This window comes from Cohnella yongneupensis (assembly GCF_042655785.1).
Lineage (GTDB): Bacteria > Bacillota > Bacilli > Paenibacillales > Paenibacillaceae > Cohnella > Cohnella yongneupensis.
The window spans coordinates 57,672-173,014 of record NZ_JBHSNC010000024.1 but is presented as its reverse complement, the minus strand read 5'-3'; the positions used below and the strand labels follow the sequence as shown (position 1 = coordinate 173,014).

Sequence of the window (115,343 nt, the reverse complement as noted above, 5' to 3'; positions counted from 1 at the left end):
AACCGGGCTGCTCGCTTCGGTGTTCAATTCCATGATCGATCGAATCAAGACGCTACTGCTTCAAGTCGAGGCGGATCAAATCACTAAGAAGGAAATCGAGTTGGCGCTGATCCATGCGCAGATCAAACCCCATTTTCTGTATAATACCTTGGATTTGATTTACGTGCTGAATGATATGAACATGCATCGCGAAGCCAGGGACACGACGAAGGCCTTAGCTGATTTCTACAGGATCGCTTTAAGCAAAGGCAGCGAGATCATCACGATCGGCGACGAAATCAAGAACGCCGGCGATTATTTGGCCATCCAAAACATTAGGTACGCAGACGTGTTCGACTACGAAATGGACATCGATCAGGAGATCCTGTCATGCGAAATCCCGAAACTAACGCTTCAACCGATTTTGGAGAACGCCATCTATCATGGGCTTAAAATAAAAGGAAGCAAGGGGCGCATTAGGGTTACCGGACGCAAAGAGGAATCTCGGATCACGATTCGCGTCGAGGATAATGGCGTAGGCATCCCCCAAGATGCTCTGGCGACAAATTGGAAACATTATACGGAAGATGGAAAGCCTAGTTCGTTCGGCTTATTCAGCGTGAATGAGCGCATTCGGCTTTATTTCGGCGAGGATTACGGGATCTCAATCCAGAGCGGGAAAGAAGAAGGCACGATGGTAACGATAAGCCTTCCCGCCGCAGGTGAATGGAGGAATACGTTTGCTTAAAGTGATGATCGTGGATGACGAGAGTCTCTTTCGAAAACATATGAAGGAACGCATCGATTGGGAGAGCCTTGGATTTGTTATGTGCTGCGAAGCAAATAACGGGATCGTAGCTTTGCAGGAGGCAGAGAAATACCAGCCCGATCTAGCGCTGATCGACATTAGCATGCCATATATGGACGGATTGGACCTAGCCGGGCAGCTCAAGCGGCTTTACCCTCATCTATTCATCATAATAGTAACCGGACACAATGAATTCGAATATGCCCGAAAGGCCATGCGAATCGGGGTCATGGATTACCTGCTGAAGCCCTTTGATAATGAAGAATTCACTATGGCGCTTCAGAAAGCGAGAAGCTTCATACTAGGCGCACGAGAGGACACCGAATGGTCGAAGGATTATGTTCCCTTGTTGCGCGAGAGCTTCTTGAACCAATTGATTCGTCATGACATGGATATGGACAGGCCCGCCATCGAAGCTTCCTTGCTGCGATTCCGTATGCCGATTCCCCCGCAGCGGTTTCGCGTTGTCGTGACGGAAATCGACAATATGTATGAGAATTGGAGCGATCCGAAGGAAATTGTCCTGTGGAAACATACCGTATCCAACATGCTTCAGGATCTGGTGAAGATCGATGGAGAGCATTACGTCTTTCACGATGCCGAAGGGCATATCGTCTCCATCCTTGCCTTTCGGAACGAATGGGAAATGAAATCTTACGATGGTCATGCTTTCGAGAGGCTTGGCCGCCTAGTGGAACGTCATTTCAAGTTCACCGTCACGGTCGGATTCGGAACCCCCCGCAGCGAATATCAATACTTGCACGATTCGTATCGCGAGGCGCTGCTCTGCATCCAGCTCAAGCTTACCGCGGGGCAAGGTAGATTGATTTGGTTTGACAGGTTGAACAATCAGTCGGAGAGATTCAGTTTCTTTCCCGCCGAATTGCACGAATCGCTCATTTTCCAGCTACGCGCCAAAGATTGGAACGGCGTAGAGAAACGGCTGGAGGACGCCTTTTCTTACATGAACAACGATGGTGCGACACTGGAGAACGCCTACACCATCATGATCGGCTTGATTTCCGTTTGTCTATCGTACGCCATTGAATCGGGCCATGCAATCGAGGAGGTTTTCGGCGCGGGTTTCTCGCCCGTCAGGGACATGCGCAAGTTGGCATCCATTCAAGAAGGAAAGGACTGGATAACGGAGATCTACCGGAAGGCGGTTATGGCATCGGAGGGGATAAGGTCCTCCAAGTCGTATAAACTTTACCATGCCGCCCAAACCTATATCCAAGAGAGTTTTGCCGATCCGGATATGACCGTAGAAGGCGTCGCCGCGCAATTGTTCATCGATTCCAGCTATTTGCGGAAAATATTCAAGCGGGAAGGCGGAACTTCGGTATTGGACTATATCACGTATGTCCGGATGCAGAAAGCTAAGGAGTTGATTGGCGCAGGATACGTGAAGTTGCTTGGCATCGCCGAACAGGTGGGTTACAATGACCCGAATTACTTCAGCAAATGCTTTAAAAAGCAATTCGGTCTCACGCCGACGGAATATGAAACCAGGTTGAACAAATGAGTCGAAGCCGCGCATAAGCGGCTTTTTCTCTTGTGCTCCGATGTCTCGTTTTTTGCAGAATGGTCGCGATCGTTGCGTATTTTAGCATGAGGACACCTTCTATAATGAAACATGTACCCGGGAACGGCTTCACAAAATGTAATCATTATCGACGAGAAAGAAGGAAGAACGAAATGAAAAGAACGGGCAAATATTCGGTCATGGCCGCGGGATTGGCCTTGGCTTTCTCGCTTACCGCTTGCGGGAACGGCAATTCATCGAATAACGACGTAGCCAGCGCGACGGGAAGCGCCGCAAACAGCGAAGCCAGCGGCACGGCAAGCAATGCCACGCCGGCGCAAAAGATCAAACTGCGGATCTATGCGAAATATTTCGACGACGACACCAAGAAACCATACGATTATGCGGTAGCGGCGCTGAAACAAGAGATGCCCGAGATCGAGCTCGTGCTAGACCCTATGCAGCAGGACAACAACCAAAAGCTGAAAACTTACGCGGCGACCGGCAACATGCCTGATATTTTCGACGCCGATTACAGCATCATTAAAGCGTTCTCCGAATCCAAAAACATCGAAGTGCTCGACGACGCTCAGGCGACTAAGGATTTGCTGGCCAATTTCAACCCAGGTTACGAGAAATCGCTAGCCGCTCCGGACGGACATATCTACGCCTATACTGCAGGTGGCACGAACTTCCAGATTCTTTACTACAATAAAAAGCTGTTTGAGCAAGCAGGCGTACAAGCGCCTATCAAGACGTACGACGAGTGGATCGAGGCGATCAAGAAGTTCAAGGAGAAAGGCATCATGCCGCTTTCGATCTTCGCCAAGGAAAAATGGATTACGACCGCCTTCTACAGAGGTTTGGTTACGCGGGAACAGTCCGATGGATTCGGAGCCCTCGAACAGCAAGGGCTGACCGAACTGCCGACTGCGTTCAAGGACGCGTCCAGCGCGTTCCAGCGTTTGAAAGAAGCGGGATTGTTCGACCCTAACGCGACCAACACTAACTACGATCAGGCTTCCTCGTTGTTCTACACCGGCAAAGCGGCAATGTTCGTTAACGGCCAGTGGGAAATTTACGGCGCGGACAAAAACATGGGCGCAGACGTCGATTGGATGTACTGGCCGGCTAAAGACGAGCAAACTTACGAGAAAATGAAATATTTCATGAACGGTTCTCCTTCGCCTGGCGGTCTTGCCGTCTCGCAGACGAGCGAGCATAAAGAAGAGGCGATCAAGGTTGCTGCGTTCTTGGCTCGCAAGTATTCCGAGTATCAATATCTCGTTCTTGGCAATCCGATCGTGTCGCTCAAAATCGACCAACCGATTTCCGTTTCTCCTCCAGCGATGATGCAGCGATTGATCGACGAGGTGCTCCCGAACGTGACAGGCTACGCCAAGTTCAATCAAAGCACGGAATTGAACAACGCGCTCGACGACAGCACGCAAAACTTGGTCGTCAAAGGCTTTGACGACAAGGACTTCAACGGCAGCATCGAACGCGTCTTGAAAAACATCAATAAATAATAGTCACTCTCGCGCCGAAACGTTCGTTTTGGCGCGAGGTCTTTTAAACTGGATATAGGGACTGAACAGCATGAAAACTTATTTAGCCAACAAGAAAGCTATCGCCCTGTTTACGCTGCCGGCTCTGCTGCTCTATACGATCGTCGTTTCGTATCCCGTGCTGCAGACGTTATACCGCAGCTTCTATGATTGGAACGGACTAGGCGCCGGTACGTTTAATGGAATCGATAACTACATCCAGCTCTTTCAGGATCCGCTTCTGTCAAGGTCCTTGCGGAACGGCGGGCTCTTCGCTCTAGTGCTTGTCGTCTTTCAGATCGGGGTCGGTACGGTGCTCGCGTTAGTGTGCTCGGACCCGAAAGTACGGGGAAGGAAGATTTTGAAGGCGGGATACTTCATTCCGGTCGTTCTCTCCGTCACGGTCGTTTGCCAGCTTTGGATCGCCATGTACGATCCGACCAGCGGATTGTTCAATAAACTTTTTCAGGCGCTCGGCATTCCGTATCAGCAAAATTGGCTAACTTCGCCGGCCGTTTCGATTATCGCGATCGCTTTCGTTAACGCTTGGCAGTTTATGGGCTTTCAATTCAGCTTGCTGTACGCGGGCGTCAAGTCCATACCCGAGCAGTATTTAGAGGCGGCGACCATAGACGGATGCTCGAAGTGGAAGGCCCACCTTAAAATCACGATTCCGATGATGGCGGAAACGTACAAATTTTGCTTTATCCTTGCGATCACCTCCGGGATCGGCGCCTTTATCCAGATGCTGATCATGACGAGCGGCGGACCGGGAACGACGAACTATACGTTGACTTACATGATCTATCGTTATGCCTTTATGGAATCCAAGTACGGGTACGCCTGCGCTATCTCCGTGTTCTTGGTCGTGCTTAGTTTGATCGCCACGCTTATTATCAACCGGTTGTTCGCGCGAGAAAGAATCACTTATTAAAGGCAGAAAGGGGCGAACAACCTTTTATGTTTTCCAAGAGCAAGCTAGCTAAACCAGGTGGACTGTTGCTGCAGGGTGTGTTGTGGCTTTATTTTCTCGTATCGGTATATCCGCTTTTTTGGATGATTTCCTACTCTTTGAAAAATAACAATGAAATTTTCAGCACGAATCCGTTCGGACTTCCGACGCATTTTCGCTTCGAAAACTACGTTCATGCGTGGATGAATTTTAATATCCCGCGTTACTTCGCCAATAGTCTCGTCGTTTCGATCATCAGTACGGCCGGAATTCTAATATTGTCTCTCATGTTCTCCTACGCCGCGGCGAGGTTGGAATGGAAATTGCGCGGAGTGGCCCGAGTGTACATGATGATCGGGATGTTCATCCCGCTGCAGGTCATCATGATCCCGCTCGCGATTCTAGTGAAAGATTTTCACCTCATCAACACCTACGGCGCGCTCATCGTCCCGTATATTGCATTCGGACTGCCGTTTTCCTGTTTGATCTTTTACGGGTTCCTAAGAGGTATTCCTTTTGAATTAGAAGAGTCCGCTTGCATGGACGGCGCCAGCATTTTTCGAACGTTCATCAGCATTATCATGCCGATCGTTACGCCGGCCATGGCAACGATAGCGATATTGCAGTTCTTGGGTTCTTGGAATGAGTTCTTGCTTGCCTATATTCTGATTTCCGATGAGACCATGAAAACCTTACCTTTGGGGCTGCTGTTCTTCCAAGGGCAGTACAGCACGGATTGGGGCGGTATGGGCGCGGTTATGACCATCGCCAGCTTGCCTACCGTAATCGTGTTCCTGTTCTTCAGCGAACGAGTGGAACGCGCGATGACCGTCGGCTCGGCCGTTAAAGGTTAAACATACCGAATGCATTCGAAGAGGGGAAGTTAAAGATGAGCGAATTGAAACTTTGGTACTCCCAGGCTGCGAAACAATGGAAGGATGGCCTTCCGATCGGCAACGGGAGATTGGCTGCGATGGTCTACGGCGGTGCCGAGAAGGAGACTTGGAATATTACGGAGTCGACTTTTTGGTCCGGCAAACCGGAAATCATTGAAAGCCGTTCCTACGGAAAAGAACCTATCGCAAAGCTTCGCCAGCATTTTTTCGACGGCGATTATGAAGCGGGGGAACGTATGGCACAGGAGATTTTGCAGCCTGCCAAACGAAACTTCGGAACGAATCTGCCTATGTGCGATGTCGAGCTGCGCTTCGGGCACGAAGAGAACGATGTCGTACGGGAATTAAACATCGATAATGCCATCCTAACCACTTCCCATTCTATAAACGAAGCGAAGCTGCATCGGGAAATGTTCGCCACGCATGAAGACGGGCTCCTCGCATACCGGATCTGGAGCTCCTTGCCGGACGGCGTTTCGTTCTCGATTCAACTGAAAGGGAGAACGGATCTTTTCCAAAGCGTGAATGAGTCGTCCGATGTCTTGGCATTCCATGGACAGGCACTGGAGAGTGTCCATAGCGACGGCGAGTGCGGTGTACGCTGTAAAGGCCAAGTTCGCGTTCGTGCCCAAGGCGGGCAAGTAACGGGGGACAACGGCCGCATTGAAGTCGCGGGAGCATGGGAGGCCATTATCTATTTCGCGGTCCATACGGATTACGGAGTGGAAGGCGACGATTGGCTTCAGGAAAGCAAGAAGCGGTTGGACGAAGCGGAGCTTAAAGGCTATTCGCGTCTCAAAGCGGATCACATCACGGATTATCGGAAGGGATATGACCGCGTTCATGTGGATTTCGGCGCTAACGCTACTGCTCTGCTTCCGACGGACGAGCGAATCAAACGTTTGTCAGAGGGCATCGACGACGATCCGCAATTATACGCGCTGTTCTTCCAGTACGGCCGCTATTTGACGCTCTGCGGCGCGCGGGAAGATTCTCCTTTGCCTTTGAATTTGCAAGGAATTTGGAACGACGATATTGCTTGCCGTATGGGCTGGACTTGCGACTATCATCTCGATATCAATACCGAAATGAACTATTATCCGATCGAAATCGGCAACTTGTCGGAGAGCCATCTGCCGTTAATGCGTTACATCGAACGACTGGCGCAGGGAGGAAGATCGGCGGCGAAAGACTTTTACGGCTGCGAGGGCTGGGTAGCGCATACCGTCTCTAACGCTTGGGGATTTGCGGCGCCGGCCTGGCAGACGTCCTGGGGACTTAACGTAACCGGGGGACTTTGGATCGCGGGCCAGCTGATGGAACATTACGAATTCACGTTGGACGATGAGTTTCTGAAGAAAACGGCGTATCCGGTGTTAAAGGAATCGGCGCTCTTCTTCTTGGACTACATGGCCATTCATCCGAAATACGGCTGGCTCGTCACGGGTCCGTCCATCTCGCCCGAAAACACCTTTTTCGCGAACGACGGGACATATGTGCATCGGACTTTATCCATGGGAACAACGCTGGATCAGGTGCTCGTCCACGATTTATTCGAATTTTGCCTGGAAGCCGCGCGAAAGCTCAATACGGACGATAACCTGCAGGACAGGCTTCAGCACGCCATCGCGCTGCTGCCGCCGCTTCAGATCGGCGCCAAGGGGCAGTTGCAGGAATGGCTGGAGGATTACGAGGAAGCGCAGCCGGAGCACCGGCATTTGTCGCACCTGCATAGCCTGTATCCGGCTGCACGGATAACGCCGCAATATACGCCGGCATTAAGCGATGCAGCGAAGGTAACGCTTGATGCGCGGAAGGGCAGCGCCAATCACGAGGATATCGAATTCACGGTTGCCGCCTTCGCGGGTTGCCATGCTAGGCTGCACGAAGGCGATCACGCATACGAGCAAATCTCCCACTTGATCGGCGAGCTGTGCTATTCGAATCTGCTAACGTACTCGAAACCAGGAATCGCCGGGGCCGAAGAAGAGATCTACGTCGCAGACGGAAATTTCGGCGGAACCGCGGCTATCGCGGAGATGCTGCTGCAAAGCCATGCGGGAGATCTTCATCTGCTGCCTGCGCTTCCGGCCAAGTGGAATGCCGGCAAGTTCTCGGGCTTAAGAGCGAGAGGCGCGCTTGAGGTCGACATCGTCTGGACGGAAGGCCGCATGGCCGAGACGACCGTTAAGGCGTTCGCATCCGGCCGGATGCTTTTGCGGTATCACGATCGAACGGCGCCTTTCGATTATGAAGCGGGCCGCGTCTACGCAATCGACGGAGAGCTTCGTATCCGGGATATCTCATAAGCGAACAACCGCCCTCGTCCGGAGCTGATGTCCGGTCGAGGGCGGTTGCCGATCCGGTTCAGCCGGGAGAGCCGGTCGGTCCGCTGACGGCGAGCGTCTGCGAGGAGCTGGGCATCGAGCCGCGTTTACCGACCTTCGCGTTAGGCGTCGAGAAGGTGTCGCACTTTAGCCGATACGCCGTTCTTGCCTATGACAAAGCCTTCGAGGACGTCCAACAACGGGATTGGGCCTACCCTGTCATTCGGAAGCTGGCGGCTAAACATATTATTAATGGTGTCAGCGCTAGTCGCTTTGATCCGAAGGCGAATGTAACGCGCGCAGAGTTTGCGACCTTTATAGCGCGCGCGCTGCAATTGGACATTACGGGCATGGCGGCTGGATTCGAGGATATTATGCTTTCCGACTGGTATGCGGGAGCCGTAGCGGCTACTCATAATGCTGGCATCGTGAAGGGTCTCTCCGCTACTGAGCTTGCGCCGAATGACGCGATTACACGTCAAGAAATGGCCGTCATGCTAATGCATGCCTATGCGTACCAATCGAGTAAAGCCGTTACGGATGCCCCAGCGGCGGATTTCTCCGACGAGGCCAGCATCAGCAACGCGGTATTGCTTGGAAGCGGTCTTGATGGTTACATGATCTGGGGCGACTATTACTATTTCGAAGCGCTTATGCGGTTAGAACGGGGCGTTCCGGGCTATTGGTACGAGCGTTAACCGAGGTACGATCGAAACGGCAAAAGCACCGACAAACGTAGGTTTCTGCGGTTTGCCAGTGCTTTTTTAATTTTACGTACCCTAATAAGCGAATAGCGCGGAGCAGGGAATATTCTCTGGCGCCGCTCTCTTTTTTAACTACTTCCCCCCGCCGATGAACTTGTTCACGAGCGTATAGATCGGCGTCGTGTCGAAATCGCTCAAGCCGCTGACGTCCGTTAGGAAGTAAACGAGCAGAAACGGCAGCAACCCGATCGCGAGAATCGCCAAGATGAGGCCGGCGGTCATGCAGCGCATCATTTTCGCCAAAGTCATCCTTATCGCCTCCCTAATTGGAAAGCGACCGTACTCCACCTGGAGGACGATCGCTTGTTTTCGCATTTAACCCGCCGCTTCCCGCTTCTTGAAGAACGTCTTCAGCGCGGAGTAGATTTCGGCTTTTTCTTTAATGACATAGTATAGGAACTGCTGATGCTCCAGATGCTTGTAAGCGGACATAAGCGTGCTCGAGCGATTGTATTGATTGACTTCCCCGTAGCCGAAAATATTCGAGCGTTTCAGCATTTCCTGAATGAGCCGGACGCACCGCTCGTTGTCGCTCGTCAGGTTGTCGCCGTCGGAGAAGTGGAACGGATAGATGTTGTATTGAGAGGGCGGATAGCGGCTGTCGATAATTTCGAGCGCCTTCACGTAAGCGGAGGAGCAGATCGTGCCGCCGCTCTCGCCGCGCGTGAAAAACTCCTCCTCTGTCACTTCCTTGGCTTCGGTATGGTGTGCGATAAACACGATTTCGACCTTCTCGTACTGCCTGCGAAGGAATCGGCTCATCCAGAAGAAGAAGGAGCGGGCGCAATATTTTTCGAAGCTGCCCATCGACCCCGACGTATCCATCATGGCTAGAATAACCGCATTGTTATGCGGCTTTACGATTTCTTCCCAAGTTTTGAAACGGAGGTCGTCCGGCGAAATGCCGTGGATTTCCGGATGACCCTCGCGCGAATTGCGGCGTAAGTTTTCAAGTATCGTCCGCTTCTTGTCGATGTTGGACATGATGCCCTTACGCCTGACGTCGGTGAAACGAACTTCGGACACTTCGATTTGTTCTCTTTCTTTGCGACGCAAATAAGGGAGCTCAAGCTCCTCGAATAGCATCGTCTCGAGCTCCGCCATCGAGATTTCGGCCTCGACGACGTCGTCGCCCGGATCGGAACCGGCATTTTCCCCTTTACCGCCTTGGGGGGTAGGATCAACTCCGAGCACGTCGCCGACTTTGCTGTCGCCTTTGCCTTGGCCGACGTGCTTCTTTTTATTCATATTGAATACGATTCGATATTCGTCGAGACTGCGGATCGGGATCTTTATAATCTGGCGCCCATCCGACAGCACGATGTTCTCCTCGCTGATCAGGTCGGGCAAATTCTGCTTGATGGCTTCCCGTACTTTCTGCTGGTGGCGCGCTTGATCCTGGTAGCCCTTGCGGTGGAGCGACCAGTCTTCGCGGGACAAGATGAATGAGGAATGGTTCATGGGCAACCCCCTCTCGCGAGTGTTAAATTGGTTGATCGTAATCAATATATTCATGTCGGGTAAAACAATGTGTGCGAACTTACGGGGGGGACGAGCACATGGAAACAAAACACTCGCGCGTGCAACTGACAGATGTCCCGTCGATAGATTAGAATAGTTAAATAAGCGATTGATTATCGTAAAAAATAGTTGGGAGGCACGTCCTCATGAAATTCATACATACGGCGGATTGGCATCTAGGGAAGCTTGTGCAAGGTGTCTATATGACGGAGGATCAACGCTTCGTGCTGAGGCAGTTAATAGACGAAGTAGAGCGGGAGCGCCCGGACGCGGTTATCATCGCCGGCGATCTGTACGATCGGGCGGTGCCGCCTACGGAAGCGGTCGAGCTGTTGGACGAGCTATTCGCGGAATTGGTTGTTGGGTTGGGGGTTCCGGTGCTTGCGATCTCGGGCAACCACGACAGCCCCGACAGGCTGGCTTTCGGGACGCGTATCATGGAGGCGCGGGGGTTACATTTGGTCGGGCAGTTAGGCGCGGAGATTAAACCTGTCGTCCTCAGCGACGGGGACGGCGAGGTTCATTTTCACTTGGTGCCGTACGCGGATCCGGCTCAAGTGCGCTTCGCGTACGGCGACGAGGCGATCCGTACGCACGACGAAGCGATGAAGGCGATCGTAGATCGGATCGAGGAGCGGATGGATAAGCAGGCGAGGCATGTATTCGTCGGACATGCGTTCGTGACGCCGGGCGCTACGCCGCAGGACAATACGAGCCAATCGGAGCGTCCGCTGTCGGTTGGCGGCGCGGAACACGTCCATGCGGAATATTACCGGTCGTTCCAATATACGGCGCTCGGCCATCTTCATCAGGCGCATCACGTCGGGGACGAACGCGTCAGATACGCAGGTTCGCCGCTGAAATATTCGATATCCGAGGAGCACCATCGCAAAGGCTATTACGTGGTGGAGCTAGACGGCGATGGGGCGATCACGGTGGAGCAACGGCTGTTCGCGCCGGTTCGCGACATGCGGAGAGTCGTCGCTCCGGTCGAAGTGATCGTAGGCGCTACGGCAGTCGCGTCGGACGATTACGTGTTCGTGACGCTGCTGAGCGACAATCCGGTGTTATATCCGATGGAAAAAGTTCGCGCTGTCTATCCGAACGCGCTGCACGTGGAGGTTAAGGCGGCGACAGTCGTGGAAGGCAAGGGAGACGGCGTCGGCGATGCGGCCGGCGTTTCGCGGCGCGAAGCCGATCCGGTGTCGCTGTTCGCGGCGTTTTACGAGGAAGTTAAAGGGCAGCCGCTGACCGAAGACAAGCGCAGGCTGTTCGCTGAGACGTACGCGGACGTCGTTCGCGAAGAAGGAGGCGCGCTATGAGGCCGATTCGAATAAGTATGACCGCGTTCGGTCCGTATCGCGACACGGAGACGGTAGATTTTCGCCGATTGGAAGACAGGCGGCTGTTCGTTATCTCCGGCAACACCGGAGCGGGCAAGACGACGATCTTCGATGCCATCTGCTTCGCGCTGTACGGAAGCGCGAGCGGGGAAGACCGGGCGGAGACGCGAATGCTGCGCAGCCATTTTGCGGCGGACGACGTGCACACGGCCGTCGATTACGAGTTCGGCGTCGGCGGGCGCACCTATCGCGTCGTCAGGCAAATGCCGCATAAGCGCGGCGGAAACAAGAACGAGACCGGCGGCAAAGCCGAGTTGTACGAGACGACTTCAGGGCAAGACGTGCCGTGCGTAGACCGGTTCATCGTCTCGGACGTGAACGCGAAGCTGGAGTCGGTTATCGGGCTTACGAAGGAGCAGTTCAGCCAGATCGTCATGCTGCCGCAGGGCGAGTTCCGCAAGCTGCTTACTTCCGATACGGACAACAAGGAAGAGATTTTGCGGCGCATCTTCCGGACCGGGCTCTACGAGCAAATAGAAGAGAGATTCCAACGTCGCCATCGGGAGCTGCAGGATACGCTTAAGCAAGAGAAAGCGATGCAGGACGTTTACGTGAAGCAAGCGGAAGAGACGTTGCCGAAGCGGGACGACGGCGCGCTAACGTTGGCGTTGGCGCAGCCGTATCGCAGCTCGGCGCAAGTGATGGACGGGCTGACGCAGGAAGCCGGTTATTACGGCGAGCTGGAGTCGGCGGTTGCGGCGCGTCGCGACGAGCTAGGGGGATTGCTCGCGGACGCGGAAAACGCGCTGCGCGACGGGCTTGCGCTGGCGGGTCGCTTCGCGCAACTGGCGGACAAGCAGGCGCAGCGCGAGCAGATGGCGGCGCGCCAAGCGGACATCGACGCGCTCGCGCAATCGGTTCAGCTCGCGGAGCAGGCCGCGAAGATCGAGCCTTACGAGGAGCAAGCCGCTGCGGCTTCTCGGCAAGTAGCGGCGAAGTCCGCGCAATTGGAGCGCACGCTTGCGGCGGTTGCCGAAGCCGAGCGCGGGTTGGCGAATGCAGAGGAGCGCGTGCGAGTAGAGCAGGCGCGGGAGCCGGAGCGCGCGGAAGCGCAGCTCGCGCTGCAGAAGCTCGGCGAGTATGCGCCAATCGTGCGCACGCTGGCGGAGCGCGAGCAAGAGCTGCTGCGGTTGCAGCAGGAGGAGCGGAAGCTTGCGGCCGAGCGCGATTCCGGCGAACGGCAGCTGGCCGAGCTGAAGGAGTCGCGGCGCGTCCAACTGGAGCGGCTCAAGGCGATGGAGACGGAGCTGGCGCGATTGCCTTCCGTAAGGGAGCAATATCGTCAGGCGGGCGATCGCTACAAATGGTTAAAAGAGATGCTGACGATCGAAGCGAAGCTGCACGAAACTTCGCGGAACGAGGCCTCGTTCGGAGAAGCGGCCGCGCAGGCTCGGCGGCGTCACGACGAGCAGGAAGCGCTATGGGTAGAAGGCCAAGCGGGCTTGCTCGCGCTTCATTTGCACGACGGGCTAGCGTGCCCGGTATGCGGAAGCGAGGAGCACCCGCATAAGGCGCCAGCCGCCGTGAACATCCCGTCGCGCGAGCAAATTCAGGCGCTGAAGGAGCAGCTTCGCGTCGCCGAGCAAGTGCTGAGCGAAGCGGCTGCGCAGGCGGCGGCTTCCGCCGAGCTGCGCGGCAGCAAAGTGGCGGCGATGGACGAGCTCGGCTTGTCGGACGCCATACCATGGACCGAACAGCTCGCGCAAGCGGAGGCGAGCGGCAAGGCGCTTCGCGCGGATAAGGACAAGCTGGAAGCGCTCGAGCGGGAAGTCGAGCCGCTTAAGACGTCGCTGGAGCAAGCGGAGCAGGCGCACGAGAAGCTGACCGCGGACCGGGAGCGGCTACAGGAGAAGCTTCACCGGATTACGCTGGATCGCAGCACGAAGCAATCGCTCTTGGAGAGCGAGCTGGGCCGCGTTCCGGAAGACGTGCGAACGCCGGCTCGGCTCGAGGCGCGCATCGGCGAAACGGCCGCGCTTCTGAAGCGGCTGACGGACGCGTGGGAGGAAGCGCAGCAAGCGCTGCAACGCATGCAGACGCGCGTCGCCGTAGAGCGGGCGAATGCCGCGCAGCAGCGAAGCCAGCTCGAAGAGGCGGAGCAGCAACGTGCGGCAACGGCTCGGCGGTTCGCGGACGAGCTCGCGAAGAGCGGCTTCGCGGACGATGCCGAGGCCTATGCCGCGGCAAAGCTGGCGGAGCCGGAACGCGCGGCGCGGCTGCAGCGGATCGAGGCGTTCCGCGCGTCGTTGGCGGCGCTCGTGCAGCAAATCGAAGAGCTGGAGCGCGAGCTGGCGGGCAGAGAAGCTCCAGCGCTCGAGGCGCTGCACGAAGCGATCGCGGCGCTTAAGGCGCAAGCGGAGGGCGCCGTCGCGGAGCTTCATGCCGCGCAGCGGCATAAGCAGGAAGCCGAACGTCTGCTCGCGGCGATTGCGAAGTCCCATGCGCAGTTTAACGAGCTGGAGCTTCAACATCAGAGCGTATCGGATATTTATCAGATGCTGAAAGGCGACAACGCGCTGAAAATTTCGTTCGAGCGCTATATTTTGATCGAGTTTCTCGAGCAAATTTTGCTCGCGGCGAACGTCCGGCTACAAGAGCTGTCCGGCGGTCAGTTCCTGCTGCAGCGAAGCGACCGGTTGGAGACGCGCGGCAAGCAGAGCGGTCTGGGCCTCGACGTATTCGACGCTTACACCGGTCAGAACCGGGACGTGAAGTCGATGTCCGGCGGCGAGAAGTTCAACGCCTCGCTCTGCCTCGCGCTCGGGATGACCGACGTCATTCAAGCGTATCAGGGCGGCGTCTCGATCGAGATGATGTTCATCGACGAAGGCTTCGGATCTCTCGACGAAGAGTCGCTCGGAAAGGCGATTCAGACGCTCGTCGACTTGCAGCGGGCTGGACGGATGATCGGGGTCATCTCCCATGTGCAGGAGCTTAAGCAAGCGTTCCCTGCCGTGCTCGAAGTGAGCAAGACGAAGGACGGTTATAGCCGCACCGCGTTTATACTGAAATAATGGGTATAGCCGCCAAACTCTCCGAATTCCGGACGCGTTCGGCGGCTTTTTATGGCGTAATGAGATATTGTCACACTGAACGGCAATTCAGAGGTCGAGAATCGAGAATGTTCTTAGATAGTAGCGAACAGCAACAATCTTGCGGACAGCGGTGGGCTGCGGTAGGTTGGCCGTGCAACCTCGTGTGGCGAGGTAATAGCGGATGTTTAAGGTAGTATGGCCGCGTAGCCTCGCGTAGCGAGGTTAGAGCGGGGAGTTGAGGTGGTTTGGCAGTATAGCCTCGTGTGGCGAGGTAATAGCAGATGTTTAAGTTGGTTTGGCCGTGCAGCCTCGCGTGGCGAGGTAATAGCGGATGTTTAAGGTAGTATGGCCGTGCAACCTCGTGTGGCGAGGTAATAGCTGTTGTTTAAGGTGGTTAGGCCGTGCAACCTCGCGTGGCGAGGTAATAGCAAGCAATCATATAGACGGCTTGCCGCCCCATCGTGCATAATTGTCCTATTAAAGCGCTTTAACATTCGAGCGGGCTGGGGGAGCTTCCAAAGTCATTGTCGTCGACGACGAAGCGGTCGTGCGCGTGGGGTTGAAGAACACGATCGCCTGGAACGAGCACGGCTTCGAGCTTGTCGGAGATTACGCGAACGGGCGCGAGGCATGGGAAGCGGTCGAGCTGCATAAGCCGGAGCTCAGCCGCTAGTGTCGCTCATCCGCGCGAGCGACTCGTTCTTCGCTTGTCCGGACGGCAGGGATGCCTGCCTGTACACCGCTTTGCCGGAAGGACTGACGACGCGGATGTCTCCCGAGTCTAGCTTGACGTCCTTTAGTTGCTTCGCGATCGCGTCGACGCCGACATCGATCAGGACGACGCCGTAGCCGTCCGCCATACCCTGTCCGCGCAGGACGCGCCCAAGCGTGATCGTCGGATTCGCGTTGCGGTTGTCCGGGAGGTTGCCGTCGATCCAGACGAACTCTCCTTCTTTGTCGTTGATTGCGCGGAACCACGCTTCTTCGGCATAGCTTTTGTTGGTTAGCAAGCCGGAAGTCGTCGGGATGTAATTTCCTTCGCGCCGCAGCAACTCGATCGAGGTGATAGCGGGGTTCGAGAACATATACGATTCAAGCCGCGTATCCAATCGGGTCGCCATCTGCGAGGCATCGTAGTCATCGAGATCGCCTGCCAGCAAACCCGTTACCGTGCTTTGGATTTCGTCGTCCACCATCATTTGAGAGACGATCTGCTCGAAGGTGCGGTAGAGGGAGTCGAGCTTCTGGCTCGCTTGAACGGCCGTTTCCGTATAGGCTTCCGTCACTTTGTCCTTAAGCACGTTCGAGGCGATCCGGTATGACGCATAGCCGGTCGCGGCTACGAAGACGACGAAGATCAACCCGATTTTCAAACCGATCGAACGGAGCGGGCGGCGCAGGCCGGAAAGTTTAAAGTTGCGGAGCAGGCGCGTGAACATCAGGCTTCCCCCCGAGGATAAGGGCAACGAAGCCGCCGGTAGGCCGGCGACTTCGTTGCCTTACGATTTCCTCCACTATAGCGGTCTTGCCAGCCTCACTCTATCGATTATTTTCCGAATATTCTCGATTATTCTCCAAACGTGCGGCTGCACGGTCCGAAAGGGTCTCTGCCGTCGCCGCGACCTCATCTTGCGTCTGACGCATCCACGAGACGAACAATCTCGCCAACCCGGGGTCCCACTGCGACCCGCTGCCTTCCTCGAGAATCCCGAGCGCCAGTTCTACCGACATCCCTCTGCGATACGGACGATCCGAAGTCATCGCATCGAAGGCGTCCGCGATGGCGATAATGCGCCCCGAATACGGAATTTGTTCACCGGCCAATCCGTCGGGATACCCTTTGCCGTTATACTGCTCGTGATGCGACCGTACGCCGGGCAGCAGCTCCGACATCGCCTCGGCGGGTTCGATTTGACGCAATATTTTTTCCCCGAGCACGGGATGTTCTTTAATGAGAGAGAATTCCTCGTTCGTCAACTTGCCTTCCTTCAGCAGCACCGCGTCCCTGACGCCGATTTTGCCGATATCGTGGAGGAGGGCGGTCTTGTGCAGCGTATCGAGCTCCGGCTCGCTCATCAGCGCCAGCTTGCCGATTTGCACAGAATAATACGCGACCCGCTCGGAGTGGCCGGCGGTATACGCATCCCTGGCGTCAAGCGCCGCGGCGAGCGTCGTGAAATAGCTTTGAAGGAGTTGCGCGTTCTGTTTCTCCCGCGTCTTCAATCCGTCCAGCATATGATTGAACCCCGAGACCAGCTTGGAAAACTCATCGGAATAATAGTCGTTGGCGCGCGCGCCGAAGTTCCCTTCCTTCACCGCGCCCATCTTCTCGTACAAATTGCGGATCGGCTTCTGGATGTTAAGCGACAGCAACCATGCGCCGAGCGAGGAGAAACCGATTCCCATGACCAAAATGAGGGCGGCCCATTGCCAATATTCCGCGTTGTTCTCGCCGGATAGCTTATGAAGACGGATTTGACCCGCGAGGGCGAACAATCCGAGCGGGAACGTGCCGATCAAGAAAGCGCTAAGTTGGAATTTGGTTTGAATAGAGACGAGAACCCGTCCGTCGAGGCTGAGTTCGGCGCCGTAGCGCCGTTCCGCCAGCCCGTGAATATGCGCGAGCAATGGCTGGATCGCCTGCGCGGTGAGGAAATATTCGATCAACGCATGGAGCGACGCGACGAGCAGAGCGCCTACCGCGGCGAGACCGATGTAATAGGCAGGGATGTCGATCCACGCTCGTTTGACGCAGACGAACGTAACGACGATGCCCGGCACGGAAAGTCCGAGCAGATGAGGGCCGAAAATTCGCTTGACCGATAGGATCGGAAGCCGATGCGTATGCAAGTATACGCCCCGAAGCCGTTCCAACGGAATGGCATCTTCCGATTCGGATAGTAAGCGGCGGATAGGCAGCAGATGTTTGTTGAACACGAACAGCTCGGTGGCCAGCATGATGACGAGCGAGACGACGAGCACCAACGCCAGACGCCAGTAGACGTCCCAGGATTCTTGGAGCGAGGAGAAAATGAACAAACTTCCGACGCCAAGCACGGCGATCCCGGAGCCGATCAAGTAGTTGCGGACAAGCTGTCTTATAAACCGATGATAGATTTGCATGAGAAGGGGGCTCGCTTTCCTGTGCCGTAATGTTACTTGATTTCCACGCGGATGGCTCAAATCCTTTTTTGGGTAAACAGCTTAACGGGTCACGATAATGCCATTAAAGTCACCGCAGGCTATAGAGAATGCGTGAACGCGCGTTTATACTAGAGGAAGAATGCCATCTTAACATAAAAATGAGGAGCTGCGCGCATGCCTAAGCAACCGTACGATAACTTTAAGCTCGCTATTTATTGTCCCGCGCCGGACATCGCCACGATCGGAGAGGAAGCGTTGACGCGGGATCTCGCCTTTTTCGAGAAACATATGAAAGTGTCCAAAGTGTATCTCGAGAACCATCGCGGGGAAATCAGTCTGACGAGGGAGCGTCTATCGGAACTGAAGACGTTCTTCGAGTCGAGAGGGATCGAGACGGCCGGCGGTATTACACCTACGCTACCGGACTCGTACGCGCCCGGATATCCTCGGTTATTCGGTTCGATTTGCTATGCCGATCCCGAGTCGCGGGCGAAATTTCAAGAACAGGTCGAAATCGCGGCCTCCGTGTTCGACGAAATCATATTCGACGACTTTTTCTTTACGAATAGCGCGAGTGATAGGGATATCGAGGCGAAGGGCGACAGAACATGGGCGGAATACCGGCTCGAGCTGATGACGGACGTGTCCGAGAACCTCATTCGGCGTCCCGCCAAAGCGGTCAATCCGAACGTAAAGCTAGTCATCAAGTATCCGAACTGGATCGAATCCTATCAGGCTACCGGTTATAATACCGAGCTGCAGCCCGATATTTTCGACGGCATCTACACGGGCACCGAAACCCGCAATCCCGGCAACAGTCAACAGCGCATCCCGAGATACGCTTCCTATTCGCTGCTGCGCTGGATGGAACATCTGAAGCCCGGCGCGAACGGCGGCGGCTGGTTCGACAACCTCGATTGCACGTTTATCGACTATTACTTGCATCAGGCGAACTTAACGGTGTTCGGCAAAGCCCGCGAGCTGACGCTGTTCTGTTACGGGCTGCTGAAAGATTCCGTCCATGTGCCGGCGCTCGGCTTCCAGCTAGAGAAGCTCGACGCCATTGCAGCGGAACTAGGCACTCCGCGCGGCTTAAGAGAGTACAATCCCCACCATGCCAGCGGAGAGGACCACCTCGGTAATTACCTGGGCAATATGGGGATCCCGCTGGAGCCTTCGCCGTATTTTCCCGCCTACGGGGAAGAAGAGCAGGTGCTTGTAACGGCGGCGTCGGCGCATGACAAGGACATCGTATCGAAGATCCAATCGTTCGTCCGGCAAGGCGGAAGAGTAGTCATGACTTCCGGATTTGTAGAAGCGATGCAAGGTAAAGGAGCCGAGCATCTGACGACGCTGCGTCCGAACGGGAAGAAGATGACGATCGGCCGGTATGGAACTCATACCGACAGCTGCACGTTCAGGGATTTCGCGGACGGCGAGCCGATCTCGTTCCCGGTATTCGATTACGCGACTAACGGAACATGGCAGCGCATCGTAGGCTTCAACGGCGACAACAATATTCCGATCCTAATGTACGACCATTTCGGCAAGGGAACGCTGTTCACGCTCGTCGTACCCGACAATTTCGCGGATCTCGCCAAGCTGCCGGAAGCCGTGTTGAACGAGATCCGGCTCGTGCTGGCCGGACATATGCCCGTCAGACTGGAGGGCAAGAGCTCGGCGTCGCTGTTCGTCTACGATAACGATACGTTCGTCGTGCAGTCGTACAGGACGGATCCCGGGCATTGGCGGGTGGCGATCCCGCAAGGGGCGACGCTTCAGCCGCTCGGCAAGGCTAGAAACGCATCGCTTTACCGGACAGACCACGCGACGAAGCAAGACCTATTGGAATTCAAGCTTATGCCCGGCGCCTACGCCGCCTATCGTATCGTTCGTTAAAGGAAGAAGCCGTCATCCGCAGCGCGACTTGCGGGCGACGGCTTTTTTACATCCGTAAATATTCCATAGGCGGATCTGTAAATCCGTCTACCCCGCATCCGATCAAATCTGTTAAATTAATAAGATTAAGGAAGCGCATTCATTAGCGGCAGGAGGAACGATATGTTCGGATCTTTCAGCTACCAGACGAAAATTTTCTTGACGCTGGCGGCGTTCTTGTTCGCTATGCTAACGATCATCAACGTAATTAACTATTACAGGAACGAATCGCTCATCGAGAACGACTTGGCGCAAAACAAGCAACAGACGACGATCAAGCTACAGGAGCAAGTCGACGATATGCTTAAAGAAATGGATAAGCTATCGATCTCGGTCAATGCATCCGATTCGATCATGGACGTAATGAAAAGCATTACTTCCGACTCCGATCAAAACTATTTTACAGAACATCCGGCGATCAGCGCGGAGTTGCAAAACTCGTTGCTATCGTTCACGTCGCTGCAGTCGCTGAAGGGAAGAATCAGCTTGGTGAGCCGCTTCGGCGATTATTTGAGCCTTAGCAATAGGATGGATGTCATTAAGGTAGACAAAAGCCATGTCCGATTAATGCCGACGTTCGGCCAATATATCGGAATGGAAGACTATAAGCGCTTTTTGCCTCCCCATCCGGATCCTTGGTCGTTATCGGGTGATTCGGTCGTTTCCATCGTTCGCCCGCTTCGCGATAACTATAATGTGTATGGTTACGTAGAGATCAGCTATTCCGTCAAAGAACTGGAGAAAATCTTTTTCTTTCGCAACGATCTGACGAGCGGCAACGTCATTATCCTGGACGCCAATCGGAATCTACTGTTCAGCAGCTTGTCTCAACAGTTCGAAGGTAAGATTGACGCGAATCGGCTCGTTAACATGCCGCTAGTCGGGGAGTTCGGTCATTTTCAATTGAAGCTTCCGGGAACCGGCAGCCAGATGGTGTTCTATTCCGGTCTATCGATTACGGATTGGAACATTTTGCTGGTCGAGGATTTGTCGACGTTCAGACGCCCGATCACCTATATGCGCAATAGTTCGATAACGATCTTCCTGGCCGTGCTGGCCGTGCTGATGCTCTTGCTTTACTATTACACGAACCGAGTAACTAGACCGCTCAGGAAATTGAAAGACTCGCTTGCCAACGTCGACTTGGTCAAGCTGGAGCTGTTGCCAGCAAGACTGAGAACCCGCAACGAAATTACGCTTCTCGGCGTTGCGTTCCAAGAACTGCTCGACGAGTTGAAAATATCGATGCGGCAAACGGAGAAGTCCAACCAACGCGCGTTGGTTGCGCAGATGAACGCCTTGCAGGCGCAGGTTAACCCACATTTTCTGCATAACACGCTCACGGTCATCGCGGCATTCGGCAATAGCTCGGGCAATCGGAAGGTCGAGGAATTGTGCATCGCCCTGTCGGATATGCTTCGCTACACGATGAAATTCAACCGTAAAGATTCGACCGTCGGCGCTGAAATCGAACATGTGGAACAGTATTTGACGTTAATGCAAAGCAAGTACGAAGGCTTCGTAGAGATCGAGATGGACGTCGATCCCGCGGTCAAGCCTATTCCGTTGCCAAGATTGTCGTTGCAGCCTTTGGTGGAGAATGCGTTCCAGCATGGCTTTCTGGGCATCGATCCGCCATGGAAGCTCTCCGTTCGCGCATCCGTGAACGAGGAGGAATGGTCTCTGGCGATCGCGGATAATGGCGTCGGCATGTCGCCGGAGCTGTTAACAAGGGTTAGGCGCCAAATCGACGAGCTGCGAATCGACCCCGGGGCGGAGACGGAGCGACTGGCCGAGGAAAGCGCGGAAGAGAATCTGTCGCCGATCGGGCAAGGGAACGGCATCGGTCTGACGAACGTGGTCGCGCGTCTTTACTTGTTCTACGGAGAAGCTATCGCCGTGCAGATGGATCATCGTCCGGGCGGAGGCACGGTCATTACGATTACGGGGAGGAGAACGGGATGAACCGGGTCATGCTGATCGAGGACGAACCGCCGATTCTTCACATGGTGAAACAAATGATCGAGTCTTCTTCCCAGGGTTTTGTCGTCACCCAGACCGCGTATAACGGGAGGAAGGCGCTGAAGCTTCTTGCGGAAAGCGATCCTAAACCGGATTTGATCGTAACGGATATCCGGATGCCGGTCATGGACGGCTTGCAATTCATGAAGGAGCTGACTGCCCGAGGTTACGATATCCCTTGCGTCGTGCTGTCCGGCTATAGCGATTTCGATTACGCGAGAGAGGCGCTTCTGTCCAACGCTTGCGATTATTTGCTTAAGCCCGTCAAAGAAGATCATCTCGAGAAGGCTCTCGGTAAGGCGGCTTCTTTGCTTCGCAAGCGCAGAAACGAGAGCGAGCGGCTCTATCTCAAGAAAGCTTTGCGGCTGCCGGATGATTCCGAAAGGCGAGCAGCCGATCCGGGCTACCCGTACTATCAACTGCTTCTGATCCGGAGAGGATCTTATTGGAGCAAGGCATGGGATGAACGGTTGGTGACCGCAGAGGACTGGTTTTGTTGGAACGAGGAAACGTTGAAGGCAACCGGTAACGGCGTGTCGTCATGGCGGATGAGCGGGATCACTTCCAATGAGAAAATCATCGTGCGAGGATTAAACGATCCGATCGGCGAAACTTTGTCTCGGCAAAATGTAGAATCGATGTTAGCCGAATGGAAATCGAGCGGCGGGATGGCGGCCATACCGATAAGCATGGCGGTTTCGGAGGCTGTAACGCCGGAACGAATGGCCGCGACGCTTAGAGCGATAAGAGACGCGCTTGCCGGAGATACGATGATCGGGCAATCCCGGATTTGGGTTCAAGGCGATCCGAGGAAGCCGGATTTCGTCCTCACGACGGATTTGGAACAATCTTGCCGGACGCTGGCAAAGTCGGCGGATTACCGCTCTTTCGAGAAAACGATGGTGAGCTGGACTAACAATTGGATGAAGGAAAGCTACGGGCAACTGGCCGTCGAGAGCCTGATGACGGCGATCGTGCGTCTCTTTCAGGTTCAATGGCGCTTGGGAGACGCTCCGGGAATCGCGGCCTTTGACGCGAACGAGCTTTTGTCCGGTTCTCTGACGTTAGACGAAGCGGTCGCGCAATTTTGCGAATATATGCGAGAGTTGTACGGAAACTTGGCGCGCTCTCGCCCGGAACGCTCAGCGAAAGATCTGATCGACAACGTGCGGCGATATTTGGATGAGCATTACATGGAGCCTATCGGAAGCGACGATCTGCAAGACGTGTTCGGTTATCACAAGACGTACATCGCCAACGTGTTCAGCGACGTCGTCGGCATTCCTCCCGGGAAGTATTTAACCAAGCTGCGCATAGACAAAGCGATAACGCTTCTGAACGACAGGAAGGACCTGTCGCTACGCCAAATCGCCGAGCAGGTCGGATATGTGGACAGCTTGTACTTCAGCAAAGTATTCAAAATCGCGACGGGACTTAGTCCCAAGGAATACAAGGAAAGGCGGGAACGCGATGATGAGAGCGAATCCAGCTAAGGGCAAGTTGCGCCGGGCGTTCGTTAGCGCGGCTTTGTTCGCCGCGCTGACCGTTCTCATCGGCTGCGACGCCGGTATCGGCGATACGGCCCAGGCGCCAAACGGAATAACTGCGGTCCGCCCCGTCACGCTCACTTTGATGGCGAATCAGGAGTGGACGGGCAAGCCGATATTGACGAAGGCGATTTCGTTATACGAGCAGCAGACCAGCAACCGGATCGAGTTGCAGGAGTTGCCGATAGACACGGCCGACACGTTGATCAGCAAGAGGGTCGCCATCGGCGAAATTACGGATATCGTCATGCACTTCGGAGGCGCGGCGCTTAGCGACCTGCGTCCCGAACGCAACTTCGTCGACTTAAGCGGAGAGGCTTGGGTATCGGATTTAATCGAAGCGGTTAAGCCCCGGCTCATGAAGGACGGCAAGCTATACGGTTTGCCTTTGTGGGAAGCGGCTACGAGCGGAATGATATACAATAAGCGGATATTCGAGCGGCTGGGTCTACGAGTGCCTACGAATCAGTCCGAGTTTTTCGACGTATGTCGGAAGCTCAAGGAAGCGGGGATCGTACCCGTATATTTGGCGAGCAAGGACGTCTGGCCGCTCATGCCTCAATTCGGCATCGATTATGCCGTAGCCAAAACACCCGGCTTGGTAGAGGCACTGAACACGAACAAAGCGAACATGTCCGATGTGCCGGCCATCTTAGATGTCGTCGAGTGGTACCGGAAGATGTACGCCAGCGGCTTTTTCGGCGATGATTCGGCAAGCAATAACTGGGACGGTCTGCCTGCCGCCTTGCATGGCGGAGATTATGCGATGGTCATGGCGTGGGATACGTACCTGTATTCGGATCTCGAAGCGAAATATCCGGGCAGCGCCCAAGATTTCGGCATGATGCCCCTGTTCGTCGGCGGAGCCGATGCCAAGCTGTTCGAAGGTCCAAACGCGGCGATGCTTATGGTGAACAAGAACGGCAAGCATGTTGACGAAGCGGTCGATTTTATTCGATTTCTTGCGAATCCCGAAGTATTGAACGAGGTTTACCGCGACATCAAATCAGGCACCTATTTCAGAAGCGTAACGACGAATCGTCCTACCCCGCAATACGTGGAAAATCAAGCGATAATCGATGCATTGACTTTCCCTTCGGCAACTCCTTTCATGATCGGTTACAGCCAATACGAGATGGGCAAGTGGGTCCAACAAGCGATGACGGGTGCCATTACCGCACGCGATGCGCTCTCCGGCATGGATGCCTACCGCGAACAAATCGCTCTCGATCGGGGAATCCCCGAGTTCAAACACCCCCGCTAAGTTATGTAAGATCTCCATGTCGAATCATGTGCGATGTCCATGGGCACCCCTCCCGGCGAGTGTTAAGCTGATTCTTGTAAGCGCTTGATACTTGCCGAGGGGGAATAAATATGAAATCCCAAAAAACGATTGCAATGCTAAGCACGATCGCAGCGTTCGCGATGTTGACCGCCGCATGCGGTAACTCGAACGACAACGGAGCATCGAGCTCCAACGCGCCGGCTTCTTCGACCGAAGCAAGCGAAACGGCATCCGCGCCGGCCAGCAGCCAGGAACCGGTCACGCTCAAGTTCTGGACGTGGAATCCGTCCGCGGACATTTACAAGCCGGTCATCGAGAAGTTCGAACAGACGCACCCGGGCATCAAAGTCGATCTCACCGTGATGGAGAGCAAAGACTTCCAAACGAAGATGCCGCTTGCGCTAAGCACCAAAGAAGAGTTGGACGTCGTCGGCGTACAGACCGGCGCAATGCCGCGGCAAATTCAAGCGGACCTTCTTCCGCTCGAAGATCTGCTAGCCGGCCTTCGTCCCGACTGGGAGACGGTAATCAGCGCGAACAGCGTCGCGCAGACGAAAGCGCAGGCGGACGGCTTGAAGTTCTTGCCGATGGCATCCGTCGGCTCGATGGTGATGTACTACAACAAAGATATTCTCGACGAGCTCGGCTTGCCGGCGCCGAAAACTTATGCGGAGTTGAAGGCCGTATCCGATAAACTTCGCGATACGAAGAGCGACAAAGTGTCCGTAGCCGTAGGCGGCAAAGACGCATGGATTTTGGACGAGGTCGCCTGGACGATCGCCGGTCAACAATCCGACTTGTTCAACCAATGGCGTTATAACGGCAAGAAACTGGACGGACCGGAATATACGCAAGCGGCCGCAGGGCTGGAGAAGCTGTTCGCCGACGGCATCATTAACAAGGACGATGTCATGGACATGGATTACACTTCTTCGCGTAACGCATTCACCTCGGGCCTAGCCGCGTTCTTCATTCAAGGCAACTGGGAAGCCAACTTGCTGCTGGAGAGCTTCCGCAAAGCCAACCAAGTGAGCATCAATGACGTCGGCGTTATTCCGATTCCGGCCATCGAGCCGAACGGCAAGCCGTCGATCCGCTCCTTCATCGATCAAGGCGTGGGCATCCCGGCATCTTCCAAGCATCCGAAGGAAGCGATGCAGTTGATCGACTTCCTCGTATTCGGAGAAGGCAACGACATGCTGACTTCCGCTTTCGCGATCGCGACCAATAAGACGGGCTTCACCCCGGACGCTTCGCTGCTCACTACGCCAACGGCGCAAGAAGGATACAAGACGTTGTCCGACTTGATGAACAACCCGACCGCGGACCGGAATAACAACTCTCCGTTCTCCGACGTAACCGGCCAACAGCTGCAGAAGATGATCATCGGCAACCAGTCGCCGGAAGATACGGCGAAAGCGGTTCAAAAAGAGTTCGAGACGGGCAAGTATCCGAACAATTAATCGAATAACCGGAAGAAGGCTCGACGGGAGTGATCGGCGATCGCTCCCGTCTTGTCCTCCAGGGGAGTGAGCAACCATGAAGATCAAGGCCAGACAACACGCTACCGGATATTTGTTCGTCGCACCGTTGCTAGTCCTGTTCGCCGTGTTCCTGCTATACGGCTTTTATTTTATCATCCACGCCAGTTTCTTTAATGAAACGTTATCGTTCCACGACGCGAAGTTCGTCGGGTGGAACAATTACCGCATCGCGATCGAAGATAGCCGATTCATCCATTCCATCGTCAACAATCTAGTGTTCTCCGCCGCGGCCATCGCCATTAGCCTCACGGTAGGCTGCGTCATTTCCGTCGTGCTCAGCATAGGAATCAAAGGCTCCAGGCTGCTAGGAGCGCTATTCTTCATTCCGTCCTTCATGCCGCTTGCCTTGATCGCGATGGTATTCTCCATCATGCTGGAGTTCCGCTTCGGAACGCTCAACGAATTGCTCCGCAACGTCGGTATGGACGGCATGGCCCAAAGATGGCTAAGCGATCCGAATCTCGCCTATGTGTCCATTATGTCTATCTCGGTATTCCTCATCGGACTGCCCATGATGTACTATAACGCGGACTTGACGACGATCAATACCGGCGTACTGGAAGCGGCGGTCATCGATGGGGCGGGACTCGGCAGAATGCTATGGCATATATTGTTTCCGCTGCTCAAGAACGCCCATAAGACGATCATCCTATCGACGCTGCTCGGCAGCTTCCGAGAATTCGAGAGGGTATTCCTGCTTACCCAGGGAGGACCAGCGGGCACCACGGAGAACTCGAGCGTCTATATTTATTCGTTCGCGCGCTCGGCTGGAGTGAACATCGGCTACGTCTGCGCGGCATCCGTGATCGTTCTCGCGATCGCCTTGTGCATCTCGGTCATCCAACTGCTCGCGTATCGCACCAAGACCGGAAAGGGGAGACGGGCATGAATTTCAATCTCGTAACCCGCAGGCAAAAAACGATCATCACCGTTCTTCTCTATTTATTCGCCCTGATCTGGCTATTCCCGTTCTATACGGCTATCCGCAACTCTCTCAAGGTCAACGGGTTCCGAAATTACGTCGATTTGTTCACGAACGATTTGAACGGGATCTCGCTTCTAGGCACATTCAAAAATTCGGCTTTGATCGCGCTCGGGAGTACGGCGATTATCCTCGGGGTAAGCTCGCTTGCGGCATTCGCTTTTTCCAAGCTTCGGTTCTTCGCCAAGGAGACGCTCTACATCATGGTACTGTTATGCCTGGCGGTTCCGGGGGTCGTCATCTTGATTCCGTTCTATTACATTCTCAAAAATTTGGATCTCTACAATACGCTCTGGTCGGTCATTTTGTCGGAAGCGGTGATGACTTTGCCGTTCGCCGTGCTTATGCTTCGCAATTACTTCGATAACCTTCCGCCAGAGCTGATGGAGTCTTCATCGATCGACGGGGCGACCAAGCTGCAGATGTTCTCCCGTATTTACTTGCCTTTGGCGACGCCGGCGCTAATTAACCTTGGCGTGCTGTCTGTCATGTGGTCCTTCCAGGACTTCTTGCTACCGCTCATGTTCCTGACCGACAAGTCGGTGCTGACCGCCACAGTGGCCGTGAATACGCTGAAAGGCTTGTTCGGGTTCTCCCCGGCGGATTTAGGGAAATTCAATGCTGCGCTTGTCGTACTCGGAATGCCAGCCATCATGATCTTCCTATTCGCCCGCAAATATATTACCAGCGGCATTACTTCGGGCGCGGTGAAGGATTAGAAGGAGAGAGAACGAAGGATGAACGACAGAACGATAGGCACCTTGGTTAACTATTACGTTAGTCCGCATGGAGACGACACGGCAGCAGGCTCCGAGGCCGCTCCTTTCGCCACGCTGGAGCGGGCACGGAAGCAACTTCGGGGAGCGGGCGTAGCGGGCAAACGCTCCGCGACCGTGTGGTTACGGGAAGGTACTCACTACCTAGAGCAAACCTTTACGCTATTGTCCGAGGATTCAGGCACCGCGGACGCGCCGATTACCTATCGCGCTTATCCGGGCGAACGTCCGGTCGTTAGCGGAGGTCGGCGGCTCCGGACGAATTGGGAGCCTTATCGAGACGGAATATGGCAAACCGCCATTGCCGAATGGAAAGGCGTATCTCGCGAAGGATTGTTCGCGGAGCTATTCGTGAACGGCGTCCGGCAGACTAGAGCGCGTTACCCGAACGGACGGGGCGGAGCATCAGCATTCATTCGCCCACTACGGGCGCCGAGCGCTTGGCCGCACGAGGAATTGCCGCTTGATCCTGCAACGTTCACGGACAAGACGTGGGCGAAGCCGGAGGAGGCCGTCGTCCACATCATGGGCATGAACAAATGGGGAAACCTGCAATGGCGCGTTATGGAGATAGATACGCGATCGGGCGTAATCCGGTTGGGAGACGGCGGTTATCAAATTAACGACATCATGCAAGGTATCGACGCGACCGGTATCGACGAACGCTCCGATTACTTCGTCGATAACGTGTTCGAGGAGCTCGATGCTCCGGGCGAATGGTACGCGGATCGCGAAGCCGGAGTTCTCTATTATTATCCTCCGTCGGATATGGATCTCCAATCGGCTGTCGTAGAAGTGCCGATCATAGATCGCATCGTTTCGTTTCAGGGAACGCAAAGAAACCCTGTAAAGCATGTATCGTTCATCGATGTTCATTTTCGCCACGCTTCTCCGACCTATCTTCGGGAATACGAAGCGCCGTCGCTCGGCGACTGGACGATTCATCGCGGAGGCGCGGTGTATATGGAAGGCGCCGAGCATTGCGAAGTCATGTATTGCCGGTTCGATGCCGTCGGCGGGAACGCCGTCTTCATGAGCTTGTACAACAGGAACCATTGCGTTCATGGTTGTTGGATGCACGATCTCGGGGAAAGCGGAGTATGCCTGGTGGGCTCTAAAACGTCGACGCTCGGGAGCCAACACGCCTATCCGGCCGAGATTATGGTCAGCAACAATAAAATTCACGACATCGGCTTCTACGGCAAACAGACGGCTGGCGTCTTCATCTCGGTAAGCAGTGACAACTTGGTCAGCCACAACGAGATTTTCAGCTTGCCTCGGGCAGCCATTTGCATTAACGACGGCACATGGGGCGGTCACGTCATCGAGCATAACGACGTGTACGACACGGTCAGAGAGACGGGAGATCACGGGCCCTTCAATTCGTGGGGGCGAGACCGTTTCTGGTGCTTGTCCCAATCGCATGGACCCGCCTCCCATGGCGCCGGCGACGTTGTCAAGGATGCCAGAAAGCCCGTCGTCATTCAGAATAACCGGTTCCGCGACCGCAAAGGCTGGGGGATCGATCTGGACGACGGCTCCTCCAATTACGTCGTGCGCAACAATCTATGCATCGGCGTATCGATCAAGCTGCGCGAAGGGGATTACCGTACGGTCGAGAACAACATTTTCGTTAACGGGGCGAACCCTCCGGGCATCCATATCGGGTACGAGGACAACCACGACCGTTTCGTACGGAACATCGTCGTCGCGAACAGCGAATGGGACAATCCCGAGGTCGACATCGATTTCCAGAAGGGAGACTCTAAGGGCAAGTTGTACGAGTTTATCGGTCCGCCAATGCATGGCAAATGGGTGAAGGAATTGGACGGGAACCTGTTCTTCAGCGATTTGGGACGGTTTCTCGCGACGGTTCATTATCGGCCTCTCGGAAGCCGCACGGAAACGTACGGGTGGTCCGAATGGCAAGCGATGGGTTGGGACGTCAACTCCGCGTTCGCCGACCCGCTCTTCGTCGACCCGGTTGCCGGCGATTATCGGGTAAAGCCGCATTCGCCAGCGCTGGCGCTTGGTTTCCGAAACTTTCCGATGGACGAGTTCGGGCTACAGGCGGATTTCCCGCAAGACTACGAATAGGAGCGCGCATATTGTTCTCTCCCCGAGAATCGGGAGGAGGTATGATTAGGTAAAGCCCGGCGGCTATCGTCGGGCTTTACAGGCTTTCCCATGACTTTTCCTTGCCTAGCGGTTATGATAATAAAGGTCCAAAAATTACGTCGAACAGGAGATTGACACCCTATGATCAAATATACGAAGATCGGCGCACTTGCCGCGATGTTATCCGTCGTGCTCGGAGCTTTCGGCGCGCATGCGCTGAAGGACAAGCTTACGTCGGATATGATGGACGTATACGAGACCGGCGTGCAATATCATATGTTTCATGCAGTCGCTATTTTGCTCGTTGCCCTATTGATCGAACGCTTGCCTCGGCAGCGGTTAGCTCTGTGGGCGGCAAGACTGCTCCTCGCGGGCATCGTGTTGTTCTCCGGCAGCCTGTACGCGCTTGCGTTAAGCGGCATGGACGCGCTTGGGGCGATTACGCCGCTCGGAGGCGTTGCTTTTATCGCCGGTTGGATTTGCCTGGCGCTCGCGGCACGTCCCCTAAAGTGAAAAAATGGAATTTCTCTATACATCTTTCGACTAGCGTTTATAATGGGAGATGTAGGAAGTGTGCCATTTTTACCGAAAACGGAGGAAGGACGTCGACAAGTGAAGGACTTATGGCCCGCATGGATCGCTGCCGGTTCTATCACAGCAGCTAGCGCAGCGATGCTTTGGCGGAGACTTGCCAGCAATCGCAGCCGGGAATCTTCTTCGGCTCCTTCCTATCAAACCGAGCTGCTCAATTCGCTATACGACAGCAGCCCTGTCGCCTTTGCCGTCATAGACAAGCAGGGCAAATTTATCGATATTAATCGGGATCCGACGGAGCTCATCGGGTACGGCAAGTCCGAGATGTCGGGATTGCCGTTCACTAAGCTAGTGGACGAGGAATACCACGATTTGATGAGGGAAGCTTTTCTGCAGACGCTCAAAGGACATAACGTATCTCAAGAAATTCGCGTCTTACATAAGCTTGGCCACCCGTTAGACTTGAATATTTCGACCTCTCCGCTTAGACGCAGAGGGAGCATAATCGGCATTCTAGTATTTTTTCAGGATATAAGCGACCGTAAACGCTCGTTGGAGCGGATAAGGCACATGGCTTATTACGACGATATGACGGGATTGCCGAATCGCCGGTTTTTCACGGGCCGGCTGGAAGAGAAGCTGAGGAGCTCTCAAGCTACCGGCGCGAAATTAGCCGTATGTTACATCGACGTCGACCGGTTTAAGCTGGTAAATGCTTCGTTCGGGCGAGATTTCGGGGATATGCTGCTTCTGCAGATCGCCGAGCGTCTGACGCGATGTTTGCGGGAGACCGGAGATATTGCGCGGATGGAAGGCGACGAATTCGTCGCGTTGCTCGATTCGCTTGCAGATGAGCAGGACGTCTCGAGGCGCCTGGATGCCATAATGGCCGAATTGGAAGAACCGTTCGAATTGAAAGGTGTACCGGTTCCTATCACGGTCAGTATCGGCGTAGCCGTGTACGACGATACGACGGTAGACGCGGGAACGCTGCTTAAGCGAGCGGATACGGCGTTGCATCGGGTAAAGGAGAACGGGAAGAACCATTACGCTCTGTTCGCCCCCGAGATGGATCCGATTGCCATGCAGAAGCTGACGATCCAGCACGAGCTGCGCCGAGCGCTTCACAATGAAGAGTTCCGTCTGCATTATCAGCCCCAATACGATCTGGCATCGGGCCAGATCGTCGGTCTGGAGGCGCTAATCCGTTGGCAGCACCCGGAGCGAGGGCTAGTATCGCCTGGCGAATTCATCCCTGCGGCTGAGGAGAGCGGGATGATCGTCCCTTTAGGCGACTGGGTTATCGAAGAAGCTTGCCGCCAGAACAAACAATGGCAGCTAGCCGGATTACCCCGCATTCCGGTATCTGTGAACTTATCGTTCCGGCAATTTTCCCATAAAAATCTGAAGGGCAAAGTTGCCGAAGTACTGGCTCAGACGGAACTCGAGGCGAGGTTTCTGGAGCTTGAGATCACGGAGAGCATGACGATGGACGTGGACCGCGCATCGCTGAGCCTGAAAGAGCTGACCGATCTCGGCGTCAACATCAGCATCGACGATTTCGGCACGGGGTACAGTTCCTTTCACTACTTGAAGAAGCTGCCGATCGCTAGGCTCAAGATCGATCGTTCATTCGTTCGCGATATTCAGCAGGATCCGAACGACGCGGCGATCGTCGCCGCCATTATCGCGATGGCGCACAATTTACAGCTGCAAGTGATCGCCGAAGGCGTCGAGACGGAAGACCAGGTTCATTTCTTGCGCCTCCACCGTTGCGACGAAATGCAAGGCTACTTCGGCAGTCCGCCGCTCGATAGCGAGCGCGCGGGAAGGCTATTGGAGCAACATCTTAATCGCGACGCGCTTCCGTTAAGCGCCGCCAGTCGAAGCATGCTTCAATAAGTAGAAATCTGGATGGTTAAAAGGGACGTAATGGCGTTTAATCGCCATTGCGTCCCTTTTGATTGGCGAATTTACACAAATAGTGATTGACAGTTCGCCCATATCGCAGTATTTTATACCCAGTAATCCGATTAACTAGATTGGAATTAGAATTAAATCATTCACTCGATAAAATCGTCGATTTCGTTCAAGCACACGGTGTACACTTGCTTCTCGTCGACGTGATAGACGGTAAGCATCTGGCTGCTCGTCTCGAAATTAATGACGCGGCAAGGAATGTTCATCTTCACGCCTCGGCCTTTGTTAATGTTCAGTCGAATGAGCTGGTTGCTCTGTATATAATGACGGATCCGAACTTCAAGCGGATCGGCTTTGACCGGTTCCTTGACAGGTTCCTTGACCGTTTCTTTGACCGAATTTTTAACCGGCGAAGGCGGAGGCGTTGGCTGCTTAGTCGCGGCGAGAGCTTGTTCGATCGCGGCGCCGAGTTGGATGCCCGATCCGATTCGGTAATCCGCGAAATTTCCGCTGTTCAGCGCGTGAAGTAATTGTTCCAAGGCAGCTCCGTTGTTCTGCGCATGGATCATTACGTCCACTTGGAATAGAAAGGAGCCGTCAGAGGGCGTAATCTGTTTCGACATGTGATGTCCTCCAATACTGACGTGCATATTGACCGATTACTTTAAACCTAATATACCATGATTCGGTCGCCCAATATAGTGCTCGTAGGGCGAAAGGCCTTAATGTTAATGACGGTTGCCGCATATTGTATAAAGCATGAAATCGTAACCGCAATGACGGGCTTGGAGGTGGTAGGCATGGTCAAAGTCGTACCGATTCTCATCGATGAATGGACGGCGATCGGTGTCGAGGTGCTGTTGCCTAAGACGACGCTGGTCGCGATTGCAGCTGGCGGCGGATATATTATGTGCGGAGCGTTGGACGTGCAACTGCTCAACGACAAATTGAAAGATCGCGAAATTATCGCTGGCAGGGCCGTTGGAGTTCGCAATTTCGAGCAACTGCTCGATGCGCCGCTCGAATCCGTTACGGACGCGGCTGCCGCGTTAGGCATTACCGTCGGCATGAGCGGAAAAGAAGCGGTTCGCCTATTGGCGAAATCCGCTTCGTAATTAGCGTTACTCTGCCGAGAATAGCTTCTTCAAACTATCCGAGTAAGGGGCACGGACGATGCCTTTTTCCGTAATGATCGCGGTAACGAGTTCATTCGGAGTCACGTCGAAGGCGGGGTTGTAAATCGCGACGCCTTCAGGCGCCGTGCGTTTGCCGAAGCCGCGGGACACTTCGTCCGGATGCCGCTCCTCGATCGGAATGTCGTCGCCAGTCGGCGTCGACAGGTCGATCGTCGAGAGGGGACAAGCTACATAGAACGGAATATTGTGCGCTTTGGCCAGCACGGCTACGCCGTAAGTGCCGATTTTATTCGCGACGTCGCCGTTGGCGGCTACGCGGTCGGTACCGACGATGACCGCTTGCACCCAGCCTTTGGACATTACGTGGCCGGCCATGTTGTCGCAGATCAACGTAACGTCTACGCCTGCCTGCTGAAGCTCGAACGCGGTTAACCGGGCGCCTTGCAGCACCGGTCTTGTCTCGTCCGCAAATACTTTCAAGCGGATACCTTCTTCAAGCGCCAAGTAGAACGGAGCGAGAGCGGTTCCGTACTTCGATGTAGCGAGTCCGCCGGCGTTGCAATGCGTTAGCACGCCCATGCCGTCTTCGAACAACGTCAAGGCGTGTTCCCCGATCAGCCTGTTCGTCTCTTCATCCTCCGAATGAATCCGTTTCGCTTCCTCCAATAAGGCATCGATGGCTTCGGACGTCGATGCGCCTTCGGCTGCCAATGCGGTAGCGCGCGCCTTCATACGGTCCAGCGCCCAGAATAGATTGACCGCCGTCGGGCGGGAAGTCGCTAAATACTCGGCTTGTTTGATCGCTTCCGCTGCCAGCTCCCGAGTATTTCCGGCGAATTGCAATACGCCGAGCACAACTCCGTAAGCCGCTGATATGCCGATTGCCGGCGCACCGCGAACTTTAAGCTCGCGTATGCCTTCCCATACTTGTTCCGGCGTCGTTAGGCGAAGAAAGACGGTCTCTTCCGGCAACAGCCGCTGATCGAGCATGAGAAGGGCATTCTCTTCCCATTTAAGCGATCTTAGCGCTTCGGGTTTATTCAAAGATTCGGTGTTTGCTGTCATGATGTTGCTCCTTTCGTACGTTCGGACGCCATCAGCCGCGAACGGCTGCGGACTCCGCAATATCGATCAATTGCTCGATCGACGTCAGCTTGCGATTGTTCTTGATAAGCGACTTGCCGATCGCGAGCGCGATAACTTGCGCTTGGCCGCGGACGGCAGGCTCGGGGATTTTGTCGATGTCGGCGACATGGGCGAGGCCGACGATCCGGCGGACCATCTTGGATCCGGCGAAGCCGACGGAGTCTTGAAGAAGGCGCTGCATGTAATCGTCTTGGTAACCGGCGGTGCGGGCGATGCGATCAACGCCGTGCGCGTCCCATAGCGCGCGGAACTTACGCTCGAAGCCGGTCCAGATGTCGCGAACGGTCTCGATAAGGTACGCTCTGCGCGCTTGACGCGCGGAATCGTTATCGGACCAATGCTCCTGGCTAGCGAAATTAAGCAACAAATTCGCGAGAACGGCGCCTATATCGAACCCCATCGGACCGAAGTACGCGAATTCCGGATCGATGATTTTGGTCGAGTCCGGCGTGATGAAGATGCTGCCGGTGTGAAGATCGCCGTGCAATAGCGCTTGCGCGTGCGTGAGGAACTTCTCGCGCAACAAAGCGACTTCTAAGTGAAGCTCTTGGTCCGACCAGAGGAGCGCGGCTTCTTCTTTGAGATGATCGTCGAAGCTGTTCGTATCCGCGTCGGTATAAGGATGATCGAATATCAGATCTTCGGTAATTTTGCACAGTTCCGGATTCGAGAACGAAGCGGCGAGCGTTTTCTTCTCTTGCTGGTTCATGCCGAGGTCGGAAGTGAAAAACAGCGTGCGCGCCAAAAACTCCGAGATATCGTCCGCGAACTTCGGATAGACGCCGCCTTCGATTAAGCCGCGGCGCATGATGACATGGCTGCTCAAATCTTCCATTACGGTTAACGCAAGCTCATGGTCGGTGTAGTACACTTCTGGGACGAGCCCGGGAGCGTGCCGGCCTTCGATCCGAAGCGCCTCGCTCTCGATTCTGGCTCGGTCGAGCGTAAGCGGCCAAGATTCTCCGACTACTTTGGCGTAAGGAAGTGCTTGCTTTACGATAACGCCCGCGCCAGTGGAAGGCTGCGTGACGTGGAAGACGAGGTTCAAGTTGCCGTCGCCTATTTCGCTGCATACGAGCTCGCCTTCAGCGCTGAAAATGCCGGCGATCGATTTCGCGATCCGAATGGCTTCGGCTTCGTTTAAAGGATGATAATTGCTCATTGATATTCTCTCCTCCACGGACTTTTCCGATATGATCAATCGTCATTATGCCACTAGCAATCTAGATGTAAGTATAAATGAATTCGTACGCGGTTGAAAGTCCGAGCGCCCTTCATGCAAAAGGGAAGATCGTCAGCCGGCTAGCGGCTTTCGGATCTTCCCTAAAGTTAGTTGGATTGTATGAATAAAGGCGAACTTTCACATCCTTATTACGTAAGCGAAAGCGTGCGCAACGACGACTCGCGGACGACGAGTCTATGAGGAATAATTTGGCGGTTCGTAATCTCGACTTGCTGGATCATGCGAAGCACCATTTGGGAGGCGGTATAGCCAAGCTGATACGTGCCGACGTCTACGCTCGTGATCGGCGGCATAGTTAATTCGGTTAACGCGATGTTATTGAAGCTAACGATCGCGACGTCTTGCGGTATACGGTAGCCTAGCTCGGTCAAGCCCTTCAATACGCCGAACGCGACGACATCGTCGATGATGACGAGCGCGGTCGGAGGCTCGGGCTGGGACATGATGGAAGCCATCGCGCGATAACCGCTTTCCAGCAGGAACTCGCCTTCCACGACCCAACCGTCTTTGAATGGCAAACCGGCTTCCGTTATCGCTTTCGTGTAGCCGGCCATTCGGTCTTGCGTCATGGCGAGCTTGGCGGGACCGCTGACGAAGCCGATCCGACGTTGTCCTTGCGCGATGAGGTGTTTGGTCGCGTCGTAAGCCGCCTGCACGTTGTCGTTATCTACGGAAGGCACGTCCTCGTAATCCAGGCTTCGGCCCAGCAAGACGAAGGGCATCTTCTCTTTGCGCAGCAAGTGAATGACGGGGTCGGACGCCCGCGAGTAGAGCAATAGCAGTCCGTCGACGCGTCCGCTGCGCGCTAGCCGGGTCACGGTCTCCAGCTCCTCTTGCTCGTTGCTGCCGCCTGCCATAAGCAAATCGTAACCGGCGCGCGTTAGTTGGGCAAGAACGCCGCGAATCAGCTCATAGAAGAAGAAGTTGAGCAATAGCTCTTCCGCCGGTCGGGGCAATACGACGCCGATCGTACGAGTCGTCTTGGAGACGAGACTTTTGGCCATCATATTCGGGTGGTAACCGAGTTCTTCCATAACTTCGCGTACCCGGTTGCTCGTTTCAACGCTAATGCGCGGATGGTTCGCTATGACTCTCGATACGGTAGAAGGGGAAACACCCGCGAGTTTTGCGACATCCTTTATTGTTACTGCCATCGGTTAATCGTCCTTTTGTACTCGATTTGAGTTTAATCGTATCCAAAACGTCCGAGCGTGTAAACTGGAATCTCTATTTAAATACGGGGCTTCCTTCATGTCATTGGAAAGTTGCGCATGTAGCACAATTGAATCCGATTACATTGTGCCATGTGTGGCACAAATCAACAAGTCGTGGGATTGTTAGAAAAACAGAGATAATCGGTGAAAAGTTATATAATTAAAGAAAATTTGACCAAATATAATCTGTGCAAACGATTTACTTATTCGTGATTTCGATTATCATAGAGATGTGTTCAAAAAGCGCTTTCAAATCGGCTGAACATGCCTACATTGTCGGATTTTCGGTGATTTCTCGCAAGTTGTGGAATGTGGTACAAACGTTTGCACACTTAAGAGAATAACTGCACTCCAATGTTGGCACGAGCGTCGACAAGCGCACCAAATTCAATGAAGTTCAGAGAGGGGTTCTACGTTTCATGAATGCAAAGAAATGGCTGATCACGTCCCTAGCCTTGACGACGGTTTTCTCCCTGGCAGCTTGCGGTAGCAACAACAATAATAACGCTGCTCCAAGCGCGAGCGCACCTGCGGCTACCCCAAGCGCATCGGCTCCTGCTTCCTCGGAAGCGCCTGCAGAAGATCTAGCACCTGAAGCCGGCGCCAAGCTGGTCGTATGGTACTCCGCAAGCGAAAAACAACTGATCGAAGAAGCGGCTAAAACGTTCAAAGACAAGTACGGAATCGATGTTGAAGTTCAAGACGTAGGTCCGGACAAATCGATCGAGAAAATCATCAATGACGGTCCTGCAGGCGTAGGCGCTGACGTATTCCTCGCGGTTCACGACCGTCTTGGCGCTGCGGTTCAAGCGGGCGTAGTTCTGCCGAACGATCTGCACGAAGCAGAGTCCAAAGCTAACAACTCCCAAAAATCCGTAGATGCTTTTACGATCGACAACGTATTGTACGGCTACCCGATGTCCGTTGAGACGACTGCCGTATTCTACAATAAAGACCTCGTTCCTACGCCTCCAAAAACATGGGATGAAGTGATCTCGTTCGCTAAAGGCTTCAACGACGTTCAAAACCAAAAGTACGGCTACATGTGGGAAGTCGGTAACGGTTACTGGAGCTGGGGCTTCTTCGGCGGATACGGCGCTTACGTATTCGGCAAAGACGGCACGGATCCTAACGACATCGGACTTAACACTCCGGGCGGCGTAGAAGCTGCGAAGTTCTTCCAAAGCCTGAAAAATCAAATTCTGCCGATCAAAGCCGGCGACATCAAAGCCGACATCAAAACGAGCTTGTTCAACGAAGGCAAACTCGCGATGAACGTCAGCGGTCCTTGGCAGACGAAAGAATTCCAAGCTAGCGTGAAAAACCTTGGCGTTATGGAATACCCGACGCTGCCTAACGGCAAACCGATGATGCCGTTCTCCGGCGTTAAAGGATTCATGGTTAACGCATACTCGAAATATCCGATCGCTGCGAAAATGTTCGCGGAGCTCGTATCCAACGAAGCATCGCAAGCTCGCAACTTCGAGCTGTTCGGCAGCTTGCCAGCCAACAAAAACGTAGCCGCAAGCGACAAAGTAAGCACCGATCCGTTCGCAAGCGTGTTCCTGAAACAATTCGACAACTCCATGCCGATGCCTAAGATCGCTGAGATGAACGGCTACTGGTCGACGCAAGAAGCGGTACTCTCTTCCCTGTGGAACGACGGCGCGGACGCTCAGAAGACGATGGACGAGTGGGCGAAGAAAATTAAAGACGCTAACGCTGCTGCACAATAATTAAGCATTATAGAGAATTCACCACACACCCGCCGGCAATCGGCGGGTGTATGGCTTACAGGAAGGAGAGGTAGCGCTTGAAGGGGACTGCTGTGACTGCAGGTTGGTTATCTGCGTTATGTATGGGACTCGGTCAATGGTACAACCGGCAATATAAAAAAGGAGTACTGTACGTTTTACTGCATGCGGTGGGATTGTATTTAACTTTTGCCGTACTGCCGTCGTATTTGAAAGGCCTTATCTCGCTCGGAGATAAAGGGGTTCACTTGGAGAAGGTAGGCAAAATATCCAAGCTCGTCACAGGCGACCATTCCATCTTTATGATGATTCATGGCGTACTGGCAGCACTTGTGCTGCTTGTTTATGTATTGCTCTATGTATTGAACATTCGCGACGCGGTGTTGGTAGGACGCAGACGCGCTGAAGGCAAAGATCCGGAAAGACTGGATAACGGCATATTCCCGTGGATGTTGCTGACGATTCCGTTCCTCGGCGTTCTGTTCTTCACGGTGATGCCGATCGTGTTCACTTCTTTGATCGCCTTCACCAACTATTCGTCGCCTAATCATATTCCGGCCAAAAACTTGGTCGATTGGACGGGCTTCACGACGTTCCACAACTTGTTCAATATGAGCGGTTGGAGCGACACGTTCTTCTCCGTGCTGATCTGGACGATTATCTGGGCTATCCTGGCGACGATTACCTGCTACTTCGGGGGAATTCTCGTCGCATTACTTATTAATCAGCAAGGCATTAAATTCAAGGGTATGTGGAGAACGCTGTTCATTATCCCTTACGCCATTCCCCAATTCGTCTCCTTGCTCATCATGAGAAACTTGCTTAACGAGCAATTCGGGCCGATCAATCAATATTTCCGCGCTTTCGGACTAGGCGGTTTGCCTTGGCTTAACGATCCGTTCTGGGCGAAGGTATCCGTCATCGTCGTTAACATGTGGATCGGAATTCCGGTGTCGATGGTACTCGTCATGGGTATTCTGACGACGATTCCGAAAGACTTGTACGAAGCGGCGGATGTCGACGGAGCATCCCCATGGATGAAATTCCGCAACATTACGATGCCGTATATCTTATTCGCTACGGCTCCGCTTCTCATCTCGCAATTCGTCGGCAACATCAACAACTTCAACGTCATCTATTTGCTGACCGGAGGCGGTCCGGCGACGATCAAGTTCAACAACGCCGGCGAGACGGATTTGCTCGTCACGTGGCTGTTCAAGCTGACGATCGATTTCAAACAGTACAATATCGCGGCAGCAATCGCGATTTTGATCTTCATCTTCGTCGCGACGATGTCGATTATCCTGTTCACTAGAACGAAATCCTACAAAGAGGAGGACATGATCCAATGAAACCCAGGCTGTTATTCAGTTACATCTTGCTCTGTCTGATCGTCGTAGTTTCGCTCTACCCGGCGCTTTGGACCCTATTGTCCTCTTTCCGCATCGGAAATTCGCTCTTCAGCGATCAATTCATCCCGTCGCACTGGACGCTGGATCATTATCGCGACTTGTTCAGGAATAGTGGTACACAGGGTTCCACGATGAAGGACATTCAATATTCGAAATGGTTCTGGAATACGCTGCAGGTCGCGACGGTAAGCATGCTCATCGGTACGATCATCCAGCTGCTGACGGCTTATGCCTTTTCTCGGTTCCGCTTCAAGGGGCGCAAGCCGATGATGGTAGTTGTGCTCATACTCGGCATGTTCCCAGGCTTCTTGAGCATCATCGCGATTTTCTCTATTTTGCAATTGGTTCATTTGCTTGATTCCAAATGGGGTCTCGTTCTCGTGTATTCGGCCGGTTCGGCGCTCGGTATGTTCGTCGCCAAAGGCTTCTTCGATACGATTCCCCGCAGCTTAGAAGAAGCGGCGCGCATCGATGGTGCCAGCCATATGTCCATCTTCGTCCGGATCATCTTGCCGTTATCGCGTCCTATCATTACTTATATTTCGCTGATGACGTTCACAGGTGCATGGGTAGACTTCATATTCGCCAAAGCTATCCTCACTTCTAGAGACCAGTGGACGCTCGCCGTAGGGTTGTGGAGTCTGGTCGACTCTTACAATAGTACGGAATTCACGCTGTTCGCCGCCGGATGCGTGCTCGTCGCTGTGCCGATTACGATCCTCTATATGTATACGCAACGATTCCTTGTCGACGGATTGACGGCGGGAGCTTCCAAAGGATGAGGCGTTTGCTTGGTGCCGGCGCGTCCGCGCTTATCGGCTGCGGCTTGCTGCTCTCCGCCTGTTCCAATGGCGGGTCGAAGCAGGCCGTGGGCCCTAGCGACGCGTATTACGAAATTTTCGTAAGATCGTTCGCGGATTCCAACGGCGACGGGATCGGCGACCTGAACGGCATAACGAGCAAGCTAGACTATATCGATTCGCTTGGCGTAGACGGCATTTGGTTAATGCCGATTCAACCGTCGCCAAGCTATCACGGCTACGACGTTACCGATTATTACGGAATCAATTCCGACTACGGCACGCAGGAAGACTTCGATAAGCTGATCAAGGAAGCTCATAAACGGAGCATTAAGGTGATCATGGATCTCGTCGTCAACCATACGAGCGTGGAGCACCCGTGGTTTGTTGATTCCGCGTCCGGCAAAGATAGCGAGCATCGCCAGTGGTATACGTGGGCGAGCGAACATGGCGGGGCAACCCCGTCGGACGGCGCCGCCGGCAATCCCGCTTGGCACGACAGAAACGGCGACCAATACGTCGGCATCTTTTGGGAAGGCATGCCCGATCTGAACTTCGATAACCCCGAAGTGCGCAAGGAAATCGTGAAAGTAGGCCAATATTGGCTGAAGCAAGGCGTAGACGGGTTTAGGCTCGACGCGGCCAAGCATATTTACGGTGACTTCAACGCGACGATCAAGTCAAAGCAAGTGAAGGACAAAAACCAAGCCTGGTGGCAAGAGTTCCGCCAAGGCTTGAACGAAGTCAATCCGGATGCATACCTCGTCGGCGAAGTTTGGGACTCGACCGCGATTATCGGTCCTTACTTGAATAATGCGCTGGACTCCGCTTTTAACTTCGATCTGGCAGGCACGCTCATCGGTGCGGCGGATTCGGAGAAGGCGCAAGATATCGGGTTCACGCTGTCGCGTATCCACGATTATTACGCGAAACAGTCGGGCGGCAAGGCGGTAGACGCGTTGTTCCTGACGAATCACGATCAAGACCGCGTCATGACGGCTTTGAAAGGCAATAAGGATCATGCGCGGATGGCGGCTTCGATGTTATTGACGCTGCCGGGCAACGCGTTCATCTACTACGGCGAAGAGCTGGGGATGACGGGCGCGAAGCCGGACGAGAAAATACGCGAGCCGTTTCCTTGGTCGATCGCGCCGGGCAATCCGGCCGAGACGACATGGGAACCGGCGACGAACCGCGGCGACGGCCAAGTGTCCGTGGAAGCGGAAGACGAGACCCCCCGCTCGCTTCTGAACCATTATCGGACTTTGTTAGCTTGGCGCGAGCAGCAACCGGCTCTTAGAGGCGGAACGATCGATTCGTACGCCACGGGCAACGACGCCATCGTCTCCTATGTGCGCGCGGACGATGATAGCAAGCTGCTCGTCCTGCACAACTTGTCTGGCGAGCCGCAGTCGATCGAGCTGACGGAGACGAAAGCTCAACCTACGAAGTACGCTAAGCTCCTCTTAACGACGAGCGATGAAGCGAGCCTGAAAGGGCAGACGTTAGCTATACCCCCGTATACGAGCGTCGTGCTTCAATCCGAACAATAGCTCAACGAACCCCCGCGACTGAACCCCCTTCAGGCGCGGGGGTTATTTCGTGCATGAAATAATCGTTGGTTCCGGATTGACGGGGTCGCCGGCTCGATGGTACGATGGATTTACCAATTAAATCCTTATTGGAATAGTCAGGATTAACTTCAAAAAGAGGGGATTGATCGTTATGGCGAACATTATCGTAATATCCGGCAGCCCGACCGCAAGCTCGCGTCTGCACGGATTGATTCAATACAGCGAAGCGCAATTAAAGCAACAGGGACATGAGGTCGTCCATTTGCAAGTCGCGGAGTTGCCTGCGGAGGATCTGATCAAAGCGAACTTTGCTAGTTCCGCTGTAATCGAGGCGGTCGCGAAGGTCGAGCGGGCGGATGCGGTTATTATCGCGAGTCCGGTGTACAAAGCCTCGTATACGGGCGTGTTAAAGACGTTCTTGGATTTGATCCCGCAGAAGGGGTTCCAGGGCAAGCTTATCGTTCCGCTATTCATCGGCGGCACGATCGCGCATTTGCTGTCCATCGATTACGCGCTAAAGCCCGTGGCGAACGCGCTTGGCGCAACGAACATCCTAAGCGGCGTCTACGCGATCGATCAGTGGGTCGAGAAAGCGGAAGGCGGAGGGTTCAACCTGTCGGACGAATTGAAGTCGCGGCTGGACGGTACGATCGCGCAGTTGGCCGAGGAATTGAAATGGCAGACGCTCCGCCAAGGAACGCCTGCCATTAGGTAAGACTTGAAAAGCTAACCGATACGCACGATAGCGAACCCGTAAGGAGGGAGCGAAGCTTTGAGCTTCCGCTTCCCTTTTTCGATGGTGCCGTCGCCGAATACGACGTTTGCGGCTACGTCGATGCCGATCGGCAACGTGACGGTTTCTTTGCGCTTGCTAGCGTTGAGCGCGACGATGAACTTCTCGCCGTCGGCTTCGCGGGCGTAGGCGAGCGTACGATCCCCATCCTCGGCATGAAGCACCGCGTACGTACCGTCTTTGAGCGCCCGATGATTTTTGCGAAGCGAGACAAGACCCGAGAAGAAGGCGAACAACTCCAGATCCTGCTTATCTTCCTCCCATGGCATGCATTTACGGCAACCTGGGTCTTGCCCTCCCGATAAACCGATTTCATCCCCGTAGTAGATGCAAGGCGTGCCCGAGAACGTAAACTGGATAGCCGTGGCTAGCTTCATCAATCTTTTGTCATCGTTGCACAACGTCAGCAATCTAGGCGTATCGTGACTGCCCAGTAAGTTGAAGGCTGCTTCCGTCGCTTGCTGCGGATAGGCCGCTTGCAAATAACCGACCAAGTCGGCGAACTGTTTTCCGTCGCGCGTTCCTCGGACCGCGAAGTCGAGCACGGCTTCCGTAAACGGGTAATTCATTACCGCGTCGAATTGATCGCCGGCTAGCCATGGCAATGAATCGTGCCATATCTCTCCTAAGATATACGCTTCCGGATTCGCTCTCTTCACGACGTCTCGGAAAGAACGCCAGAAGCGATGGTCCACCTCGTTGGCGACGTCCAGACGCCAGCCGTCCACGCCGATCTCTTCGATCCAATAACGCGCCACTTCCAGCAAATGAGCTTGAACCTTCTCGTTCTCCGTGTTCAGCTTCGGCATATGTTGCACGAAAGCGAAAGCGTCGTATGTCGGAATGCCATCCTTCACGCCGATCGGATACTCGCGGACGTGGAACCAGTCGGCATAGGGCGATTCGGCGCCTTTCTCGCGGACGTCCACGAAAGGCGGCCATTCGTTGCCGCTATGGTTGAATACGGCGTCGAGCAGCACGCGGATTCCGCGGGCGTGGCAAGCGTCCACGAGCTTCTTCAGCTGCTCGTTCGTGCCGAAGTGCGGGTCGACTTTAAGGTAGTCTATCGTATCGTATTTATGGTTCGTCAGCGCTTCGAACAGCGGGTTGAAATAGATCGCGTTAATTCCGAGCGCGGTCAGATGATCCAGATGGTCGATTACGCCTTGCAGGTCTCCGCCGAAGAAGTTGCTCGTCGTCGGTTCGCCGCCCCATGGCTCCACGTTAACGGGGTCGAGCGAAGGATCGCCGTTCGCGAACCGCTCCGGGAATATTTGATAGAACACGGCATCCTTGACCCATGCGGGAGGCTCGAATACGTCGGCTGCGTTCAAGAACGGAAATTCGAAATACAAATTCATGCTTTTCGGCTCCGATTCATGGAAGCCTTGTTCGTCTAACCACAGCTGATCATCGCCGTCGATGAGCTTGAAGCCGTACTTCAATCTGCGGAACGGCGGCTTAACCGCGGCTTGCCAATAATCGAATAGCGCGTCTTGGGCGAATACGTTCATCTCGGTCAATTCCGCGCCCACGGTCTGCCAGTTATATTTATCGCCGTGAATCAGTTGAACCCGCTGTACGTCGCCTCGCTTAGTGCGCAGGCGAATATGGACGGTATGGCGGTCGTAGGCGTACGACCAGTTGTTTTTGGGGCGATGGTACACGGCTTCCTTGAGCATGTTATGAGGTCTCCTTCCATGATGACGGCCATTGCGTCTTAAGTGCTTATTGTGCGTCAAAACAGAAAAAGGCACACTCTCGGTATTGAAGCTCCGAGGTTGTGCCTTCCGTCATTTCGGCAAGGGCAGCATGGCCTTTTGATTAATCCTTATTATACGCAAGCGAGCGCAAAATGGGAATAGGCGAACGGCATCCGGACGAGCGAGTCAGCTTCGTCTTGAATATGTTATAATATAGGGATGCTGTGGAGAGGAGCGGATCAGAATATGGAGGGACCATTGGCGCTGCGGGAATGGGCGGTAGCCGTGGAAGCGTTGGCGTCCGGGAGACAGGTCATCGTGCTGCGCAAAGGCGGCATTGCCGAAGAGACGAAGGAATTCAAAGTGGAGAGCCCGCGCTTTTACTTGTTCCCTTCTTACGAGCATCAGAAGCCGCATCTGATGAAGGAGGAAGCGAGAGCGACGGTGTTGTTGACGCAAGAGGAAGCGCTCGCTAATCCCGATACCGTACGGATCGCCTACTACGCCGAAGTCGTTCATGACCTCGAGGTTACGGACGAGGAGACGCTGCAGCGCCTGGACGCGCTTCACGTCTGGACGCACGATTACGCCGCGGAGAGACTGAAGTGGAAAAGAACGAAGCCGCTTCACGTTCTCGTGCTGCGCGTATATGCCGTCGACAATCCGCTTTTGCTCCCGCTCGACGAAAGCTTCGGCGGCTGCAAGTCATGGCTGCAAATCCCGCCGATTTCGCCATCGGCCATGCACCCGGTACTGACGGACGAGCAGTTCGATGCGCGGGTGGACGAAGTGCTGCGCTGCGTGAACGGGTGATCGAAAGCGGACTTTTGACAAGGTTGTGACTGCAGGATGCTATAGGAATGCGCATTGTTTGCTTTTTTCAAATATCTTTCATAAAATTATTATTGAGAATCAGTGAGAATCAAATTAAAATAATTATAAATAAGGATCAGCTTTTGATGGGGCAACCCACGTCATCGCGAGTCCGTAGAAACCTGGAGGTTATTGAAAGCATGTCGACTCAATTCGAAATTCGCGGCTTGAAAGCAACAATCGAAGATAAGGAAATTTTGAAAGGCATCGATCTGAAAATCAACGGCGGTGAAGTTCACGCGATTATGGGTCCGAACGGTACGGGTAAAAGTACGCTTGCATCCGCGCTGATGGGCCATCCAAAATATGAAGTAACCGAAGGCGAAGTATCGCTTAACGGAGAAGACGTGCTTGAAATGGGCGTCGACGAGCGCGCTCGCGCCGGCTTGTTCCTCGCTATGCAATATCCGAGCGAAATTACGGGCGTAACGAACGCCGACTTCCTGCGCAGCGCGATCAACGCGCGTCGCGGCGAAGGCAACGAAATTTCCCTCATCAAATTCGTTCGCCAAATGGAAGGCAAGATGAAGCAACTCGAGATGAATCCCGAGTTCATGCACCGTTACTTGAATGAAGGCTTCTCCGGCGGCGAGAAGAAACGTAACGAAATTCTTCAAATGATGCTGCTCGAGCCTAAGTTGGTCATTCTCGACGAGATCGACTCCGGTCTTGATATCGACGCGCTTCGCATCGTCGCGGAAGGCGTCAACGCCATGCGTGCGGAAGATCGCGGTTTCCTGATCATCACCCACTACCAGCGTTTGCTGAACTATATTACGCCCGACTACGTACACGTTATGATGCAAGGACGCATCGTTAAATCCGGCGGTCCTGAGCTGGCGCAACGTCTCGAAGCCGAAGGTTACGATTGGGTTAAAGAAGAACTGGGCATCGTCGACGAAACCGTCGGCCAAGCTTAAGTGGACGGGGAGGTTAATGCAATCATGAGTACGCCCACTACCTCTTTTGACCGTGAAGCGGCAGCAAGGATCGCCCGTAGCAAGAACGAGCCCGCTTGGCTCGTCGAATGGCGCGAAAACGCAGCCGATCTAGCGGCGAAGCTTGAGCTGCCGAAGCCCGAGAAGATGCCTTTGCACCGCTGGACGCTAGACCAGTACGGAACGAACCGTCCAGGCAACGTCGTTACGTCCGTGTCTGATTTGCCTGCGGCGATTACCGAATTGTTGCCGCAAGACGAGAAAGGCACGCTGATCGTTCAGCACAATTCTTCCGTCGTATTCACGCGTTTATCCGACGAGCTTAAGGCGCAAGGCGTCGTGCTGTCGAGCCTTGAAGAAGCGGCGCGCACGCATGAAGATTTGCTTCGCAAGCACTTCATGACGCTGTACGCCAAAGACGAGCATAAGATGGCAGCTCTGCATGCGGCGCTCTGGAACGGCGGGGTATTCCTGTACGTGCCTAAGAACGTCGTCATCGAAGAGCCGATCCAAGCGCTATTGTTCGCCGACGATGCGGAAGCGACGTTCATGCCGCACATTCTGGTCATCGCGGACCAACACAGCGGCGTTTCGTTCGTCGAGCAAGTCGCTACTTTGCTTCCTTCGACCGAAGCTACGCTATTGCATAACAGCGCGGTAGAAGTATTCGCTAAGCCGGGCGCGAAAGTGCGTTACGCATCCGTGCACCATATGGACGCAAGCGCGATCGACGTCACTTACCGACGCGCGACGCTCGATAACGATTCCCGCATAGAGTGGATCATCGGCGATTTGCACAACGGTAATACGCTTACCGATACGAAATCGATTTTGAAAGGCAACGGCTCCACTTCCAACTCGATGATCATCACGGTCGGCAGAGGCAGCCAGCGCATGAGCATAACGACGCAAGCGGTTCACTTCGGCCGTTCCTCCGAGAGCGACATGATCACGCGCGCCGTCATGAAAGAAGAAGCGACCGCCATCATTAACGGCGTTACGAAGATCGAGCACGGAGCGACCAAAGCGAACGGACAACAGACCGAGAAAGTATTGATGCTCAGTCCGAAAGCGCGCGGCGACGCGAACCCGATTTTGCTCATCGACGAAGACGACGTTAAAGCCGGTCACGCGGCCAGCGTAGGCCAAGTCAACCCGGATCAAGTTTACTACCTGATGTCTCGCGGCATCTCCAAGACGGAAGCGGAGCGCCTGATCATTCACGGCTTCCTGGATCCGGTCGTATCCGAAATCCCGTTGGAAGGGTTGCGCGAGCAGCTTCACCGCATTCTCGAAAGAAAGCTGGGATAAACGATGGATGCAAAAGCGCTTAAGGCGGAATTTCCGATCCTGAACCAGGACATTAACGGACATCCGCTCGTTTATCTAGACAATGCGGCGACGACGCAAAAGCCTCGCGCCGTAATAGAAGCCGTCAAGCGCTACTACGAGTGGGACAACGCCAACGTGCACCGCGGCGTCCACACGCTAGGCTCGCGGGCGACCGACGCTTACGAAGGCGCCAGGGAGAAAGTCGCGCGGTTCATTAACGCGCCGGCTTCCCGGCAAATCATATTCACCCGGGGAACGACGACCGCGCTTAACATCGTTGCCTCCGGATATGCGCGTCAGACGCTCCGTGAAGGCGACGAGATCGTCATTACTCCTATGGAGCATCACAGCAACCTGATCCCCTGGCAGCAAGCCGCCAAGGCGACAGGAGCGACGCTGAAGTACATTCCGTTGCAACCAGACGGAACGATCAGCTTGGCGGACGTGGAAAGCACGGTAACCGAGCGCACGAAGATCGTCTCCATGACGTATATTTCCAATGTGCTCGGCACGATAAATCCGATTGCTGAAGTAGCGAAGATCGCGCATCGCAACGGCGCTATCATCGTCGTCGACGGGGCGCAAAGCACGCCGCACCTTAAGGTCGACGTGCAAGCGTTGGACGTCGACTTCTATGCGCTGTCGGGCCACAAAATGTGCGCGCCGACCGGCATCGGGGCGTTATACGGCAAAGCGCAGCTGTTGGAGCGTATGGAGCCGGTCGAATTCGGCGGCGAAATGATCGATTTCGTCGAGCTGCACGATTCGACGTGGAAAGAGCTTCCGTGGAAGTTCGAAGGTGGAACGCCGATCATTGCCGGAGCCGTAGGCTTAGGCGCCGCGATCGACTTCCTCGAGGAGATCGGGCTCGATAACATCGACAAACACGAGAAGAAGCTAACCCATTATGCAATGGATAGCTTATCGGCGATCGATGGCATCACGATCTATGGACCGCGCCAAGAGCGCGCCGGTCTCGTGACCTTCAATCTTGGCGACGTGCATCCGCACGACGTGGCGACGGTGCTCGATACCGAAGGCATCGCCGTACGCGCCGGGCATCACTGCTGCCAGCCGCTCATGCGATGGCTCAAAGTTAGCGCCACCGCGAGAGCCAGCATTTATTTGTACAATTCGGAAGAGGACATCGACCGGCTCGCGCAATCGCTCGTCCGCACAAAGGAGTTTTTCCAATGAGCCAATTAGACGATCTCTACCGCCGCGTCATTATGGATCATTACAAGACGCCTCGGAATCGCGGCGAGCTGGACGAAGGCTCCGTAACGGTGAACCTGAACAATCCGACCTGCGGCGACCGAATTTCGCTTCAGCTTCAGATTGAAGACGGCATCGTTCGCAACGCGCGATTCACCGGCGAAGGCTGCTCGATCAGCATGTCGTCCGCGTCGATGATGACGGACGCGGTGAAGGGCAAGACGGCCGAAGAAGCGATTCAGCTAGCCGACAAGTTCTCTTCGCTCATGAAGGGCGAAGCCGTCGAATTCGACGAGTACGAAGATATCGAAGCCCTATCGGGCGTGAATAAATTCCCGGCAAGAATCAAGTGCGCGACGCTCGCATGGAACGCGCTTCGCAAAGGCGTGGAACATCAGCACGGCAAGCACGAAGGCATCGAACAATAAGATTCAAAGGAGGCTGACCGAAATGGCTAAAAACTTGGAATTCGAAGAGTACAAATACGGCTTCCGCGACGAGCATAAAGCGATTTTCCAATCCGGCAAGGGGTTGACCGAGGAAGTTGTCCGCACGATCTCGGAAATCAAAGGCGAACCGGAGTGGATGCTCAAGTTCCGCCTGAAGGCGCTGGAGCAGTTCCGCAAGATGGAGATGCCGCGTTGGGGCGGCAACATGGACGATCTGGATTTCGAAGACATCCAGTACTACGTAAGACCATCAGAGAAGCAAGGCAAGACGTGGGAAGAAGTGCCCGAGGAAATCAAAGCGACGTTCGATAAGCTGGGCATTCCGGAGGCGGAGCAAAAATTCCTCGCCGGCGTATCGGCGCAGTACGAATCCGAAGTCGTCTACCACAGCATGCAGGAAGATCTCGAAAAGCAAGGCGTGTTGTTCACGGATATGGATACGGCGCTTCGCGAGTATCCGGACATCGTGAAAGAATATTTCTCGACCGTCGTTCCGACGGCCGACAACAAATTCGCGGCGTTGAATAGCGCCGTATGGTCCGGCGGCAGCTTCATCTACGTGCCGAAGGGCGTCAAATGCGAAATTCCGCTGCAAGCGTACTTCCGCATTAACTCCGAGAACATGGGTCAATTCGAGCGTACGCTCATCATCGCCGACGAAGGCAGCTTCGTTCACTATGTGGAGGGCTGTACGGCTCCGATCTATAGCACGAACTCGCTGCATAGCGCGGTAGTCGAAATCATCGTCAAGAAGGACGCTCGCGTTCGTTACACGACGATCCAGAACTGGGCGCCAAACATCTACAACCTCGTAACGAAACGCGCGGTTGCGGAAGAGAACGCGACGATGGAGTGGGTCGACGGCAACATCGGCTCCAAGCTGACGATGAAGTATCCTGCCGTTATCCTCAAAGGCCGCGGCGCTAAAGGCATGGTATTGTCCATCGCCGTAGCGGGCAAAGGCCAGCACCAAGACGCGGGCGCGAAGATGATCCACCTTGCACCGGATACGACGTCGACGATCGTGTCGAAGTCGATCTCCAAGCACGGCGGCAAAGTTACGTACCGCGGTCTCGCTTCCTTCGGACGCAATGCCGATGGCGCGAAAGCCAACATCAAATGCGACACGCTCATCCTCGACAACGAGTCGACGAGCGATACGATTCCTTACAACGAGATTTTGAACGACAACATCACGCTGGAGCATGAAGCGACGGTATCCAAAGTATCCGAGGACCAGCTGTTCTATCTGATGAGCCGCGGACTTACCGACGCGGAAGCGACTCAGATGATCGTCATGGGCTTCATCGAGCCGTTCACGAAGGAATTGCCGATGGAATACGCGGTAGAGATGAACCGTCTCATCAAGATGGAGATGGAAGGCTCTATCGGCTAATCGTACACCGGAACGGAAAACCCGGCTCGTCCCCATAGGGACGGCCGGGTTTGTTTTATTTCGCCACGTCGATGGAAGTGGCTTGAATGAAAGCTTTGGCGAGCTTCAACAGCTTCTTCGTATCCGACTGCGGGCTATTAAGGAGAAATACGATGTTTCCTCGGTCTAACGGGACGATCCAAGTGAGGCGCGGACCGTAATCGTTCGCGTCGTTTCTTTCGTAAAATCTGTACTCCCGCCACTTCGTGAATCCGGACGGTCGAGGGATCTATGTCGTAAAGCGTGACGTCGAAACCGCCGTAAGTAATGCCAAGCTGGTAGGTCGTATCATTGTCCGCGTAAGTGAATCTTAACGAATCTTGTTCGGAAGCGAAGCGCCGTTCTCCGTTCGGATTTTTGAAGTAAGCATACGGAGTACCCGATTCCGAGTCGATTTCCTTCACCCATTGGTCGGCGGGGAGAGAGTACCGGGTCTCGGTATTGGGCAGTACTTCGGCAAGGGTGAGCTTCGCTCCGCCAACAACGTCACCGGGCAGCTTTAAGCGGCTCATGTTCCCTGACAAATAGGCGGACACTTCCTCCGTGGACTTATAAGTCAAGCTTTGCGAGGCGACGAGGTCATGAGCGGCTTCCGCCGTTCGAGGCGGAGGCGCGGAAGGCCATTGCAGCGTCATGAGCGATAGCAGGCGTTGATGCCCCTGACGCTGCTTGAGCACGTTGAGGCAATGCCGATAGGCGATTTTGTATAGCCATGCGGAAAAGGAGACGGTAGGCCGATATTTGGCGATCTCGCGATACGCTTTAACGAATATTTCTTGTACGGCATCTTCGAATTCCGTACGATCGCCGATCATGTGGTGGCAATAGAGCTGCATCCTCCTCTGGAAATGCAGCACGAGCGCGCGATACGACTCGGCTTGTCCACCTTGCACGTCCTTGACGAGTGCTTCGATTCGCTCCGCGCTAAGCGGCTGTAACGGTTCATTGACGTCCATTTGGACTCCTTTCCAATCCAGGGCCCTGATGCATGTATAACAATCGTTATCGCCGGAATGTGACAGAACTTTAACTCGCCCGCGATAAATTCGGGAATATTTCAATTTGCCGAGCGTCATCCTAATGGAGCATGCAACGATTAGGGAGGCGACGATCACCGAATGGGAACCAGAAAGTTGTTAACGATAGCGGCTTTGGCGGCATTGCTATCGGGTTGCGCGTCCAATCCGGACAATACGGTAAAAACGCGGGATTTGAAACCTTATTCCGGCCCTGTAAAAGTGCAATCGAACGATGGCTCGCCTGCGAAGCTGACGGAAGAGGATAGCATCGTACCGATCAAGACGATCGACCATACCGATTACGTGGCTCTTGAGGACCTGACGAAAGCGATCGGGTATCACGGGAAATGGCTGCGAAGCGGCAGCTTCGGCGTCGGAGATACCGATCCGTCCTGGTTATTCCGTACGGGAGAAAGCCAAGTCAAGCACGCGGATCAAAACATTAAGATGCCGGCTCCCGCAGTCAAAGAAGGCAACAAGCTTTACGTGCCCGTCACCGGCTTAAAGCCGCTGTTCGGAAGCGTGACAGACTTTGCCGTTGAATCCAAGCGGGTGGCGTTTTTCCCGCGTCCGACGATGAAAACAAGGAGTTTGGCCGGCCATGACTTAGCGTTCAAGGACGATCCTTTGTCCGCGCCGATGAAGGTGAAGCCTCCAGCGGGGGGACCTCGCGCGTTGTCGATCAACTCCAATTCCGACAGGGACGATATGATCGATTACGCCGAAAAATATTTGGGCATCAAATACGATTTCGGTGCGGAACCCTACTCCAAATCCGGAACGTTCGATTGCTCGACCTTCGTGCAGCACGTATACGGCCATTTCGGGTACGATATGCCGCGGCTGGCTAGACAACAAGCGAAGGAAGGGAAGCAAATCGACCGCGATAGTCTGAAAAAGGGCGACTTGCTGTTTTTCTTCGTTCCCGGTCGGTTTAAAACCAAAGAAACCGTCGGTCATGTCGGTATCTACTACGGCGACGGTAAAATGATCCATTCATGCCCTAAACCGAAAGACGGCGTGCAAATTACCGATATCAACAAGCCCTATTGGCAAGATACGTTCATGTTCGCCAAACGGAATTTCTAAAACGAAAGGGCAGCGACCGTTATCGGCGCTGCCCTTGTTCGTCACATAAAAATATGTTTAATGTCATAAGTTCTCTGGGAAGACAAATCGATGAATATTTCCGAATCATCCAATTGGATAAGCGGTCTGAAGTAATCCGAAGTGTTCGTCATGACGATCGTACCGAACTCGCCGCTAATTAATTCGACTTTCTTGCCGATGAAGTTCGGAACCATGTGACGGATGAACGTATGCGTGATATCCGGGTCCAGCGCGGAGAAGCTAAGCTCGTGCAGTTCCTTCAGTACGATAAGCAGGTCGCGCTTGTCGCTGTAGACGCGCGAGGAGATCATCGCGCTATAGACATCCGCTACCGCGACGATCCTCGCGAGAGGGTGGATATTATCTTTCGTAAGTCCGAGCGGATAACCCGAGCCGTCCATCCGTTCGTGATGCTGCAACGCCGCGAGGGCGATGCCGGCGTCGTCGATCGACGTCTTCAGAATATCGTACCCGTACTTCGCGTGGTTTTTCACTTCGCTGAACTCTTCGTTCGTCAGTCTGTCGGGTTTGTTCAGGATCGCTTCGGATATTTTGCATTTGCCGACGTCGTGGAGGAATCCGGCTTTACCCGCCCGCACCGTATCTTCTTCGCTCCAGCCGATCCAGCGGGCGATGTAGTAGCTTAGCATGCCGACTTGAACGGAGTGCTGGTATGTGTAATCGTCTTGGCTGTTAAGCATGAGCAGCAAGGATACGACGTCGCGTTCAACCTTGATGTTATCTACGAGCGGCTGGAAGCTTTCCTTGATATCTTCCTCGTAGATTTTGCCTTCCGTAAGCGCGCGCTCGAATAACTGCTCCGCTCCCGCGACCGCATCGTGATAAAGCGGACGTAACAAGGGGTTGTACAGAGCAGGCTCTGGCGACGCGTTCATTCCGGCTCTAGGTTCGATTTCTACGAAATCGACTTGGTGTTGGTATAGACGGGATAGCTCTCTTTCGTTGAGGGTTGCGCCCTTGGAGAGGACGTGTAACCCAAAAGAATTGAATATATCTTCCGTAAGCCGATCACCGGACCGTACGTCGGTAATATGTACCCTCATGTCGCACCTCGACAGGAAATTCGATTATTTGAGTCCGTTCGTCAAAATGTATGTTCGTCTCTATGCTACCAAGTTAAGCGTTTTCTGGCAATAGGATTAGAGACCTCTCATTTTTAAAAAAATCATTCGCCGAGCAAATCGGTATACATTCGCCGCGCGAGCGTATCGTCGTCGGTTCCCATGATAAGCGCCCGTCCGTCGGCGAATAAAACGAATGAAGGCATATGATCGCGAGTTAGCTTGACGAGATAGGCGTTATGTTCGACGGTGCCCAAGCTCTCCCATCTGGCGGCTAGCCGTTCCAAGGAGTACGCCAGCGGCTGCGTAGGGTTGATCTGGATCGTATTTCTGCCGCAGAGCGAGACGGCCAGCGCTTCTTCGCGCGTACCGTCCAACGCTTCGAAACGCAATTGTCCGCAGACGGGGCAGCCTGCTCTCCGCGCATCGCGAACCGATAGCGATTGCCATTCCGAATGCCATAGATCGATTTGCAACAAAGCGCCATGCAACGCGTGGGAGTTGCCGCTGAGCAGCTTAATCGCTTCCATCGCTTGAATCGATGCGATCGTATCGATAATAGGAGCCAGCACGCCGGCCGTCTCGCACGTATCGAGAGAACCTCCCGCGGGAGGTTCGGGAAACAGGCAAGCCAAGCATGGCGTTTGGCCGGGAAGCACGGTCATCGTCATGCCCGAGCTGCCGACCGCGCCGGCATAAATCCAAGGGATGCCATGCTTCGCGCTGACTTCGTTAATAAGATAACGCACGGAGAAGTTGTCGCTGCCATCAACGATGAGATCGGCTTCTTGCAGCAGCATCTCCGCGTTGTTCGAGGAAAGGTGGGCGATGCGGGCATCGATCCGGATATCGCGATTGATCGAGGCAAGACGCGCGGCGGCGGCAGCGGCTTTCGGCTTGCCTTCCAGCGCGTCGGCTTCGTCATATAGCATTTGGCGCTGCAAATTGCTTAAGTCAACGACGTCGCGATCGATCAACGTCAGCGTGCCGACGCCCGCGCGGGCCAAGTGATTCGCGGTTACGGAGCCGAGAGCGCCGACGCCGACGATGGCGACGCGCGCCTGACCGAGTCTGCGTTGTCCTTCCGGGCCTATCGCAGGATACCGGATTTGCCGGGCATAACGTTGCTCCGGCGGAAGCAAAGGCTGCATCGGACGATTACCTCCGTTCCTCAAGCTCGGCGAGCGGATTCCAAGGACCGAGTTGATGGCCTTTCCACTCGGTGCCGTCTTCGTATATTTCCTTCTTCCAGATCGGTACTTGCTGTTTCAGCCGTTCGATCGCATATCGGCTTGCCTCGTAAGCGTCCGCGCGATGCGGGGACGATACCGCGATGACCACGCTGATTTCCTTGACGCCTACCGTGCCGATCCGGTGCGTAATCGCCGTCAGCGTTCCCGGCCAACGACCGCCGATCTCGTCGCCGATTTGCGCCATCGCCGACTCCGCCATCGGGACGTAGGCTTCGTATTCGAGCGTCAACGTGCGCTTTCCGTGCGTCCACTCCCGCGTCGTGCCGACGAAAGCTATCGTCGCGCCATGGTCCGGGTGGTAAACCCGCTCGGCAACTTCGCCCACGTCTATCACATGCTCCGTAACGATGAACCGGTTCCTAATAGAGGATCGCTCCGTATCTTCTTGGTCGCTTCCTCCGGAGACGGGAGGCAGCAACGCCAATTCGTCGGTCGCTCCGACCGTAGTATCATCGCTTGCGTACGCGCGGTTACGCGCGATGAAGCATAGGGAGATCAAGTCGGCATGGTCGGCATATTGCGCCATGAGGCGCCGTTTGATTTCTTCGACGCTGAGATGGGACTCGTCCCAATCCGGGCGCAGGACGCGAGCGCCGAAACGATCGGCGATTCCCGCGAACAACGCGATCGACCAAAGTTGTGTCATCTATGTCATACTTCCTTCCGTTAACAGTGACAATGCTACATCCAAGCATATCATATCGACCTCGAAAATGTTATGCTATAGGCATACTGCAACTGCCTATTCGAGGGGGGATTAGAGGTGGTCGAGATGCCTGCATTGATCGATCGGTTTGGGAGAAAGCATACGTATTTGCGTATATCCGTCACGGACCGGTGCAACCTTCGTTGTCTCTATTGCATGCCCGAAGAAGGCATGGTGTTCATGGATCAAGATAAACTGCTCAGCTACGCGCACATTTTGGAAGTCGCGGAGTCCGCCGTGCGAATGGGTATCCGCAAATTCCGCATAACGGGCGGCGAACCGCTGGTCAGGCCGGGATTGGACGAATTGATCGCGGGACTGTCCGCGTTGCCGGGCGTAGACGATATATCGCTGACCACGAACGGCTTGTTGCTCGCGCCGCAGGCTCGAAAGCTAAAAGAAGCCGGACTAAAGCGCGTAAACATCAGCTTGGATACGTTAGATGCGACACGATTCAAATTTATCGCCCGCAGAGGCGATCTTAATAAGGTGTTCGAAGGCGTCGAGGCGGCAGCCGAAGCGGGATTGACGCCGATCAAGTTGAACTGCGTCCTTCTTAAGGGCGTGAACGAAGACGAGATCGGCAAGTTCCTTAAGCTGTCGCAGGAACAGCCGCTGCACGTTCGGTTTATCGAATACATGCCGATCGGCCACGACGACGAGAACTGGCGCAATCATTACTTGCCTTTGAGCAGAGTGCTGGAAGAAGCGGAGAAGCTTGGTTTCTCGCTACGGCACGATGAAGGACCGAAGGGCAGCGGACCGTCGGAAAATTGGCGGATCGAAGGCGGAGCGGGCACGTTCGGGCTCATCCATCCGATCAGCGATCAATTTTGCAAAAACTGCAATCGGCTCCGGTTAACGGCGGACGGCAACATCAAGCCTTGCCTTTATTGGATGGACGAATTGAACGTCAGACAGGCGCTCGGCTCCGGAGAAGCGATGGATCGATTGTTCCTCAGAGCGATGGACATTAAGCCGGAAAACCATGAAATGGCCGCTTTGTTGGCCGGAGAGAAACTTAGCCACGTGCCGACGGAACGGCGTATGTCGCAAATCGGCGGTTAGGAGAGAAGATGTCGTCCGAACTTATTAGTGTCACTTTCACCGATGGCCGCCAGACCGATACGAATCCGCTCGATATGCGCAACTTGGCCGGAACAACGTTCGCCGTGTCGACTCGCGTGCCGGGCGTACCCGGCGAAGCGTTCGATTTGATGGCATGGTATACTGCCGCGGCAAGGGATCAAGAGGGTACTGTCAATCCGGCTCCCGAACCGACGCATTTGCTCGTGCGCGCCGCGGACGGTTTCGAGGCGGTCGTGCCGAAATCGCAGCTAAAGGGTGCTTTATTCCAATTCGCGATCGACGGGATGCCTTTAACGAAAGGCGGACCGCTAAGACTTTACGTGCCGGACGGCACGAGCGCTTGCCTGAACGTCAAGAGCGTCGTGTCGGTCGTGCTCGCCGCCGATGATTCGCTGGGCGACGAAGCGGGCTACGGACATCGGCATGTGCCTAGGAGGGTTCGATGAACGATCGCGACATCACGGTTACGTTGCTTCACACGAACGATATTCATAGCCACTTCGATGCCGCTTCGCGCATCGCCGCCTATGTCGCGGACGTTAGACGAAGCGTCGGAGCGGAACGGCTGCTGCTGCTCGATTGCGGGGATTTTCTGGACCGGGTCAGCTTGGAGACGGAAGGAACGCAAGGGTTCGTTAACCGCGAACTGCTAGAGCAGATCGGTTACGACGCCGTGCTGATCGGCAATAACGAGGGCTTGACCTATACTTCCGAGCAACTCGACGCGCTGTATGACAACTTCGGCATTCCCGTCGTGTGCGCGAACATGATTCGTCAACTTACTGGACAACCGCCGTCTTGGATGATTCCGACATGGACAACCGAGAAATCGGGCCTTCGTATCGGAGTTATCGGATTGACGGCCGTATTCAACGACTATTACCGCTTGCTCGGATGGGAAGCGCTCGAGCCGATCTCCATCGCGCAAGCGCGCGTCGACGAGCTGCGTCCTAACGTGGACGTGCTGATCGTGCTGTCGCATCTCGGTCTGAAGTTCGATGAACGATTAGCAGCGCAAGTAGACGGGATCGACGTTATCCTCGGCGGGCATACGCATCATCTGATCGAGAAGCCTATCGAGATCGACGGGACTACGATTTGCGCCGCGGGTAAGTTCGGGCAATACATAGGTCATCTCGAAATAACTTGGCATCACGGGGCGGACAAGATTTCGGTAGCCGGAGGATGCTTGCCGACGGACGAATTCGCGAGAAGTCCGGATGCGGATCGGATCGTAGCCGAATATTGCGCGGAGGCGCGAGAGCGAATGAACCGGCCGATCGCCGATTTGTCCGAGCCGCTCGCGCTGCGGCCGCACGAGGAGTCGCCGCTCGCGACGCTTCTCGCAAGCGCCGTGAGGCGCGCGACGGGAACGCAGATCGGACTCGTTAACGCCGGCCAGCTGCTCGAAGGACTTCCTGCGGGCATCGTAACGGAGCTAATGATTCACTCGCTCTGCCCTTCGCCGATCAACCCGTGCGCCATCAAGATAAGCGGCAAGCAAATCGTCAGGGCGTTGGAGGAAAGCTTGATGCCGGAATTTTACGAGCTTGAAATCCGCGGCTTCGGCTTCCGGGGCAAAGTGCTGGGAACGTTGTGCGTGGACGGCATCGAATGGCTGATCGACGAGACGCAGCTTCCATATCATCGCGTCGCTCAAGTCATCGTGGACGGAGAACCATTGCAAGCCGATCGGATTTACGACGTGGGCACGCTCGACATGTTCACTTTCGGAGTCGGCTACGTCGGCCTGAAGGAGGGCACGGACGTCCGGTACTTTTTGCCGGAATTCATTCGCGACACGCTTGCGTCCGCGCTCAACGACGAACGGCTCGTCCTGGATTGCGGCAGGCCGAGAAGGCGTCAAGTGAGGCGAGTATAACTACATACATTCTCAGCACAATAAGCAACTTTATTTATGAGGAGTGACACGGCAACATGCTGCACTGGTTTGACTCGATTATTTTGGGAATCGTTGAAGGCTTGACCGAGTTTTTGCCCGTATCTTCCACGGGTCACATGATTTTGACTAACAAATTGCTCGGTTACGACATCGCGCCCGAAGAGCTGAAGACGTTCGAAATCATTATTCAATTCGCCGCGATTTTAGCGATCGCGCTCGTGTATCGGAACAAGATTTTGCAAGTATTCGGCGTCGGCCGCAACGAAGCGGTGAGAGGCTTGAACGTTGATTCCTTCCCGAAACGCCGTTTGAACATGATGCATGTCGCCCTCGCGATCGTTCCTCCCATGGGAGCCGCCTTCTTGTTGCGGGATTACGTAAAAGAAGATGCGTTCAACACGACGCCGGTCTTATGGGCGCTTGTCGTTGGCGGTATATATATGTGGATATCCGAAGCGCTTTACGATTCGGGCCGCATTGCAAGAACGTCGGAGACGATGGATGAGATAACGTACAAGCAGGCATTTATTATCGGGCTAGTCCAATGCGTGTCCGCGCTGTGGCCGGGCTTCTCGCGGTCGGGCTCCACGATGGCCGCAGGCATGCTGACGGGACTCAGCTATCGGGCGTCGGCGGATTTCTCCTTCTTCGTCGCGATTCCGATCATGACGGTCGCTACGGGTTACGAGCTCGTCTCCAACATCGATCAATTCCGTTCCGGCGCGATCGACGTTAGTTTCTTGGCAACCGGATTCATCGTTTCGTTCGTCGTAGCCTGGCTCGTCGTCGTCGCATTTTTGAAGCTGCTGCAAAAAATCAAGCTTCGTTATTTCGCTTGGTATAGATTCCTCGTTGCGGCGCTGTTCTATTGGTTCATTTTGCGATAAGACGAATTTTGACGAAAAGTGTCGTATAATTTATGAATAACCCTTGTCTTGCGCTCGGAAATATCTTACATTCACATTAGACAAAACTTCGAGGCAAAGGGGGACTAATTACGAATGCGCATGGTGCCGATTTCGTTATGCAGGCCGGGAATGAAATTGGCCAAAAAAATTTATTCCGACGATGGCATCGTATTACTTGCGGAAAATGTCGAATTAACGTCTGCCTTGATTCGCAGATTGAGCAATACCGGCATTTATTTTTTGTATATCCATGACTCCCGCACGGAAGACGTTACGATTCCGGAATTGATCTCCGAGGAGACGCAGCGGCAAGCGATGCAATCGATCCGGTTGGCGTTTCGCGAATACGTCGATCAACCGTCGAGACGCAAATCGGTTACGTACCCTTATGTCGGACGAGCTATTCGGCAATCGATGAACCTCATCATGGACGAGCTGAGCGGGAATAACGACGCGATGATCATGCTGATGAATTTGCACACGGTCGATCATTACTTGTTCACGCACTCTTTGAACGTATGCGTGTATACGACTTTGCTTGGCATGGCGAACGGATACAACAAAGAGCAACTGATGACGCTCGGACTTGGCGCCATGCTGCATGACGTCGGCAAGACGCAAATTTCGATGCAAGTGCTGTTGAAGCCCGGCGCGCTGTCCAAGAACGATTACGAGGAGATTAAACGGCACACGGAGCGGGGCTATTATTTGCTCAAGGACGAACCGAACATCCCGTTGCTCGCCGCGCATTGCGCCTATCAGCATCACGAGCGGTTGAACGGAAGCGGATATCCGCGCGGATTGAAGGGCGACGAAATCCACGATTACGCGAAGCTCATCGGTATCGTGGACTCTTACGACGCCATGACCAGCCATCGCATCTATAAGGATGCCATGCTGCCGCATCAGGCGGTCGAAGTGCTGTATACGGGAAGCGAAACGTTATACGATACGGAGATGTTGAAGCTGTTCCGCGACAAAGTCGCCATCTATCCGATCGGCATCACGGTGAAGCTGAACACCGGGCAACGAGCGGTCGTCGTTGATATAAACTCCGCGGCGGCGCACCGGCCGATCGTTCGGGTCATTACCGACGAATACGGCATGGACCTGTCCGTCCCGTTCGACATGGATTTGTCGAAGCATCTGAACATTATGATCGTCAAGATCGAACTGGGCGGAGTCGAAAGCGACTCCTTGCCCGCATAGGCGAACGATAACCGACTTTCCCTTGCGGCTCAAGCCGTTCTTGGGAAAGTCGGTTTGCATTATTAGCCTTCCGACCATTACAATATTAGTATCAACACAGTAGACAGGAGCTATTTAACATGCCAGGTTATACCTATCCGTCCGTAGCGGCACCGTTCTCACCGCCATCGGATTGGAAGCCTCTCTCGCCCGCATACGATCCGTGGGATCCTATCCGTTCGCTTAGCAGTCATGGTCGCCATATGCTGACGAGCGTCGAATTCACGGTCACCCACCTTTGCAACATGAGATGCGAGCATTGCGCGGTAGGAGATAGCTTGACGATGACGGAAGCGCCGCATATACCGCTGGACGTTATTTTCCGCAGGCTGGACGAAGTCGAGCACTTGGAGACGATCAGCTTGACGGGCGGCGAACCGACTTTTCGCATGGAAACGGTAAAAGAAATTTTGCTGCCTTTATTGAAATATGCGAGAGAACGCGGGATCCGGTCGCAATTGAATTCCAACGTAACGTTAGATTACGAGCGATACGAATTGATCGCCCCTTACTTGGATGTCATGCACATTTCGTTCAATTATACGAGAGCGCAAGATTTCCATGAGGTCGGCTTCGCCAAGTCGGGCCGCAACGTACGGCCGGATACGACCGCTAAGCTGTACGAGCGTATGATAAATAACGCGCGCAGATTGTCCGAAGGCGGTTTATTCGTATCGGCTGAATCCATGATCAACTATCGTACGTATAATAAAATAACCGACATTCACGATTTGATCGTCGAGATGGGCTGCAAACGCCACGAAGTTCACCCGATGTACCCGAGTTCCTTCGCATCCGGACTGCCGGCGATTACGCGGGATCAGATGAGAGCTTCCGTGGAGGCATTGCTCGACCACCGTAATCCGGACGTATGGATGCTGTTCGGAACGCTGCCGTTTTTCGCTTGCAGCGAAAGTCCGGAAGAGCGAGGATTAGTGAAGCGGCTAATGGCAGAACCTAACGTTACCGTCCGCAATGATCCGGACGGACGTAATCGGGTTAACGTGAATCTGTTCAGCGGAGACGTCTACGTGACGGATTTCGCGGCGATTCCGCCATTCGGTAACGTGAGCAAGGAACGGCTGGACGACGTGTTCGACCGCTGGCAAAATCACCCGATGCAACGGGCGATCAACTGCCATTGCCCGGAAGCGAGCTGCTGCGGTCCGAATCTGCTTGTTAACGATATGTATTACAAAGGTGCAGATTTCATGAACAGGCGCGCCATTCCTTGATCATCATCTCGTCCGTTAGCGGACGGTACGCATATGAGGAGTTGGAATCAAGTTGGAAGAGTTACAATGGGGATCGATTTTTTGGAATTTACTGCTCGTCCTAATTCTTGTGTTGTTGAACGGATTTTTCGTCGCGTCCGAATTCGCCCTAGTAAAGGTACGGCAAACTAGGCTGACGCAGCTAAGCAACGAAGGCAACACGCGCGCGAAATACGCGCTTAAGGTCAACAGAAAGCTGGACGCTTATTTATCGGCGACCCAGTTGGGCATTACGTTGGCTTCGCTTGGACTAGGCTGGGTAGGGGAACCGGCTGTCGCCGATCTGATCATCGAGCCGATCTTGCACGGCTTCGGCGTGACGGATCCGGGCGTCATTCATCCGATCTCGTTCACCATCGCGTTCTGTGTTATCACTTTCTTGCATATCGTACTCGGCGAATTGGCGCCGAAGTCGCTCGCCATTCAACGGTCCGTCGGCGTATCCCTATGGCTTTCGTGGCCGCTATTAATGTTTTACCGGGTGTTCTTGCCGGTAATCTGGTTTCTCAACGGCACCGCGAATCGTCTGCTGAGGCTTTTCGGAGTAGCGCCGGCCAGCGAGCACGACGCGGCCCACACGGAAGAAGAAATCCGCATCCTAATGAATCAAAGCGCCAAGACGGGCATCATCGACAAAGACGAGATGACGCTGTTCGACAACGTGTTCGAATTCGCGGATCGCGTCGCGCGCGAAGTTATGCTGCCTCGCACGGACATGGACTGCCTCTTCGACAATCAGTCGTTCGCCGATAACATGAAGCTCGTATACGCGACGAAGCATACGCGCTATCCCGTCGGCTTCGAGGACAAAGATCAAATTATCGGCTTCGTACATATTACGGACTTGCTTATGGCGGCTCCCGATCAGGACCATGATCTGAAGAAGCTGCTGAGACCGATTTTAAGCGTGCCCGAGTCTATGGAAATCAGCAAAGTGCTTAAGCTGATGCAACGGAAAAAGTCCCAGCTCGCCATCGTCATCGACGAATACGGCGGTACGGCGGGGATGTTGACCGCGGAGACGATCATGGAAGAAATCGTCGGGGAAATTCACGACGAATTCGACGACGAGCTTCCGAGCGTCGTCGTCAAAGGGGAATTAACTTCCGTGGACGGGCGTATGCTCATAGAAGACGTGAATGATTTGCTAGGTCTGTCCATCGAGGATGAAGAAGTCGATTCGATCGGCGGCTGGATGTTCAATCACTTGGAAGGCAATATCGCCAAAGCGCAAAAGGTGAACTATCAAGGCTTCACCTTCGAAATTGCGCAAACCGAAAGGCTACGCGTCGTAAGGGTCCATATTTATCGCGCGACGCCGAAAGTAGAGGTCGATTCGGCGGGACAAGCCGTGGAGAAGGATTAACCGAGCGCGAGCGCCGGGAAGCGAGGGATCGGCTATGCCGATGCGAACGATTATTTTATTAGGCACTTCGGTAATCTTTTTGTATCTATTATTTACGGTGGGTTCGCCTTTCTTGCTCGCGCTCGTCACCGCTATTTTCCTAGAGCCGTTAACCGGCGTGCTCATGAATAAGGCGAAGATGAACCGGCTCGCCGCTTCGACGATCTCCAGCACGATCTTTACCGTCGGCTTGCTCGGCATGCTGGCGTTGATCGGGATCAAGCTCGTGAACGAATTCGCCAACTTTCTTAAGACGACGCCGGACATTCTCGACAATGCCCAAACCTACTTGAAAGACACGTTGGAAGATTTGCAAAACTATTCGAGCGGAGGCTCCGCCCCTGCTCAATTGGAAAATTGGCTAGACAATTTGACCAGTATGCTTAGCTCGCTAGCGCTCAACGTGGCGAACGTGCTGACCGGCTACGTCAAAGGCATACCGGACTTTTTCATCTTCTTCATCGTCTACCTCGTGGCCGTCTACTTGTTCACGCTGAGCTTGCCGATGATGAAAGCTTCGTTCCTCAACTTGTTCGAAGACAAGTCGAAGGACCAAGTCGAACAAGTGCTGATGAGCCTGCGGAGATCGGTATTCGGATTCCTTCGCGCGCAGCTGCTGTTAAGCGTCGTTACGTATATCATATCGTTCATCGGCTTGCTTATTATCGGGACGAGCTACCCGCTCGCGATCGCGCTGCTCATCGTCGTCGTCGACGTGCTGCCGGTGCTCGGAACGGGCTCGGTGCTCGTGCCGTGGGCGATCTATCAATTGGCCGTTGGCGACTTATATGTAGGAATCGGCTTGTTGATCCTGTTCGTCGTCATTACGATCGTAAGGCGCATCATCGAGCCGAAAATACTCGGGGATGCGGTCGGCATCGGCTCCCTATCCGCTTTGATCAGTTTGTACGTCGGGTACGAGCTTGTCGGCATAATCGGCGTGTTCCTCGGTCCGATCATCGTGATCGTCTTCTCGGCGATGCGCAAAGCCGGGTTGTTCGAATTCAAAATCAAGTTTTAACGAGATCCGCAGAGAGGCAGTGTTCACTTCGTGTCGAATCCTAACTTGGGGCAGGAAATGCTGGCGGCGATGTCCAAAAGCGGCTGGAGGATCACCGATCAACGCAAGACGCTCGCGCATATTTTCTCCAGCAACGAAGGCTATTTATCGCCGAAGGACGTCTACGACGAGATGAGCCGGATTTACCCGAGCGTGAGCTTCGAGACGGTGTATCGCAACCTCAGAATGCTAAGCGAAATGGGCGTGTTGGAGCAGTTTTACTTCATGGACGGCGGGCTGAAGTTCAAAGGGAGCTGCATCGATCACCATCATCACCATCTCATATGCGTCAATTGCGAGAAGACGCTGACGTTCGAATACTGTCCGATGGAGCAGCAACTGAAGCTGCCCGGAGACTACCGCATTTTGAACCACCGCTTCGAAGTGTACGGCATTTGCGAGACTTGCCAGTTGACCGAGCAGGCGAATCGCGCCTAACGAAAAAGACCATGCTTCGGCTCGTGCCGATTGCATGGTCTTTTTTTTGAAACGGAAGCTTCAATAGATCTTCTTCTGCTCGCGGTCCGCCTTCAGCATCTCGACCGCTTCCTTAAACCGGAGCGAATGGACGATCTCCCGCTCGCGAAGGAATTTCAAGCTGTCTTGGATGTCGACGTCGTCGGTGTAGTCGATCAGCCACTGATACGTCGCCCTTGCTTTCTCCTCCGCGGCGATATCCTCGTACAAGTTAGCGATCGGATCGCCTTTCGCTGCGATATAGGTGGCCGTAAACGGAGCACCCGCCGCACTAGTATAGAACAAGTCGCCGCCGTGATTCACGAATTGCTCGCCAAGACCAGCTGCTTCCAACTGCTCCGGAGTGGCATCCTTGGTAAGCTTGTAGATCATTGTAGCGATCATCTCTAAATGAGCGAACTCTTCGGTCCCGATATCCGTAAGCAATCCGATCACTTTATCCGGTATCGTGTAGCGTTGATTCAAGTATCGTATCGCGGCAGCCAGCTCCCCGTCCGAACCGCCGTACTGTTCGGTCAAATATTTGGCCATCCGGGGGTCGCATTTGCTGACTCTGACCGGATATTGAAGCTTTTTCTCATAGATCCACATTCGCGCTCCCCCTTAGACCTGCCATGGCCAAGGGGTATCTACCCATTGCCAAGGAAATCGGGAATAACTGTGTCCGTATTGCATAAGCGGTCCGTGTTTCATCTCGAATTCGCTTGCGAGCTGTTGCCGACGTTGCGCCAGCTGGTTAAATTGCTGCACGGCTTGCATATCCGTCGGATGGGTATCCAGATATAAAGTAAGCTCCACGAGGGCGAAGTCGACCACTTGCAGTTCCTCGAGCTCGGCGCAATACGCTTCGTCGCCTCGGTCGCTCCGTTCCGCCCGCTTGCCCCGCTGCGATTCGGTACGTTCGTCCCGCTCGTGGCGTTCAGCCATTCGTTTTCCCTCCTTTGACGGCGCGCCGCGACGTATAGGGACTATACAGCGCCGGCCATAACGTTCCTCTTCGCATAGCTTCCTCCAACGGGAATTGCGGCAAATTCATCGGCTGATAATTGATGAATTGATTCGGCGGCACGATGTACCATTTCACCCTAATCGGCGGACAAGGGTCGTGCGGGCTTACGTACGGTTTCCAGTCACGCCATTGCGCATCATACATAGGTCTGTATCCTCCTCTAGGTCGGCGCGTACAAGGCTAGCCAATCGAGAAATATTCAACGCTATTGTATGCGGCTGCGGATATGGTTCAGACCTGGTTCCCAAACGTTAGCAAAAGGAATCTTAGGTCTGCTTGCAGGGAAAGTGTCGGCATCTGTCGAATAGGGGCATATAGAATTGAGTTCAGGGAGCAAACAGGATGTGGGGACAAAAAGGATTCACGCTGCGATTCGCTGTTAATGCGATCGTGCTTATCAGCGTAATCGTCACGGTGGCGATCAGTGCGATCATAGGTTATCAGAGCGAGAAGCGATCGTTAACGCGAACGACTTTTCAGATGAATCAGGTGTACGTGAACAAAATATCGGATACCGTAAACGGGCTGTTCGGCAATATGTTCGACAGTCTAAACGTATTCGGTCAATATATGGCTAAAGATTTGAAACGGGCAGATCTTCATGATCGATTCGACCTCTTCCAGCGAACCCACACGAATTTCAACGCCGTGTTCATCATCGATCGCGACGGCACGCTCCTGGAAGGTTCCAACGTGCTGAAGAAAGACGTCGGGACGAAGATCGAATCCGTAGGTAGCCTGCAAGCGTTGAAGGAACGGCGTCCGCTCGTGTCGGAGCCGTATACGAGCAAGACGACGAACAAGCTCATCGTAATGGTGAGCGTGCCGCTCTACGACGATAACGGCGAATACCTCGGATTCATTGGCGGTTCGATACGGCTACACGAGACGAATATTTTTCAGACGATACTCGGAAATGCACCCTACCAAGCGGACGGCTCTTACGCGTACGTGATGAGCATGTCGGGCGTGCTGCTCTATCATCCGGACGCAACCCGGATCGGAGAGAACGTGACGTACAGCCCGATCGTCGACGCGATCAGGGTAAACAAAACGGGAAAGCTGCGCTTCGTCAACTCAAAGGGCATTAACATGCTCGCCAGTTACGCCAACATCGGCTCGCCGGGATGGGGCATCGCTTCCCAGACGCCGAACGATACGGTGCTCGCTTCCGCGCGGGATCTGGTCAAGAAGCTGTTGCTCTACATGCTGCCTGCGCTGCTTATCTTCGTTGCGGTTATTTATTGGATCGTAGGCAAGATGGCTTCGCCGTTCGCCAAGCTGGCGCAGTTCGCTGCCCAGTTGTCGCCGTCGAACAGCGGCAAGGATCAGTTGCCGAAGATCCACGGATGGAGCAACGAGGCGAACGAGCTGCACAAAGCGTTCGGCAGGGCGGTAAGGCATTTCCGGTATCAATTCGAGCATTTGTCCAACGAGGCGCAGACCGACCCGCTTACCGGTCTATACAATAGGCGAACGTTGGATCAGTTCGTGAAGCAGTATATTTCGCAAGGCATGTCTTTCTCGATCTTGATCATGGACTTGGACAATTTCAAGAAAGTTAACGATACGTACGGTCACGATAGAGGCGACGAAGTCTTGCGTTTCCTCGCGAACGCCTTAAGGGACAACCTGGGAGAAGATTGCCTCATCTGCCGGTTCGGCGGAGAAGAGTTCGTCGTTCTCGTCCCGGGCGATAACGCCGAAGTTGCGATGAAGGATGCGGAGCGGGTTCGCAAGTTCATGATGGACACGGCAAGTCCGATAGGGGAGAAAGTTACGATCTCGATCGGAGTGGCGTATTACCCGGGAATGGCGAGTACGTTCGAGCAATTGTTCCGATTAGCGGACGACGCGTTGTACCAAGCTAAAAGATACGGCCGCAATCGGGTCGTCTTGGCGGGAGCTAACGAGTTGGAAGTGAAGTCGAGTTAACGCGGAGGGAGACTTTGAGGCATGAGCGTCATAGGGAAGCTGGCTTCATCGGTAGGGCGCAAAGACGAGGAGCCGAACGTGGCGCTGGCTCAAGCGATCGCGGACGAAGGCGATTCGGATGCGGTGCAGGAGCTTGTGGATCATCTGCGAAGCAAGAACAAAGATATCCGCAGCGATTGCATCAAAGTGCTTTACGAAATCGGCGCGATAGAGCCTAAGCTCATCTCCGGGCATCTATCCGCGTTTGCCCTCTTACTAGACGACAAGAACAACCGGCTGGTCTGGGGAGCGATGACCGCGATAGACGCGATCGCCTTGACGTTGCCGGATGACGTGTATGTTCTTTTACCTGATATTATGGCTGCAGCGGATCGGGGATCGATTATCGCCAAAGACCATGCCGTGGCGATTTTGATTAAGCTTTGCTCGTTCGACGCTTACGTCGAGCGGGCTTTTGAGCTGCTTCTAGGCCAACTGAACGTTTGTCCGACGAACCAATTGCCGACGTACGCGGAAAATGCGCTCCCGCTCATCCATGCCGGAAATAAGGATGCTTTCTCCGAAGCGTTGCTCGGTCGATTGATCGAGATAGAGAAAGACAGCAAGCGCAAGCGGGTCGAGAAAGTCATCCATAAAGCCGGCAAAAGGTAAAACGACCATAAACCCCGATTTCTATGCGAATCGCCTGTTTTGTTTAATATCGTCCCATGGAGAGTGTCCTGCCGCCTTGATATGCTTGAAGTAAATCTCAGCATTCGTAGGAGGAACTCATTTCATGACAGCGCGTCTCAAAACAACGTCCCATAACCCCGCGATTACGACTATATTCACGGCCGATCCGTCCGCCCATGTCTGGGGAGACGGCAAAGTATACATTTATGCTTCCCATGACATGGATCCGGCAAGGGGCTGCGATCTCATGGACCGATACCACGTCTATTCTTCGACGGACATGGTCAACTGGGTAGACGAAGGAGAAATTTTGCGCTCGGACGACGTCACGTGGGGCAGACCGGAAGGCGGCTTCATGTGGGCTCCGGACGCGGCATATAAGAACGGAACCTATTATTTCTACTACCCTCATCCGAGCGGTACGGCTTGGAACGATACTTGGAAAATGGGCGTGGCGACAAGCGACCATCCTTCGAAAGGCTTCGTCGACCGGGGTTATATCGAAGGCTTGGGCGGCTTCGCGATGATCGATCCTTGCGTGCTCGTCGACGACGACGGCCGCGCATACATGTATTACGGCGGCGGAAGCCGGTGCGCGGGCGGCGAGCTGAACGACGACATGATGTCTCTAAAGTCCGGGATGCAGGATATGGTCGGGCTTGACGATTTCCATGAAGCGGCATGGGTATTTAAAAGAAACGGCATCTACTATTTGACCTACTCGGACAATTTGCACGGCAACAACCGGATGAAATACGCGACAAGTCAAAACCCGCTCGGTCCTTGGGAATATCGCGGCGTGTATCTGGAGCCTACCGGCTGCTCGACGTCCCACGGCTCCATCGCGGAATTCAAAGGCCAGTGGTATAAGTTCTACCATAACCAGGAAATCTCGAATCACGGCTGCTTGAGAAGCGTCTGCATCGACAAATTGTTCTTCAACGAGGACGGCACTATACAAACGGTGCAACAGACGAAAGTCGGCGGCTTCGATCCGGTAGGCGAACCATCGGCTCCGAATCCGAACGAGAAAGCCTATTCTGCCGCAAGAGTCGGCGGAGGCGCGATTCTTAGCGGCAACGTCGTGTCGGGACTGGAACATGCAGGCGCCTATTGCGAGTTCGAACAGGTGGACGGAGCGGCCGGCGGCAGAGCGGAGCTGCACGTTCAATACGCGACGGAAGAGCGTCTAGCCAAGCTGCGGCTGACCGTTAACGGAGAAGATTGGTCGCTGCTGAACGCGCTGTCGTCCGGCAACGAGGAAAACTTCACCGGCTACGCGAGCTTTACGGTTCCCCTGAAAGCGGGCGCGAACAATACGATCCGGTTAACGGGCGGCAACGGCGCCATTAGCGTCGCGAGACTAGCGGTCTGTCCGTTCAACGATTAGAATAGAACACCCTATAGTAAGCGCGGGGCATTGCCGATTTCGGCGACGCCCCGCGCTTTTTTTTTGCGTACGCCGGGATTTGATTTCCGATAGCTCGACAATATGCGTCACTATTAACACCGTAAAATTCTCACCCTTTTTGTGTAAGATATTAAATTCTGCATGGCGGCTATTCCCGTTACAATGAGCCCATACGACACAGATGAGGGGGTGCCGGATGAACGGACAGCCGCTAGTGCAGATGGAAGGCATCGACAAATCTTTCCCCGGCGTGCGCGCGCTCGATCAATGCAAGTTTCGATTGAATAGCGGCGAAGTACACGCTTTGGTCGGAGAGAACGGGGCCGGCAAATCGACGTTGATGAAAATATTGACCGGCGTTTACCAGAAAGACGCGGGCCGGATCGTATACAAAGGCAACGAGGTAGACATTCCGAATACGAAAGCCGCACAGAAGCTAGGCATCGGTATTATCCACCAAGAGCTTAATCTAATGCCTCACTTAACGGTTGCCCAGAACATCTTCATCGGCAGAGAGCCGCGGAAATGGGGGCGAACGATACTCGACGATAAGGCGCTCGATCGCAAGGCGCAGCAATTGTTCTCGATGATGAACTTGAACATCGATCCGCGGACGAAAGTATCGGAGCTGACCGTCGCCAAGCAACAGATGGTCGAGATCGCGAAGGCGTTATCGTTCGAATCCGAAGTGCTCATTATGGACGAACCGACGGCGGCTTTGACGACGAGCGAGATTGAGGAATTGTTCCGGATTATCAATCAATTAAAAGCTTCCGGCGTTGGCATCGTATACATCTCGCACCGGATGGACGAACTGAAGCGAATTTCCGACTTCATTACGGTCATGCGGGACGGTTGCTACATCGATACGGTGCGTACGGCGGAGACGACGATCGACCGGATCATCTCGCTAATGGTAGGACGAGAACTTTATCATTCCGTTGACGATCGCCGGATTAACGAAGACGCGCCTACCGTGCTCGAAGTACGTAACCTGAACAGGGGTACTGCGGTGAAAGACGTAAGCTTCCATTTGAAGAAAGGTGAAATCGTCGGTTTCGCGGGCTTGATGGGGGCCGGTCGCACGGAGGTTGCCAGGGCGATATTCGGAGCGGACGCGATCGATGGCGGTGAAATCTACGTCCATGGCCGGAAGGCGACGATCAAGCAGCCCTACGACGCGGTTAAGTATGGCATCGGATACTTGTCGGAAGACCGCAAGCGTTATGGGTTGCTTGTCGATATGGACGTAAAGACGAATGTGGCGATTGCCTCATATAGAAAGTACGGTAGCAAGCTCGGCTGGATGCGCGAGCATCGGATCGAAAGCACGTCGGAGGAAGTTGTCGGTACGCTCAAAGTAAAGACGCCGAGCGTGCACCAGCGGGTGAAGTTTTTGTCCGGAGGCAACCAGCAGAAGGTCGTCATCGGCAAATGGCTGACTAAGGACAGCGACATTCTTATTTTCGACGAGCCGACCCGCGGCATTGACGTCGGCGCGAAAACCGAAATTTACAAGCTGCTTGAAGAGCTCGTGGAGCAAGGTAAGTCGATCATGATGATCTCCTCGGAGCTTCCGGAAATTTTAAGAATGAGTCATCGGATTATCGTAATGAACGAAGGACGCATCACCGGGGAGTTATCCCGCGAAGAAGCTGACCAAGAGAAAATCATGAAGCTGGCAACGCAGCATACCGGCTGAGAAGTGGAGGGACGAACATGAGCGTCGAAGTATCGACTACCAACAAACAACAAGTACGATTTAAATCCGGCAAGCTGCAGCAGCTGCTGGCATTCGTCAGCCTGATCGCGCTAGTCCTCGTATTTACTTTCGCCTCGGAAAACTTCTTCGTCTTCGATAACCTTATGGGCATTTTGTTATCTACCGCGGTAATTGGAGTTCTAGCGCTTGGATCTACGTTCGTCATTATCACCGGGGGCATCGACCTTTCCGTCGGAACGGTAATGACGTTCAGTATGGTTATGACCGGGGTTGTTATCAACTTCTGGAACTTGCCGATTCCGCTCGGCATCGTAGGCGGCATATTGGCGGGGGCTTTATGCGGAATGCTAAGCGGTCTCGCTGTCGCGAAAATGAAAATTCCGCCGTTCATCGCGACATTGGCAATGATGATGATTACGAAGGGCTTATCGCTGGTCATCTCCGGCGCGAAGCCGATTTACTTCCCTTCCAAATCCGAAGTTCCCGAGGGCTCGTTCGTTTTCGCGGATATTTCGAGAGGTTCCATCGCGAAATCTATCATCGGCGTTGAAATTCCGAACGCTGTTCTTATTCTCTTCGGAGTCGCGATCATCGCAGGCCTCATCTTAGCGAAGACGATTATCGGCCGCTACAATTTCGCAATCGGCAGCAACGAGGAAGCGACAAGGCTATCCGGCGTTAACGTCAATTTCTGGAAAGTCACGATCTATACGATTACCGGCGCTTTCAGCGGTATCGCAGGGGTACTTATCGCCTCCCGTCTAGGCTCCGCGCAGCCTGCGACCGGCGCCGGTTACGAGCTCGATGCGATCGCCGCGGTCGTCATCGGCGGCACGTCGCTCAGCGGCGGGCAAGGAACGATACTAGGTACCGTCATCGGCGCGCTCATCATGAGCGTACTCACGAACGGATTGCGGATCCTATCCGTGCCGCAAGAATGGCAGATGGTCATCACCGGTTTCGTCGTCATCGGCGCCGTGTACGCGGACATTTTGCGGAGACGCAAAGCTTGAGCAAGTCCGGTTAATGTCGGTATTACCTCCGTATAGGAGTCAAATACGCACTTATCAACCATAAGGGGAGATTGGGAAATGAATTTCAAAAAAATGGGATTGTTCGCGGTGAGCTTGATGCTAGTCGCTAGCGTGCTGGGAGCATGCAGCAAAAAAGACGACAGCGACAAAAAGATGTACATCCCGGTCATCTCCAAAGGCTTCCAGCACCAGTTCTGGCAAGCGGTTAAGCAAGGCGCGGAAAAAGCAGCTAAAGAATTCAACGTAGACATTACTTTCGAAGGTCCGGAGACGGAACAACAAGTCGACAAACAAATTGAGATGCTGCAAGCGGCGCTCGACAAGAAACCGGCGGCCATCGCTTTCGCGGCCCTCGACAGCAAAGCCGCAACGCCATTGCTTGAAAAAGCGCAATCCGACGATATTCCGATCATCGGCTTCGACTCCGGCGTAGACAGCAACATTCCGGTTACGACTGCAGCTACCGACAACGTAGCAGCCGCTGCGCTTGCCGCGGATAAAATGGGTGAATTGATCGGCGGAAAAGGCGAAATCGCAGTTATTGCGCATGACCAAACGAGCCGCACGGGCGTCGATCGCCGCGACGGATTCGTTAAGGAAATCGAAGCGAAATATCCGGACATCAAAATCGTCGACATCCAATACGGCGGCGACCCGCTCAAAGCGACTGACTTGGCTAAAGCCATCATGCAGGCTCATCCGGATCTGAAAGGTATTTTCGGAACGAACGAAGGCGCTGCGATCGGCGTCGTGAACGCGGTAACGGAGCTGAAGAAAGAAGGCAAGCTCGTCGTAATCGGTTATGACTCCGGCAAGCTGCAAAAAGACGCAATCAAGAGCGGTTTGATGGCGGGAGCCATCACGCAAGACCCGATCGGCATCGGCTATTGGGCGGTTAAAGCGGCCGTTCAAGCGAAAAAAGGCGAGACGGTTCCTAAATCGATCGATACCGGCTTCCACTGGTACGACAAGACGAACATCGATAACCCTGACATCGCGGCATTGCTCTACGACTAATATCGGTTTCGCGTTCAAGAGAAGAGGTTGCCCGTATTCGGGCAGCCTCGTCTTTCGTTGTATTCAATCGGCGTTCCGATCGCTTATACTCAGGTTGTATCCCTACAGATCCTTACTGACGCAAGGGGGGCTTCGCAGGCATGTACAAGGTCATCTTGATCGACGATGAAGACGAAGTGCGCGAAGGGATTAAGATAAAGACGCCTTGGGCCGCTTGCGGCTTCGAGCTCGTCGGAGATTTCGAGAACGGACGGGACGCCTGGGAGGCGCTGGAGACGCTGAAGCCGGATGCCGTCATCACGGACATTTGCATGCCGTTCATGGACGGCTTGGAGCTCGCGCAGCGCATCTACGAGCACTATCGAGCGCTAAAGGTCGTTATCGTTACCGGCTACGAGGATTTCGAATACGCGAAGCGGGCGATCAAGCTGAAAGTCAGCGATTATTTGCTCAAACCGCTTAACGCTCAGGAGTTCACCGATTTTCTATCGAAAATGAAGCGGGAGCTCGATGAGGAACGGTCGAGCAAAGACGATCTTACGCGACTTCGCAGCCAGCTGCACCAGAGCTTGCCGTTGCTCAAGGAAAGCTTCCTCGAGAAGCTGGCAAAGGGACAAGTCTCTCAAGACGAGCTGAACGAAGGGCTAGAGGGGTATCGTCTCAAGCTGAAGGGCCAGTCTTGCTTGGCGATGGTAGCGGATCTCGACGCGGCGCGGGGCGACGTAATCGAGCATTCCGAATCAGATCTGGAGCTGCTTCGGTTCGGCGTCTATAACATCGTGCAAGAGATCGTGGAGAGAGAGAACGGAGGCATCGTATTCCGGACGCGCGAGCAAAAAGTATGCGCGTTGCTTACCGGGGAAGAGGCGCATTTGCGGTTGTTCAGCCAGACGATCGCCAGTTATATCCGCGAAAGCGTAGAGAAGTATTTGAAACTGACGGTGAGCGTCGGAATCGGCACCGTTTGCAGCTCGTTGGACCAATTGCCGCGTTCGTTTCAGGAAGCGCTTTCCGCGCTGGATTACAGGTTCATGCTTGGCGGTAATCGGACGCTATGCATTCAGGATATGGAGTTCGGCCGACGCACGGAAGTTAGATATGAGGCGGGGTGGGAAAATCAAGTTATTTCCGCCATGCGCACCGGCAGCATGTCTTGCGTCGTACCGGCTCTGCGCAAAGGCTTAGATGAATTAAGAAATTCAGGCGCGTCGGCCGATCAAGGTTACGGCGCCGTTCATAAGCTGCTTGCTGCGCTCATGAACTGGGTTGCGGAGACGGGTTTAGGCGCCGACAAATCGCTCACGGACGACCTATTCGCCCAAGCGCAGTCGATGAAGACGCTCGACGCGATCCAGAGATGGCTCGAGGACGTATGCTCCCGCATTCTGACGGAGCTTTCGTCCAAGAGATCTAACGTCGTCGACTCCCAGATGAGGGAAGCCGAGCAGTTCATCGGGCGCAATTACATGAACGAAGAGCTGGCGCTTAGCGACGTATGCGGCTTTTTGTTCATGAGCATCAGCTACTTCAGCACGCTCTTCAAGCAACATACGGGTTCGACGTTCATCGAGTATTTGACGCGGATTCGCATCGACAAGGCCAAGGAGCTGCTCGCGGTTACTGCGCACAAAACGTACGAGATCGCTTCCCTAGTCGGCTATAGCGATCCTCATTATTTCAGCGTTATTTTCAAGCGGCATACGGGACGGACCCCGAAGGAATACCGTGTTCTGCAGAAAGGAATTTCCTGATATGCGCTCCCGGCGGCTATTCCGGTTCAAGAGCATACATACGAGCATTGCCATCGCCTTCTCGTGTTTGATCGCGGCGATGACGGCGCTCCTTACCTACAATTCGTACAGGCTCTCGGAGGAAGCCGTAACCGACAGCGCCAGCGCGTATACCGAGCAGCTTATCGATCAGGTGAACACGAACATTCAGACGTACTTGGACAATATGGTGAGCATATCCGACTTGGCTCTCAGCAACGCCGCCTTGGAGAAGGCCGCGATAGACGCCCCCGGGACGCCGAACAGCGCGGACGCGGCCAGCGGGATTAGCCGGTTTTTCCGCTCGATCGTTCACTCGCGCGCGGACATCGCTTCGATTTTGTTCGTCAGCGAAAACGGCTATATCGTTTCCGACCGGGAAGTCGCTTTCTTCAAGCCGCTCGCGGATTTGCAATCGCAAGATTGGTACATAAGCGCGAACAATGCCAAAGGCAAAGTCGTCATCAGCTCCTCCCATGTCCAGCACGTCTATAAACAAGAATATCGTTGGGTCGTATCCATCAGCAGACAGCTAGGCGAACCCGGTACGCCGGGAAGCGGCGTCCTGATGGTCGACTTGAATTTGAACGTCATCAACAACCTTTGCAAGCAAATTCAGATCGGCACGAGCGGCTACGTCTTTATTTTGGACCCCGTGGGCGACCTTATCTATCATCCTCAGCAGCAATTGCTATATAGCCGACTGAAGTCCGAGGCGATTACTACACTGCTCGCTTCAAGCGACAGTTCCGTTCCGTTCAAAGATGAAGACGGCGACCGTAAGCTGTACACGATCCGAACGAACGAGTTCGGCTGGAAAGTGATCGGCGTAACGTACCCGGACGAGCTCGTCGGCAACAAAAAAGAAATCCGCACGACGTCGGTGTTGGCCGCTTTGTTATTCCTTGCGGTGGCGCTAGCGATATCGATCTTCCTATCTTTCCGGTTAACGAAACCGATCAAGCGGCTGGAGAGCCTCATGAAGAAAGTGGAGAAGGGCGACTTCGATATTCGCGTCGAGGTTGAATCCACGGACGAGATCGGCAAGCTGTCGCGATCGTTCAACCTCATGATCGGCAAAATCAAAGAGCTGATGCGCCAGATCGTCCAGGAACAAGAGATGAAGCGGATCAGCGAGCTCAAAGCTATGCAAGCGCAAATTCATCCTCATTTTCTGTACAACACGTTGGATTCTATTATTTGGATGGCCGAGATGGGCAAAATGGCGGAAGTCGTCACGATGACGACCGCGCTCGCGAAGCTGTTCCGCTCAAGCATCAGCAAAGGCGACGAGCTTGTCCCGATCGAAGTGGAGCTCGAGCATATTCATAACTACTTGAAAATTCAAAATATCCGCTATAAAAACAAGTTTACGTACGAGATCGATATCGATCCGGATATTTACGCCTGCAAGACGCTTAAAATCGTGCTTCAGCCGCTCGTCGAGAACGCCATCTATCACGGGCTTAAGCAGCAGGCGGTCATCGGTACGATCCGGATTACCGGCAGAAGAGAGCAGGGGATGATCGTGCTGCAGGTCATCGACGACGGCGTAGGCATGAGCGAGGAGCAGGTGCACGCGCTGACGACGATATTCCGGCTTGGCGATGGCGGCAAAGGCGTCGGATTGCCTAACGTGAACCACCGCATTCGGCTTTATTTCGGAGAAGGATACGGACTGGAAATCGAGAGCGAGCTCGAAGTGGGCACGACCGTCACGCTTCGAATACCGGAAATCGTCTAAGGAGGACGTCGGCATGCGCAACAAAGTAATGTGGAGTCTTGCGGCCGTCGTGCTGCTTGCCGCGATCGGCACCAGGATGTACTCGTTCTTGGGACCGTCTTGGTCCGACAAGGACAGGCCTATTCTGCTCGTCCCGAAAACGATAGACGGGCGCATCGATTTCTGGCAAGTGCTCGGACAAGGGGCGCTTACGGCGGCCAAGGAGTTCGGCGAAGAGGTCAAGACGGTCGGCACCGTATCGGAGTCCGACGTCGACGGACAGATCGCGTTGCTGGAAAGAGCGCTCGAGACGCGGCCGAAGGCGATCGTGCTCGCTGCATCGGATTATAACCGGATCGTCCCCGTCGCCAAGAAGATCATAGAGGCGGGCATTCCGCTCATTACCGTCGATTCGGGCTTAAACGGAGGAATCTCCGAGAGCTTCATCGCGACCGACAACTACGAGGCGGGCAAACAAGCGGGCAGCGCGCTTATGCGGTGGACCGGCAAAGATGCCCGCATCGCGATCATCAGCGTCGTCAAAGTATCGGCGACCGCCATCGAACGCGAAGGGGGCGCGCGGGACAGCTTGAAGGAAGCGGGCGCGACGAACGTGATGAAGGAAACGTATTATTCCAACTCGTCCGAGACGATGGCTTATCAAATCGTCAAGAAGCTGATCGCGGAGAAACCGGACTTGCAGGGCATCGTCTGCTTGAACGAGCCGACGACGGTAGGGGCCGCGAAAGCGGTGAAGGAGTTTGCGTCGGGGAAGGGCATCAAGATGGTCGGTTTCGACAGCTCCACGGATGAGGTCGCTTTCCTGGAAGACGATATCATTCAGGCGATCGTCGTGCAGAAACCTTTCAACATGGGGTATTTGGCCGTTCGGACAGCCGTGAGCGCCAGCAAAGGACATAAGGTCGAATCGTTGATCGATACGGGCTCTCAGGTTATCACGAAACAGAACATGTACGCCAAAGAAAATCAAAAGCTGCTGTTTCCCTTTGACGGTCGATAACAATCCTGTATGATGGGAAAAAGGAAAAACGACCGCATCGAGGGAGACGAACAGAAGATGAACGAAGCGCGCATTCTCGATTTACCCGAAGCTATGATTTTCGACTTGGACGGCACGCTATTCCAGACGGAGACGCTGCTCGAGCCCGTGCACCGGCGCCTGTTCGCGCAACTGCACGCGGAAGGCTTGTACGGGGACGTTGCTCCTCCGATCGAACGCCTGTTAGGCTCGCTAGGCATGCTGCTTTCCGATATTTGGATGAAAGTAATGCCGGACGGCTCGCCGGAAGCGCACGAGCGGGCGAACGAGCTGATGCTGCAATACGAGATGGAAGAATTGGCCGGCGGCGTCGGGCAACTGTATCCGGGCGTAGCCGAGACGCTTGCCGAGCTGCATGAACGCGGCGTTCGATTGTTCATCGCGAGCAACGGCCTGGAGACATACGTGAAAGGCGTACCGGACGAGCGGGGGATCGGACATTTGTTCGAGGGCAAGTATAGCGCGGGGGAGTTCGGCACGAAGTCGAAGGTCGACCTTGTTCGCAAATTGCTGGATACATATGGCGTGAAATCGGCATGGATGGTCGGTGACCGTTCGTCAGACGTCGCCGCCGGCAAGGAGAACGGCTTGTTCGTCGTCGGGTGCGATTACGCGGGCTTCGGACGCGAAGGCGAGCTGGACGGCTCGGACGCCGTCATCGGCGCGTTCCCGGAGCTGCTGGCGCTTTTGCCTCGTTGAACTTTATACGATCGTTAATGCTGGCGTCCATCGAATACGTGGATTTGAACAAGTAGAACATCAAAGGGGCTTGCTCGCAAGGTCGTTCTCGACCTGCGGCAAGCCCCTTCGCGTTAATAGAGAATGCCGTACGGATCCGCGTCGCTATAATAACGATGCTCGGCGTCCGCTGCGCGATGCTCCGTCCCCAACGTTTGTCCGCCGGCCGTCTTGTGCTCCGCGGACAACGACGATTTGTGGCTGAGCGAGCTTCTGCGCTGCTGGTACACCCATAGCCCGTATTCGATAGGCCGCACGATCGCCTTGCGATAGACGTCGCGTTCTCCTACTTTGCTGAACACTTCGCGCGAAGGCTTCGGATTCACTTCCAGCAGCCATATTTTACCGCTTCTGTCGATGGCCAGATCGAGCGCCAGCTCGCATAGCGAACTATAGGTCGACTCCAAATGCCGCGCGACGTTCACGCCAAACGTTTCCGCGGTAGATTTGATTTGCGCGATCGCGGAATCGCCGCCGACCCATTGCTTAAGCAACGCGTTCATCGAAGCGGCTTGCCCGCCACCGTGCAAGTTGGAGGTGATGCTGCCCGCCGGTCCGATCCGGCCCGCGCAGCCCGTCACTTCCCAAGCTCCGGATCCGTTTTTCTGCACGAGCATCCGATAATCGTGCACGCGTCCGTTAGGCAGCTTAATGTTAAGCCCCTGCTGAGCGATGTACCGATCCCCGTGCATATCCCAGCTTCGGATCGCGCCGTGCAAATTTTGACCGGATACGACTTTCGGACTGACGATGCCGCGCGAATGGTTGCGGCCTTGCAGCAAGAACGAGCCGTCCGTTTTGCGATCGATGCGAAGAATGCCCCGTCCGCCGGTGCCGTTAATCGGCTTCACGTACACCGTCGAAAATTTACGGAGCAGCGAAGTAACATCCTCGGGAGATTGGTACAGTCTCGTTACGGGCAAATGACCGCGGAAGGAAGATACTTTGGACAGCGTTTTGTATACCGTCCATTTGTTTCTGAGCGGACGATTGAGAAAGATCAAATGCGAGTAACGCTTACGGAAAGCAAGAAGCTGCTGGAACCGGTGGCTTCGCTGGATGCGGCAACGGTCGTAGATGACATGTGGGAACCTTACCCACTTCCGGCTCCAGCTTCCCGTCTCTGGCTTGAAGAAGAGCGCGTGAATTCGGCCGTTGCCGTCGTCGACGTCTTGCGGGGTGAAGACGAATACTTGCATGCCGAGCCGCTTGCCTGCCGCTATCATTTTCTCGTATACGGGTCGTTCTTCGAGCGCCTTGTTATCGTTCAAATACAAAGTGAGGATACCAAGCACCGGTTGCGACACGCTGCATTCACCTCCCCGTCGCCTCGGCCTGGTCGGCGGAAGGCGCCGTACCGGCATCGCGTTTCCAGACGAAGCGCAGCGTCGGCTTCCCTGTCGGACCGGTCTCGAGGCCGACGGCGACGAGTCCGGCGGCGAAGCACATCGCGACGCTGGCGGCATTATCGATGGCGACGTTGCAGGTCAATCGCTCCCACGGCTCCGCCAATTCGCTTAGCAGCTGACGGCCGACGCCGCGTCCCCGGAGCGCCGGATGAACGGCGACGAGGCATACGGATTCGCCGAATTTTTCGGCGAAAGCGACGCCCGCCGGGCAGCCGCCTTGCGTATAGGCTACGGCGATGGCGGTGCCCGGGCTGGCAAGCTCCGCTTCGCCGGCGAGCAACAGCTGCTGCCATGCATGGCCGGTAATGCGGCGTTCGCCATGGCGTCTTACGAACCGAAGCAGCAGAAACCGCTGTTTATCCCATTCGACCGGATCGAGGCGCCTGTATTGCAAGTTGACGCTCATAGGGCAGCGCCCCCTTTGGTGTCTTTCTTCAACTGGTGAAGGTATAGACTATATTGGAAAATACGCTCCAAAGACTTGTTGCGGATGTGCGGCTCGTCGAATTTCATCGGCTTGGAGTTAGCCTCGAAAAACCAAACATGGCCCGTGCTATCGATTCCGAGATCCATGGACATTTCGCACAGCCTCGTATGGGAAGATCTCTCGATCTGCCGCGCCAGCGTCAACGTCGTCTCGCGTACTTTGTCTAGCACCTTTGCTGTTTTGTCGCGGCCGAAAATCGTCGTGAGCAGCCTCTCCGGATCTTCGATATAGCCGCCGCGCGGAACATGGGTCGTTATGCTGGAATCGCCGGCGACCCGGGCACCGATGCCCGTTACTTCCCACTTGCCCATTCCGTTTTTTTGAATGAGCGCCCTAAGATCGAATGGCCGGTCCTTGACGGAGGCAAGAGCGATGCCTTGTTGCGCGATATAAGGCTCGCCGAGAATGGCGGATTGCTTCAGCACTTTGCCCCACAGCCGTTTGAGCGTCGTGCAATGGTAGGTGGAGCTGCCTTTTTCCTCTTGGATTTGCAGGCGATAAGGCATGTTTTTCTCCGGTTGTACTTTCACCGTCATTATCCCCACCCCGGCTTTGCCCCGAATCGGCTTCAAGTAGAGAAGCCGGTGCTTGCGGAGCAGGCCGGTCAGAACGGCGGGGCGCGTAAGCTGGCGGGTTTCGGGAATGTACGCGCGCGTCATCCTGCTTTGGTTCAGCCATTGGAACAGCGACCATTTGTTGAAAAAACGCCGGTTGAACAGCTTGATCCCGGGTTGTCTTGAGATCGCCGCCAGCTTGCGTTTCACCCGTAAGAGCCGTTCGTCCTCGCGTTGCGGGATCCGGTTATAGACGACCGTGGGACGCGGAAACCAGGCCGCGCTCCACGATTCGCTGTCCGATTCGTACGTATAGCCGAGCACGCGCGGCGCATTCAGCTTCAAATCTTTGGTCGTCACCACGTAGGTGGTGATGCCCATCTTTTTGCCGGTTTGCAGCAAATCCGCGAAGTTGCTTCGGTTGCCGCGGAACAGTTGCAGGTCGTCGTCGATCGTTAAAATGGCAACGACGGGCAAATCCGCGGTCGTCTCGACGATAAGCGGCTTAGTATCGAGGGATTTCGGAATAATCAAGCTTCATCCCTCCTGCGGAACTTGCTCAAATACATGCAATGATCCAAGATGAACTCGAGAGAAGCTTTGCCTTGCTCCTTCAGCGCAGGATGCTTGAAGATCGACCGGCCCGGCTTGGCGTTCGCTTCGAACATCCATACCGCGCCGTCCCGGTCGATGCCGATGTCGAGACCGAGTTCGCCGAGCGTGTGCGGATAGTTTCGTTCGATCGATTCCGAGAGCTTTACCGCGACGTCCTTCGCTTCCTTCAGAACCGTTTCGGCTCGGTCGCCGAACGTACGGCTAAGCGCTTGCTCGGGCGTCATAAGGGAACCGCCGTTTTTGATATGGGTCGTGACGCTGCCCCTGCCGGCTTTCTTCGCGCCGATGCCCGCGACGACCCACTGGTTCCGTCCGTCCTTATGCATGTGGAACCGGAAGTCGATCGGGCAATTGTCGATTTCGACGAGCCGTATGCCTTGTTGCACGACGTAGCTGCTCAAGCCGCTGCCGTGTCTTGCGCGCAGCATCTTCATGAGGCTGGCGAAGTTGCTGAAGCGAAGCAGCACGTTGCCGCCGTTGCGACGGTAGCGGACGAAGTAACCTCTGCGAGGATGATAGGTCAGACGATAGATGCCGATCCCGAGACTTCCAGCCGTCGGTTTATAGTAGAGGAATTGATGCTTCTCGAGCAGTTCCCGAATGCGTTCGGCCGACGGATTGTTGACCGATTCCGGCAGGTGACGCAGCGCTTCCACGTCGTTATCGAGCAGTTTATAGACGTCGGATTTATTGAAGAAGCTCCAGTTGAAGAAGGGGATTCTTTTCTTCAGGAAGCGTTCCCTGAGCGAAGTAATAGGCATCGTCGTTTCCGCGCGCCGGCTTGTAAGCCGGTTGTAGACGACGTCGGGCAACGGGACGACCCGTCTGACCCAGCCTCCTCCTCCGTCTAAAAACCAGGCATGCACCGTTTCTTGCTGCCAATTGATGTCGCGCGGCGTGAAGGCGAAGAAGTACGCCTTTTTTTCTCCGAGTCGAAGGAGCTCGCGGACGAAGCCGGTGCGATCGCCGAATGGAGCGGATGCCGAGCGCACGCCGTCGGTAAGGACGCCGATCAGCGGTCCGAGCTGAATTTCGTCGTTGTCGTCGTTGGCGACGTAGACGTTGCCCGTCTTCGGAATTCTTACGGAACGCCGCAAACCGGCGGACATATAGACGTGATTGCCTTTGCGCTTAATCAACCTCACGGTAGCGGGAACCGTATCCCGTCCGAGCTTCACGTTCACCGATTTACGTCCGCTCAGCTTAAGCAGCTTCGCAAGCGGGCTGGAAAACCATACGATACGCTCGGGCTGCTGGGTGAAATGGACGTTACAAATGGTCAAACTCATGGATTACCCTCCCAGATGGTCGAAGCAGAATCGTGCTGGCGTAAGACAACGGCCGTACGACGGCTTGCTGGGTCGCCTCTTTGCCGGCTGAGCCCATCGCCGCGCGTCCCGGCTTGGAGTTAGCTTCCAAAAACCACAATTTTCCGCTTCGGTCAACGCCGAAGTCAAGTCCGATTTCCGCGAATCTTCCGAACGACTCCTCGCACCAGCTGGCAAGCCGGAGCGAAATCGCGCGAATTCGTTGCTCGACCGTTCGGGCGCGCTCCTCGCCGAGCAGCGGCTCGAGTACGTCGCCGGGATGCATCGCGCGGCCTCCGCCGTGTAAATTGGCGGTTACCGTGCCTGCCGCGCCTACTCGGGCGGCGACGCCGGTTACCGTCCAGCGCCCGGATTTGTTTTTTTGCAGGAGCGATCTTAGATCGAACGGTTTTCCGTCCGCGGTATGAAGCTCCAGCAAAGGCTGCATGATATAGGCGTGAGATCCGATCCAGCGGTGGAGTCGGTTCAATGCGTCCTGCTCCGTTGCGGCCGTAAAGGAGAACGAGCGGTTGCTGCTCGTGCGTCCGGCCAATTCGACTTTGCCGTCGTTGTCTCTCTTGTACGAGATGACGCGTTTGCCTTGGCTGCCCGCCACGGGCTTCAGAAACGCGGAGCCGTCGTGCTCGCGAAGCCATGCGCGCAAGGAATGGGGTCCTTTGTATGGAGCGGTTGGAGGGACGAGTGCAGCGTACGCCGGGTCGCGGGCAAGCATTTCGCCGACTTTGCCTTTATGCGGCAACCGGCTGTTCAAGAAAATAAGCGCGCGAGCGGCTCTAATGCGCCCGAGTGCAACCTGAAAACGCCGCTTCTCCACTTCGGTGGCCGGCCAAGCGCGATCGTAGACGACGCGGGGCAGCTTCCTCGCCCGCGCGATCCAGCGCTGCTCGCGCTTGTTCCAGGTCCATCCTCTAACGGAGTCGCTGCGCGCATCCCAAGTCCATGGCGCAAACACGACTAACGCAATGCCGATCGCGTCCGCGACCAGACTTAGCCGGCGAATGTACGCGCCTTCGGCGAACGGCGCGATGCCGTCTCGCTCGCATACGAGCACGCCGAGCGCGGATGGGCTATCGCTTAATACGAACGACTTAGAATCCGGAAATAAAGCGAGCATATTGAATGATCATCCGCACGGAAGGGCGGATTTTCCCCTCTGTTAATGGTGTGTTGTCGTTCTTGGACGGCTTAGAATTCACTTCCAGAAGCCATACTCTGCCCGACGTATCCAATGCAAGGTCGATGCCTAGCTCCGCGAAATGCGCGGGAATGTGTGTATCGATGCCTTTGGCGATGTCCAAAGAGGCTTTCTGAAGGCGTGCCGAAGCGTCTCCGCGGTGCATGGCGGGCAAATTGGACTTCGATACGGCTTCCCGTACCGTCGCTAATGTACCGCCGCGCGCCAAATTCGAGACGAAGTGGTGATTGCCCGCCGTTCGGCTGACGATGGACGTAATGGTCCACTTGCCGGTCAAGTTTTTATGCGTTAGCGCCCGGAAGTCCACGGGACGGCCGCCGATCTCGATAAGCGCCAGTCCTTGCTGAATCAGGAAGCGATTCGCCTTCATGTTGGTGGCGATCGCGGCGAACAGCTTCGTCAAGCTGTTGAACGGTTGTTTTCTCGTTCCGTTGACGGTCGCGAACGATGCCTGCCAGCTTTCGGGACCGACTCGCGTAATGCGGATGATGCCTTTACCGAGACTTCCTCTCACGGGCTTAAGAAACACGGAGCTGTACCTGGCGCACATGCTTTTGAGCTGATTGACGTTATGAAGCGAGTGCGATTCGGGCAAATACTTAAGCAACGAGCTGTCTTTCTTGAGCGCGTCGAACACTTCGGACTTGTCGAGGAACTTCTCGTTGAACACTTTCCCGTTGTACCGGTGCTTGATTTCTTTCAGAAACGATTGGACGATCGGCTGATTTTCGAGTTTTCGGGACGTCAGGCGATTGTTCACGACGTCGGGAGCGGGAAGCGTCAGCTTGTGCCAGCCTTTCGTGTATACCCATCCTTCGACGGTAGATAGGTTAGCGCCTATCGCGCCCGGAGTAAAGAAATACACGTATGCGCCTTGGGACCGGCAAGCGTCGGTAAGCTCCCGGCAGAACATCGTAATGTCGCCGAACGGTTTATCCGTCTGGCTAGGATGTTCCCGGCTAACGAGCACGCCGATGAGCGGCCCCATGTGCAACGTTCGCGAGACCGGATTGAATCGCAGGCGCACCGTAGTGCCGGAGAAGATGCCCATCCGTCTCGCTAACGTTTGGCTCATCCGCAGTCCCGCGAACTTAGGCACGGGAACGAAGGTGACGGCGTGGCGAAATGATCCGAACTGGATGTAAACTTGCTGCTGGGCCGTAATTTTCCACGTTTTCATCAGCGATTCCGCCAGCATCAGGACATCATCGGACAAAATGCTGGAGCTGACGATGTGGACATCGATTTTCGGGGTGGACATTCTCTTACTCCTTCCACCGTTTCGATTGCCATGGCAAGGCTTTGGTAGGCTCCTTCCCGGGGGCTCGCGAGAATACTCCATTGTATGAGGACAGATATCTATCGGTGATTGACCTATCAGATTAGGACGGGGGTGAATTGAAGTTGGGTTATTCGAACGATGGCGATCATTCGGCATCGGATGCAGCGCCGGATGGGCTCGGAGACCGCAAAGCGGACCATATCCGCATTTGTTTGGAGGAGCCGGTCGAAGGGCGCGGAGTGACGAACGGCTTCGGAGAGTACCGGTTCAAGCATGCGGCGCTCCCCGAGCTCGACCTCGCGGACGTTCAGCTGGAGACGGCATTCATGGGGCATCGGCTCGGCGCTCCGTTGCTCGTCAGCAGCATGACCGGCGGTTCTCCGGAGACGGGGCGCATTAACCGGACGCTTGCCGCGGCGGCGGAAGCGCAAGGGTGGGCGATCGGTCTCGGGTCCGTCAGATCGGCGCTGGAGCATGATCGGTTGGCCGACACGTTCCAAGTACGCGGCGAGGCGCCAACGGCGCTGCTCTTTGCGAATTTGGGCGCCGTGCAGCTGAATTACGGCATGGGCGTCGAGTATTGCAGGCGAGCGGTAGAGCTGGCGGAAGCCGATATGCTCGTCTTGCACCTGAATGCCCTACAGGAGGCGTTCCAGCCGGAAGGGAATACGAATTTCGGCGGCTTGCTTCGGCGGATCGAGGACGTTTGCCGAAAGCTCGAGGTGCCGGTCGGATTGAAGGAGGTCGGTTGGGGCATCGACGGTGAAACCGCGCGACGGCTTAAGAACGCGGGGGCGGCGTTCATCGACGTGGCTGGCGCCGGCGGAACGTCTTGGAGCCAAGTCGAGAAGTACCGCAACAAAGATCCGAATAGACGGGAAGCCGCGGAAGCGTTCGCCGATTGGGGCATTCCTACGGCGGAGTGCGTTCGCGAGACGCGCGCCGCGCTTGACGGGAGTTATCCCCTCATCGCTAGCGGCGGATTGCGCAGCGGAGTAGACGCCGCCAAAGCGATCGCGCTTGGCGCGGACTTGGCGGGATTCGGCCGGATGCTGCTGCAGGATGCGGTAGCGTCCGTCGAATTGTTGTCGGCAAGGCTCGCTCGCGTAGAACTGGAGCTGCGGACGGCGATGTTCGCGATAGGCGCCGGCAGTATCGAAGTGCTGAAGGGGACGGAAAGACTCGTGAGAAGATAAAGCTCGCGCACGTATCCGTTTGGCTTGTCTTGGCAACGATTGGCGATTCGGTTACTATGGCTAAGGAGTAGAAGGACATGGCTGAAAGGTCGAAGGCCGTAGGGAGGCGAACGCAATCATGACGGATAGAACGAATGCATGGACGAAGCTAGCCGGCGGCTGGATTCAGGTAAAGGTGCCGTTGCCGTTCGCGCTGAAGTGGGTGAACAGCTACCTGTTGCCCGAAGAAGACGGACTAAGCTGGACGATTATCGATCCGGGCTTGCATACGGACGATACGATAGCTTTCTGGGAAAAGACGGTGGCGGAATGCGGCATTGCTTGGTCAAGCATCGTCCGAATCGTGCTCACGCATCATCATCCGGACCATTACGGCTTAGCCGGGTGGTTTCAACAACGATCCGGGGGCGCGCCGGTCTACATTTCGCGAATTGCGCTGGACGCGGCGATCCGCTTATGGGGAGAAGGGGAGACGTTCTCGGATGAGCTGACCCGAGCGTTGATCGCGAACGGGCTTGCGCCGGAGCTGGAAGCGGACATGCGGGAGCATCTCTTCTCTTTCAGAGCCAGAGTCTCGCCGCACCCGACCGACGTTCGAATCCTTGAGCCCGGCGGGCGGATTCGCATGGGAGGCGCGGAATGGCTTATGGTTCGAGGCGACGGCCATGCGCCTTGCCATCTGAGCTTTTATGATCCGGTCGCCAAGCAGCTCCTATGCGGGGATCAGGTGCTGCCGGATATTTCTCCTAATATCGGCTGGATGCCGAACGCGGACGACAATCCGCTCGGTTCTTTCCTGGATAGCATTGCCGCGATGCGTTCGCTGGAGGTGGAGATGGCTTACCCGGGCCATCGCGATCCGTTCCCGGATTTTCGCAAACGGGTGGAACAATTGCTCGAGCATCATGAACGCCGTTTAGCCAAAATGACGGAGCTCCTCGGCGACGTCTCCGTATCGGCGTTCGAAATGTGCGAGCTGCTGTTCGGACCTAAACTCCGGAGCAACGCGCACCAGCTCAGGTTCGCGCTGGCGGAGACGATCGCGCATTTGATCGTGCTGGAGCGGCGGGGCGTCGCTAGACGCATCGAGGAAGCCGGGCGGATTCGGTATGAAAGAACCGGATAGACGCTGTCGATCGACTGCGATAGACTATTCCCATAAGCATGCGCCGTACCATCGGATCTAGAATTCGGCGGGACGGCGCTATTTTTATTTTCGAGAGGGGATCGGGTAAGCACTCTTGGAGGGTGGCATTGAGCGCAGAACAGCTCTTCGTCTTGTTTAGCTAGTTGTCGTTGATAGTTCAAGCTCACTTGCATGGCTCGTTTAGTTGCGCCGGCAGCATTTAAATAGCCTGTAATAGAGAAAAACCGCCGATTAGTTGCATTAATAGCAACTAATCGGCGGTTTCGATTGCCCCGCGGGTTCTCGGTCGGATTTAGTTGCGGTTTAAGCAACTACGTAGAGCCGCAAACGTCGTAGGGCGGATTTAGGTGCGCATCAAGCAACTAAATCTGATACCCTACGCAATCGCGTGCCCTCACCGCACCTCACCCCGATGCTCCGCCCTCATCCAAAGCTTCCTGAACCGCCTCGCGCTCCGCTTGCTTGCGATGCGCAAGACGGCTCGATGCCGCTGCCGCGATCGCGCCGACGATGTCGTCGAGGAACGTATGAATTTGACCGCTGCTCTTGTCGTTCAATTTCTTGAGCACGCCGGGCTTGAATTTATCGATATAGCCAAAGTTGGTAAACCCGATGCTGCCGTAGACGTTAACGATGCTAAGCGCAAGTATTTCGTCGCACCCGTACAGCCCTTCGTCGTATTTGATCATGTCCTGCAGCGGAGGGAGCAGCTTGCCTTCCTCTGCCAGCAAATCCAGCTGGATGCCGGTTAGGATGGCATTTTGCACTTCGCGTTTGGACAATACCCGTTCCACGCTGGCCACGCATTCCGCAAGCGTAAGCTCGGGAAAATAATCTTTTTGCAGGAGCATGACCAGCTGTCCGATCTGTTCCTTCGTTACCCCGCGTTTCGTAAGCCACTCTTCGGTCGATTGGGCGACGAATTTGCTGTTCAGACGATAGACGTTCGGTTCTGACATGAACAACACCTCTCTTCTTGGCGGATGAAGCTTCCGCATGCGAATCGGAGTCTCTCGAGGACAAACCATACATAATTGTCCAGGGGGCTCGTATACATAGTACTACAAAATAGGGATGCGAAGAACCGACGGTCCCTAGTGGGAGGAATAGAAGATGAAATCGAAATTCGATCGGATCATTAAGCGAAAAATGGCGGCGTCCGTCCTGCTGCTGCTCCCATTAATCGCGGCTTGCACGCAAAACGGCAACAACCAGCAAAACGCGGCGGTAGACCCTCCGCCGTCCGACGTCGAGAATATGATGCTTGGCGACTCCGACGGAACGGCCGAGGACGTGTCCCTGAACAAGGATCAGCTTACCGTATATCTTATGGACCGGAACGGGTATTTGGCACCGATGACGCTCGGCGTTAATTTAGCGGGCGAGTCCCCGTCCGAGGCAGCGGAACAAGCGATCGCTTGGATGACATCCGACGACAAATTGAAGGATCAGCTTCCGGAAGGCTTTACGGCGATATTGCCCGCGGGCTTGAAGGCGGACGAAGTTAAAGTCGACGATGCGAAAGGCGCGATGACGATCGACTTCGCGGCTCCTCTGCCAGGGATGATCGCCGCGGATGAACGCCACATGCTCGAGGCGATCGTCTGGACGATGACCGAGCTTCCGGGCATTAACCAAGTTAAGCTTACCGTCGCCGGCCAGCCGCTGCGCAGTCTCCCTTCCTCGGGAATGCCCGTGTACGACGTATTGACCCGCGCGATCGGCATTAACGTCGAGCAAGCGAAGGGCGTCGACCTGAACCGCTCGATGGCAGTTACCTTATACTTCTCGTCGCAATCGGCATCGGGAGAAGGTTACTTCGTGCCGGTGACCCGCGTCATCGATAGGTCCGCCGACCGTGCCCGCGCGGCATTGGAGCAGCTTATTAAAGGACCGTCGGACGGAAAAACGCTGCAGCCCGTGCTGAAATCCGCGATGACGATCGAGCAATTGAGCCAACTGGCCGATACCGTCAACGTATCGTTGAAGGACGACAGCTGGCAGCCGAACTCCGACGTGTCCGCGGACATGATGGAGGCGCTAGTGCTGACGTTGACGGAAGCAACCGGCGCGCCGCAAGTACGGGTCGTCATGAACGGCGACGATTCCTTCTTGGATTCAAAGGATCGGAATTTCGATCAACCGGTTCTGCGCCCTACCGTCGTCAATGCATTGAAAGGTTAAACGTACCCGGGATATTCGGATGCGCCTTCGGTTGGCCTGTTGGCCGCGGAGGCGCATTTTGCGTACGCTCAGCCAATTGTTTCCATGCTCCTAGAATGCCCGAGTTGGAAAACTTAATCCAGAACGCGGGTATCCGCTCTGGATGCTTTTGTCCGGATACTCTGGTAGAATGGGTAAGATTCAGTACGTGGGAGGCATATAACGATAATGAGATCCGATGGTAGACAGCCCGGTGACTTGAGATCTTTCTCCGTCACCCTACACCCGAATAAATATGCGGAAGGCTCCGTGCTCATCGAAGCCGGGGACACGAAAGTGTTATGCACGGCCAGCGTCGAAGAGAGAGTGCCGCCGTTCTTGAAAGGGCAAGGCAAAGGCTGGGTTACGGCAGAATACTCGATGTTGCCTCGCGCAACTCATTCGCGCAATCAGCGCGAGTCGGCCAAAGGCAAGCTTACCGGCAGGACGATGGAAATTCAGCGTTTGATCGGTCGCGCGCTTCGTTCCGTCGTGAATTTGAACGCCCTTGGCGAAAGGACGATCACGCTGGACTGCGACGTGCTGCAGGCAGACGGCGGCACCCGCACGACGTCGATTACCGGCGCGTATATCGCGTTGGCGCTCGCCATACATAAACTGGATAGCACCGTGAAATTCGGTAATTACCCGCTGACGGACTATCTGGCATCGATTAGCGTCGGCGTCATGCAAGAGACTCCGGTCGTCGACTTGAACTACGAAGAGGATTCGAAAGCTAAAGTCGACATGAACGTAGTCATGACGGGCGCGCGCGCGTTCGTCGAAGTACAAGGCACGGGCGAGGAAGCTCCTTTCTCCCGTAAAGAGTTGGACGCTATGCTGTCGCTGGCCGAAGAGAGCATTCTGAAGCTGATCGAGCTGCAAAAGGATACGCTCGGAGCGGCTGGCGCGCGGATCGGCGGAGGCAAGGCATGATCGAACGCGGCGGAACGCTGGTGATCGCGACCCGCAACGGCGGCAAGACGAAGGAGTTTCGCGAAGCGTTCGGCGCTCTCGGCATCGAAGTGAAAGACTTGCGCGAGATCGACGGCGTGCCGGACATCGAGGAAACCGGAACGACGTTCGCGGACAACGCCTTCATTAAAGCGAAAGCGGTAGCGGACATCATCAAGCTGCCTGTACTGGCCGACGATTCCGGCTTGTGCGTCGATGCGCTGGACGGGGCGCCCGGCGTTTATTCCGCCCGCTACTCGGGCGAAGGCGCGACGGACGCGAAGAACAACACTAAGTTGCTTCGGGAGTTAACCGCCGCAGGAGCGAGCGTTCGCGCGGACGGCGTGCCGGATGCACATAGCACGGCGCGATTCGTATGCGCGCTGGCGATGTACGATCCGGCGGACGATAGCCTGGTGCAGGTGGAAGGCACGATCGAGGGGTTCATACTCGGCGAGCCTCGCGGCGAAGACGGCTTCGGGTACGACCCGCTGTTCTGGGTGCCGGTCCACGGCAAGAGCATGGCCGAACTGACCGTTGCGGAGAAAAACGCGATCAGCCATCGCGGCAACGCGATCAAGAAGCTTATCGCGCGGTTGCAAAGTTAGCGACATTATAGAAGGACCGTATGGAGCGCACGGGATGTGACGCACATACGGTTCTTTTTTTGCTATTTATAACGATATCCCCGTCGCTCAGGAAGACACACCATCATTGTTTTATCGGATTTTCACGGTATAAAGGCACATATGCCCTTAAACGCGTCGCAGGATCGGGATTTCATGGAATAGAGGCACATATGCCCTTAAACGCATCGGAGGATCGGGATTTCATGGAATAGAGGCATATATGCCCGTAAACGCGTCGCAGGATCGGGATTTCATGGAATAGAGGCACATATGCCCTTAAGGGAAGTGTAACCGCGGAAATCGAGGTTGCAGCGTGGAAACAGGAAAACGGAGGAAGTGTAACCGCGGAAAGCAAGGTTGCAGCGTGGAAACAGGTGAGCGGAGGAAGTGTAACCTCGGAAAGCAAGGTTGCAGCCGGACCGGAGCTAGTTCATCTTGAGTAAAAACAACAATCCCCCTCGCTACCTGAGCGAAGGGGATATCGTTGTAAAGGGACATTTTACGATACGTCATAATGCGCGCTAACTCCCTACAATACAATCCGCACCTTATAGTGCCTGAGCCAGAAGTCCATCTGCAATAAGTAGGCGAACAACTGCGGGCCGGACATGAGCTGTCCGAACCATGGCAAATGCGAGCTCGAATCCGGATTAGCGGCCAGCTCCCGAACGCGCGTCGTATTAATGAGCGGCAACAACGGACAGGTTGGATCGTCGAGCCGATCCAGTAATCGCGAGCGGACGGCGATCAAATAGTTAGGGTTGTGCGTTTTCGGATAAGGACTCTTTTTGCGATACAGCACGTCATGAGGAAGAACGCCTTCGAGCGATTTTCTTAAAATACCTTTTTCGCGGCTTCCCGCGGTCTTTATTTCCCAAGGAATATTCCAGACGTATTCGACAAGCCGGTGATCGCAATACGGAACACGAACTTCCAATCCGACGGCCATGCTCATCCGGTCTTTGCGATCGAGCAGCGTCGGCATGAAGCGGGTTACGTTCAAGTAACTCATTCTCCGCATCCGTCTGCGCGCCTCGTCCTCGCCCGGCAATTCCGGCACTTCCCCGATCGCTTGCGCGTAACGGTCCGCCAAATACACGTGCGGCTGCAGCTTCTCGCGTAGCTCCGGAGACAGCAATCCCGCGCGCATCCCCGTGGCTAGCGACCAAGGGAACGTCTCCGCTTTGAGCGCCTCCTCGCGATGGAACCACGGGTAGCCCCCGAAGATTTCGTCGGCTGCTTCGCCGGAAATCGCTACGGTCGCTTCCTTCTTGATCTCGCGGCAAAACAACAACAGCGAAGCGTCGATGTCCGCCATGCCCGGTAAATCCTTCGCGAGCACTGCCGCCTCTAACGCATCCACGAGCTCCGGCGTATCGAATTGGACGGGGTGGTGGACGGTGTTCAAGTGCTGACTCATGCGGGTAATCCAAGGCGCATCGGCGTTCGGTTGGAAATCGTGAGATTTAAAATGCTTATCGTTGTCTACGTAATCGACGGAGAACGTGTGAACGTTGCCTTGTCCTTCCCGTTCGTAATAATCGACGGCTAGCGCGGTCAAGGCGCTAGAATCCAGTCCGCCCGACAATAACGTGCAGACGGGGACGTCGGACACCAGTTGCCTTTCTACCGTATCCTTCAGCAGCGCGCCGACCCGCTCGGCCGTCTCGGCTTCGTCGTGCTCATGCGGGGCGCTCTCCAATTGCCAATAGGCGGTCGTGCGCATGCCGTCGCGATCGTACAGCATGCAATGTCCCGGTTTCAGCTCGAAAAAATCGCGCCATACGCCATGACCCGGCGTTCTCGCCGGTCCGATGACGAACAACTCGGCAAGACCTTCCGCGTCCACTTCCGCAGGGACGTCCGGGTGCGCCAGAATCGCCTTCGGTTCCGAGCCGAACAGCAACCGTCCTTCTTCCCGCCGATAAAAAAGCGGCTTGACGCCAAGCCGGTCCCGCGCCATAAATAGCTTTTCTTCATCGGTCTGCCAAATCGCGAACGCGAAAATCCCGTTGAATTTCTCCACGCATACCGGTCCCCATTCCACGTAAGCCAGCAACAATACTTCCGTGTCGCAGGTCGTGCGGAAGCGGTAGCCGTGCGTCTCTAGCTCCTTGCGAAGCTCAGGCGCATTATACAATTCGCCATTGTAGACGACGACGCAATCATGGTGATCGGCGTTTTTCGTAGGACGAATCATCGGCTGCGCCCCGTTGGCGGGGTCCATGACGGACAACCGGCGATGCCCGAACGCGCAATGCCGCGACAGCCAGGTTCCGGCCGCGTCAGGACCTCGCAATTCCAACGTTTCGGTCATTTTCTCGATCGTATCCGCCTGCTTCGTTAGATCGTTATTCCAATCGATCCAGCCGGTTATTCCACACATGCGACTTCACCTCACCAGATGATATGCGAAATAAGGCATAAAATGTATGTCCGCGGGGAGAAAATACATTACGGAAACGGTACGATACCGGGAAAGGAGACCTCATGGCCTAATGACTGAAGCCCATGTGCCGGACAGCGATAGGAAGACGTATTACGTCTCGGTCGGAGCGGGACAAGTATTGGAAGATAAAGAGGCGGCTCCGTTCGAGCTCGTCATTCGCGCAAACGAGGAGGAGCTTAACCAATTGCAGGAGCTGTTCGAGGAGACGTCCAGCACGGACGAAGCGGGCGCATTCACCCTCGAAGGCAGCCCTATGGTAAGCGATTCCCCGGAAGACGCGACATACGACGGGCTCATCCATAGCGTGTACGAATTGCTCTATGAGCTGGGCACCGATGAGACGAAACGCCATATCGAGTCGATGGGTATTTTACATTGAACAAACGGGGGAGATCCGCGCGATGATTACGGTTCGCGATGCCCGGTATTGCAGGGTGCTGGACCGCGGGGGGCATCGGCTCGCCGAAGTCGAGGTGTACACGGGACATCCGAGAGATCCGCAGCTGGTTGCCTATTTCAGCGTCGACTCGAACGGCGCGTTCAAATTGGAGAACGTGTTGACGAACGACGCGGACGCCGAGATCGATTGGTTCGATAACAATATGCATAGCGCGATGTACGACGTCTCGCCGCAAATTTTTTCGGGACCCGACCATTTGGGACTGTTCGACCGGAAAGATTTTGCCGCTCAATTGTTAGCCCGCGAAGGAGTAAAGGAAGCGCTCGAAAGGAACCTTAAGCGGGAGGCCGATTAACGAGGAGGAACAACCATGGCGGACAAATTCAAGAAGAACGACGGCAATAAATACGCCAACCAGGGAGATCAATACGCGCAGCAAGTCATCAAAAAGCGCGACGAGCTCCATCCCGCGCAGAACAGTCCGGCGAGGCCGCACAATCGGTAATCAAATAGGCTTTGCATGAAGCAGGGTCGCCCGAGGAGAAGTTTTTATTCTCCTTGGAGCGACCCTTTTTCTCATGGTTGATTTGGTTTCACCCCTACTTTAGCGCGGTCAGAACGACGCCGATGGCAATGAGCCCGACGCCTGCCGCATTCATATAGGAGATTCTTTCTCCGAGGAAGAAATACGCCAGTACGACCGCGAGGACGACGCTTAGTTTATCGATCGGTCCGACTTGAGCTACTTTACCCGTTTTGAGCGCGAGAAAATAAAACAGCCAAGATAGCGCGCCCGCCGCCCCGCTTAGCAGGATGAAGAACATCGCTTTGCGCTGGGCGACGATCTCGCCGAGCTGCCCGAATTTTCCTTGCACGAGGACGACGCCGAGGAGGAATACCGTCATCACGACCGCGCGGATCGCCGTCGCGGCGTTAGCGTCGATATCTTTCAGGCCGAGCTTGCCGAAAATCGCGACCAAAGCAGCGGTAGCCGCGGACAATAACGCATATACGAGCCACATTCCCATAGTTGCATGTACCTCCGTTTTATTATCGCAACGCATGACTTTTCTCTTATTTTACCTGACTTGGCCATCGTTAGCCTACGGATATGAGATAATAAGGCAGCATTGCGAAAAGCAAAGCGAAAGGATGGATGCTTGGATGGCTGTGAAGAAGATTAGATGGGGAATCGCGGGGCCGGGATGGATTTCTTCCCTGTTCGCCAAAGATTTGGCCTTCGCGGAAGGCGCCGAATTGGTTGCCGTCGCGGGGCGCGATCTCGGCAAAGCGGAAAAATTCGCCCGGGAGTACGGCGTTCCTAAAGCATACGGAAGCATGGAGCAGCTGGCGCAAGATCCGGACGTCGATATCGTGTACATAGGCACGCTGCACCCGATACATAAGGAGAACATGCTGACGTTCCTTCGCGCGGGCAAAGCCGTATTGTGCGAGAAGCCGTTTACGATGAACGCGGATGAAGCGGAAGAAGCGATCGCGTGCGCGAAGCAGAACGGCGTGTTTTTGATGGAGGCGATGTGGACCCGTTACTTGCCTGCGATTCGCAAAGTGCGCGAGTGGCTCGCGGAAGGGAAAATCGGCGAGGTGCGGCTCGTGAAGGCGGAATTCGGCTTTAACGTCGGCTGGCAGCCGGAAGGCAGGTTGCTCAACCCCGCGCTAGGAGGAGGTGCGTTGCTGGACGCCGGTATTTATCCCGTCTCGTTCGCTTCCATGGTGTATGGGGTGCAGCCGGATAAAATCATGAGTACGGTCAGAATCGGAGAGACAGGCGTGGATGAGCAATTTTCCTTACTGTTCGAATACGCGGGCGGACGCACCGCATCGTTGCATGGTTCCGTGCAGCTCGGGATGGTTAACGACGCCGTCATATACGGAACGAAGGGACACATTCATGTACCGGGTTTCCTCGCCGCGCGGTCCGCGACTTTGAATGTCTCGGGCGAAGAGCCGGTCACGATCAACGACGATCGCAAGGCGCACGGCTTCGCGTTCGAAGCGGAAGAAGCGATGGCATGCCTCCGCGAAGGACGCCTGGAAAGCGACGGCTTGAAACTGGACGAGACGGCTAAGATTATGAACACGCTGGACAGCATTAGATGGCAATGGAACTTGAAGTATCCGTTCGAATAAAAGCAAAAGCCCGCGAACCTAGGTTCGCGGGCTTTTGCTACGCTATATAACTTTTGCATACATTCGTGTCAATGGCGTCCCAGGAGGGACTCGAACCCCCGACAACTCGCTTAGAAGGCGAGTGCTCTATCCAGCTGAGCTACTGGGACACGCGAGAGCTATTGTATCACAGATTTATTTTGATACGCAAGGCTATAGTTGGTATTTATTTTATCGGCTTCACGACGGGGAAAGCTTGATAAGAACGTTTGTTCGTAATATAATAAGAACAAATGTTCCTGTTGGAGGCGAATCTAGTGTCTATCGAGAAATTCATCGGACGGATCATCGAGCTCATTTACCAGGACAGCAAGGGAAACATCACGAAACGGCAAATTAGCGTTTATCAAGTGGATCGAGGGAAGCTTAGGGGGTTCGATACGGTCAAACAAGCGTACCGGACGTTCGCGCTGGAGCGAATTTTGGCGGCTCGTCCTGTCAGCGGCTTGTAATCTGCTTGCGGATTCCCGATTAGGCAATGGCTCAAGCTTCGAACGGCGCATTTTTCCATTTGCCTTGCTGTTCGTGCTATAATGCGGTGATAGATGGAACATGCCGCGTTGGACGGCTTGGAAGGGGGAATCCCCATGACGGAGCAACATAAAGATAATCTCGTCTTATTTCCGAAGACGCTTGACTACTATCAGATTCAATTGACCAAGATGTTAGAGACGGAACGATACGGCGACGCGAAGGGATTGCTCGAGTTTTTGCTGCAATGCCATGGCGATGCCGAGCGTCATCATACGGAATGGCAAGCGCTGCTCGGGTGGCTGGACGCCGCCTTCCCGGAAGCGGTCAGCGGGTTGAACCCGGACGGGTTGCTCGAGGGTGAAGAAGAGGAAGACGAGCAGGAAGAAGACGGCTGGCTGAAGCGGAAAGTAATTGACCGCGTGCAGACCGATACCGAATACATACCGAAGCTGTTGGCCTCTCTTTACAACGGGGACGATCCCGAGCAACAGTTGCTTGCGCTCGGGCAGCTCATGCACGTCGAACATCCGGACATCGAGAACGCGCTCAAGCAATGGTTGGCACGGCAGCCTTACTTGCCGTCCGTCCAGTTCAGAGCGTTGCAGGCTTTGCGAAAGCAAGGAAGCAGCGGGCCTGTTATGTTTTGGCGCGACGGGGAAAGCTTGACGGTAGAGGCCGGCGATACGCCGCTTGCGTTTGCCGAATTCCCTCCGGGCATTCACGATGTGCTGGAGCGCGTATATCAAGCCGCCGAAGTGTCCGATCCGACCCTCAGCTACTTCGCGGAGGAAATGTGGAAGGAATGCGTGCAATCGGCTTACGGGTCATCCATGTACAGAAGCATGATCGACGGCAGCGACAGCATATCCGACCTATGGGCTGCGGCGCTTCACCAGCTTCTTCTGGAGAAGCTCCAAGGCAAGCAGAACGACGAGTGGATTAGAGAACAATACGGCATTACGGCCGAGCTGCGCTTTCGTTACGAACAAGCGCTCAGGTGGCTGCGCCAATACGCCTTGGAGCCTCGCAATTCATGATGAGTGGTTTTTCCTTGAATGGCGGTCGATGTTGTTTTATAATAGAATGGTTTATGTAATGGCCGCATAAAACGCGGCAAGAAGTTACGGAGGGGAAAGCATAATATGAAAGCAAACTGGGAAAAAATAGAGAAGAACATCGGTGTCCTTGACGTCGAGGTCGATGCGGACCAAGTAACGGTCGCATTGGACAAAGCGTTCCGTAAAGTCGTTCAAAAAGTGAACGTACCTGGATTCCGTAAAGGCAAAGTGCCGCGCGGCATTTTCGAAGCTCGTTTCGGTATCGAAAGCCTGTACCAAGACGCGATCGACATTTTGTTGCCGGAAGCGTATACGAAAGCCGTTGAAGAAGCCGGTATCGAGCCGATCGATCGTCCCGACGTGGACGTCGAGCAATTCGGCAGAGGACAAGCTTTCAAATTCAAGGCGAAAGTTACCGTTAAGCCTGAAGTTAAGCTTGGCGCATACAAAGGTCTTGAAGTGCCTGTAGAAGACGCTGCCGTAACCGAGGAAGAAATTTCCGCGGAGTTGAACCGTCTTCAACAACGCCATGCAGAGCTCGCCGTCATTGACGAAGGTCCTGCTCAACTTGGCGACCAAACGGTTATCGATTTCGAAGGCTTCCTGGACGGCGTGCCGTTCGAAGGCGGCAAAGGCGAGCAATACTCGCTCGAGCTGGGCTCCGGCTCCTTTATCCCAGGCTTCGAAGAACAAGTCGTCGGCTTGAACATTGCCGAAGAGAAAGACATCAACGTTACGTTCCCTGAGAGCTACCACGCGGAGAACTTGGCAGGCAAGCCTGTCGTGTTCAAAGTCAAGCTGCATGAAATCAAGCGCAAGAACGTGCCTGCGCTCGACGATGAGTTCGCGAAAGATGTTAGCGAATTCGATACGCTCGACGAATACAAAGCAGATTTGACGAGCAAACTGCAAGAACGCAAAGCGAAAGATTTGGAAGGCGCTCGCGAGCTTGCGATCGTCGACAAAGCTGCGGAAGGCGCAGAGCTCGAAGTGCCTGAAGTGCTCGTGAACAGCGAAATCGATCAAATGCTGAAAGATTTCGAGAACCGCCTGCGCATGCAAGGCATGAACCTTCAAATGTACTACCAGTTCAGCGGTCAAGACGAAGCTGCGCTGAAAGAACAAATGAAGAGCGACGCCCAAAAACGCGTCCGCAACAACCTGGTACTCGAAGAAATCGCTAAAGCAGAAGGTCTTGAAGTATCTGAAGCGGACGTCGAAGAAGAGCTGGAGAACCTTTCCAAGCTTTATAACCGTCCGGCCGAAGAGCTTCGCGACATCTTCGCTTCCAACGGTTACTTGGAGAACCTCAGCTCCGACCTGAAAGTTCGCAAAGCCGTGAAATTCCTCGTCGAGCAAAGCAAATCCGCGTAAACTTACAGCATCAAGCGATACGATAAGGCACGTGTAACCCGCGTGCCTTATTTTTCACCCCAATTACATAGCGAGAACAAGCATGGCGAATCGGTAATACCCGACAGGCGCTTGTCAACATGACATTCGGATTTGAACGTGTTAGAATAGTACCGAGATTTGAAGTCCAATTAGAAAAGAGGTTGGTTGCATGCTGGTACCTATGGTCGTCGAACAGACGAATCGCGGAGAGCGGTCGTACGACATATACTCTAGGCTCTTGAAAGACAGGATTATTTTTCTGGGAAGCGCGATTGACGACGATGTTGCCAATCTGGTTATTGCCCAACTGCTTTTCTTGGCTGCCGAAGATCCTGAGAAGGATATTCATCTTTACATTAACTCTCCTGGCGGTTCGGTTACGGCTGGCATGGGAATCTACGATACGATGCAATTCATCAAGCCCGATGTATCCACGATCTGCGTAGGCATGGCTGCCAGCATGGGTTCGCTCTTGCTGACCGCAGGCGCTCCCGGCAAACGTTTTGCGTTGCCTAACAGCGAGATCATGATCCATCAACCGCTCGGCGGGGTGAGAGGTCAAGCATCCGACATTAAGATTCATGCCGATTGGATCCTGAAGACGAAGGAAAAGTTAAATCGTATTTACGTCGAACGTACCGGTCAACCGTACGAGAAGATCGAGCGCGACACCGATCGCGACAACTTCATGAGTGCGGAAGAAGCCGTTGCATACAGATTGGTCGACCGCGTGATTACCGCGCCTATCGCCACGAGCGTATAATCAGCGCGAGTTAAAGCCGTTTTCAAAGGAGGGTTTACATGTTTAAATTTAGCGACGAGAAGGGTCAATTGAAGTGCTCGTTCTGCGGCAAATCTCAGGATCAGGTTCGCAAGCTGGTAGCTGGTCCTGGCGTATATATATGCGATGAGTGCATCGAGCTGTGCACGGAAATCGTAGAGGAAGAGCTCGGTCATGAAGAAGAGCTCGACATGAAAGACATTCCGAAGCCGAAAGACATTCGGAACATTCTAGATCAATACGTCATCGGACAAGAGCAAGCTAAGAAATCGCTGTCCGTGGCGGTCTATAACCACTACAAGCGGATCAACTCGCAAGCGAAGATCGAAGACGTCGAGCTCCAGAAGAGTAACATCATGCTCGTCGGACCGACGGGTTCCGGTAAGACGTTGCTTGCGCAGACGATGGCCAAGATTTTGAACGTACCGTTCGCGATCGCGGACGCGACTTCTTTGACGGAAGCCGGTTATGTCGGCGAAGACGTAGAGAATATCTTGCTTAAGCTCATCCAAGCGGCAGATTACGACGTAGAGAAAGCCGAACGCGGCATCATCTACATCGACGAAATCGATAAAGTCGCCCGCAAATCCGAGAATCCGTCGATCACTCGAGACGTTTCCGGCGAAGGCGTGCAACAAGCGCTTCTGAAAATTCTCGAAGGCACGGTTGCATCCGTTCCTCCGCAAGGCGGCCGCAAGCATCCGCATCAGGAGTTCATTCAGATCGATACGACGAACATCCTGTTCATTTGCGGCGGAGCGTTCGATGGCCTGGAACAGATCATCAAACGCCGCATCGGCAAGAAGGTCATCGGCTTCAGCTCCGTGCTCGAAGGGCAAAAGGACATGAAAGCCGGCGAATACTTGTCGCTCGCGCAACCGGAAGATTTGCTCAAATTCGGGCTTATTCCTGAATTTGTCGGTCGTCTTCCCGTGATTTCCACGTTGGAGCCGCTTGACGAGGCTGCGCTAGTACGCATCTTGTCCGAACCGAAGAACGCGCTGGTTAAGCAATACCAGAAGCTTCTCGAGATGGATAACGTCAAGCTGGAATTCGATGGCGGAGCGCTCGAGGAAATCGCTCGCGAGGCGATCAAGCGCAACACGGGAGCGCGCGGACTTCGGGCGATCATCGAGGGCGTCATGCTGGACGTCATGTACGAAGTGCCTTCGCGCGACGACGTCGTTAACTGCCTCGTAACCGAGAAGGTTATCAAGGATAAGATGTCTCCGGAGCTTACGACCAAGAAAGGCAAGAAAAAAGAAGAGAGCGCGTAACGCAAGCAGGACGAAAGCCGAATCGGCTTATCCGTCGCTCGGCGTACGCCTTAATTGCCGGTTCCACCCCGAACATATCCGGGGTGGACTTTGGCTTATACAGGGGAGAATGACGAGATGTACAAACGCACCGATACCGTCGCCGTTCGCGTGGGGAATTTAACGATCGGCGGCAACAACCAAGTGATTTTGCAAAGCATGTGCACGACTAAGACGGCCGACGTCGCGGCTACGGTCGCCGAGATTAAGCGGCTGGAGGAAGCGGGCTGCCAGATCGTTCGGGTTACGGTCAACAATAAGGAAGCCGCGGAAGCGATCAAGGAAATCAAACGCCAGATCAATATTCCGCTCGTCGCGGACATTCACTTCGACTATCGTCTTGCGCTTTTGGCCATCGAGAACGGTATCGATAAAGTGCGTATTAACCCGGGCAATATCGGCCGCCGCGAGAAAGTCGAAGCTGTCGTTAAGGCGTGCAAGGAGCGGGGAATTCCGATTCGGATTGGCGTTAACGCCGGGTCTCTCGAAAACCATCTGCTGGAGAAGTACGGTTATCCGACGGCGGATGCAATGGTGGAAAGCGCATTGTTCCACATCGGCATACTGGAGGAGCTTGATTTTCACGATATTATCGTCTCTCTTAAAGCATCCGACGTACCGATGGCTATCGAAGCGTATACGAAAGCAGCGGAAGTCATTCGGTATCCGCTCCATCTTGGCATTACGGAGGCAGGCACGTTGTTCTCCGGTACGGTGAAGAGCGCGGCCGGACTTGGCGTATTGCTCCATCAAGGTATCGGCAATACGATGCGAATCTCGCTAAGCGCGGATCCGGTCGAGGAGATCAAGGCGGCGCGAGAGTTGCTGAAGGTATTCGGACTGATTACCGATGCACCTACGTTAATTTCCTGCCCGACGTGCGGTAGGCTGGATATCGACTTGTTCGCCGTCGCGAACGAAGTAGAGGAATACTTGTCGAAGCTAAAGGTACCGATCAAAGTATCGGTGCTCGGTTGCGCGGTTAACGGACCGGGCGAAGCGCGCGAAGCGGACATCGGCATTGCCGGCGCCCGCGGCGAAGGCATGCTGTTCCGTTACGGCGAGATGATTCGTAAAGTACCGGAAGCCGACCTTGTAACCGAGCTGAAAAAAGAGATCGATCATATCGTCTCGGTCTACACGGAAACAGGCGAGATTCCCGGACGTAAGCATTGAACGAATGGCGACGCGGTATTATGGCGAGCGCTCGAATCGGTAGAAGGAAATGCGGGTTGATTGCAGATGGCAAGTAATAAGGAGCAAATGAAGCTTCGGCTAGATCGGACAACGGTCGAGCGGCTATGCACGGAAGCGGCGACGAAGCAAGGAGAGGCGATTCTCCGCGCGGGATCGGTAGGCGCCTTGAAGCAGGATGCGGTCTATGGCAGCGTTACGGCGGTCGTCAAAACGAATCCGCAGAGTCGCTTCGAGGTAGAGGTTGCCGTTGGGGATGCCGGGGAGATCGAAGCGTCGTGCACGTGCGACGATTATTTGGTATCCGGACCGTTCTGCCCGCATATCGCCGCCGTATTGCTTGCGATGTCGGCTGATAAAGCCGATGAAGAGCCCTCGCAGGAGGTAGCGATCTCGGAGCGGGATACGCAGCTGACGAAGCAGGTCATTTACCTGTTCGATCGCGATTTGACCCGGCAGTCGGAGCTTCAGCTCGAGGACGATGCTATTCCCGAGGATACGCAGCTATTGGATATCGAGTATACCTGCAAAGTCATGCAGGGCTTTTCCAGTCGCCCCATGTTCGCGATCACGATGAAACTCGGCGTAAGCCGCTTGTATATCGTGCAACGGATGAAAGATTTCCTGAACAACGTCGAAGGCCGCAACTCGATGGTATTCGCCAAGCATTTCAGTTACGATCCGCTTGAGCATTCGTTCAAGGACGCCGACGAGCGATTTATCCGCCTGTTGATCGAAGCGATGCGGGCCGAAGAGATTTATAAAGATTTGTTCCATTCGTTCTCTTCCTATTCGCATCGCGAAGAGCGGATTTTGATGATCCCTCCGACGATCTGGGAGCGCATGCTGCCTCTCGTCGAACAAGTGAATATGACCTATGAGGACAAGTCGGGTAACGGTCACCGGATGAAGGTCATGTCGGGGCCGTTGCCGATTTACGCGCAATTGAACAAAGCGGGAGATTCGGGCTACCAACTCGAATTCGAAGGACTCAAAAGCGCGATTTTCCTCGATAACTATAAGACCGCGATCGTAAACGGCATGTTGTTCGAAGCGGATAGCGAGCAGCTGAAGCGGATGGCCGAAATCAAGCGCATGTTCCATTACGAGAACCGTACGCGCTTGCTCATCCAGCGGGAACAGCTCGAGCCTTTCCTCGAACGGGTCGTACTTGGCTTGAAGCCGTTCATGGACGTGGAAATATCGCCGCAGATCGCGGACCGGATCGTTAATCCTCCTCTTCAGGCCAAAATGCATCTGGATTTCGAGGGGAATAAGCTTCAGGCCAGCCTCGAGTACGTATACGACGACATTATCATCCGTCCGCTTCCGCAACTGGATGCGCAGATGAATAATCCGGACGTTATTCTAATGCGGGATATCGAACGCGAGCACCGAATCATGGCGTTGATCGAGCGCGCGGCGTTCAAATTCAACGGCAGACAGGTGTACTTGGATCAAGAGGACGACATTTACGACTTCCTCTTCGGGTTATTGCCGCTGCTAGCGAACGACGTGGACATTTATTCTACCTCGGCCGTCAAGGACATTATGCGAACGGAACAGTACCGGCCGAAAGCCCGTCTCGACGTCGATACGCATACGGAATGGCTTGAAGTGTCTTTCGACATGGAAGGCATGGACACGGACGAAATCCAGCGGCTGCTTCGTAACCTGGTCGAGAAGAAGAAGTATTATCGCACGGCAAGCGGGGCTTACATGTCTTTGGAGCAGGATAGCTTCAAGGAAATCCATCGTTTATTCGACGAACTCGATCTTACGAAGCCGGAGATGAACGGCAATAGCCTTCGGATGCCGGCCGTAAAAGGCTTCCAGCTCATGGATCAGTTCGGCGGGACGCCCGGCGTTCAGCTAGGGAGATCGCTGAGGAAGCTATGGGATAACCTCCGTAACCCGGACAATTTGGATTTCGAGCTCCCTTCGGATCTTGATCCGATCCTTCGCGATTACCAGAAATACGGGTTTCAATGGTTGAAAACGTTGTCGTATTACGGGCTCGGCGGCATTTTGGCGGATGATATGGGGCTTGGGAAGACGATCCAAAGCATCGCCTACGTCGTCTCGGAGCAAAAGGGGCGGCAGACGGAAGAGCCTGACGACACGGCCGAACCCGCGCCGGTGCTCATCGTTTCTCCGGCGTCGCTCATTTACAACTGGGAGCGGGAATTCAAAAAGTTCGCTCCGGGGATCCGTACGGTCGTCGCCGCCGGAGATCGGCAGGAACGCAGCGAGATGATGGTCGACCTCTCTTCGGCGGACGTATGGATTACGTCTTATCCGCTGCTTCGCAGGGATATCGAGTGGTACGAGAAGCAGCGGTTCCGCGCGCTCTTCCTCGACGAAGCGCAAGCGATCAAAAACCATGCGTCGCTGACGGCCCACGCCGTACGACGTCTTCGCGCCGCGCAGCGCTTCGCCTTGACCGGAACGCCGATCGAGAACTCTCTTGAAGAGCTATGGTCGATATTCGACGTTATTTTCCCGGGGTTGTTCGGAGGGAGAAAGGCGTTCGCGGATTTGCCGCGGGAGAAGATCGCAAGAATCATTAAGCCGTTCATCCTGCGCAGGCTGAAGAGCGAAGTGCTCAAAGAATTGCCGGACAAAATCGAAAGCGTGCAGCCTTCCGAGCTGTCGATCGAGCAAAAGCAGCTGTACATCGCGTATTTGGAAAAGCTGCAAAGCGACATCGCGAAAGATTTAGCCGACAGCGGCTTCCAAAAAAGCCGGATGAAAATTTTGGCCGGCCTAACGAGGCTAAGACAACTATGCTGCCACCCGGCTTTGTTCATCGAAGGTTATGAAGGCACGTCCGGCAAACTCGAGCAACTGATGGAAATCGTCGAGGAGTGCCAGGGGAGCAGCAAACGCATGCTCATCTTCTCGCAATTCACCTCGATGCTCGATATTATCCGCAAGCAACTGGACGAACGCGAGCTTCCGTACTTTTATTTGGACGGATCGACTCCTTCGCAGCAACGGATCGAAATGTGCCAAGAATTCAACGACGGCGCGCGGGACGTATTCCTCATCTCGCTTAAAGCCGGAGGAACCGGCTTGAACTTGACCGGAGCGGATACGGTCGTATTGTTCGATCTATGGTGGAATCCGGCTGTCGAGCAGCAGGCGGCGGACCGGGCGCATCGGATCGGGCAGAAGAACGTGGTGCAAGTCATCCGTCTGGTGGCGCAAGGGACGATCGAGGAGAAGATGCTCGAGCTGCAGCAACGCAAAAAAGATTTGATCGACGAAGTAATCCAGTCGGGAGAAGGCGCTATATCGTCTTTAACGGAAGAAGATATCCGCGAGTTGCTCCAAATCTGAATGACTATATTAACCGGTATTCGGGCAATACTACCAAGTAGAGCTCGGGGCCGGTTTTTTGTTGCCAATATTACCGCTTAAGGCGCTAGGGTTAGAACCTCGGCGCGATTGGGGAGGACGGATTCAGATGACTTTAAGCTCGATACTTATGCTCGTTCAAGTGTTTTTTGCCGTTGTCATCGGCATTTATTTTTGGAATTTGCTGCGCAATCAGAAGAATAATCGAAGCGCGGTAGATCGGGAGTCGCGCAAGGAGATGGATAAGCTTCGCAAGCTGAGGTCGATTTCGCTTACGAAGCCGCTGGCCGAGAAAACCAGACCGGTATCGATCGCCGACATCGTCGGCCAAAAGGAAGGGCTGCGAGCCCTTAAGGCGGCTTTATGCAGCAGTAATCCGCAGCATGTCTTGGTCTATGGCCCTCCGGGCGTAGGGAAGACGGCCGCTGCGCGCGTCATTCTCGAAGAGGCGAAGAAAAACAAGCTGTCGCCGTTCAGGGCGGAAGCGAAATTTACCGAGATCGACGCGACGACGGCCCGGTTCGACGAACGCGGCATCGCCGATCCGCTTATCGGATCGGTGCACGATCCGATCTATCAAGGCGCCGGCGCGATGGGCGTCGCGGGCATTCCGCAACCGAAGCCGGGTGCAGTTACGAAGGCGCACGGGGGCATTCTGTTCATCGACGAAATCGGCGAGCTCCATCCGATTCAGCTCAACAAGCTGCTTAAGGTTCTCGAGGACCGCAAAGTGTTTCTGGAGAGCGCGTATTACCACGCCGAAGACGCGAATATTCCTATGTACATCCACGATATTTTTCAGAACGGTCTTCCCGCGGATTTCCGGCTAGTCGGCGCGACGACGAGATCGCCTTCGGATTTGCCGCCGGCCATTAGAAGCCGTTGCATGGAAGTGTTTTTCCGCCCGCTCTTGCCCGACGAGATCGGCCAAATCGCGGAGAATGCCATACAGAAAATCGGGTTCGCGCCTCGTCAGGAGACGATCGATGTCGTCAAGAAGTATGCGACGAATGGACGGGAAGCGGTCAATATTATTCAACTGGCCGCGGGACTCGCGTTGTCCGAAAGCAGAGACGAGCTCGGCGCCGCGGATATCGAATGGGTCGTTAACAGCAGCCAATTGCCGCCGAGACCCGAGCGCAAAGTGCCTGCGAAGCCGCAAGTCGGCCTCGTGAACGGCCTTGCCGTATACGGCCCGAGCATGGGAGCATTGCTGGAAATCGAAGTTACGGCGATACCGGCGCACCATGGACGCGGACAATATAACATTACCGGCGTCGTGGAGGAAGAAGAGCTGGGCGGTGGTCAGCGTACGCTGCGCCGTAAGAGTATGGCCAAAGGATCGCTCGACAACGTACTTACGATATTGCGAAGGAACGGCTTCCAGCCGGAAAACTTCGACCTGCATATTAATTTTCCCGGGGGAACGCCGGTTGACGGCCCTTCGGCGGGCGTGGCGATGGCGGTCGCGATCGCATCCGCGCTTATCCGCCAGCCCGTGGACAATAAGCTGGCGATGACCGGCGAGGTCAGCATTCACGGCGGCGTCAAGCCTGTTGGCGGCGTCATCGCGAAAGTGGAAGCGGCGCTGCAAGCCGGTGTAGAGACGGTGCTTATTCCGAAGGAAAATTGGCAGGCGATATTCGAGGGACTGGAAGGCGTTAATGTCGTTCCGGTCGATCGAATAGAGGAAGTGTTCCGCCATGTGTTCGGTGAGCACATGATACATGCGGACACCGAATGGCAGATCGGCGAGCTTCCGGTAGCGGCGGATGCGTTCGCAGCCGCTCCTGCGGGATCCGTCTTGCATGCCGGGGCTAAAACGTTGGAGAACGACAACGGCTAGTTATATAAAAGAGCGGCGCGGTGAAGGCACCGGCGCCGCTTTTTGCATACGACGACTGACTCGTTCGCTTGCACGCTCTAACGGTGCCATGCAACGCTGCAGCGCCAAACTCGCGCGCACGCCTGCTCTAACGTTGCCACGCAACGCTGCAGCGCCAAACTCGCGCGCACGCCTGCTCTAACGTTGCCACGCAACGCTGCAGCGCCAAACTCGCGCGAACGCGCGCTCTAACGGTGCCACGCAATGTTGCAAGCGCCAAACTCGCGCAAACGCGCTCTAACGTTGCCACGCAACGCTACAACTCCAAACGCGCGCACCCGCACGCTCTAACGTTGCCACGCAACGCTGCAACTCCAAACGCGCGCACCCGCGCGCTCTAACGGTGCCACGCAACGCTGCGCGGCCGAATCAGCGGACCGCCTGCTCGGCGGGTTCTTCGTGCGTCCTGCACCGATTACGTGCCGCACCGCATTCGCGTTTCCAAATTTTGAGGGTTCGTTTTTGCGGCGGGCGAATACATTTGGTACAATGACGAAAGGTTTAGCGTTACGATTGCAGTTCCAGTTCCAACGAGGAGGTGCCCAATCATGGGACCTGGCAAACCGAAAAGCCGTTCTATTCCCCTGTTGCCCTTGCGTGGGCTGCTCGTCTACCCCAGCATGGTGCTTCATCTGGACGTAGGTCGTGAGAAGTCGGTAAAAGCGCTGGAACAATGTATGGTCGACGACCATATGATTTTGCTTTGCTCCCAGTCCGAGATCAATATCGAAGAGCCGACGCAAGACGATATTTACCGGGTAGGCACGATCGCCAAAGTCCGGCAAATGCTCAAGCTGCCGAACGGAACGATCCGGGTGCTGGTAGAAGGCGTCAGCAGGGCGGAAATCGAACAATATTTGCCGAACGACAATTTTTACGAAGTGCTAGCGCACGAAATGCATGAAGGGCAAACCAACGATTCGGAGTTGGACGCGTTAATGCGGGCGGTGCTAAGTCAATTCGAACATTATATTAATTTGTCCAAGAAGGTGACGCCGGAGACGCTCGCCGCCGTATCGGATATCGATCAGCCAGGCCGTCTCGCCGACGTCATCACGAGCCACCTATCGCTCAAAATCAAGGACAAGCAAGAAATTCTCGAGACGGTGGAAGTACAGCCGCGTCTGGAGAAGCTTCTCGACTTCCTGAACAACGAGCGCGAGGTGCTCGAGCTTGAACGGAAGATCAGCCAACGCGTCAAAAAGCAAATGGAGAAGACGCAAAAGGAATATTACCTTCGCGAGCAAATGAAGGCGATCCAGAAAGAGCTGGGAGAGAAGGAAGGCCGGGCCGGCGAAGTCGAGGAGCTGCGCAATCAGCTCGAAGACGCGGAGCTTCCGGAGAAGATCGCCATCAAGGTTATGAAAGAGATCGATCGTCTGGAGAAAATGCCCGCGGCATCCGCCGAAGGCGCCGTCATCCGGACGTACGTGGAATGGCTGCTGGCGCTCCCATGGTCTAAAATGACCGAGGATGATCTCGATATCGTCAAAGCCGAGACGATTCTCGAGGAGGAGCACTTCGGTCTAGATAAGCCGAAAGAGCGCGTGCTCGAATACTTGGCGGTGCAGAAGCTTGTCAAGAAGCTGAAAGGACCGATTCTGTGCTTGGTCGGACCTCCCGGCGTCGGCAAGACATCGCTCGCCCGCTCGATCGCGAAGTCGCTCGGCCGCGAATTCGTGCGCGTGTCGCTCGGCGGCGTGCGCGACGAAGCGGAAATCCGCGGTCATCGCCGGACTTACGTTGGCGCGATGCCGGGACGCATCTTGCAAGGGATGCGCACCGCGGGAAGCGCGAACCCCGTATTCCTGCTAGACGAGATCGACAAAATGGCGATGGACTTCCGAGGCGATCCGTCTTCGGCGTTGCTGGAAGTACTCGATCCGGAGCAGAACGCGACGTTCAGCGATCATTACATCGAGGTGCCGTACGATTTGTCCAACGTTATGTTCGTGACGACGGCGAACGTCGTGCACAACATTCCGAGACCGTTGCTCGACCGGATGGAAATGCTGTACATTCCCGGGTATACCGAATTGGAGAAGCTGCAGATCGCCGAGCGTCATTTGCTGCCTAAGCAGAAGCGCGATCACGGTCTGGAACCGGAGCAGCTAGTGCTGGAGAGCGACGCGTTGATGGCGCTCATACGCGAGTATACGCGCGAATCCGGCGTTCGTAACATGGAGCAGCAGCTTGCCTCGATTTGCCGTAAAGCGGCGAGAGCGATCGTTACGAATCCGGAAGCGGCGCCGTACGTCGTGGATAAAGCGAAGCTCAAGGAGTTGCTCGGGCCTTCCAAGTTCCGTTACGGTATGGCCGAGCAGGAAGACCAGATCGGCGCCGTAACCGGTCTGGCTTGGACGGAAGTCGGCGGAGATACGCTCGTCATCGAAGTCACCGTCATGCCGGGCAGCGGTAAGCTGACGCTCACGGGCCAGCTCGGCGACGTCATGAAGGAGTCGGCGCAAGCCGCGTTTAGCTATACGCGCAGCCGCGCGAAGGAGCTAGGCATCGATCCGCAGTTTAACGAGAAGAACGATATTCATATTCATATTCCGGAAGGCGCTATCCCGAAAGACGGTCCTTCCGCGGGTATTACGATGGCTACGGCGCTCATCTCCGCGCTTACGAATCGTGCCGTGTCCCGCGTCGTCGCCATGACCGGCGAGATTACGCTCAGAGGACGCGTGCTTCCGATCGGCGGTCTGAAGGAAAAGTCGCTGGCCGCTCATCGGGCCGGCATCCGCAAAGTACTCATTCCGAAAGACAACGAACGAGATCTGCGAGACGTGCCGGAGAGCGTAAGGGGCGACCTAACGTTCGTGCCGGTGGCGCATATGGACGAAGTGTTACGCCATGCGTTATCGGACGCATTCGGTCAATTCGGAGTCGCTGCTGATGATGGCGACGACGAATTGCAGAGCGATCCAGCCCTAATCGCGGCGACGGCTAACGAAGAGCCGGAAGAAACGCCGCCCCTCGGCACCCATTGATAGGAGAAGTCAGTCACAATGAAGATTAAACAAAGCGAGTTCGTAATTAGCGCGGTCGGCCCGGCGCAATATCCGGAAGACGGTTTGCCGGAGATTGCCTTGGCCGGCCGCTCCAACGTAGGGAAGTCGTCGCTCATTAACAAGATGCTGCTTAGGCGCAACTTGGCCAGAACGAGCGCGCAGCCCGGCAAGACGCAGACGCTGAACTATTATAAAGTGAACACCGAAGTCGGTGAGCTTTATTACGTCGATTTTCCCGGTTACGGGTATGCAAGGGTATCCAAATCCCAACGTCAATCGTGGGGGAAAATGATCGAGCTGTATTTAAAGGATCGCCCGCCGCTGAAGCTGGTGCTGCAGCTCGTGGATTTCCGCCATCCGCCGTCCGCGGAAGATCAGAACATGTACCAGTGGCTGTCTCATTACGGTATTCCGATGTGCGTAGTCGCCACGAAGACCGATAAAGTATCGCGCTCCCAATGGCCCAAGCATTCGAAGATGATCCGTCAGACGCTCGGAATGCCCGGACATGTACCGTTGATTCATTTTTCCTCCGAGACGGGAATGGGAAGAGAAGAATTATGGAGCCTGATTGCGCAATCGGCAGATATGACGATGAATCCCCCCTCAGAACCCGCTAACTACGCGCAGGAAACAGAGGATAACGGTTAAAAGTTTGACAGGATCGCGTTAGGAATCGTTTTTTGAGCGTTTTTCATGGAAAAATCGCGATTGGGCCGCAAGAAACAAGACCCGGATTCCGTTATAATAGGTGTAAGCAAGACGGAATCATCATTTGCAACACAACGGGAATTGAGGAGATTTTTATGGCTCAACGGGTAGCCACGGAGTATGTCAATGCCAGCCTGACACTGACGGAAGCCGAAATGCCGCGATTGATCTCCCTATGCGAGATCCAACAGCTTAGATTGCAAGTTTTCGTGTTGGAGAACGCTAACCAGGAGGTTGTTCTGGAAGACGATGCAGGCGGAGAGTCGATTCGCTTGACGTTCGAAAGATCGAATGGACAGTATCGTTGCTCGCTGACTTGTCGCGTCGTTCAACCGAAACTGACCAACGCTTTGCGCAAGCTCGTGTCTTCCTTCAAGGGAGATGCGGTAGTCAATCGGATTTATCCTGGATTCACGATGGTCTATCACTATATTCAAGGAGCAGTCGTCCGGATCGTGGAGTCGAGCGGCAATAGCCTGCGAACGGTATTCGAACACCGTGACACCTTAGGGACGCTGGAAGCCCAATTTAAGCTTTTCTCTGTCGAAGAGGAGATCAACCGGTTGCGAGGCTCCGTTAACGAGCTGCTCGATATCCGCAACCAGACGCAAGATGCCCGTCAGATCGCCGAGATCGACGTAATGCTGAAATATCATAGCCGTATGTTGTTCACGCTCGAAGCTTGATCGACTTGCCAAATCCGTTATTTTACACCTCGAAGAGCCGTTAAACCGGCTCTTTTTCTTGTTCCGGTACGAAGCGGAAAAACCTCAAAAAACCGATCGTCACAAACTTGCCATTTTCCTATACGGGGCGTGGGGTTGCGGGGGGTGAATTCGTCTAAAAAAAAGTATTGCATTTCATGCGGATAGATGTTATTTTTAGTTTCGTTGACAACACAATAGGAACCAGGATTCACTCAAGGAATGCAGACAGATTCCCTCCAAGTGAATGACGTAGGTCCTAGCGGATGAAAAGTTTCACACATTTTATTCCTAGGAAGGGGGAACCGAAAGATGGAATATTCAACTTTCGGAAGACACGTTGCGGTTGATACATGGGGAGGAAACATCGAGCTGCTGAATAGCGCCGAATTGCTTCAATCTCACATGGTAGAAGCTGCGGAAGCGTGTGGCGCGACCGTTCTCTCGGTTCAAGCCAAACAATTCGAGCCTCAAGGCGCTACGGTTCTCGTATTGCTGTCTGAGAGCCATCTGTCCATTCACACGTATCCTGAGAGAGGTTTTGCCGCTATCGATTGCTACACTTGCGGCGAGACGGTTGATCCACAGCTTGCGATCGACTACTTGGTTAACGTATTGAAGCCGGAGAAGACGTATGCGAAGAAGTTGGTCCGCGGTCTTGGCGAATTGCAAGTCGAAGAGCCTATGATTAAGTTGGCTGAACTCGTTTAATAACATAACCATTAGAGCCACAGGGCATGCGCCCTGTGGTTTTTAATTCGACAATATCGTCGTGAGGCTGCCAGTTCGGGAATAGATTGGGCAGGGCTAGTCGACAATAGCGAAGTGCGGTTGATTTCGCCAACCCGCTAGTTCGAAAAGTGTTCAAATTTGGCGCCTGAGCGGTCGTCCTAGTATGTTATAATAATTCTTGATTAATACGAGCGAAAATAGCTCCTAAGGAAGGCAGGTGGAATGCCCATGCATCTGATTGTCGTCGGACTGAACTATCGTACCGCGCCCGTAGAAGTGCGCGAGAAGTTTGCGTTGTCGGAATCGGAGCTGCCGCGGGCGATTCAAGCGCTCAAAGCGACGAGTGGCATTCTCGAAGGCGTGATCGTCGCTACCTGCAACCGGACGGAGATTTACGCGGTCGTCGATCGGCTGCATCTGTGTGGACATTATATCCGTTCGTTCATGGAGCAGTGGTTCTCGGTTCCGCGCCA

Annotated in this window: 98 protein-coding genes and 1 tRNA gene (2 of these 99 cut by a window edge); 73 read left to right on the top strand and 26 right to left on the bottom strand. The window is 54.7% G+C overall.

Annotation, left to right across the window (positions count from 1 at the left end; genetic code table 11):
* From ACFPQ4_RS08025 to ACFPQ4_RS07995, 7 genes are all read left to right on the top strand, one after another.
* Positions 1–727, top strand: partial view of a cache domain-containing sensor histidine kinase gene (locus ACFPQ4_RS08025; protein ID WP_378111269.1) — the 3' end only. The gene continues 1,079 nt to the left of window position 1, outside the view; only the last 727 of its 1,806 coding nucleotides appear in the window; its start codon lies beyond the left edge, outside the window; its stop codon occupies positions 725–727.
* Between the two features lies 1 nt (position 728).
* Positions 729–2,312 carry a response regulator gene (locus ACFPQ4_RS08020; RefSeq protein ID WP_378111393.1) on the top strand — a complete coding sequence of 528 codons (1,584 nt, stop codon included), beginning with the start codon at positions 729–731 and terminating at the stop codon, positions 2,310–2,312.
* A gap of 173 nt (positions 2,313–2,485) precedes the next feature.
* Positions 2,486–3,841, top strand: a complete 1,356-nt coding sequence (locus tag ACFPQ4_RS08015) for an ABC transporter substrate-binding protein (protein WP_378111268.1) — start codon at positions 2,486–2,488, stop codon at positions 3,839–3,841.
* Positions 3,842–3,911: 70 nt separating this feature from the next.
* On the top strand, positions 3,912–4,793 hold the full coding sequence (locus ACFPQ4_RS08010) for a carbohydrate ABC transporter permease (protein WP_378111266.1): 882 nt from the start codon (positions 3,912–3,914) through the stop codon (positions 4,791–4,793).
* Between the two features lie 26 nt (positions 4,794–4,819).
* Entirely contained in the window at positions 4,820–5,665 is an 846-nt protein-coding gene (locus ACFPQ4_RS08005) for a carbohydrate ABC transporter permease (RefSeq protein WP_378111265.1), read from the top strand.
* A 35-nt stretch (positions 5,666–5,700) separates the two neighbouring features.
* Positions 5,701–8,016: a glycoside hydrolase family 95 protein gene (locus tag ACFPQ4_RS08000; protein WP_378111264.1), complete on the top strand. Its 2,316-nt coding sequence runs from the start codon at positions 5,701–5,703 to the stop codon at positions 8,014–8,016.
* Between the two features lie 155 nt (positions 8,017–8,171).
* Positions 8,172–8,732 (top strand): S-layer homology domain-containing protein, encoded by a 561-nt coding sequence (locus ACFPQ4_RS07995; protein WP_378111263.1) that lies wholly within the window; start codon positions 8,172–8,174, stop codon positions 8,730–8,732.
* Between the two features lie 138 nt (positions 8,733–8,870).
* Here the strand turns inward: ACFPQ4_RS07995 and ACFPQ4_RS07990 are convergent, their stop codons facing one another.
* Both ACFPQ4_RS07990 and yhbH read right to left on the bottom strand, forming a co-directional pair.
* Positions 8,871–9,047: a hypothetical protein gene (locus ACFPQ4_RS07990; protein ID WP_378111262.1), complete on the bottom strand. Its 177-nt coding sequence runs from the start codon at positions 9,045–9,047 to the stop codon at positions 8,871–8,873.
* Between the two features lie 66 nt (positions 9,048–9,113).
* Positions 9,114–10,259: a sporulation protein YhbH gene (yhbH, locus tag ACFPQ4_RS07985; RefSeq protein ID WP_378111261.1), complete on the bottom strand. Its 1,146-nt coding sequence runs from the start codon at positions 10,257–10,259 to the stop codon at positions 9,114–9,116.
* Between the two features lie 206 nt (positions 10,260–10,465).
* Here yhbH and ACFPQ4_RS07980 point away from each other — a divergent pair, with 206 nt between their 5' ends.
* A complete protein-coding gene (locus ACFPQ4_RS07980; RefSeq protein ID WP_378111260.1) occupies positions 10,466–11,641 on the top strand; it encodes an exonuclease SbcCD subunit D in 1,176 nt (391 codons plus the stop codon).
* The gene (locus ACFPQ4_RS07975) at positions 11,638–14,736 is read left to right on the top strand and encodes an AAA family ATPase (protein ID WP_378111259.1); all 3,099 of its coding nucleotides are present in this window, start codon (positions 11,638–11,640) and stop codon (positions 14,734–14,736) included. The genes ACFPQ4_RS07980 and ACFPQ4_RS07975 overlap by 4 nt, the downstream gene beginning before the upstream one ends.
* 683 nt (positions 14,737–15,419) lie before the next feature.
* On the opposite strand, the gene ACFPQ4_RS07970 is transcribed toward ACFPQ4_RS07975, so the two are convergent.
* Both ACFPQ4_RS07970 and ACFPQ4_RS07965 read right to left on the bottom strand, forming a co-directional pair.
* Entirely contained in the window at positions 15,420–16,196 is a 777-nt protein-coding gene (locus tag ACFPQ4_RS07970) for a cache domain-containing protein (protein ID WP_378111258.1), read from the bottom strand.
* 100 nt (positions 16,197–16,296) lie between these two features.
* The gene (locus ACFPQ4_RS07965) at positions 16,297–17,880 is read right to left on the bottom strand and encodes an HD domain-containing phosphohydrolase (protein ID WP_378111257.1); all 1,584 of its coding nucleotides are present in this window, start codon (positions 17,878–17,880) and stop codon (positions 16,297–16,299) included.
* A 195-nt stretch (positions 17,881–18,075) separates the two neighbouring features.
* On the opposite strand from ACFPQ4_RS07965, the gene ACFPQ4_RS07960 reads away from it, so the two are divergent.
* The 10 genes from ACFPQ4_RS07960 (at position 18,076) to ACFPQ4_RS07915 (ending at position 32,549) form a co-directional block, all read left to right on the top strand.
* Complete coding sequence (locus ACFPQ4_RS07960; RefSeq protein WP_378111256.1) at positions 18,076–19,800, top strand: permease; 1,725 nt, start codon at positions 18,076–18,078, stop codon at positions 19,798–19,800.
* A gap of 162 nt (positions 19,801–19,962) precedes the next feature.
* Positions 19,963–21,804, top strand: coding sequence for a cache domain-containing sensor histidine kinase (locus tag ACFPQ4_RS07955; protein ID WP_378111255.1), 1,842 nt, complete (start codon positions 19,963–19,965; stop codon positions 21,802–21,804).
* Positions 21,801–23,354, top strand: coding sequence for a response regulator transcription factor (locus ACFPQ4_RS07950; RefSeq protein ID WP_378111254.1), 1,554 nt, complete (start codon positions 21,801–21,803; stop codon positions 23,352–23,354). Before ACFPQ4_RS07955 ends, ACFPQ4_RS07950 begins: the two co-directional genes overlap by 4 nt.
* Positions 23,332–24,672 (top strand): ABC transporter substrate-binding protein, encoded by a 1,341-nt coding sequence (locus ACFPQ4_RS07945; protein WP_378111253.1) that lies wholly within the window; start codon positions 23,332–23,334, stop codon positions 24,670–24,672. The genes ACFPQ4_RS07950 and ACFPQ4_RS07945 overlap by 23 nt, the downstream gene beginning before the upstream one ends.
* Before the next feature lie 110 nt (positions 24,673–24,782).
* Positions 24,783–26,156: an ABC transporter substrate-binding protein gene (locus tag ACFPQ4_RS07940; RefSeq protein WP_378111252.1), complete on the top strand. Its 1,374-nt coding sequence runs from the start codon at positions 24,783–24,785 to the stop codon at positions 26,154–26,156.
* 76 nt (positions 26,157–26,232) lie between these two features.
* Positions 26,233–27,126 carry a carbohydrate ABC transporter permease gene (locus tag ACFPQ4_RS07935; RefSeq protein ID WP_378111251.1) on the top strand — a complete coding sequence of 298 codons (894 nt, stop codon included), beginning with the start codon at positions 26,233–26,235 and terminating at the stop codon, positions 27,124–27,126.
* Positions 27,123–27,938, top strand: a complete 816-nt coding sequence (locus ACFPQ4_RS07930) for a carbohydrate ABC transporter permease (protein ID WP_378111250.1) — start codon at positions 27,123–27,125, stop codon at positions 27,936–27,938. The genes ACFPQ4_RS07935 and ACFPQ4_RS07930 overlap by 4 nt, the downstream gene beginning before the upstream one ends.
* Before the next feature lie 18 nt (positions 27,939–27,956).
* Positions 27,957–30,092: a right-handed parallel beta-helix repeat-containing protein gene (locus ACFPQ4_RS07925; RefSeq protein ID WP_378111248.1), complete on the top strand. Its 2,136-nt coding sequence runs from the start codon at positions 27,957–27,959 to the stop codon at positions 30,090–30,092.
* Between the two features lie 162 nt (positions 30,093–30,254).
* A complete protein-coding gene (locus ACFPQ4_RS07920; RefSeq protein ID WP_378111246.1) occupies positions 30,255–30,626 on the top strand; it encodes a DUF423 domain-containing protein in 372 nt (123 codons plus the stop codon).
* Positions 30,627–30,725: 99 nt separating this feature from the next.
* Positions 30,726–32,549, top strand: coding sequence for a putative bifunctional diguanylate cyclase/phosphodiesterase (locus ACFPQ4_RS07915; RefSeq protein WP_378111245.1), 1,824 nt, complete (start codon positions 30,726–30,728; stop codon positions 32,547–32,549).
* 161 nt (positions 32,550–32,710) lie between these two features.
* Here ACFPQ4_RS07915 and ACFPQ4_RS07910 read toward each other — a convergent pair whose 3' ends face one another.
* Positions 32,711–33,190, bottom strand: a complete 480-nt coding sequence (locus ACFPQ4_RS07910) for a hypothetical protein (protein ID WP_378111244.1) — start codon at positions 33,188–33,190, stop codon at positions 32,711–32,713.
* 177 nt (positions 33,191–33,367) lie between these two features.
* On the opposite strand from ACFPQ4_RS07910, the gene ACFPQ4_RS07905 reads away from it, so the two are divergent.
* Positions 33,368–33,682: a YunC family protein gene (locus ACFPQ4_RS07905; protein ID WP_378111243.1), complete on the top strand. Its 315-nt coding sequence runs from the start codon at positions 33,368–33,370 to the stop codon at positions 33,680–33,682.
* A 6-nt stretch (positions 33,683–33,688) separates the two neighbouring features.
* On the opposite strand, the gene mtnA is transcribed toward ACFPQ4_RS07905, so the two are convergent.
* From mtnA to ACFPQ4_RS07890, 3 genes are all read right to left on the bottom strand, one after another.
* A complete protein-coding gene (mtnA, locus tag ACFPQ4_RS07900) occupies positions 33,689–34,768 on the bottom strand; it encodes an S-methyl-5-thioribose-1-phosphate isomerase (RefSeq protein WP_378111242.1) in 1,080 nt (359 codons plus the stop codon).
* Positions 34,769–34,799: 31 nt separating this feature from the next.
* Positions 34,800–36,011 (bottom strand): S-methyl-5-thioribose kinase, encoded by a 1,212-nt coding sequence (gene mtnK / locus ACFPQ4_RS07895; RefSeq protein WP_378111241.1) that lies wholly within the window; start codon positions 36,009–36,011, stop codon positions 34,800–34,802.
* Between the two features lie 209 nt (positions 36,012–36,220).
* Positions 36,221–37,246, bottom strand: a complete 1,026-nt coding sequence (locus tag ACFPQ4_RS07890) for a LacI family DNA-binding transcriptional regulator (RefSeq protein WP_378111240.1) — start codon at positions 37,244–37,246, stop codon at positions 36,221–36,223.
* A 479-nt stretch (positions 37,247–37,725) separates the two neighbouring features.
* Between ACFPQ4_RS07890 and ACFPQ4_RS07885 the strand changes: the two genes are divergently transcribed.
* The 5 genes from ACFPQ4_RS07885 to ssuE all read left to right on the top strand — a co-directional run bounded on the left by ACFPQ4_RS07885 (position 37,726) and on the right by ssuE (position 43,561).
* A complete protein-coding gene (locus ACFPQ4_RS07885) occupies positions 37,726–39,042 on the top strand; it encodes a sugar ABC transporter substrate-binding protein (protein WP_378111239.1) in 1,317 nt (438 codons plus the stop codon).
* 77 nt (positions 39,043–39,119) lie between these two features.
* The gene (locus tag ACFPQ4_RS07880; protein ID WP_378111237.1) at positions 39,120–40,412 is read left to right on the top strand and encodes a carbohydrate ABC transporter permease; all 1,293 of its coding nucleotides are present in this window, start codon (positions 39,120–39,122) and stop codon (positions 40,410–40,412) included.
* The gene (locus tag ACFPQ4_RS07875) at positions 40,409–41,254 is read left to right on the top strand and encodes a sugar ABC transporter permease (RefSeq protein ID WP_378111236.1); all 846 of its coding nucleotides are present in this window, start codon (positions 40,409–40,411) and stop codon (positions 41,252–41,254) included. Before ACFPQ4_RS07880 ends, ACFPQ4_RS07875 begins: the two co-directional genes overlap by 4 nt.
* Entirely contained in the window at positions 41,251–42,825 is a 1,575-nt protein-coding gene (locus tag ACFPQ4_RS07870; protein WP_378111235.1) for an alpha-amylase family glycosyl hydrolase, read from the top strand. The genes ACFPQ4_RS07875 and ACFPQ4_RS07870 overlap by 4 nt, the downstream gene beginning before the upstream one ends.
* Positions 42,826–42,997: 172 nt before the next feature.
* On the top strand, positions 42,998–43,561 hold the full coding sequence (ssuE, locus tag ACFPQ4_RS07865) for an NADPH-dependent FMN reductase (RefSeq protein WP_378111234.1): 564 nt from the start codon (positions 42,998–43,000) through the stop codon (positions 43,559–43,561).
* Positions 43,562–43,572: 11 nt separating this feature from the next.
* Here ssuE and ACFPQ4_RS07860 read toward each other — a convergent pair whose 3' ends face one another.
* Positions 43,573–45,321 carry an alpha-glycosidase gene (locus ACFPQ4_RS07860; protein ID WP_378111232.1) on the bottom strand — a complete coding sequence of 583 codons (1,749 nt, stop codon included), beginning with the start codon at positions 45,319–45,321 and terminating at the stop codon, positions 43,573–43,575.
* Positions 45,322–45,588: 267 nt separating this feature from the next.
* On the opposite strand from ACFPQ4_RS07860, the gene ACFPQ4_RS07855 reads away from it, so the two are divergent.
* From ACFPQ4_RS07855 to sufB, 6 genes are all read left to right on the top strand, one after another.
* A complete protein-coding gene (locus tag ACFPQ4_RS07855) occupies positions 45,589–46,155 on the top strand; it encodes a DUF1802 family protein (RefSeq protein ID WP_378111231.1) in 567 nt (188 codons plus the stop codon).
* A gap of 200 nt (positions 46,156–46,355) precedes the next feature.
* On the top strand, positions 46,356–47,135 hold the full coding sequence (sufC, locus tag ACFPQ4_RS07850) for a Fe-S cluster assembly ATPase SufC (RefSeq protein ID WP_378111230.1): 780 nt from the start codon (positions 46,356–46,358) through the stop codon (positions 47,133–47,135).
* A gap of 24 nt (positions 47,136–47,159) precedes the next feature.
* Positions 47,160–48,464 carry a Fe-S cluster assembly protein SufD gene (gene sufD / locus ACFPQ4_RS07845; protein WP_378111229.1) on the top strand — a complete coding sequence of 435 codons (1,305 nt, stop codon included), beginning with the start codon at positions 47,160–47,162 and terminating at the stop codon, positions 48,462–48,464.
* A gap of 3 nt (positions 48,465–48,467) precedes the next feature.
* Entirely contained in the window at positions 48,468–49,682 is a 1,215-nt protein-coding gene (locus ACFPQ4_RS07840; protein ID WP_378111228.1) for a cysteine desulfurase, read from the top strand.
* Complete coding sequence (gene sufU / locus ACFPQ4_RS07835; RefSeq protein WP_378111227.1) at positions 49,679–50,128, top strand: Fe-S cluster assembly sulfur transfer protein SufU; 450 nt, start codon at positions 49,679–49,681, stop codon at positions 50,126–50,128. Before ACFPQ4_RS07840 ends, sufU begins: the two co-directional genes overlap by 4 nt.
* Before the next feature lie 22 nt (positions 50,129–50,150).
* Positions 50,151–51,545: a Fe-S cluster assembly protein SufB gene (gene sufB, locus ACFPQ4_RS07830; protein WP_378111226.1), complete on the top strand. Its 1,395-nt coding sequence runs from the start codon at positions 50,151–50,153 to the stop codon at positions 51,543–51,545.
* Positions 51,546–51,682: 137 nt separating this feature from the next.
* Here the strand turns inward: sufB and ACFPQ4_RS07825 are convergent, their stop codons facing one another.
* Positions 51,683–52,540 carry an RNA polymerase sigma factor gene (locus ACFPQ4_RS07825; RefSeq protein ID WP_378111225.1) on the bottom strand — a complete coding sequence of 286 codons (858 nt, stop codon included), beginning with the start codon at positions 52,538–52,540 and terminating at the stop codon, positions 51,683–51,685.
* A gap of 162 nt (positions 52,541–52,702) precedes the next feature.
* Here ACFPQ4_RS07825 and ACFPQ4_RS07820 point away from each other — a divergent pair, with 162 nt between their 5' ends.
* On the top strand, positions 52,703–53,692 hold the full coding sequence (locus tag ACFPQ4_RS07820) for a C40 family peptidase (protein ID WP_378111223.1): 990 nt from the start codon (positions 52,703–52,705) through the stop codon (positions 53,690–53,692).
* A 41-nt stretch (positions 53,693–53,733) separates the two neighbouring features.
* Here ACFPQ4_RS07820 and ACFPQ4_RS07815 read toward each other — a convergent pair whose 3' ends face one another.
* The 3 genes from ACFPQ4_RS07815 to ACFPQ4_RS07805 all read right to left on the bottom strand — a co-directional run bounded on the left by ACFPQ4_RS07815 (position 53,734) and on the right by ACFPQ4_RS07805 (position 56,694).
* On the bottom strand, positions 53,734–54,777 hold the full coding sequence (locus tag ACFPQ4_RS07815) for an HD-GYP domain-containing protein (protein ID WP_378111222.1): 1,044 nt from the start codon (positions 54,775–54,777) through the stop codon (positions 53,734–53,736).
* 122 nt (positions 54,778–54,899) lie between these two features.
* Positions 54,900–55,946: a ThiF family adenylyltransferase gene (locus ACFPQ4_RS07810; protein WP_378111221.1), complete on the bottom strand. Its 1,047-nt coding sequence runs from the start codon at positions 55,944–55,946 to the stop codon at positions 54,900–54,902.
* A gap of 7 nt (positions 55,947–55,953) precedes the next feature.
* Positions 55,954–56,694: a molybdenum cofactor biosynthesis protein gene (locus tag ACFPQ4_RS07805; RefSeq protein WP_378111220.1), complete on the bottom strand. Its 741-nt coding sequence runs from the start codon at positions 56,692–56,694 to the stop codon at positions 55,954–55,956.
* A 126-nt stretch (positions 56,695–56,820) separates the two neighbouring features.
* Here ACFPQ4_RS07805 and moaA point away from each other — a divergent pair, with 126 nt between their 5' ends.
* The 9 genes from moaA to ACFPQ4_RS07760 all read left to right on the top strand — a co-directional run bounded on the left by moaA (position 56,821) and on the right by ACFPQ4_RS07760 (position 66,079).
* A complete protein-coding gene (gene moaA / locus ACFPQ4_RS07800) occupies positions 56,821–57,822 on the top strand; it encodes a GTP 3',8-cyclase MoaA (RefSeq protein ID WP_378111392.1) in 1,002 nt (333 codons plus the stop codon).
* 8 nt (positions 57,823–57,830) lie between these two features.
* Positions 57,831–58,289, top strand: a complete 459-nt coding sequence (locus ACFPQ4_RS07795; RefSeq protein ID WP_378111219.1) for a molybdopterin-binding protein — start codon at positions 57,831–57,833, stop codon at positions 58,287–58,289.
* On the top strand, positions 58,286–59,725 hold the full coding sequence (locus ACFPQ4_RS07790) for a bifunctional metallophosphatase/5'-nucleotidase (protein WP_378111218.1): 1,440 nt from the start codon (positions 58,286–58,288) through the stop codon (positions 59,723–59,725). The genes ACFPQ4_RS07795 and ACFPQ4_RS07790 overlap by 4 nt, the downstream gene beginning before the upstream one ends.
* Positions 59,726–59,781: 56 nt before the next feature.
* Complete coding sequence (locus tag ACFPQ4_RS07785; protein WP_378111217.1) at positions 59,782–60,633, top strand: undecaprenyl-diphosphate phosphatase; 852 nt, start codon at positions 59,782–59,784, stop codon at positions 60,631–60,633.
* A gap of 114 nt (positions 60,634–60,747) precedes the next feature.
* Positions 60,748–61,863, top strand: coding sequence for an HD-GYP domain-containing protein (locus ACFPQ4_RS07780; protein ID WP_378111216.1), 1,116 nt, complete (start codon positions 60,748–60,750; stop codon positions 61,861–61,863).
* Positions 61,864–61,982: 119 nt separating this feature from the next.
* A complete protein-coding gene (yfkAB, locus tag ACFPQ4_RS07775; protein ID WP_378111215.1) occupies positions 61,983–63,137 on the top strand; it encodes a radical SAM/CxCxxxxC motif protein YfkAB in 1,155 nt (384 codons plus the stop codon).
* Between the two features lie 52 nt (positions 63,138–63,189).
* Positions 63,190–64,542 carry a hemolysin family protein gene (locus tag ACFPQ4_RS07770; RefSeq protein WP_378111214.1) on the top strand — a complete coding sequence of 451 codons (1,353 nt, stop codon included), beginning with the start codon at positions 63,190–63,192 and terminating at the stop codon, positions 64,540–64,542.
* A gap of 34 nt (positions 64,543–64,576) precedes the next feature.
* Positions 64,577–65,602, top strand: a complete 1,026-nt coding sequence (gene ytvI, locus ACFPQ4_RS07765; RefSeq protein WP_378111213.1) for a sporulation integral membrane protein YtvI — start codon at positions 64,577–64,579, stop codon at positions 65,600–65,602.
* Positions 65,603–65,659: 57 nt separating this feature from the next.
* Complete coding sequence (locus tag ACFPQ4_RS07760; protein ID WP_378111391.1) at positions 65,660–66,079, top strand: Fur family transcriptional regulator; 420 nt, start codon at positions 65,660–65,662, stop codon at positions 66,077–66,079.
* Positions 66,080–66,139: 60 nt separating this feature from the next.
* On the opposite strand, the gene ACFPQ4_RS07755 is transcribed toward ACFPQ4_RS07760, so the two are convergent.
* The 3 genes from ACFPQ4_RS07755 to ACFPQ4_RS07745 are packed head-to-tail and all read right to left on the bottom strand — an operon-like array spanning position 66,140 to position 67,271.
* Positions 66,140–66,709, bottom strand: a complete 570-nt coding sequence (locus tag ACFPQ4_RS07755; RefSeq protein ID WP_378111212.1) for a manganese catalase family protein — start codon at positions 66,707–66,709, stop codon at positions 66,140–66,142.
* A gap of 12 nt (positions 66,710–66,721) precedes the next feature.
* The gene (locus ACFPQ4_RS07750; RefSeq protein ID WP_378111211.1) at positions 66,722–67,045 is read right to left on the bottom strand and encodes a spore coat protein CotJB; all 324 of its coding nucleotides are present in this window, start codon (positions 67,043–67,045) and stop codon (positions 66,722–66,724) included.
* Positions 67,038–67,271, bottom strand: a complete 234-nt coding sequence (locus ACFPQ4_RS07745) for a spore coat associated protein CotJA (RefSeq protein ID WP_378111210.1) — start codon at positions 67,269–67,271, stop codon at positions 67,038–67,040. Before ACFPQ4_RS07745 ends, ACFPQ4_RS07750 begins: the two co-directional genes overlap by 8 nt.
* A 198-nt stretch (positions 67,272–67,469) precedes the next feature.
* Between ACFPQ4_RS07745 and ACFPQ4_RS07740 the strand changes: the two genes are divergently transcribed.
* From ACFPQ4_RS07740 to ACFPQ4_RS07695, 10 genes are all read left to right on the top strand, one after another.
* Positions 67,470–69,062 carry a sensor domain-containing diguanylate cyclase gene (locus tag ACFPQ4_RS07740; protein WP_378111209.1) on the top strand — a complete coding sequence of 531 codons (1,593 nt, stop codon included), beginning with the start codon at positions 67,470–67,472 and terminating at the stop codon, positions 69,060–69,062.
* A 21-nt stretch (positions 69,063–69,083) separates the two neighbouring features.
* Positions 69,084–69,713: a HEAT repeat domain-containing protein gene (locus tag ACFPQ4_RS07735; protein ID WP_378111208.1), complete on the top strand. Its 630-nt coding sequence runs from the start codon at positions 69,084–69,086 to the stop codon at positions 69,711–69,713.
* Positions 69,714–69,837: 124 nt separating this feature from the next.
* Positions 69,838–71,124 (top strand): family 43 glycosylhydrolase, encoded by a 1,287-nt coding sequence (locus tag ACFPQ4_RS07730; RefSeq protein ID WP_378111207.1) that lies wholly within the window; start codon positions 69,838–69,840, stop codon positions 71,122–71,124.
* Between the two features lie 217 nt (positions 71,125–71,341).
* Entirely contained in the window at positions 71,342–72,847 is a 1,506-nt protein-coding gene (locus ACFPQ4_RS07725; protein ID WP_378111206.1) for a sugar ABC transporter ATP-binding protein, read from the top strand.
* 17 nt (positions 72,848–72,864) lie between these two features.
* Positions 72,865–73,881: an ABC transporter permease gene (locus tag ACFPQ4_RS07720; RefSeq protein ID WP_378111205.1), complete on the top strand. Its 1,017-nt coding sequence runs from the start codon at positions 72,865–72,867 to the stop codon at positions 73,879–73,881.
* Between the two features lie 78 nt (positions 73,882–73,959).
* The gene (locus ACFPQ4_RS07715; RefSeq protein WP_378111204.1) at positions 73,960–74,919 is read left to right on the top strand and encodes an ABC transporter substrate-binding protein; all 960 of its coding nucleotides are present in this window, start codon (positions 73,960–73,962) and stop codon (positions 74,917–74,919) included.
* Positions 74,920–75,059: 140 nt separating this feature from the next.
* Complete coding sequence (locus ACFPQ4_RS07710) at positions 75,060–76,670, top strand: response regulator (RefSeq protein ID WP_378111203.1); 1,611 nt, start codon at positions 75,060–75,062, stop codon at positions 76,668–76,670.
* A gap of 1 nt (position 76,671) precedes the next feature.
* Positions 76,672–78,432, top strand: coding sequence for a sensor histidine kinase (locus tag ACFPQ4_RS07705; protein ID WP_378111202.1), 1,761 nt, complete (start codon positions 76,672–76,674; stop codon positions 78,430–78,432).
* Between the two features lie 13 nt (positions 78,433–78,445).
* A complete protein-coding gene (locus ACFPQ4_RS07700; protein ID WP_378111201.1) occupies positions 78,446–79,432 on the top strand; it encodes a substrate-binding domain-containing protein in 987 nt (328 codons plus the stop codon).
* Positions 79,433–79,489: 57 nt separating this feature from the next.
* Positions 79,490–80,170 carry an HAD-IA family hydrolase gene (locus ACFPQ4_RS07695; RefSeq protein ID WP_378111200.1) on the top strand — a complete coding sequence of 227 codons (681 nt, stop codon included), beginning with the start codon at positions 79,490–79,492 and terminating at the stop codon, positions 80,168–80,170.
* A gap of 113 nt (positions 80,171–80,283) precedes the next feature.
* Here the strand turns inward: ACFPQ4_RS07695 and ACFPQ4_RS07690 are convergent, their stop codons facing one another.
* Genes ACFPQ4_RS07690 through ACFPQ4_RS07665 form a run of 6 tightly spaced genes read right to left on the bottom strand, consistent with a single transcriptional unit; the run spans position 80,284 to position 87,058 of the window.
* Positions 80,284–81,516 (bottom strand): YheC/YheD family endospore coat-associated protein, encoded by a 1,233-nt coding sequence (locus ACFPQ4_RS07690; RefSeq protein WP_378111199.1) that lies wholly within the window; start codon positions 81,514–81,516, stop codon positions 80,284–80,286.
* 7 nt (positions 81,517–81,523) lie between these two features.
* The gene (locus ACFPQ4_RS07685; RefSeq protein WP_378111198.1) at positions 81,524–82,024 is read right to left on the bottom strand and encodes a GNAT family N-acetyltransferase; all 501 of its coding nucleotides are present in this window, start codon (positions 82,022–82,024) and stop codon (positions 81,524–81,526) included.
* Positions 82,021–83,193: a YheC/YheD family endospore coat-associated protein gene (locus ACFPQ4_RS07680; RefSeq protein ID WP_378111197.1), complete on the bottom strand. Its 1,173-nt coding sequence runs from the start codon at positions 83,191–83,193 to the stop codon at positions 82,021–82,023. Before ACFPQ4_RS07680 ends, ACFPQ4_RS07685 begins: the two co-directional genes overlap by 4 nt.
* Entirely contained in the window at positions 83,190–84,563 is a 1,374-nt protein-coding gene (locus ACFPQ4_RS07675) for a YheC/YheD family endospore coat-associated protein (RefSeq protein ID WP_378111196.1), read from the bottom strand. The genes ACFPQ4_RS07680 and ACFPQ4_RS07675 overlap by 4 nt, the downstream gene beginning before the upstream one ends.
* Complete coding sequence (locus ACFPQ4_RS07670; RefSeq protein ID WP_378111195.1) at positions 84,544–85,716, bottom strand: YheC/YheD family endospore coat-associated protein; 1,173 nt, start codon at positions 85,714–85,716, stop codon at positions 84,544–84,546. The genes ACFPQ4_RS07675 and ACFPQ4_RS07670 overlap by 20 nt, the downstream gene beginning before the upstream one ends.
* The gene (locus ACFPQ4_RS07665) at positions 85,691–87,058 is read right to left on the bottom strand and encodes a YheC/YheD family endospore coat-associated protein (RefSeq protein WP_378111194.1); all 1,368 of its coding nucleotides are present in this window, start codon (positions 87,056–87,058) and stop codon (positions 85,691–85,693) included. Before ACFPQ4_RS07665 ends, ACFPQ4_RS07670 begins: the two co-directional genes overlap by 26 nt.
* 143 nt (positions 87,059–87,201) lie before the next feature.
* On the opposite strand from ACFPQ4_RS07665, the gene fni reads away from it, so the two are divergent.
* Complete coding sequence (gene fni / locus ACFPQ4_RS07660) at positions 87,202–88,275, top strand: type 2 isopentenyl-diphosphate Delta-isomerase (RefSeq protein ID WP_378111390.1); 1,074 nt, start codon at positions 87,202–87,204, stop codon at positions 88,273–88,275.
* Between the two features lie 118 nt (positions 88,276–88,393).
* The gene (locus tag ACFPQ4_RS07655; protein ID WP_378111193.1) at positions 88,394–89,401 is read left to right on the top strand and encodes an MBL fold metallo-hydrolase; all 1,008 of its coding nucleotides are present in this window, start codon (positions 88,394–88,396) and stop codon (positions 89,399–89,401) included.
* Positions 89,402–89,826: 425 nt separating this feature from the next.
* Here the strand turns inward: ACFPQ4_RS07655 and ACFPQ4_RS07650 are convergent, their stop codons facing one another.
* Entirely contained in the window at positions 89,827–90,381 is a 555-nt protein-coding gene (locus ACFPQ4_RS07650; protein WP_378111192.1) for a phosphatidylglycerophosphatase A family protein, read from the bottom strand.
* A gap of 154 nt (positions 90,382–90,535) precedes the next feature.
* Here ACFPQ4_RS07650 and ACFPQ4_RS07645 point away from each other — a divergent pair, with 154 nt between their 5' ends.
* From ACFPQ4_RS07645 to ACFPQ4_RS07635, 3 genes are all read left to right on the top strand, one after another.
* The gene (locus ACFPQ4_RS07645; protein ID WP_378111191.1) at positions 90,536–91,606 is read left to right on the top strand and encodes a GerMN domain-containing protein; all 1,071 of its coding nucleotides are present in this window, start codon (positions 90,536–90,538) and stop codon (positions 91,604–91,606) included.
* Between the two features lie 207 nt (positions 91,607–91,813).
* On the top strand, positions 91,814–92,560 hold the full coding sequence (gene rph / locus ACFPQ4_RS07640) for a ribonuclease PH (protein WP_378111190.1): 747 nt from the start codon (positions 91,814–91,816) through the stop codon (positions 92,558–92,560).
* Positions 92,557–93,186: an XTP/dITP diphosphatase gene (locus tag ACFPQ4_RS07635; RefSeq protein WP_378111189.1), complete on the top strand. Its 630-nt coding sequence runs from the start codon at positions 92,557–92,559 to the stop codon at positions 93,184–93,186. The genes rph and ACFPQ4_RS07635 overlap by 4 nt, the downstream gene beginning before the upstream one ends.
* Positions 93,187–93,736: 550 nt before the next feature.
* Here the strand turns inward: ACFPQ4_RS07635 and asnB are convergent.
* Positions 93,737–95,593 carry an asparagine synthase (glutamine-hydrolyzing) gene (asnB, locus tag ACFPQ4_RS07630; RefSeq protein WP_378111188.1) on the bottom strand — a complete coding sequence of 619 codons (1,857 nt, stop codon included), beginning with the start codon at positions 95,591–95,593 and terminating at the stop codon, positions 93,737–93,739.
* Positions 95,594–95,705: 112 nt separating this feature from the next.
* Between asnB and ACFPQ4_RS07625 the strand changes: the two genes are divergently transcribed.
* From ACFPQ4_RS07625 to ACFPQ4_RS07615, 3 genes are read left to right on the top strand one after another with little or no spacing between them, the layout of a single operon-like run.
* The gene (locus ACFPQ4_RS07625) at positions 95,706–96,035 is read left to right on the top strand and encodes a hypothetical protein (protein ID WP_378111187.1); all 330 of its coding nucleotides are present in this window, start codon (positions 95,706–95,708) and stop codon (positions 96,033–96,035) included.
* Between the two features lie 22 nt (positions 96,036–96,057).
* Positions 96,058–96,411, top strand: a complete 354-nt coding sequence (locus ACFPQ4_RS07620; protein WP_378111186.1) for a hypothetical protein — start codon at positions 96,058–96,060, stop codon at positions 96,409–96,411.
* A gap of 15 nt (positions 96,412–96,426) precedes the next feature.
* The gene (locus ACFPQ4_RS07615) at positions 96,427–96,561 is read left to right on the top strand and encodes a hypothetical protein (protein ID WP_378111185.1); all 135 of its coding nucleotides are present in this window, start codon (positions 96,427–96,429) and stop codon (positions 96,559–96,561) included.
* A gap of 94 nt (positions 96,562–96,655) precedes the next feature.
* Here the strand turns inward: ACFPQ4_RS07615 and ACFPQ4_RS07610 are convergent, their stop codons facing one another.
* Entirely contained in the window at positions 96,656–97,084 is a 429-nt protein-coding gene (locus ACFPQ4_RS07610; RefSeq protein ID WP_378111184.1) for an EamA family transporter, read from the bottom strand.
* A gap of 136 nt (positions 97,085–97,220) precedes the next feature.
* On the opposite strand from ACFPQ4_RS07610, the gene ACFPQ4_RS07605 reads away from it, so the two are divergent.
* On the top strand, positions 97,221–98,207 hold the full coding sequence (locus ACFPQ4_RS07605; RefSeq protein WP_378111183.1) for a Gfo/Idh/MocA family protein: 987 nt from the start codon (positions 97,221–97,223) through the stop codon (positions 98,205–98,207).
* Between the two features lie 72 nt (positions 98,208–98,279).
* Here ACFPQ4_RS07605 and ACFPQ4_RS07600 read toward each other — a convergent pair.
* A tRNA-Arg gene (locus tag ACFPQ4_RS07600) sits at positions 98,280–98,356 on the bottom strand.
* Positions 98,357–98,503: 147 nt separating this feature from the next.
* On the opposite strand from ACFPQ4_RS07600, the gene ACFPQ4_RS07595 reads away from it, so the two are divergent.
* From ACFPQ4_RS07595 to hemA, 13 genes are all read left to right on the top strand, one after another.
* The gene (locus tag ACFPQ4_RS07595) at positions 98,504–98,698 is read left to right on the top strand and encodes a hypothetical protein (RefSeq protein WP_378111182.1); all 195 of its coding nucleotides are present in this window, start codon (positions 98,504–98,506) and stop codon (positions 98,696–98,698) included.
* 135 nt (positions 98,699–98,833) lie between these two features.
* Positions 98,834–99,757: a hypothetical protein gene (locus tag ACFPQ4_RS07590; protein ID WP_378111181.1), complete on the top strand. Its 924-nt coding sequence runs from the start codon at positions 98,834–98,836 to the stop codon at positions 99,755–99,757.
* A gap of 105 nt (positions 99,758–99,862) precedes the next feature.
* Positions 99,863–101,152, top strand: a complete 1,290-nt coding sequence (gene tig / locus ACFPQ4_RS07585; protein ID WP_378111180.1) for a trigger factor — start codon at positions 99,863–99,865, stop codon at positions 101,150–101,152.
* Positions 101,153–101,342: 190 nt separating this feature from the next.
* Complete coding sequence (clpP, locus tag ACFPQ4_RS07580) at positions 101,343–101,936, top strand: ATP-dependent Clp endopeptidase proteolytic subunit ClpP (RefSeq protein ID WP_378111179.1); 594 nt, start codon at positions 101,343–101,345, stop codon at positions 101,934–101,936.
* Between the two features lie 38 nt (positions 101,937–101,974).
* Positions 101,975–103,231, top strand: coding sequence for an ATP-dependent protease ATP-binding subunit ClpX (gene clpX, locus ACFPQ4_RS07575; protein WP_378111178.1), 1,257 nt, complete (start codon positions 101,975–101,977; stop codon positions 103,229–103,231).
* Positions 103,232–103,348: 117 nt separating this feature from the next.
* Positions 103,349–104,446 carry a flavodoxin-dependent (E)-4-hydroxy-3-methylbut-2-enyl-diphosphate synthase gene (gene ispG / locus ACFPQ4_RS07570; protein WP_378111177.1) on the top strand — a complete coding sequence of 366 codons (1,098 nt, stop codon included), beginning with the start codon at positions 103,349–103,351 and terminating at the stop codon, positions 104,444–104,446.
* A gap of 66 nt (positions 104,447–104,512) precedes the next feature.
* On the top strand, positions 104,513–107,806 hold the full coding sequence (locus ACFPQ4_RS07565) for a DEAD/DEAH box helicase (RefSeq protein WP_378111176.1): 3,294 nt from the start codon (positions 104,513–104,515) through the stop codon (positions 107,804–107,806).
* Between the two features lie 127 nt (positions 107,807–107,933).
* Positions 107,934–109,670, top strand: a complete 1,737-nt coding sequence (lonB, locus tag ACFPQ4_RS07560; RefSeq protein WP_378111175.1) for an ATP-dependent protease LonB — start codon at positions 107,934–107,936, stop codon at positions 109,668–109,670.
* Between the two features lie 587 nt (positions 109,671–110,257).
* Positions 110,258–112,702 carry an endopeptidase La gene (lon, locus tag ACFPQ4_RS07555; RefSeq protein WP_378111174.1) on the top strand — a complete coding sequence of 815 codons (2,445 nt, stop codon included), beginning with the start codon at positions 110,258–110,260 and terminating at the stop codon, positions 112,700–112,702.
* Between the two features lie 18 nt (positions 112,703–112,720).
* Positions 112,721–113,374: a ribosome biogenesis GTP-binding protein YihA/YsxC gene (gene yihA, locus ACFPQ4_RS07550; RefSeq protein WP_378111173.1), complete on the top strand. Its 654-nt coding sequence runs from the start codon at positions 112,721–112,723 to the stop codon at positions 113,372–113,374.
* Between the two features lie 155 nt (positions 113,375–113,529).
* Complete coding sequence (locus ACFPQ4_RS07545) at positions 113,530–114,120, top strand: non-ribosomal peptide synthetase module (RefSeq protein WP_378111172.1); 591 nt, start codon at positions 113,530–113,532, stop codon at positions 114,118–114,120.
* Between the two features lie 330 nt (positions 114,121–114,450).
* Positions 114,451–114,849: an adenosylmethionine decarboxylase gene (speD, locus tag ACFPQ4_RS07540; protein ID WP_378111171.1), complete on the top strand. Its 399-nt coding sequence runs from the start codon at positions 114,451–114,453 to the stop codon at positions 114,847–114,849.
* Positions 114,850–115,098: 249 nt separating this feature from the next.
* Positions 115,099–115,343: the beginning of a glutamyl-tRNA reductase gene (gene hemA, locus ACFPQ4_RS07535; protein WP_378111389.1), read on the top strand. It continues 1,168 nt past the right edge of the window; the window shows 245 of its 1,413 coding nt (coding positions 1–245); its start codon is at positions 115,099–115,101; the stop codon falls past the right edge of the window.

Excerpts from the sequence above, each read along its gene's own strand:
- ACFPQ4_RS07755 (WP_378111212.1), bottom strand. The coding sequence starts at position 66,709 with ATGTGGATCTATGAGAAAAAGCTTCAATATCCGGTCAGAGTCAGCAAA.
- ACFPQ4_RS07825 (WP_378111225.1), bottom strand. The coding sequence starts at position 52,540 with ATGGACGTCAATGAACCGTTACAGCCGCTTAGCGCGGAGCGAATCGAA.
- ACFPQ4_RS07790 (WP_378111218.1), top strand. The coding sequence starts at position 58,286 with ATGAACGATCGCGACATCACGGTTACGTTGCTTCACACGAACGATATT.
- ACFPQ4_RS07695 (WP_378111200.1), top strand. The coding sequence starts at position 79,490 with ATGAACGAAGCGCGCATTCTCGATTTACCCGAAGCTATGATTTTCGAC.
- ACFPQ4_RS07605 (WP_378111183.1), top strand. The coding sequence starts at position 97,221 with ATGGCTGTGAAGAAGATTAGATGGGGAATCGCGGGGCCGGGATGGATT.
- ACFPQ4_RS07890 (WP_378111240.1), bottom strand. The coding sequence starts at position 37,246 with ATGGCAGTAACAATAAAGGATGTCGCAAAACTCGCGGGTGTTTCCCCT.
- ACFPQ4_RS07875 (WP_378111236.1), top strand. The coding sequence starts at position 40,409 with ATGAAACCCAGGCTGTTATTCAGTTACATCTTGCTCTGTCTGATCGTC.
- sufC (WP_378111230.1), top strand. The coding sequence starts at position 46,356 with ATGTCGACTCAATTCGAAATTCGCGGCTTGAAAGCAACAATCGAAGAT.
- ACFPQ4_RS07565 (WP_378111176.1), top strand. The coding sequence starts at position 104,513 with ATGGCAAGTAATAAGGAGCAAATGAAGCTTCGGCTAGATCGGACAACG.
- ACFPQ4_RS07905 (WP_378111243.1), top strand. The coding sequence starts at position 33,368 with ATGGTCAAAGTCGTACCGATTCTCATCGATGAATGGACGGCGATCGGT.
- ACFPQ4_RS08005 (WP_378111265.1), top strand. The coding sequence starts at position 4,820 with ATGTTTTCCAAGAGCAAGCTAGCTAAACCAGGTGGACTGTTGCTGCAG.
- ACFPQ4_RS07665 (WP_378111194.1), bottom strand. The coding sequence starts at position 87,058 with ATGTCCACCCCGAAAATCGATGTCCACATCGTCAGCTCCAGCATTTTG.
- ACFPQ4_RS07745 (WP_378111210.1), bottom strand. The coding sequence starts at position 67,271 with ATGTATGATGCGCAATGGCGTGACTGGAAACCGTACGTAAGCCCGCAC.
- ACFPQ4_RS07940 (WP_378111252.1), top strand. The coding sequence starts at position 24,783 with ATGAAATCCCAAAAAACGATTGCAATGCTAAGCACGATCGCAGCGTTC.
- ACFPQ4_RS07935 (WP_378111251.1), top strand. The coding sequence starts at position 26,233 with ATGAAGATCAAGGCCAGACAACACGCTACCGGATATTTGTTCGTCGCA.
- ACFPQ4_RS07685 (WP_378111198.1), bottom strand. The coding sequence starts at position 82,024 with ATGAGCGTCAACTTGCAATACAGGCGCCTCGATCCGGTCGAATGGGAT.
- sufU (WP_378111227.1), top strand. The coding sequence starts at position 49,679 with ATGAGCCAATTAGACGATCTCTACCGCCGCGTCATTATGGATCATTAC.
- asnB (WP_378111188.1), bottom strand. The coding sequence starts at position 95,593 with ATGTGTGGAATAACCGGCTGGATCGATTGGAATAACGATCTAACGAAG.
- ACFPQ4_RS07785 (WP_378111217.1), top strand. The coding sequence starts at position 59,782 with ATGCTGCACTGGTTTGACTCGATTATTTTGGGAATCGTTGAAGGCTTG.
- ACFPQ4_RS07970 (WP_378111258.1), bottom strand. The coding sequence starts at position 16,196 with ATGTTCACGCGCCTGCTCCGCAACTTTAAACTTTCCGGCCTGCGCCGC.
- ACFPQ4_RS07910 (WP_378111244.1), bottom strand. The coding sequence starts at position 33,190 with ATGTCGAAACAGATTACGCCCTCTGACGGCTCCTTTCTATTCCAAGTG.
- ACFPQ4_RS07815 (WP_378111222.1), bottom strand. The coding sequence starts at position 54,777 with ATGAGGGTACATATTACCGACGTACGGTCCGGTGATCGGCTTACGGAA.
- ACFPQ4_RS07545 (WP_378111172.1), top strand. The coding sequence starts at position 113,530 with ATGGCTCAACGGGTAGCCACGGAGTATGTCAATGCCAGCCTGACACTG.
- ispG (WP_378111177.1), top strand. The coding sequence starts at position 103,349 with ATGTACAAACGCACCGATACCGTCGCCGTTCGCGTGGGGAATTTAACG.
- lon (WP_378111174.1), top strand. The coding sequence starts at position 110,258 with ATGGGACCTGGCAAACCGAAAAGCCGTTCTATTCCCCTGTTGCCCTTG.
- ACFPQ4_RS07925 (WP_378111248.1), top strand. The coding sequence starts at position 27,957 with ATGAACGACAGAACGATAGGCACCTTGGTTAACTATTACGTTAGTCCG.
- ACFPQ4_RS07705 (WP_378111202.1), top strand. The coding sequence starts at position 76,672 with ATGCGCTCCCGGCGGCTATTCCGGTTCAAGAGCATACATACGAGCATT.
- ACFPQ4_RS07780 (WP_378111216.1), top strand. The coding sequence starts at position 60,748 with ATGCGCATGGTGCCGATTTCGTTATGCAGGCCGGGAATGAAATTGGCC.
- ACFPQ4_RS08010 (WP_378111266.1), top strand. The coding sequence starts at position 3,912 with ATGAAAACTTATTTAGCCAACAAGAAAGCTATCGCCCTGTTTACGCTG.
- ACFPQ4_RS07805 (WP_378111220.1), bottom strand. The coding sequence starts at position 56,694 with ATGACACAACTTTGGTCGATCGCGTTGTTCGCGGGAATCGCCGATCGT.
- ACFPQ4_RS07950 (WP_378111254.1), top strand. The coding sequence starts at position 21,801 with ATGAACCGGGTCATGCTGATCGAGGACGAACCGCCGATTCTTCACATG.
- ACFPQ4_RS07760 (WP_378111391.1), top strand. The coding sequence starts at position 65,660 with ATGCTGGCGGCGATGTCCAAAAGCGGCTGGAGGATCACCGATCAACGC.
- ACFPQ4_RS07980 (WP_378111260.1), top strand. The coding sequence starts at position 10,466 with ATGAAATTCATACATACGGCGGATTGGCATCTAGGGAAGCTTGTGCAA.
- ACFPQ4_RS07645 (WP_378111191.1), top strand. The coding sequence starts at position 90,536 with ATGAAATCGAAATTCGATCGGATCATTAAGCGAAAAATGGCGGCGTCC.
- ACFPQ4_RS07700 (WP_378111201.1), top strand. The coding sequence starts at position 78,446 with ATGCGCAACAAAGTAATGTGGAGTCTTGCGGCCGTCGTGCTGCTTGCC.
- ACFPQ4_RS07730 (WP_378111207.1), top strand. The coding sequence starts at position 69,838 with ATGACAGCGCGTCTCAAAACAACGTCCCATAACCCCGCGATTACGACT.
- ACFPQ4_RS07930 (WP_378111250.1), top strand. The coding sequence starts at position 27,123 with ATGAATTTCAATCTCGTAACCCGCAGGCAAAAAACGATCATCACCGTT.
- ACFPQ4_RS07620 (WP_378111186.1), top strand. The coding sequence starts at position 96,058 with ATGATTACGGTTCGCGATGCCCGGTATTGCAGGGTGCTGGACCGCGGG.
- ACFPQ4_RS07720 (WP_378111205.1), top strand. The coding sequence starts at position 72,865 with ATGAGCGTCGAAGTATCGACTACCAACAAACAACAAGTACGATTTAAA.
- ACFPQ4_RS08015 (WP_378111268.1), top strand. The coding sequence starts at position 2,486 with ATGAAAAGAACGGGCAAATATTCGGTCATGGCCGCGGGATTGGCCTTG.
- ACFPQ4_RS07650 (WP_378111192.1), bottom strand. The coding sequence starts at position 90,381 with ATGTCAGAACCGAACGTCTATCGTCTGAACAGCAAATTCGTCGCCCAA.
- ACFPQ4_RS07870 (WP_378111235.1), top strand. The coding sequence starts at position 41,251 with ATGAGGCGTTTGCTTGGTGCCGGCGCGTCCGCGCTTATCGGCTGCGGC.
- ACFPQ4_RS07855 (WP_378111231.1), top strand. The coding sequence starts at position 45,589 with ATGGAGGGACCATTGGCGCTGCGGGAATGGGCGGTAGCCGTGGAAGCG.
- ACFPQ4_RS08000 (WP_378111264.1), top strand. The coding sequence starts at position 5,701 with ATGAGCGAATTGAAACTTTGGTACTCCCAGGCTGCGAAACAATGGAAG.
- clpX (WP_378111178.1), top strand. The coding sequence starts at position 101,975 with ATGTTTAAATTTAGCGACGAGAAGGGTCAATTGAAGTGCTCGTTCTGC.
- moaA (WP_378111392.1), top strand. The coding sequence starts at position 56,821 with ATGCCTGCATTGATCGATCGGTTTGGGAGAAAGCATACGTATTTGCGT.
- ACFPQ4_RS07990 (WP_378111262.1), bottom strand. The coding sequence starts at position 9,047 with ATGACTTTGGCGAAAATGATGCGCTGCATGACCGCCGGCCTCATCTTG.
- ACFPQ4_RS07655 (WP_378111193.1), top strand. The coding sequence starts at position 88,394 with ATGACGGATAGAACGAATGCATGGACGAAGCTAGCCGGCGGCTGGATT.
- ACFPQ4_RS07965 (WP_378111257.1), bottom strand. The coding sequence starts at position 17,880 with ATGCAAATCTATCATCGGTTTATAAGACAGCTTGTCCGCAACTACTTG.
- ACFPQ4_RS07820 (WP_378111223.1), top strand. The coding sequence starts at position 52,703 with ATGGGAACCAGAAAGTTGTTAACGATAGCGGCTTTGGCGGCATTGCTA.
- rph (WP_378111190.1), top strand. The coding sequence starts at position 91,814 with ATGAGATCCGATGGTAGACAGCCCGGTGACTTGAGATCTTTCTCCGTC.
- ACFPQ4_RS07810 (WP_378111221.1), bottom strand. The coding sequence starts at position 55,946 with ATGCAGCCTTTGCTTCCGCCGGAGCAACGTTATGCCCGGCAAATCCGG.
- sufD (WP_378111229.1), top strand. The coding sequence starts at position 47,160 with ATGAGTACGCCCACTACCTCTTTTGACCGTGAAGCGGCAGCAAGGATC.
- ACFPQ4_RS07625 (WP_378111187.1), top strand. The coding sequence starts at position 95,706 with ATGACTGAAGCCCATGTGCCGGACAGCGATAGGAAGACGTATTACGTC.
- ACFPQ4_RS07960 (WP_378111256.1), top strand. The coding sequence starts at position 18,076 with ATGCCTAAGCAACCGTACGATAACTTTAAGCTCGCTATTTATTGTCCC.
- ACFPQ4_RS07840 (WP_378111228.1), top strand. The coding sequence starts at position 48,468 with ATGGATGCAAAAGCGCTTAAGGCGGAATTTCCGATCCTGAACCAGGAC.
- ACFPQ4_RS07975 (WP_378111259.1), top strand. The coding sequence starts at position 11,638 with ATGAGGCCGATTCGAATAAGTATGACCGCGTTCGGTCCGTATCGCGAC.
- ACFPQ4_RS07920 (WP_378111246.1), top strand. The coding sequence starts at position 30,255 with ATGATCAAATATACGAAGATCGGCGCACTTGCCGCGATGTTATCCGTC.
- yhbH (WP_378111261.1), bottom strand. The coding sequence starts at position 10,259 with ATGAACCATTCCTCATTCATCTTGTCCCGCGAAGACTGGTCGCTCCAC.
- ACFPQ4_RS07750 (WP_378111211.1), bottom strand. The coding sequence starts at position 67,045 with ATGGCTGAACGCCACGAGCGGGACGAACGTACCGAATCGCAGCGGGGC.
- ACFPQ4_RS07885 (WP_378111239.1), top strand. The coding sequence starts at position 37,726 with ATGAATGCAAAGAAATGGCTGATCACGTCCCTAGCCTTGACGACGGTT.
- ACFPQ4_RS07615 (WP_378111185.1), top strand. The coding sequence starts at position 96,427 with ATGGCGGACAAATTCAAGAAGAACGACGGCAATAAATACGCCAACCAG.
- ACFPQ4_RS07740 (WP_378111209.1), top strand. The coding sequence starts at position 67,470 with ATGTGGGGACAAAAAGGATTCACGCTGCGATTCGCTGTTAATGCGATC.
- mtnK (WP_378111241.1), bottom strand. The coding sequence starts at position 36,011 with ATGAGCAATTATCATCCTTTAAACGAAGCCGAAGCCATTCGGATCGCG.
- ACFPQ4_RS07715 (WP_378111204.1), top strand. The coding sequence starts at position 73,960 with ATGAATTTCAAAAAAATGGGATTGTTCGCGGTGAGCTTGATGCTAGTC.
- yihA (WP_378111173.1), top strand. The coding sequence starts at position 112,721 with ATGAAGATTAAACAAAGCGAGTTCGTAATTAGCGCGGTCGGCCCGGCG.
- ACFPQ4_RS07635 (WP_378111189.1), top strand. The coding sequence starts at position 92,557 with ATGATCGAACGCGGCGGAACGCTGGTGATCGCGACCCGCAACGGCGGC.
- ytvI (WP_378111213.1), top strand. The coding sequence starts at position 64,577 with ATGCCGATGCGAACGATTATTTTATTAGGCACTTCGGTAATCTTTTTG.
- ACFPQ4_RS07670 (WP_378111195.1), bottom strand. The coding sequence starts at position 85,716 with ATGCTCGCTTTATTTCCGGATTCTAAGTCGTTCGTATTAAGCGATAGC.
- ACFPQ4_RS07945 (WP_378111253.1), top strand. The coding sequence starts at position 23,332 with ATGATGAGAGCGAATCCAGCTAAGGGCAAGTTGCGCCGGGCGTTCGTT.
- ACFPQ4_RS07675 (WP_378111196.1), bottom strand. The coding sequence starts at position 84,563 with ATGAGTTTGACCATTTGTAACGTCCATTTCACCCAGCAGCCCGAGCGT.
- lonB (WP_378111175.1), top strand. The coding sequence starts at position 107,934 with ATGACTTTAAGCTCGATACTTATGCTCGTTCAAGTGTTTTTTGCCGTT.
- sufB (WP_378111226.1), top strand. The coding sequence starts at position 50,151 with ATGGCTAAAAACTTGGAATTCGAAGAGTACAAATACGGCTTCCGCGAC.
- clpP (WP_378111179.1), top strand. The coding sequence starts at position 101,343 with ATGCTGGTACCTATGGTCGTCGAACAGACGAATCGCGGAGAGCGGTCG.
- ACFPQ4_RS07610 (WP_378111184.1), bottom strand. The coding sequence starts at position 97,084 with ATGGGAATGTGGCTCGTATATGCGTTATTGTCCGCGGCTACCGCTGCT.
- yfkAB (WP_378111215.1), top strand. The coding sequence starts at position 61,983 with ATGCCAGGTTATACCTATCCGTCCGTAGCGGCACCGTTCTCACCGCCA.
- ACFPQ4_RS07955 (WP_378111255.1), top strand. The coding sequence starts at position 19,963 with ATGTTCGGATCTTTCAGCTACCAGACGAAAATTTTCTTGACGCTGGCG.
- ACFPQ4_RS07795 (WP_378111219.1), top strand. The coding sequence starts at position 57,831 with ATGTCGTCCGAACTTATTAGTGTCACTTTCACCGATGGCCGCCAGACC.
- mtnA (WP_378111242.1), bottom strand. The coding sequence starts at position 34,768 with ATGACAGCAAACACCGAATCTTTGAATAAACCCGAAGCGCTAAGATCG.
- tig (WP_378111180.1), top strand. The coding sequence starts at position 99,863 with ATGAAAGCAAACTGGGAAAAAATAGAGAAGAACATCGGTGTCCTTGAC.
- ACFPQ4_RS07710 (WP_378111203.1), top strand. The coding sequence starts at position 75,060 with ATGTACAAGGTCATCTTGATCGACGATGAAGACGAAGTGCGCGAAGGG.
- ACFPQ4_RS07735 (WP_378111208.1), top strand. The coding sequence starts at position 69,084 with ATGAGCGTCATAGGGAAGCTGGCTTCATCGGTAGGGCGCAAAGACGAG.
- speD (WP_378111171.1), top strand. The coding sequence starts at position 114,451 with ATGGAATATTCAACTTTCGGAAGACACGTTGCGGTTGATACATGGGGA.
- ACFPQ4_RS07725 (WP_378111206.1), top strand. The coding sequence starts at position 71,342 with ATGAACGGACAGCCGCTAGTGCAGATGGAAGGCATCGACAAATCTTTC.
- ssuE (WP_378111234.1), top strand. The coding sequence starts at position 42,998 with ATGGCGAACATTATCGTAATATCCGGCAGCCCGACCGCAAGCTCGCGT.
- ACFPQ4_RS07590 (WP_378111181.1), top strand. The coding sequence starts at position 98,834 with ATGACGGAGCAACATAAAGATAATCTCGTCTTATTTCCGAAGACGCTT.
- ACFPQ4_RS07860 (WP_378111232.1), bottom strand. The coding sequence starts at position 45,321 with ATGCTCAAGGAAGCCGTGTACCATCGCCCCAAAAACAACTGGTCGTAC.